103 protein-coding genes, 4 tRNA genes, 1 other RNA gene and 2 pseudogenes (1 of these 110 cut by a window edge) are annotated in these 115,343 nt (G+C 38.1%); 70 read left to right on the top strand and 40 right to left on the bottom strand.

All coding sequences use genetic code 11. From position 1 onward, the window contains the following. The first annotated feature begins 197 nt into the window (after window positions 1-197). The 18 genes from DJ533_RS07045 (at window position 198) to DJ533_RS06960 (ending at window position 16,516) form a co-directional block, all read left to right on the top strand. A protein-coding gene (locus DJ533_RS07045; RefSeq protein ID WP_223155595.1) for an IS3-like element ISAba14 family transposase occupies window positions 198-1,330 on the top strand; the annotation gives its coding sequence in 2 pieces (ribosomal slippage) (window positions 198-450 and window positions 450-1,330; 1,134 coding nt in all). A gap of 435 nt (window positions 1,331-1,765) precedes the next feature. Further along, on the top strand, window positions 1,766-1,975 hold the full coding sequence (locus DJ533_RS07040; protein ID WP_065993562.1) for a hypothetical protein: 210 nt from the start codon (window positions 1,766-1,768) through the stop codon (window positions 1,973-1,975). 194 nt (window positions 1,976-2,169) lie between these two features. Continuing rightward, window positions 2,170-3,510 carry a deoxyguanosinetriphosphate triphosphohydrolase gene (locus DJ533_RS07035; protein ID WP_065993563.1) on the top strand — a complete coding sequence of 447 codons (1,341 nt, stop codon included), beginning with the start codon at window positions 2,170-2,172 and terminating at the stop codon, window positions 3,508-3,510. A gap of 97 nt (window positions 3,511-3,607) precedes the next feature. Then, window positions 3,608-3,967, top strand: coding sequence for a hypothetical protein (locus DJ533_RS07030; RefSeq protein WP_065993564.1), 360 nt, complete (start codon window positions 3,608-3,610; stop codon window positions 3,965-3,967). Window positions 3,968-4,104: 137 nt separating this feature from the next. Then, complete coding sequence (gene ruvA / locus DJ533_RS07025; protein ID WP_065993565.1) at window positions 4,105-4,707, top strand: Holliday junction branch migration protein RuvA; 603 nt, start codon at window positions 4,105-4,107, stop codon at window positions 4,705-4,707. Between the two features lie 12 nt (window positions 4,708-4,719). Next, complete coding sequence (gene ruvB / locus DJ533_RS07020) at window positions 4,720-5,724, top strand: Holliday junction branch migration DNA helicase RuvB (protein WP_065993566.1); 1,005 nt, start codon at window positions 4,720-4,722, stop codon at window positions 5,722-5,724. A gap of 166 nt (window positions 5,725-5,890) precedes the next feature. Beyond that, window positions 5,891-6,157, top strand: a complete 267-nt coding sequence (locus tag DJ533_RS07015; protein ID WP_065993567.1) for a hypothetical protein — start codon at window positions 5,891-5,893, stop codon at window positions 6,155-6,157. 373 nt (window positions 6,158-6,530) lie between these two features. Continuing rightward, window positions 6,531-6,938 carry a tol-pal system-associated acyl-CoA thioesterase gene (gene ybgC, locus DJ533_RS07010; protein WP_065993568.1) on the top strand — a complete coding sequence of 136 codons (408 nt, stop codon included), beginning with the start codon at window positions 6,531-6,533 and terminating at the stop codon, window positions 6,936-6,938. Between the two features lie 26 nt (window positions 6,939-6,964). Further along, window positions 6,965-7,663: a protein TolQ gene (tolQ, locus tag DJ533_RS07005; RefSeq protein WP_065993569.1), complete on the top strand. Its 699-nt coding sequence runs from the start codon at window positions 6,965-6,967 to the stop codon at window positions 7,661-7,663. Continuing rightward, window positions 7,663-8,112, top strand: a complete 450-nt coding sequence (tolR, locus tag DJ533_RS07000; RefSeq protein ID WP_065993570.1) for a protein TolR — start codon at window positions 7,663-7,665, stop codon at window positions 8,110-8,112. The genes tolQ and tolR overlap by 1 nt, the downstream gene beginning before the upstream one ends. Before the next feature lie 3 nt (window positions 8,113-8,115). Next, entirely contained in the window at window positions 8,116-9,456 is a 1,341-nt protein-coding gene (locus tag DJ533_RS06995; protein ID WP_065993571.1) for a cell envelope integrity protein TolA, read from the top strand. A gap of 181 nt (window positions 9,457-9,637) precedes the next feature. Next, on the top strand, window positions 9,638-10,636 hold the full coding sequence (locus DJ533_RS06990) for an oxygenase MpaB family protein (protein ID WP_065993572.1): 999 nt from the start codon (window positions 9,638-9,640) through the stop codon (window positions 10,634-10,636). Between the two features lie 80 nt (window positions 10,637-10,716). Next, window positions 10,717-11,760 carry an AraC family transcriptional regulator gene (locus tag DJ533_RS06985; protein WP_065993573.1) on the top strand — a complete coding sequence of 348 codons (1,044 nt, stop codon included), beginning with the start codon at window positions 10,717-10,719 and terminating at the stop codon, window positions 11,758-11,760. A gap of 101 nt (window positions 11,761-11,861) precedes the next feature. Continuing rightward, complete coding sequence (locus DJ533_RS06980) at window positions 11,862-12,347, top strand: NUDIX hydrolase (protein ID WP_065993574.1); 486 nt, start codon at window positions 11,862-11,864, stop codon at window positions 12,345-12,347. 4 nt (window positions 12,348-12,351) lie between these two features. Continuing rightward, a complete protein-coding gene (gene mnmA / locus DJ533_RS06975) occupies window positions 12,352-13,488 on the top strand; it encodes a tRNA 2-thiouridine(34) synthase MnmA (protein WP_065993575.1) in 1,137 nt (378 codons plus the stop codon). Between the two features lie 31 nt (window positions 13,489-13,519). Continuing rightward, window positions 13,520-14,251, top strand: a complete 732-nt coding sequence (hflD, locus tag DJ533_RS06970; RefSeq protein WP_065993576.1) for a high frequency lysogenization protein HflD — start codon at window positions 13,520-13,522, stop codon at window positions 14,249-14,251. Window positions 14,252-14,310: 59 nt separating this feature from the next. Beyond that, complete coding sequence (purB, locus tag DJ533_RS06965; RefSeq protein WP_065993577.1) at window positions 14,311-15,699, top strand: adenylosuccinate lyase; 1,389 nt, start codon at window positions 14,311-14,313, stop codon at window positions 15,697-15,699. Between the two features lie 172 nt (window positions 15,700-15,871). Then, on the top strand, window positions 15,872-16,516 hold the full coding sequence (locus tag DJ533_RS06960; RefSeq protein WP_065993578.1) for a DUF2238 domain-containing protein: 645 nt from the start codon (window positions 15,872-15,874) through the stop codon (window positions 16,514-16,516). Window positions 16,517-16,546: 30 nt separating this feature from the next. Here the strand turns inward: DJ533_RS06960 and sohB are convergent, their stop codons facing one another. Next, window positions 16,547-17,509, bottom strand: a complete 963-nt coding sequence (gene sohB / locus DJ533_RS06955) for a protease SohB (RefSeq protein ID WP_065993579.1) — start codon at window positions 17,507-17,509, stop codon at window positions 16,547-16,549. 239 nt (window positions 17,510-17,748) lie between these two features. After that, the gene (grxD, locus tag DJ533_RS06950; RefSeq protein WP_065993580.1) at window positions 17,749-18,090 is read right to left on the bottom strand and encodes a Grx4 family monothiol glutaredoxin; all 342 of its coding nucleotides are present in this window, start codon (window positions 18,088-18,090) and stop codon (window positions 17,749-17,751) included. A gap of 162 nt (window positions 18,091-18,252) precedes the next feature. Here grxD and DJ533_RS06945 point away from each other — a divergent pair, with 162 nt between their 5' ends. Beyond that, window positions 18,253-19,464 carry an aspartate aminotransferase family protein gene (locus DJ533_RS06945; RefSeq protein WP_065993581.1) on the top strand — a complete coding sequence of 404 codons (1,212 nt, stop codon included), beginning with the start codon at window positions 18,253-18,255 and terminating at the stop codon, window positions 19,462-19,464. A gap of 191 nt (window positions 19,465-19,655) precedes the next feature. Here the strand turns inward: DJ533_RS06945 and DJ533_RS06940 are convergent, their stop codons facing one another. The 3 genes from DJ533_RS06940 to surE all read right to left on the bottom strand — a co-directional run bounded on the left by DJ533_RS06940 (window position 19,656) and on the right by surE (window position 22,428). After that, window positions 19,656-20,588, bottom strand: coding sequence for a LysR family transcriptional regulator (locus DJ533_RS06940; RefSeq protein WP_065993582.1), 933 nt, complete (start codon window positions 20,586-20,588; stop codon window positions 19,656-19,658). Between the two features lie 94 nt (window positions 20,589-20,682). Beyond that, window positions 20,683-21,531, bottom strand: a complete 849-nt coding sequence (locus DJ533_RS06935; protein WP_065993583.1) for a peptidoglycan DD-metalloendopeptidase family protein — start codon at window positions 21,529-21,531, stop codon at window positions 20,683-20,685. 123 nt (window positions 21,532-21,654) lie between these two features. Further along, window positions 21,655-22,428, bottom strand: a complete 774-nt coding sequence (surE, locus tag DJ533_RS06930) for a 5'/3'-nucleotidase SurE (protein WP_065993584.1) — start codon at window positions 22,426-22,428, stop codon at window positions 21,655-21,657. 392 nt (window positions 22,429-22,820) lie between these two features. On the opposite strand from surE, the gene DJ533_RS06925 reads away from it, so the two are divergent. The 5 genes from DJ533_RS06925 (at window position 22,821) to pal (ending at window position 27,205) form a co-directional block, all read left to right on the top strand. Beyond that, window positions 22,821-23,228: an MCR_0457 family protein gene (locus tag DJ533_RS06925; protein ID WP_065993585.1), complete on the top strand. Its 408-nt coding sequence runs from the start codon at window positions 22,821-22,823 to the stop codon at window positions 23,226-23,228. 134 nt (window positions 23,229-23,362) lie between these two features. After that, on the top strand, window positions 23,363-24,511 hold the full coding sequence (gene dacC / locus DJ533_RS06920) for a D-alanyl-D-alanine carboxypeptidase PBP5/6 (RefSeq protein WP_065993586.1): 1,149 nt from the start codon (window positions 23,363-23,365) through the stop codon (window positions 24,509-24,511). Window positions 24,512-24,607: 96 nt separating this feature from the next. Further along, window positions 24,608-25,156, top strand: a complete 549-nt coding sequence (locus tag DJ533_RS06915) for a gamma carbonic anhydrase family protein (RefSeq protein WP_065993709.1) — start codon at window positions 24,608-24,610, stop codon at window positions 25,154-25,156. A 136-nt stretch (window positions 25,157-25,292) separates the two neighbouring features. After that, window positions 25,293-26,579: a Tol-Pal system beta propeller repeat protein TolB gene (tolB, locus tag DJ533_RS06910; protein WP_065993587.1), complete on the top strand. Its 1,287-nt coding sequence runs from the start codon at window positions 25,293-25,295 to the stop codon at window positions 26,577-26,579. A 62-nt stretch (window positions 26,580-26,641) separates the two neighbouring features. Continuing rightward, the gene (pal, locus tag DJ533_RS06905; RefSeq protein ID WP_065993588.1) at window positions 26,642-27,205 is read left to right on the top strand and encodes a peptidoglycan-associated lipoprotein Pal; all 564 of its coding nucleotides are present in this window, start codon (window positions 26,642-26,644) and stop codon (window positions 27,203-27,205) included. Window positions 27,206-27,283: 78 nt separating this feature from the next. On the opposite strand, the gene DJ533_RS06900 is transcribed toward pal, so the two are convergent. Further along, window positions 27,284-27,469, bottom strand: coding sequence for an NF038105 family protein (locus tag DJ533_RS06900; protein ID WP_065993589.1), 186 nt, complete (start codon window positions 27,467-27,469; stop codon window positions 27,284-27,286). A 179-nt stretch (window positions 27,470-27,648) separates the two neighbouring features. On the opposite strand from DJ533_RS06900, the gene DJ533_RS06895 reads away from it, so the two are divergent. From DJ533_RS06895 to DJ533_RS06865, 7 genes are all read left to right on the top strand, one after another. Continuing rightward, window positions 27,649-28,623, top strand: coding sequence for a class 1 fructose-bisphosphatase (locus DJ533_RS06895; protein WP_065993590.1), 975 nt, complete (start codon window positions 27,649-27,651; stop codon window positions 28,621-28,623). A gap of 105 nt (window positions 28,624-28,728) precedes the next feature. After that, on the top strand, window positions 28,729-29,505 hold the full coding sequence (locus DJ533_RS06890) for a TrmH family RNA methyltransferase (RefSeq protein WP_065993591.1): 777 nt from the start codon (window positions 28,729-28,731) through the stop codon (window positions 29,503-29,505). A 158-nt stretch (window positions 29,506-29,663) separates the two neighbouring features. Then, window positions 29,664-30,278, top strand: a complete 615-nt coding sequence (locus DJ533_RS06885; RefSeq protein ID WP_065993592.1) for an RNA polymerase sigma factor — start codon at window positions 29,664-29,666, stop codon at window positions 30,276-30,278. Then, a complete protein-coding gene (locus DJ533_RS06880; protein WP_065993593.1) occupies window positions 30,271-30,597 on the top strand; it encodes a hypothetical protein in 327 nt (108 codons plus the stop codon). The genes DJ533_RS06885 and DJ533_RS06880 overlap by 8 nt, the downstream gene beginning before the upstream one ends. Next, on the top strand, window positions 30,587-30,991 hold the full coding sequence (locus tag DJ533_RS06875; RefSeq protein ID WP_065993594.1) for a DUF3106 domain-containing protein: 405 nt from the start codon (window positions 30,587-30,589) through the stop codon (window positions 30,989-30,991). The genes DJ533_RS06880 and DJ533_RS06875 overlap by 11 nt, the downstream gene beginning before the upstream one ends. Before the next feature lie 97 nt (window positions 30,992-31,088). Next, window positions 31,089-32,636 (top strand): DUF4139 domain-containing protein, encoded by a 1,548-nt coding sequence (locus DJ533_RS06870; protein ID WP_065993710.1) that lies wholly within the window; start codon window positions 31,089-31,091, stop codon window positions 32,634-32,636. After that, complete coding sequence (locus DJ533_RS06865; protein ID WP_065993595.1) at window positions 32,636-33,367, top strand: hypothetical protein; 732 nt, start codon at window positions 32,636-32,638, stop codon at window positions 33,365-33,367. Before DJ533_RS06870 ends, DJ533_RS06865 begins: the two co-directional genes overlap by 1 nt. A 54-nt stretch (window positions 33,368-33,421) precedes the next feature. On the opposite strand, the gene DJ533_RS06860 is transcribed toward DJ533_RS06865, so the two are convergent. From DJ533_RS06860 to cysD, 3 genes are all read right to left on the bottom strand, one after another. Beyond that, the gene (locus DJ533_RS06860) at window positions 33,422-33,694 is read right to left on the bottom strand and encodes a hypothetical protein (RefSeq protein WP_065993596.1); all 273 of its coding nucleotides are present in this window, start codon (window positions 33,692-33,694) and stop codon (window positions 33,422-33,424) included. A 155-nt stretch (window positions 33,695-33,849) separates the two neighbouring features. Then, window positions 33,850-35,463, bottom strand: coding sequence for a sulfate adenylyltransferase subunit CysN (gene cysN, locus DJ533_RS06855; RefSeq protein WP_065993597.1), 1,614 nt, complete (start codon window positions 35,461-35,463; stop codon window positions 33,850-33,852). A gap of 49 nt (window positions 35,464-35,512) precedes the next feature. Further along, the gene (gene cysD / locus DJ533_RS06850; RefSeq protein WP_171488602.1) at window positions 35,513-36,421 is read right to left on the bottom strand and encodes a sulfate adenylyltransferase subunit CysD; all 909 of its coding nucleotides are present in this window, start codon (window positions 36,419-36,421) and stop codon (window positions 35,513-35,515) included. Between the two features lie 148 nt (window positions 36,422-36,569). On the opposite strand from cysD, the gene DJ533_RS06845 reads away from it, so the two are divergent. Further along, window positions 36,570-37,016, top strand: coding sequence for a GNAT family N-acetyltransferase (locus DJ533_RS06845; protein WP_065993599.1), 447 nt, complete (start codon window positions 36,570-36,572; stop codon window positions 37,014-37,016). A gap of 199 nt (window positions 37,017-37,215) precedes the next feature. Then, window positions 37,216-37,743, top strand: coding sequence for a hypothetical protein (locus DJ533_RS06840; RefSeq protein ID WP_065993600.1), 528 nt, complete (start codon window positions 37,216-37,218; stop codon window positions 37,741-37,743). Window positions 37,744-37,930: 187 nt separating this feature from the next. Here the strand turns inward: DJ533_RS06840 and DJ533_RS06835 are convergent, their stop codons facing one another. Further along, on the bottom strand, window positions 37,931-39,373 hold the full coding sequence (locus DJ533_RS06835; protein ID WP_065993711.1) for a capsule assembly Wzi family protein: 1,443 nt from the start codon (window positions 39,371-39,373) through the stop codon (window positions 37,931-37,933). Window positions 39,374-39,721: 348 nt separating this feature from the next. Between DJ533_RS06835 and DJ533_RS18880 the strand changes: the two genes are divergently transcribed. Together DJ533_RS18880 and DJ533_RS19145 are read left to right on the top strand one after the other, a co-directional pair. Continuing rightward, the gene (locus DJ533_RS18880) at window positions 39,722-39,913 is read left to right on the top strand and encodes a hypothetical protein (RefSeq protein WP_065993601.1); all 192 of its coding nucleotides are present in this window, start codon (window positions 39,722-39,724) and stop codon (window positions 39,911-39,913) included. Then, entirely contained in the window at window positions 39,865-39,978 is a 114-nt protein-coding gene (locus tag DJ533_RS19145) for a DUF2059 domain-containing protein (protein ID WP_407647742.1), read from the top strand. The genes DJ533_RS18880 and DJ533_RS19145 overlap by 49 nt, the downstream gene beginning before the upstream one ends. Before the next feature lie 195 nt (window positions 39,979-40,173). Here the strand turns inward: DJ533_RS19145 and lepB are convergent, their stop codons facing one another. The 3 genes from lepB to DJ533_RS06815 all read right to left on the bottom strand — a co-directional run bounded on the left by lepB (window position 40,174) and on the right by DJ533_RS06815 (window position 43,485). Next, window positions 40,174-41,028, bottom strand: coding sequence for a signal peptidase I (gene lepB, locus DJ533_RS06825; protein ID WP_065993602.1), 855 nt, complete (start codon window positions 41,026-41,028; stop codon window positions 40,174-40,176). A gap of 22 nt (window positions 41,029-41,050) precedes the next feature. Further along, a complete protein-coding gene (lepA, locus tag DJ533_RS06820) occupies window positions 41,051-42,868 on the bottom strand; it encodes a translation elongation factor 4 (protein ID WP_065993603.1) in 1,818 nt (605 codons plus the stop codon). Between the two features lie 176 nt (window positions 42,869-43,044). Further along, entirely contained in the window at window positions 43,045-43,485 is a 441-nt protein-coding gene (locus DJ533_RS06815; RefSeq protein WP_065993604.1) for an acyl-CoA thioesterase, read from the bottom strand. A gap of 519 nt (window positions 43,486-44,004) precedes the next feature. Here DJ533_RS06815 and DJ533_RS06810 point away from each other — a divergent pair. After that, complete coding sequence (locus tag DJ533_RS06810) at window positions 44,005-45,477, top strand: outer membrane protein transport protein (protein WP_065993605.1); 1,473 nt, start codon at window positions 44,005-44,007, stop codon at window positions 45,475-45,477. 80 nt (window positions 45,478-45,557) lie between these two features. Here DJ533_RS06810 and DJ533_RS06805 read toward each other — a convergent pair whose 3' ends face one another. After that, the gene (locus tag DJ533_RS06805) at window positions 45,558-46,172 is read right to left on the bottom strand and encodes a carbonic anhydrase (RefSeq protein WP_065993606.1); all 615 of its coding nucleotides are present in this window, start codon (window positions 46,170-46,172) and stop codon (window positions 45,558-45,560) included. A 325-nt stretch (window positions 46,173-46,497) separates the two neighbouring features. Here DJ533_RS06805 and DJ533_RS06800 point away from each other — a divergent pair, with 325 nt between their 5' ends. Both DJ533_RS06800 and DJ533_RS06795 read left to right on the top strand, forming a co-directional pair. Beyond that, on the top strand, window positions 46,498-47,520 hold the full coding sequence (locus tag DJ533_RS06800) for an alpha/beta fold hydrolase (protein WP_065993607.1): 1,023 nt from the start codon (window positions 46,498-46,500) through the stop codon (window positions 47,518-47,520). A gap of 14 nt (window positions 47,521-47,534) precedes the next feature. Then, window positions 47,535-48,545, top strand: a complete 1,011-nt coding sequence (locus DJ533_RS06795) for a hypothetical protein (RefSeq protein WP_065993608.1) — start codon at window positions 47,535-47,537, stop codon at window positions 48,543-48,545. A gap of 119 nt (window positions 48,546-48,664) precedes the next feature. On the opposite strand, the gene DJ533_RS06790 is transcribed toward DJ533_RS06795, so the two are convergent. Then, window positions 48,665-50,677: a ligand-gated channel protein gene (locus DJ533_RS06790; protein ID WP_065993609.1), complete on the bottom strand. Its 2,013-nt coding sequence runs from the start codon at window positions 50,675-50,677 to the stop codon at window positions 48,665-48,667. Between the two features lie 264 nt (window positions 50,678-50,941). Further along, window positions 50,942-51,580, bottom strand: coding sequence for a Fe-S biogenesis protein NfuA (gene nfuA, locus DJ533_RS06785; protein ID WP_065993610.1), 639 nt, complete (start codon window positions 51,578-51,580; stop codon window positions 50,942-50,944). 163 nt (window positions 51,581-51,743) lie between these two features. Between nfuA and DJ533_RS06780 the strand changes: the two genes are divergently transcribed. Both DJ533_RS06780 and DJ533_RS06775 read left to right on the top strand, forming a co-directional pair. Then, a complete protein-coding gene (locus DJ533_RS06780; protein ID WP_065993611.1) occupies window positions 51,744-52,364 on the top strand; it encodes a rhomboid family intramembrane serine protease in 621 nt (206 codons plus the stop codon). Window positions 52,365-52,625: 261 nt separating this feature from the next. Continuing rightward, window positions 52,626-54,176: a hypothetical protein gene (locus tag DJ533_RS06775; protein ID WP_065993612.1), complete on the top strand. Its 1,551-nt coding sequence runs from the start codon at window positions 52,626-52,628 to the stop codon at window positions 54,174-54,176. A gap of 64 nt (window positions 54,177-54,240) precedes the next feature. Here DJ533_RS06775 and DJ533_RS06770 read toward each other — a convergent pair whose 3' ends face one another. Then, complete coding sequence (locus tag DJ533_RS06770) at window positions 54,241-55,863, bottom strand: inorganic phosphate transporter (protein ID WP_065993613.1); 1,623 nt, start codon at window positions 55,861-55,863, stop codon at window positions 54,241-54,243. Between the two features lie 458 nt (window positions 55,864-56,321). Between DJ533_RS06770 and metH the strand changes: the two genes are divergently transcribed. Then, window positions 56,322-60,011 (top strand): methionine synthase, encoded by a 3,690-nt coding sequence (gene metH / locus DJ533_RS06765; protein WP_065993614.1) that lies wholly within the window; start codon window positions 56,322-56,324, stop codon window positions 60,009-60,011. An 841-nt stretch (window positions 60,012-60,852) separates the two neighbouring features. Here metH and DJ533_RS06755 read toward each other — a convergent pair. Further along, the gene (locus DJ533_RS06755; protein WP_065993712.1) at window positions 60,853-62,061 is read right to left on the bottom strand and encodes a multidrug effflux MFS transporter; all 1,209 of its coding nucleotides are present in this window, start codon (window positions 62,059-62,061) and stop codon (window positions 60,853-60,855) included. 143 nt (window positions 62,062-62,204) lie between these two features. Between DJ533_RS06755 and yccS the strand changes: the two genes are divergently transcribed. The 3 genes from yccS to DJ533_RS06740 all read left to right on the top strand — a co-directional run bounded on the left by yccS (window position 62,205) and on the right by DJ533_RS06740 (window position 67,833). After that, window positions 62,205-64,379 (top strand): YccS family putative transporter, encoded by a 2,175-nt coding sequence (gene yccS, locus DJ533_RS06750; protein WP_089024782.1) that lies wholly within the window; start codon window positions 62,205-62,207, stop codon window positions 64,377-64,379. Window positions 64,380-64,483: 104 nt separating this feature from the next. Then, window positions 64,484-65,044, top strand: coding sequence for an SdpI family protein (locus tag DJ533_RS06745; RefSeq protein ID WP_065993615.1), 561 nt, complete (start codon window positions 64,484-64,486; stop codon window positions 65,042-65,044). A gap of 155 nt (window positions 65,045-65,199) precedes the next feature. Further along, a complete protein-coding gene (locus DJ533_RS06740) occupies window positions 65,200-67,833 on the top strand; it encodes a PepSY domain-containing protein (protein WP_065993616.1) in 2,634 nt (877 codons plus the stop codon). A gap of 156 nt (window positions 67,834-67,989) precedes the next feature. Here the strand turns inward: DJ533_RS06740 and DJ533_RS06735 are convergent, their stop codons facing one another. The 10 genes from DJ533_RS06735 to sdhC form a co-directional block, all read right to left on the bottom strand. Continuing rightward, on the bottom strand, window positions 67,990-68,514 hold the full coding sequence (locus tag DJ533_RS06735) for a hypothetical protein (RefSeq protein ID WP_081406089.1): 525 nt from the start codon (window positions 68,512-68,514) through the stop codon (window positions 67,990-67,992). A gap of 153 nt (window positions 68,515-68,667) precedes the next feature. After that, a complete protein-coding gene (sucD, locus tag DJ533_RS06730) occupies window positions 68,668-69,558 on the bottom strand; it encodes a succinate--CoA ligase subunit alpha (RefSeq protein WP_065993617.1) in 891 nt (296 codons plus the stop codon). Between the two features lie 12 nt (window positions 69,559-69,570). After that, window positions 69,571-70,737: an ADP-forming succinate--CoA ligase subunit beta gene (sucC, locus tag DJ533_RS06725; protein ID WP_065993618.1), complete on the bottom strand. Its 1,167-nt coding sequence runs from the start codon at window positions 70,735-70,737 to the stop codon at window positions 69,571-69,573. A gap of 167 nt (window positions 70,738-70,904) precedes the next feature. Then, window positions 70,905-72,338: a dihydrolipoyl dehydrogenase gene (gene lpdA, locus DJ533_RS06720; protein ID WP_065993619.1), complete on the bottom strand. Its 1,434-nt coding sequence runs from the start codon at window positions 72,336-72,338 to the stop codon at window positions 70,905-70,907. 60 nt (window positions 72,339-72,398) lie between these two features. Then, window positions 72,399-73,613 (bottom strand): 2-oxoglutarate dehydrogenase complex dihydrolipoyllysine-residue succinyltransferase, encoded by a 1,215-nt coding sequence (gene odhB, locus DJ533_RS06715; protein ID WP_065993620.1) that lies wholly within the window; start codon window positions 73,611-73,613, stop codon window positions 72,399-72,401. Next, window positions 73,613-76,450 (bottom strand): 2-oxoglutarate dehydrogenase E1 component, encoded by a 2,838-nt coding sequence (locus DJ533_RS06710; RefSeq protein WP_065993715.1) that lies wholly within the window; start codon window positions 76,448-76,450, stop codon window positions 73,613-73,615. The genes odhB and DJ533_RS06710 overlap by 1 nt, the downstream gene beginning before the upstream one ends. Before the next feature lie 595 nt (window positions 76,451-77,045). Continuing rightward, entirely contained in the window at window positions 77,046-77,756 is a 711-nt protein-coding gene (locus DJ533_RS06705) for a succinate dehydrogenase iron-sulfur subunit (RefSeq protein ID WP_004829428.1), read from the bottom strand. A 14-nt stretch (window positions 77,757-77,770) separates the two neighbouring features. After that, window positions 77,771-79,669, bottom strand: a complete 1,899-nt coding sequence (gene sdhA / locus DJ533_RS06700; RefSeq protein ID WP_065993621.1) for a succinate dehydrogenase flavoprotein subunit — start codon at window positions 79,667-79,669, stop codon at window positions 77,771-77,773. A gap of 12 nt (window positions 79,670-79,681) precedes the next feature. Continuing rightward, the gene (gene sdhD, locus DJ533_RS06695) at window positions 79,682-80,047 is read right to left on the bottom strand and encodes a succinate dehydrogenase, hydrophobic membrane anchor protein (protein WP_004717289.1); all 366 of its coding nucleotides are present in this window, start codon (window positions 80,045-80,047) and stop codon (window positions 79,682-79,684) included. Then, window positions 80,047-80,445: a succinate dehydrogenase, cytochrome b556 subunit gene (gene sdhC / locus DJ533_RS06690; protein WP_148245831.1), complete on the bottom strand. Its 399-nt coding sequence runs from the start codon at window positions 80,443-80,445 to the stop codon at window positions 80,047-80,049. The genes sdhD and sdhC overlap by 1 nt, the downstream gene beginning before the upstream one ends. 1,055 nt (window positions 80,446-81,500) lie before the next feature. Here sdhC and gltA point away from each other — a divergent pair. Continuing rightward, entirely contained in the window at window positions 81,501-82,775 is a 1,275-nt protein-coding gene (gltA, locus tag DJ533_RS06685) for a citrate synthase (RefSeq protein ID WP_065993622.1), read from the top strand. Window positions 82,776-83,168: 393 nt separating this feature from the next. On the opposite strand, the gene DJ533_RS06680 is transcribed toward gltA, so the two are convergent. After that, the gene (locus tag DJ533_RS06680; RefSeq protein ID WP_065993623.1) at window positions 83,169-83,837 is read right to left on the bottom strand and encodes a YARHG domain-containing protein; all 669 of its coding nucleotides are present in this window, start codon (window positions 83,835-83,837) and stop codon (window positions 83,169-83,171) included. Between the two features lie 157 nt (window positions 83,838-83,994). Between DJ533_RS06680 and DJ533_RS06675 the strand changes: the two genes are divergently transcribed. Further along, window positions 83,995-84,639 carry a DUF2306 domain-containing protein gene (locus DJ533_RS06675; RefSeq protein WP_065993624.1) on the top strand — a complete coding sequence of 215 codons (645 nt, stop codon included), beginning with the start codon at window positions 83,995-83,997 and terminating at the stop codon, window positions 84,637-84,639. Window positions 84,640-84,680: 41 nt separating this feature from the next. Here the strand turns inward: DJ533_RS06675 and DJ533_RS06670 are convergent, their stop codons facing one another. Genes DJ533_RS06670 through DJ533_RS06660 form a run of 3 tightly spaced genes read right to left on the bottom strand, consistent with a single transcriptional unit; the run spans window position 84,681 to window position 88,270 of the window. Next, the gene (locus DJ533_RS06670; protein ID WP_065993625.1) at window positions 84,681-86,420 is read right to left on the bottom strand and encodes a flavin-containing monooxygenase; all 1,740 of its coding nucleotides are present in this window, start codon (window positions 86,418-86,420) and stop codon (window positions 84,681-84,683) included. Between the two features lie 22 nt (window positions 86,421-86,442). Further along, window positions 86,443-87,285 carry an SDR family NAD(P)-dependent oxidoreductase gene (locus DJ533_RS06665; protein ID WP_065993626.1) on the bottom strand — a complete coding sequence of 281 codons (843 nt, stop codon included), beginning with the start codon at window positions 87,283-87,285 and terminating at the stop codon, window positions 86,443-86,445. Window positions 87,286-87,313: 28 nt separating this feature from the next. Then, window positions 87,314-88,270: a metal-dependent hydrolase gene (locus tag DJ533_RS06660; RefSeq protein ID WP_065993627.1), complete on the bottom strand. Its 957-nt coding sequence runs from the start codon at window positions 88,268-88,270 to the stop codon at window positions 87,314-87,316. Window positions 88,271-88,703: 433 nt separating this feature from the next. Here DJ533_RS06660 and DJ533_RS06655 point away from each other — a divergent pair, with 433 nt between their 5' ends. From DJ533_RS06655 to DJ533_RS06645, 3 genes are all read left to right on the top strand, one after another. Then, window positions 88,704-89,195, top strand: coding sequence for a hypothetical protein (locus DJ533_RS06655; RefSeq protein WP_065993628.1), 492 nt, complete (start codon window positions 88,704-88,706; stop codon window positions 89,193-89,195). Between the two features lie 372 nt (window positions 89,196-89,567). Then, on the top strand, window positions 89,568-91,193 hold the full coding sequence (locus DJ533_RS06650; protein ID WP_065993629.1) for an NAD+ synthase: 1,626 nt from the start codon (window positions 89,568-89,570) through the stop codon (window positions 91,191-91,193). 5 nt (window positions 91,194-91,198) lie between these two features. Beyond that, window positions 91,199-92,245, top strand: coding sequence for a hypothetical protein (locus DJ533_RS06645; protein WP_065993630.1), 1,047 nt, complete (start codon window positions 91,199-91,201; stop codon window positions 92,243-92,245). Between the two features lie 80 nt (window positions 92,246-92,325). On the opposite strand, the gene DJ533_RS06640 is transcribed toward DJ533_RS06645, so the two are convergent. Further along, window positions 92,326-92,402, bottom strand: a tRNA-Met gene (locus DJ533_RS06640). 158 nt (window positions 92,403-92,560) lie between these two features. Between DJ533_RS06640 and DJ533_RS06635 the strand changes: the two genes are divergently transcribed. Next, complete coding sequence (locus tag DJ533_RS06635; protein ID WP_171488539.1) at window positions 92,561-92,977, top strand: hypothetical protein; 417 nt, start codon at window positions 92,561-92,563, stop codon at window positions 92,975-92,977. A gap of 96 nt (window positions 92,978-93,073) precedes the next feature. Here DJ533_RS06635 and DJ533_RS06630 read toward each other — a convergent pair whose 3' ends face one another. From DJ533_RS06630 to rluD, 4 genes are all read right to left on the bottom strand, one after another. Beyond that, window positions 93,074-94,354, bottom strand: coding sequence for a hypothetical protein (locus DJ533_RS06630; RefSeq protein ID WP_065993632.1), 1,281 nt, complete (start codon window positions 94,352-94,354; stop codon window positions 93,074-93,076). 177 nt (window positions 94,355-94,531) lie between these two features. Next, a complete protein-coding gene (locus tag DJ533_RS06625) occupies window positions 94,532-95,086 on the bottom strand; it encodes a flavodoxin family protein (RefSeq protein ID WP_065993633.1) in 555 nt (184 codons plus the stop codon). 39 nt (window positions 95,087-95,125) lie between these two features. Continuing rightward, complete coding sequence (gene pgeF, locus DJ533_RS06620) at window positions 95,126-95,866, bottom strand: peptidoglycan editing factor PgeF (protein ID WP_065993634.1); 741 nt, start codon at window positions 95,864-95,866, stop codon at window positions 95,126-95,128. 24 nt (window positions 95,867-95,890) lie between these two features. Next, the gene (gene rluD / locus DJ533_RS06615; RefSeq protein WP_065993635.1) at window positions 95,891-96,943 is read right to left on the bottom strand and encodes a 23S rRNA pseudouridine(1911/1915/1917) synthase RluD; all 1,053 of its coding nucleotides are present in this window, start codon (window positions 96,941-96,943) and stop codon (window positions 95,891-95,893) included. 71 nt (window positions 96,944-97,014) lie between these two features. Here rluD and DJ533_RS06610 point away from each other — a divergent pair, with 71 nt between their 5' ends. The 3 genes from DJ533_RS06610 to DJ533_RS06600 all read left to right on the top strand — a co-directional run bounded on the left by DJ533_RS06610 (window position 97,015) and on the right by DJ533_RS06600 (window position 100,573). Next, window positions 97,015-98,094 carry an outer membrane protein assembly factor BamD gene (locus DJ533_RS06610; protein WP_065993636.1) on the top strand — a complete coding sequence of 360 codons (1,080 nt, stop codon included), beginning with the start codon at window positions 97,015-97,017 and terminating at the stop codon, window positions 98,092-98,094. Between the two features lie 137 nt (window positions 98,095-98,231). Next, a complete protein-coding gene (locus DJ533_RS06605; RefSeq protein WP_065993637.1) occupies window positions 98,232-100,133 on the top strand; it encodes a DNA primase in 1,902 nt (633 codons plus the stop codon). A 23-nt stretch (window positions 100,134-100,156) separates the two neighbouring features. Beyond that, a complete protein-coding gene (locus DJ533_RS06600) occupies window positions 100,157-100,573 on the top strand; it encodes a hypothetical protein (RefSeq protein ID WP_148245830.1) in 417 nt (138 codons plus the stop codon). 3 nt (window positions 100,574-100,576) lie between these two features. Here the strand turns inward: DJ533_RS06600 and hemA are convergent, their stop codons facing one another. Further along, on the bottom strand, window positions 100,577-101,866 hold the full coding sequence (gene hemA / locus DJ533_RS06595; RefSeq protein ID WP_065993639.1) for a glutamyl-tRNA reductase: 1,290 nt from the start codon (window positions 101,864-101,866) through the stop codon (window positions 100,577-100,579). 77 nt (window positions 101,867-101,943) lie between these two features. On the opposite strand from hemA, the gene DJ533_RS06590 reads away from it, so the two are divergent. The 10 genes from DJ533_RS06590 to panD all read left to right on the top strand — a co-directional run bounded on the left by DJ533_RS06590 (window position 101,944) and on the right by panD (window position 107,979). Further along, window positions 101,944-103,656, top strand: coding sequence for a tetratricopeptide repeat protein (locus tag DJ533_RS06590; protein WP_065993717.1), 1,713 nt, complete (start codon window positions 101,944-101,946; stop codon window positions 103,654-103,656). 5 nt (window positions 103,657-103,661) lie between these two features. Beyond that, a complete protein-coding gene (gene lolB, locus DJ533_RS06585; RefSeq protein WP_065993640.1) occupies window positions 103,662-104,240 on the top strand; it encodes a lipoprotein insertase outer membrane protein LolB in 579 nt (192 codons plus the stop codon). 21 nt (window positions 104,241-104,261) lie between these two features. Then, a complete protein-coding gene (gene ispE / locus DJ533_RS06580; RefSeq protein WP_065993641.1) occupies window positions 104,262-105,092 on the top strand; it encodes a 4-(cytidine 5'-diphospho)-2-C-methyl-D-erythritol kinase in 831 nt (276 codons plus the stop codon). A gap of 1 nt (window position 105,093) precedes the next feature. Continuing rightward, window positions 105,094-105,168: transfer RNA gene (locus DJ533_RS06575), tRNA-Gln, on the top strand. Between the two features lie 38 nt (window positions 105,169-105,206). Then, window positions 105,207-105,281, top strand: a tRNA-Gln gene (locus tag DJ533_RS06570). Between the two features lie 103 nt (window positions 105,282-105,384). Further along, window positions 105,385-105,459: transfer RNA gene (locus DJ533_RS06565), tRNA-Gln, on the top strand. Between the two features lie 36 nt (window positions 105,460-105,495). Further along, window positions 105,496-106,449: a ribose-phosphate pyrophosphokinase gene (locus DJ533_RS06560; protein WP_065993642.1), complete on the top strand. Its 954-nt coding sequence runs from the start codon at window positions 105,496-105,498 to the stop codon at window positions 106,447-106,449. Between the two features lie 100 nt (window positions 106,450-106,549). Next, window positions 106,550-106,846 carry a 50S ribosomal protein L25 gene (rplY, locus tag DJ533_RS06555; protein ID WP_065993643.1) on the top strand — a complete coding sequence of 99 codons (297 nt, stop codon included), beginning with the start codon at window positions 106,550-106,552 and terminating at the stop codon, window positions 106,844-106,846. Between the two features lie 22 nt (window positions 106,847-106,868). Continuing rightward, a complete protein-coding gene (gene pth, locus DJ533_RS06550; protein WP_065993718.1) occupies window positions 106,869-107,447 on the top strand; it encodes an aminoacyl-tRNA hydrolase in 579 nt (192 codons plus the stop codon). 151 nt (window positions 107,448-107,598) lie between these two features. Continuing rightward, a complete protein-coding gene (gene panD / locus DJ533_RS06545) occupies window positions 107,599-107,979 on the top strand; it encodes an aspartate 1-decarboxylase (protein WP_004722504.1) in 381 nt (126 codons plus the stop codon). A 579-nt stretch (window positions 107,980-108,558) separates the two neighbouring features. Here the strand turns inward: panD and glpK are convergent. Beyond that, a complete protein-coding gene (gene glpK / locus DJ533_RS06540) occupies window positions 108,559-110,040 on the bottom strand; it encodes a glycerol kinase GlpK (protein ID WP_065993644.1) in 1,482 nt (493 codons plus the stop codon). Between the two features lie 130 nt (window positions 110,041-110,170). Here glpK and ssrA point away from each other — a divergent pair. The 7 genes and pseudogenes from ssrA to DJ533_RS06500 form a co-directional block, all read left to right on the top strand. Then, window positions 110,171-110,531: a transfer-messenger RNA gene (gene ssrA, locus DJ533_RS06535) on the top strand. Between the two features lie 179 nt (window positions 110,532-110,710). Beyond that, window positions 110,711-111,940, top strand: a complete 1,230-nt coding sequence (locus DJ533_RS06530) for a tyrosine-type recombinase/integrase (protein WP_065993645.1) — start codon at window positions 110,711-110,713, stop codon at window positions 111,938-111,940. A gap of 139 nt (window positions 111,941-112,079) precedes the next feature. Then, the gene (locus DJ533_RS06525) at window positions 112,080-112,889 is read left to right on the top strand and encodes a hypothetical protein (RefSeq protein WP_081406090.1); all 810 of its coding nucleotides are present in this window, start codon (window positions 112,080-112,082) and stop codon (window positions 112,887-112,889) included. Window positions 112,890-113,099: 210 nt separating this feature from the next. Then, window positions 113,100-113,321: a transcriptional regulator gene (locus DJ533_RS06520; RefSeq protein ID WP_065993646.1), complete on the top strand. Its 222-nt coding sequence runs from the start codon at window positions 113,100-113,102 to the stop codon at window positions 113,319-113,321. A gap of 2 nt (window positions 113,322-113,323) precedes the next feature. Beyond that, window positions 113,324-113,533, top strand: coding sequence for a helix-turn-helix domain-containing protein (locus DJ533_RS06515; protein WP_065993647.1), 210 nt, complete (start codon window positions 113,324-113,326; stop codon window positions 113,531-113,533). Between the two features lie 49 nt (window positions 113,534-113,582). Then, window positions 113,583-114,093 (top strand): annotated as a pseudogene (locus DJ533_RS18785) (tyrosine-type recombinase/integrase); the annotation flags it as partial. 372 nt (window positions 114,094-114,465) lie between these two features. Then, window positions 114,466-114,735, top strand: a pseudogene (locus tag DJ533_RS06500) (hypothetical protein); the annotation flags it as partial. Between the two features lie 169 nt (window positions 114,736-114,904). Here the strand turns inward: DJ533_RS06500 and DJ533_RS06495 are convergent. Then, a protein-coding gene (locus DJ533_RS06495; RefSeq protein WP_065993649.1) for a DUF6160 family protein crosses the window boundary here: on the bottom strand, window positions 114,905-115,343 show its end. Its footprint extends 1,850 nt past the window's final position; 439 of the gene's 2,289 nt are visible here — the last part of the coding sequence; its start codon lies off the right edge, out of view — the gene reads right to left on this strand; its stop codon occupies window positions 114,905-114,907.

The following is a 115,343-nucleotide window of genomic DNA, read 5'->3' as shown; positions in this document are numbered from 1 at the left end:
TCATCAAGCTTAGCCGAATTTTACACATCCACATGATGTATGGCTGTATATAAGGCTACTTGGGTGATGCTTCAATAAAAATATATCTTTCCTATGTTGTAGGAGACATAGAGATGGATCCGTAAATTTGAACAACTCCTATAAGTGATATTCTGCTCCTCAAATGATGTTATAAACATCAATATATGGAGTATTTTATGGCACGTAGACCAAGAAGAAATCATTCAAATGATTTTAAAGCTAAGGTAGCACTTGCTGCGATTAAAGCAGAAAAAACACTTGCTGAATTGAGTGCTGAGTTTGATGTTCATCAAAACCAAATTATTGACTGGAAAAATCAATTGATCTCAGCTTCCTCGCAAGCTTTCGATCAATCAAAAGCTCCAACAGAACCACCCATCGATCTAAAAAAACTACATGCAAAAATCGGTGAGCAGGCATTAGAAATTGATTTTTTAGAAGGTGTGTTGAAGAAACTGGGCCGCTTCAACCACAAAAGTTAATCGACGACTCACTTCAGATTTCAGTATCTAAGCAAGCTAAGCTGCTGAAAGTCTCCCGTGGTTGTTATTACTATCGCCCAAAACCTGTGAGTGCATCAGATCTGAAGCTGATGCGATGTATTGATGAATTACATATGCAATATCCTTTTGCAGGCAGTCGTATGATGCGTGATTTGTTGAATCGTCAAGGACATCATATAGGACGACGTCATACACGTACTTTAATGAAGAAAATGGGTATTCAGGCGTTATATTGCAAACCAAATTTAAGCCAGGCTAATCAAGCTCACCGTAAATATCCATATCTGCTCAAAGGGTTGGCTATTCAGCGCAGTAATCAAGTGTGGTCTACGGATATAACGTATATCCCTATGGCAAAAGGCTTTGTTTATTTATGTGCTGTGATTGATTGGCATAGCCGCAAGGTACTTGCGCATAGGGTATCGATTAGTATGGAGGTGGATTTTTGTATTTCGGCTTTAAATGAAGCAATTGAAAAATATGGTCGACCTGAAATATTTAATACAGACCAAGGCAGCCAGTTTACCAGTGATGCATTTATTGATGTATTGAAATCAAATGGCATTCAAATCAGTATGGATGGTAAAGGTCGATGGGTAGATAATGTGATGGTTGAACGATTATGGCGGAGCGTTAAATATGAAGAGGTGTATCTCAAAGCTTATAGCAGTGTCACAGATGCGAAAAAGCAATTAAGTGCATATTTTGAGTTTTATAATTTGAAACGACCTCATTCGAGTCTAGACAAAATGACACCAAATGAGTTTTACTATGATCAGCTACCCCAACAAAACAAGGTGGCTTAACTAGAGCGGAATATCACTTATAAATACGCTTTTAGTTGTTCAAACAAGTGGGACCACCTCTACATACACTTTTTCAACTTTACCATTTTGAGCTATTTCAAAAAGTATACCGACCATATTGCAATTACACTCACTATAAAAACTCATAAACACTTGAAACAAAATGCAGATAAGACTGATTTTTTAATTTATTTATCTCAAATGCACCACATTAAAAATATTAATTTTAAAATACATCAACTATATAGCTTTTATTAACAATTTAAAAAAAAATGAAATATTTTACTACTTAAAAGAATCAAAATTTTCGATAAAAAAACTACTATTCATTCTTTAATACAATAATTTTTATCACATTTTTATAGGATTTGAGCATATACTTCAAATCCTTAATAGTTTTATGTGTTTTAATTAAAGTTAAAAGAGACAAGGTATATGTCAAAAAGCATTCCATCAAATTTTGAAGAAACATCATCAAGTAACCTTGAGCGTTGCAGCAGTTGTACAGAGCTTATGCAAAAAAATGAAATTGACCCTAATTATGATGGTCCTTTAGCAACGTATGCCAACAACACTTACTGCACTTTAAAATGTATGGAAGAGTTACCAACAGACTCTGAACATATTCGACATTCAGAATCATAAATGTTCATTTATTTTTTAGTTTGCATGAGCAGAATATAATTAAAAGGATATGATTATATTTTGCTATTTTTAACTTTGCTTATTTTTTATGTGTTTTGCTTTCTTATATAATTCGTCAACTTATGTCGCCCTGCTCTAGTGATTTATTTATAAATTTGGCATGATGCAAGTAGGTAATCACAGAATAATGCTAAATGACTCAAATGCGTTGGTTAGAACTGCTCTCCACAGTTCGTATTGGTCGTAAAAAACAAAGTACTGAACAGGCACGCAGCCCCTTTCATAAAGATTATGACCGTATTATATTTTCGCAAAGTTTTAGACAACTCAATCGTAAAACCCAAGTTCATCCACTGACACAACACGATGGTATTCACACACGCTTGACCCACTCTTTAGAAGTTTCCTGTATCGGACGTTCACTCGGCATGCTTGCGGCAGAAAAAATTCAAAGTGAATTGCCGATTTGGATTACTCCTGCGGATGTCGGAGCGATCATTCAAGCGGCTTGTTTAGCCCATGATATCGGCAACCCTCCTTTTGGACATGCAGGTGAATACGCAATCCGAGAATGGTTTGATGATGCCTCACATACCAATTTTTTAAAAGATTTAAGCCCCGAGCAACAAGCGGATGTTCGTCAGTTTGAAGGCAATGCACAAGGCTTACGATTACTCACAAAAATTGACTATCATCCCAACGATGGTGGTATGCGCTTGACCTATGCCACCTTAGGTGCTTACCTCAAGTATCCTTGGCTATCAAAAACAATTGAATCCCAAGGTAATATGCCAGCAAGTCAACGTGCAAAGTTTGGCTGTTATCAAGCAGAAAAAGATATTTTACAACAAATTGCAGAACAACTCGGACTGATCCAACTCGGTGAATATCATTGGTGTCGTCATCCTTTGACTTATCTTTTAGAAGCAGCCGATGACATGTGCTATGCGCTGATTGACCTTGAAGATGGCATTATTTTAAATATGCTGAGCTATGAAGAGGTTGAGCCTATTTTTCTCAATTTAATTGGTGATTATGGGATTCCTGAAGAGTTAAATATGCCTTTCACAACATGGCAACAAAAAATCGCAGCTCTACGAGGTCGTGTGATGAAACGTTTGGTCGATGAAGTCACCACAGCATTTGCCAAACACCATTTTCAGATTATTTCAGGGCAACTCAAAGGTTCATTACTGCAATATTGCTCAGAAGATATTGAGATTGGTATCGATCGTGCGAAAAATCTGGCACGTGAGAAAATCTTTGAACATCCACAAAAGTCAGGCTTGGAAATTATTGCGCACCAAAGTTTGCAACATATTTTGGATGCTTTTATTCCACTTACCACACCAAACAAAACTTTAAGTTTTAAAGATGGACGTTTGATGTCGATTTTAGAGCGTTTTGGTGCACGTTTTAGTGCTGATCATTATGACAATATTATGCAAGTTCTCGATATTGTGAGTAAATTTTCAGATCATCAAGCCTATAACTTGGCGCAAGAGTTACAGGGTAATAAGGTTGGTTTTTTTTAATATTTATCATTTTCTAATGTAGGTATCTAAAAGCAACAAAGCTGTAGTTTCATAAATTTTGTAATACATGAGTCAATCCAAACAGCTGGAGTATTCAATGATTAGTGCGAGCATTTATACACTTGATTATCAAAAATATTTATCTATAGAAGCCAATCCGTCCCAACATCTTATCCATCATGTATTCATCCGTAGCAGTGCTCATCAACTGGTAGATTACATTTTTGAATTAGACCGGACTAATCAAATGGAGTTAATGACTGAAAAGTTAGATTCTCTAATCAATTATTATCAGGTTAAATGCTCTGATCTGTTGCCTTTTTTGATTTCGTATATTCAAAAATCTGTAATAAATGGACATTGGTTAGACTTTGAACTCATCAGACTGAATCAAGTTTATTATTTACAACATCACCCCGAGCAGATATTAACGATCAGAACCATTGACCATAGTTAGAGAAGTAAATAATCAACTATTGCCTGTTGCTTAGATCAAATCCACACGGAATCGCAAAGAAATCCTCAAAGCACTTTTGCGTTTAGAGCAAATGGCAACTACTATTCAACCATGAACAAAATAAGTGAACACATGCAATGATCGGATGTCTAATTGGTGAAGTCTTGGCTTTAGAAGCACCAACTGTACTTTTAAATGTAAATGGCGTGGGTTATGAAATTGACACCCCCCTTTCAACTTTTTGCCAACTGCAAAAAGGTCAAAAAGTCACACTATGGACGCATTTAGCCGTTCGTGAAGATGCTCAACTTCTTTATGGTTTTTTAAATCAGCAAGAAAAAATCATTTTCCGTACACTCCTCAAAGTCAATGGTGTTGGTCCTAAAATGGCTTTAGGGATTCTATCCACCTTGAGTGTTGAAATGTTGATTCATACTGTTGAAAATGAAGATATAAATACTTTAGTTAAAGTGCCAGGCGTAGGGAAAAAAACTGCTGAACGCTTAATGATTGAATTACGTGATCGTTTTAAAACGATGTCCTCAAGCACAGTTGCGAGTAATTCAACTGTTGAACAAATCCAATTTACGGGTAATTCAGCGGTTGCTGAGGCTGAAGCTGCGTTACAATCTTTAGGTTATAAACCTCTAGAGGCACAGAAACTAGTGAATGCTGCCAAAGGTGACTTTACAGAAGCCAGTGACATTATCCGTGCTGCACTTAAATCCATGAATAAATAAGATAGATCAAACATGCAAGACCGTTTAATCAGTGGTTCTGAAAAACCTGAAGATCATTTTGATCGTGCTATTCGTCCAACTTCATTAGAGGATTATATTGGTCAGCCTGTGGTACGCGAGCAAATGGAGATCTTTATTGGCGCAGCACGAGGACGTGGTGAAGCACTCGATCACACCCTTATCTTTGGTCCACCTGGTTTAGGTAAGACCACACTTGCCAATATTATTGCACGTGAAATGGGTGGCAATCTCAAGTCCACTTCTGGTCCCGTACTTGAACGTGCGGGCGATTTGGCGGCGATGTTGACCAATCTTGAAGAAGGTGATGTGTTATTTATTGATGAAATTCATCGTCTTTCACCTGTCATTGAAGAGATTCTCTACCCTGCAATGGAAGATTATCAACTCGATATTATGATTGGTGAAGGTCCTGCAGCACGTTCGATCAAACTCGATTTACCACCATTTACCTTAGTTGCAGCAACAACCCGTGCGGGTCTACTCACCTCGCCATTACGCGATCGTTTTGGGATTGTGCAACGTCTTGAATTTTATTCAGTTGAAGACTTAACTCACATTGTCACTCGCTCAGCGAATCTCATGGATGTTCCCATTACCCATGAAGGTTCAGTAGAAGTTGCTCGACGCTCACGTGGCACACCACGTATTGCCAATCGTTTGTTACGCCGTGTACGTGATTATGCACAAGTCAAGGGTACTGGTGAAGTGACCCAAGAAATGGCGCAACGTGCTTTAGATATGCTCAATGTTGATAAAGATGGTTTAGATACTTTAGATCGTCGTTATTTGTCGATGTTGTTAGAACGTTTTGATGGTGGTCCAGCGGGAGTTGAAGCTCTAGCCGCAGCAATGGCAGAGGATTCTGGTACTTTGGAAGATGTGATTGAACCCTATTTAATTCAGCAAGGTTATGCGATGCGTACAGCTCGAGGACGTATTGCGACTAATCAGGCATATCTACAGTTTGGTATGACACCACCTGAGCCAAAAAACTAAAACCAAGTTGAGCCCAAAGGAGAAGAAAAAACTTCTCCTTTTTTATTAATTTTTAAAATTGTCTTACAAAAATAATATTTACCTTATTTTATTTAAATATAATTAATTCAAAACTTAATCAAATTAAAATATTAATTTTGCTACAAATATAAAAAGGAGCACAAAAATGCTAAGTTTTTCAATGATCATGATTTTAGTTAGTTTTGCTGTTTTTGCGTTTTTATTATATTTTCGTTTTCAGCACTTAAATCATGTTCATTCAGAACCTATTCACCATTCATCACAACAACTTAGCAGTGACGAGCTACTTGAATTTGATCGCGAGATTAATAAAATTTTAAATAATCCACATCTATCAAATGTAGACAAAGAGCGTTTGACCAATGAATATGCTGAACAATATTTATTAAAAAACGCTATGGACGAAGCCTAAATAGATTAAGCTATGACCAGTCTAAAAATTTAATACACAATGAATTTAAATATGATTGTGTATTAAGTTTTTCTATTTTTATTTAAAACAAATATTTAGCATCATAATATATTCCAAACTTTCCTTAAAAAATAAATAAAATACGTAGTTCACCTTTATTATGGTTAAAATTTATACACCACAAAAGTTTTATTATCGCACAGAACCACCGCTATTTTTTGTAAGCATTGAAACCTTGTGCCATTGGACAATCAACTCAGAATGCTAAACTGCAAACCATTGTAGCGCTTGGTTTTATACAATTTTTAATCAGTTATAATTGTAAAAATCAAAAAGCTTATTTTATTGGTCAATGTAAAAACTGGAAAGGGTCATGGCAAACAAATTTGAGTTTCAAATCCGTGTATATATTGAAGATACCGATGCAGGTGGAATTGTTTATCATGCCAATCACATTCGTTTTATGGAGCGCACCCGTACAGAATGGTTACGTGCTTCAGGTATTGATCATTATTGGCATCAAAAAGACTATAACTTTGTTGTGCATAAAATAAATGTCAAATATATGCGCCCAATCCTTATGGATGACTTAATTACTGTTACAGCGCGTGTAGTTTCGTGTAAAGCAACGTCATTTGTATTGCAACAAAATATTTATCGTGGTGAAATCATGCTTGCTTCTGGTGAGGTTGAATTGGCATGTTTAAGTACTGAAATGAAACCTCGCCGTATTCCTGATGAAATCCGTGAGTTGATTCTTAGAGAATTAGCCCACGAATAAAAAAAATTTACTTGGCACATGTAACTATGGCAACTCAACTCGAATCTTCTCTGCACGTTTCTGATTTAATTTTACAAGCAAGTCCAGTGGTACAACTGGTCATGCTGGTTCTGGTACTCGCCTCTTTATTTAGCTGGTATCTGATTGCCAAGTTACATATGGGCTATAAAAAAGCCCGCCAAGGCGATGATCACTTTCAAAAAATTTTCTGGTCGGGTGCAGAGTTAAATACCTTATATAACAATGCACAACTTAACTCTAAACGTGATGGTTTAGAGGATATTTTCTATCAAGGTTTAAGCGAGTTTTTAAAACTTAAAAAACGTCATGCAGATACTGCCCCGATGATCGAAGGCACAGAACGTATTTTACGTGTTGGCTTAAGTCGTGATCAAAGTCGCTTGGAACAAGGCTTAAGTGCTTTGGCGAGTATTGGTTCTGTTGCACCTTATGTCGGTTTATTCGGTACTGTTTGGGGCATCATGAATGCCTTTATCGGTTTAGCGCAAGTCGACCAAGTGACTTTAGCCACCGTTGCACCTGGTATTGCTGAAGCGTTGATTGCCACCGCAATTGGTCTTTTTGCTGCGATTCCTGCTGTTTTGGCATTTAACCATTACACTGCTAAAGGTGAAGAAATCTATTCTGATCGTGCATTATTTGCTGAAGAAATGGTGGCGCTATTACAACGTCAGTCTGTGGGTTCAACACAGGACAATGACTAATGGCAATTCAACGTTCAGGACGCTTTGAACGCGTCAAAAAGCCTTTAAAGAGCGACATGAATGTCGTTCCTTATATTGATGTGATGTTGGTGCTTTTGGTGATCTTTATGGTCACTGCACCGATGATCAGCACTGGTATTAAAGTAGATCTACCTCAAGCGAACAGTACTCCGATTCAATCACAAGATCGTCCTGCTATTGTGACTTTAGAAGCGGATGGAACGATTAAGCTTGAATACAGTCAATATAAAAATGATGTGATGAACTTAGAAGAGCTCAAAACTGCCTTGACAGATTCACAAGCGCAAGCGCAAGAAAATAAAAAGCAGTTTAATGTTCTCATTAATGGTAGTGAATCTCGTCCTTATGGTGATGTGATGAGTTTAATGTCTGCCTTGCAAGAAGCAGGACTTAACCAAGTTGGACTACTGACCGAGCCTTTAAAGTAAGCTATGAAAGATTTTAATAAGCCACAATCCAAAGAAAATGCGATTGCACTTGGGTTCACCGTTGGTGTCCATGTCGTGGCGCTTGTTGGCTTACTTTTTTTGGGTATGAGTAAACCACTTGAACCACCTAAGCAGATCAAAACGGTATTGGTCAAACCTGAAGATATTCCACCACCAGAAGCTGAGCCTTTGGAAATTACAGATGCAAACGAAACTGCGGATAGCACTGTTGCCGAAAATGTTCAACAAACGGCTGAACCTGTAACGGATGCACCAAACATTCCAATCATAGCCCTACCTCTTCCAACACCAACGCCTAAAGTTGACATGCAAAAGGCAGCGGCTGAGGCAAAAGCCGCTGAAGCTGAACAAAAGGCAGCCGCTGAAGCAGCAAAAGCCAAAGCCAAAGCTGCTGATGCAGCACGCTTAAAAGCAGCAGAAGCAGAAAAAGCTCGTCTAGACGCTGCCGAAAAAATTCGCCAAGCTAAAAATGATGCTGAAAGAGCTAAAGCTGAAGCAAATGCCAAAGCCAAGGCAGAAGCTGCAGCCGCAGCTAAACGTGAAGCAGTCGAAAAAGCGAGAGCGGAAGCCAATGAAAAAGCACGTCAGGCAAAAGCAGAAGCTGCTGCAAAAGCGAAACAAGAAGCAAATGCAAAGGCTAAAGCGGATGCTGCTGAAAAAGCACGCCAAGATCGTGCTGCAAAATTAGCACAGGAAAAAGCTGCACAAGCTGCTAAAGCCAAGCAAGAGGCTGCAGAAAAAGCGAAACGTGAAAAAGCTGATGCTGCTGCAAAAGCTAAGCAAGAGGCTGCGGACAAAGCCAAACGTGAAAAAGCTGACGCTGCTGCTAAAGCTAAGCAAGAGGCTGCGGACAAAGCCAAACGTGAAAAAGCTGACGCTGCTGCCAAAGCCAAGCAAGAGGCAAATGAAAAAGCCAAAGCGGATGCTGCTGCAAAAGCAGAGGCAAAACGTAAAGCAGATACAGAAGCCAAAGAGAAAGCAGCCGCTGAAGCCAAAGCCACTGCTGCTCAAAAAGCCAATGAAGAAGCTGCAGCAAAAAAAGCGGAAGCAAAAAAAATTGCATCTTCTGCAAAACGTGATTTTGAAAACAAAGTCCGTAGTGCTTGGCGTATGCCTAGTAATTCTTCTGGACAAAAAGCATCGGCACGTGTCACTTTAACAGACAGTGGAGCTGTAGCTTCAGTGGTTGTCAATGCTTCTGATCCAGATGTAAAAGCCAGTGTTGAACAAGCGGTACGAAATGCTGCGCCCTTCCCTATGCCATCTGATCCAGATGCACGACGTGAAGCACGTAGTTTTACAGCTAATTTTACAGTCAAATAAAGCCCAATTACACATGTTGCTCATGCAGCATGTGTAATGATCATTAACAAACTTATAGGTATTACTCAAATAATTGCAATTAAAATCAAATTTCGCAACTTATAATCAATATTTGCATTTTTTTCTGATTTAGCATCATTCTTATATTTTAATCCGCAATATAATCACATTAGGGAATGCCATGTCTGAATCCTCTATTCATTTCGATTTAAATGCTATAAATACCAACTTTAAAGATCATGGATTATTTGGTCCTAACTCAATCAGCTGGAAAGTTTGGTCTCATCCTGCTGCGTTCATCGGACTCACACGATCATTTTATATCGAAGTTTTGGCAAGTATTGATGCTGCTGCAGCACTATCAGATCGTGCAACCTATAAATCCGACCCGATTGGGCGTTTAAGTCGTACCATGACCTATTTTCTAACTGTGATTTTTGCAGATACTGAAACCGTAAGCAAAGCCAATCAACGCCTGTTTAAGTTACATTCTCATATAAAAGGTGATATTCCACTGACAGGACAACAGTATAGTGCCCTCGATCCTTTATTGGTGGTAGGTACACATTTGATCACGTGGCATTCGGTTTATTATGCCTATGAAAAACTTGTAGGAAAGTTACCTGCTAAAGAAGAAGCGCAATTTTTTAGGGAAAGTGTGCAATATCTGATTTCTTTACAGGAAGTTTATCCTAATTTGAGTATTGAAACCGTCAAGGAAAGTGCCCGTAAACATGGTTATGCAATGGAAAAAATTGGCGATTTGACTGATCTTCCACAGACACGTCAAGAGTTTCGTACCTATATTCAGCTCACCAATAGTAAAGCAGCCATCACCCAACAAACGCGTGACATTATCAACATCTTGCTTGATCCATCAGGCGTTGAAACTGATGATCAAGTCATGCAAATGATTTTAAAATTTTATCCTGTGCTGAAAACCATTGTCGTTGCTTTAACGCCAAAAGAAATTTGCAAACTTGCAGGACTGCCACGTTCAGCTATGAAAGATAAAATTGCGATTCAATCAGGCAAAGCTTTAGTCAAAGCCATGCAAGCGCCTGCCGTGCTGAAAATATTTCAAGAAAAAATAGCGATGCAAGGTTATCAACTGATGCATCAAGCAATGATTTACTCCAAAAATCCAAGTTCTACTGAAAGTTTGCAGAAAATTGCATAATTTATTGCAACATTAAGCTTTTATTCTGTATGTGCTTTGCTATGATTTGGCTCTATTTAAAATAAAACTTAACAAAGAATATGAATCAAAAAGCAACAGTGAATGGCGCTATTGCAGGCATGTTCCGTGATTTTCTAACAGAACAAAATATTCAAAATGTAGAATTATTTCGCTACATGCAGTCTTGGCAGCCTGATGATCGGGTGCAACTCACTGAATTGGGTTTTATTCTGCATTCTATTTCCCAACTGCATCCTCGCGATGCTTTGGGCTTAAAAATCGCACAACATTTTCAACCTTCTTATTCAGGAGTCTTAGGTTATTTAATTTTACATAGTCGTGATTTTGAGCAGGCTATTTTGCAATTTAAAAAATATTATGCGCTGATGTGGGATGGTTTTGTGGTTGATATTATTGAAAATGATCAAACACTTAAAATTCAATGGAATGTGCCACAACTTGAAGACTATGCTGACAATAGTATATTGATGAATACTATCCGTATCGGGTATGAACTAGGTATCAGTTGTTTTATGCAAATGTTGTGGCAACTCAACCCAGATGAAAAAACTTTGAAACCACAATATATTGAACTACCTGGTGCAATGCCAAAAAACATCTTTATTTACGAATCCTTTTTTAACTGCCCCCTGTATTTTCAATGCAAAGTCGGAGCTATCATTTTTGAAAAAAACAATCTAAAGCAACCAATTAATCTGAGTCATGACTATTTTATAGCGCTATATCATCGCCAAGCTGAGGCGCAACTTAAATACATGCATCATTTGCATATTACCCCTGAAAATACAATATTAAATAAAGTACAAAAAGCGTTAGCTTTGGGGATTGATCAAGGTTCACCGACACTTGATTTTGTGGCAAAAGAAATGGCGATTTCCAAATCTAAATTGCTGAATCTATTACGTGAACAGAAATTAAATTTTAAAACTATTTTAGCCTCAATGCGTCTTGAACTCGCAAAAACCTATATTCAGGATGAGCAGCTCTCGCTATCCGATATTGCAAGTTTATTATCATTTTCAGAGCAAAGTGCCTTAAATCATTTCTTTAAGCGACACACGGGAATGACACCCAATCAATATCGGAAATCTAAACACAATTAATTTATATAAACTAAATTCGATTTTCCGATACAGAACATTAAAAAATAGCCATCAATGGCTATTTTTTGTAGAATATCGCTTTATTTCCCACGGTTTTGGTTATGACCTCTTGGATACCTCATGTTACTGTCGCGACTGTTGTCGAAAAAGACGGAAAATTTCTTTTTGTTGAAGAACATACCGAAGGTGTAATGCACACGGTATTTAACCAGCCTGCAGGTCATGTCGAATATGGTGAATCCATTGTTCAAGCCGCAATTCGTGAAACGATGGAAGAAACAGGTCATGCTGTCGAAGTCGATTCATTATTAGGAATTTACACTTATACCCCCCCAATGTTTCCAGATCGCACCTATTTTAGATTCTGTTTTTTAGCCCATGTGCTTGAATACTTCCCTGAAGCTGAACTGGATACAGGCATCATTGGACCAACGTGGATGACACTCGATGAATTGATCGAATCAGCACGTGCCCGCAGCCCATTGGTGATTAAAGCTGTACAAGATGCGCTTTCTGGGCAAAAATACCCACTTTCGCTCATCTATGAGCATCAAAACTCTCCTTTCATTTCAAATTTGGATGCTTAGTCCTATGCAACAACGTGTCATCGTCGGTATGTCGGGTGGTGTAGATTCATCTGTTTCTGCTGCGCTTTTACTTCAACAAGGTTATCAGGTTGAAGGGCTTTTCATGAAAAACTGGGAAGAAGATGATGGCACGGAATATTGTACGGCAATGGAAGATCTTGCTGATGCACAAGCCGTGTGTGACAAAATCGGGATTAAGCTACATACCGCAAATTTTGCCATGGAATATTGGGATCGTGTCTTTGAACATTTCTTAAAAGAATATGCTGCAGGTCGTACACCAAACCCAGATATTTTATGTAATAAAGAAATTAAATTCCGTGCATTTTTAGACCATGCGGTGAACTTGGGTGCAGACTTTATTGCGACGGGACATTATTGTCGTCGTGGGGAAACCTTGATCAATAGCCGTGGTGAAGAATATGCACCTTTACTGCGTGGCGTAGATCAAAATAAAGATCAAACTTATTTCTTGCATGCTGTACATGGTCGTGAAATTAACAAGACTTTGTTTCCTGTCGGGGAAATCGAAAAACCACAAGTACGTAAAATTGCAGAAGAACTTGGCTTAGCAACGGCTAAGAAAAAAGATTCTACAGGGATTTGTTTTATTGGTGAACGTCGTTTTAATGACTTTTTAAAGCAATATTTGCCTGCCCAACCTGGAAAAATTGTCCTTGATACAGGAAAAGAGGTTGGTGAACATCATGGCTTAATGTACTATACGCTCGGTCAGCGTGGTGGGATTGGCTTAGGCGGTCTTAAAGGTGCTGAAGAAGGGGCATGGTTCGTTCTACATAAGGATATTGCCAATAACCGTTTAGTGATCGGTCAAGGTCATGAACATCCTCTCATGCAAAGTACCATTTTATGGTCAGAGGCGATTGATTGGGTTGCTGGTGAGCAGGACATTCCTGAAGCTGGTTTTAAATGTACTGCGAAAACACGTTACCGCCAGCCCGATCAAATGTGTACTTTATTTAAAGATCCAAGTACGCCGAACGGGGTACGTGTGGAGTTTGATGAACCTCAACGTGCGGTCACACCTGGTCAAAGCGTGGTGTTCTATGCAGGTGAAATCTGCTTAGGTGGTGGCGTGATTCATCATACCAATGCACCAAAGCCTGATTTTATTGACTAAAATTATTTAACAAACTGAAAGGAATTTAGGCATGGTTGATCTTCCCTTTCAACAGCCTCAAACTTTGAATCAGCGCCAAAATAAAGCTTTGGCGTTGGCAGCAGTGTTTCAAGCAACACAGCTTACCCATATGACAGCAATGTCAGGACGTCAAAGTATTGGTGAAAGTGGTAATTTCTATTTTGAGCAACTCATTAAAGCCAGCCTAAATATCCGCCCACAAGATAATCAATCCTCACAAACTTTAGACTTTTTCTGTAAATTATCTGATATTTCCTTAGGCTTAAAAACTTTAGAAGGCAGCATTACCCAACCCTTTAATCCCGCACCAAAGTCTAAAATTCCCAAATTATCTAATGCCAAACTCCCTATGTCCTATGCGATGGCATTATTAGCCTTAGAAAAAAAAGTCTATGGCAATCCTAAATTTGTCGAAATCATTGAAAAATCTCAACAAAAAATATTAAAACAATTGTCTTTTTTCGATAATGACTATACCCATCCCAGTATTATTGCCAATCTTGCACAGACCTATGTCGATACTGCAGGACAAATCAATCCTCGTATTTTAGTGCGTGGCAATGCCGAAGCATTTAAAGACCCTTCACATACCAACCGTATTCGTGCCTGTCTATTTACAGGGTTACAAATGGCGCACCTTTGGCGTCAGCTCGGTGGTAGTTCTTGGGCAATGATTTTTAGCAAACGTAAATTGCTACGAGATATTCAAGAGCTTGCTCGCCTTCAATATCAGGTTGCATAACTTGAATGAAGCAGCATCTTTTTCGCTTTTCGTTTAATTCCAAAGTCTAAGGAATCTCTATGAACGCTTTAACTGCACTTTCGCCATTAGATGGACGCTATGCGAGCAAATGTGATGCTCTCCGTCCTTTCCTCTCTGAGTTTGGTTTGATCCATGCTCGTGTGACTGTTGAAGTGCGTTGGTTACAAGCGCTTGCGAACCGTCCTGAAATCACAGAAGTTCCTCCTTTTTCAGCAGAAACTAACGCTGCTTTAGATGCGATTGTTGCAAACTTCTCAGAAGACAATGCCAACCGCATTAAAGAAATCGAACGCACCACCAACCATGATGTGAAAGCGGTTGAATATTTCTTAAAAGAACAAATTGCGAACATCGCAGAACTTAAAAATGCAGGTGAATTCATTCACTTTGCATGTACGTCTGAAGACATCAATAACTTGTCACATGCTTTAATGTTGAAAAATGGTCGTGCTGTACTTGTTGAATCAATGCAACAAATCGTTGATGCAATTGCGAGTTTAGCTGAAACCCATGCAGAACAACCAATGTTGTCACGTACCCATGGTCAAACGGCTAGCCCAACCACTTTGGGTAAAGAAATGGCGAACGTGGCTTACCGTTTAGCACGCCAAATCAAACAATTTAACCAAGTTGAGTTGCTAGGTAAAATTAACGGTGCTGTAGGTAACTACAATGCACACTACTCTGCTTATCCTGAAATCAACTGGCCTGCACACTCGCAAGCATTTGTTGAATCTTTAGGTTTAACGTTTAACCCATATACCACACAAATCGAGCCACACGATTATATCGCTGAGTTATTTGATGCTTTACGTCGTTTCAACACGATCTTGATCGACTTTAACCGTGACGTTTGGGGCTATATCTCACTCGGCTTCTTCAAACAACGCTTGAAAGAAGGCGAAGTGGGTTCTTCAACCATGCCACATAAAGTCAATCCAATTGATTTCGAAAACTCTGAAGGTAACTTAGGCATTGCCAATGCTGTATTGGCACATTTAGGCGAAAAACTACCAATTTCTCGTTGGCAACGTGACTTAACAGACTCTACAGTGCTTCGTAATATGGGGGTAGGCTTGGCGCAAAGTTTAATTGCGTTTGAAGCTTGCTTAAAAGGCATCGGTAAACTTGAGTTAAATGCAGCACGTTTACTTGAAGATTTGGATCATGCACAAGAAGTTTTGGCTGAACCCATTCAAACCGTTATGCGTCGCTACAATGTTGAAAAACCATACGAAAAATTAAAAGCACTGACACGTGGGCAAGCCATGACTCGTGACATGATGGTTGATTTTGTTAATGGTAATGAGCTTGAAGCTGTGCCTGCTGCAGATCGTGCTCGTTTAGCCGAAATGACACCTGCCACCTATACAGGCAATGCAGCAGATCAAGCAAAACAAATCAAAGATTTGATTGCTAAGCTCTAAGTTTAGAATCTAATTTCAAAGATAAATAAAAACGAGGCTTCGGCTTCGTTTTTATTTATCCAAAATATTCAAACTCACTTGTATTATCAATAAAATCTATGGCATAAAAATATTTTAGAAGTATCTATTATCCTATATCATTCAGATTATTTTTTTAAACCATAAAAATTAAATGATCTATTATCAACTTACCTTAAAACATTGGCTGACCTTAGCAGTACTTGCCATTGCCATTCTCTTTGCAAGTATCCAGCCTTTAGAGTTTGAGTCCTACCTGCTCCACCAAGTAGGCACAGTACTTATGCTGATCATGCTGTTTATTTGTTTAAAAAAATTTGGGCTAAGTTATTCTGCATTTTTACTCTATATTTTATTTTTACTGATCCACGTTTCTGCTGCCCATTATTTATATTCATACGTTCCTTATAATGCATGGATTAAAGCGATTTTCCATTTTGATTTAAATCAAATAATGGGTTGGCAACGGAATATGTATGATCGTTTGGTTCATCTCGTATATGGATTATTTCTGTACCCATTTTTTTATCGTTTATTTCAAGTGTGGTTACCTGCTTTAACGCATAAAGCATTATTTTTAATCACAGTGCAATTCATCATGGCAAGTAGTCTATTTTATGAGTGGATCGAATGGTGGATTGCCATTGGTTTATCGCCTGAACAAGCTGAAAATTATAATGGGCAACAAGGCGATATTTGGGATGCTCACAAAGATATGTTTTTAGCCACTCTTGGCGCGATATTTACAGGCTTAGTTATGTTAATGACGACTAATAAAAATAAAAAAGCACTCGATTGAGTGCTTTTTCTTCATTTAAGATGATCTAAATCAAAGTTTAGGATCACGCATTTGCACTAAATTGGCATTCGCTTGGGTAAAAGTATCCACTAATTTATTCACCATAGATGGAATTAAACTATCTGCCATTTGCGCAGCTTGTAAACCTAACTTTTCACCCAAAGTTGGTTTACGGCGAGTCTGAATCGCATATACATCATGCTGTGGTAACAAACTCAGAATATATTCATCTGAAGTTTGCAACTTCTCTACTAAATTAAGATTTAAAGCATCTTCACCATACCAATGCTCACCTGTTGCTACTTTTTCTACATTTAACTGCGGACGATACTTTTCAACAAAGTGTTTGAACAAAGCATGGGTTTGTTGCAACTCTTCTTCAAACTTGGCTTTACCTTCTTCCGTATTTTCACCAAACATGGTTACAGTACGTTTGTATTGCCCTGCGGTATATAACTCAAAATCAATATTATGCTCTTTCAATAAACGATTAAAATTAGGTACTTGAGCCACAACACCGATTGAGCCAACCACAGCAAATGGCGCAGAAATAATCTCTGAAGCAATACATGCCATCATATAACCACCACTTGCTGCAACTTTATCGACACAAATGGTTAAATGAAAACCTGCATCACGCAAACGTACCAACTGTGCTGCCGCTAAACCATAACCATGTACCATTCCACCTGGACTTTCTAGGCGTACCACCACACGATCACGCCCTGCTTTGGCCGTTGCTAAAATCAACGTAATTTCTTCACGTAAATTTTCTACTGCGGATGCTTGTACATCACCTTTGAAATCTAAAACATAAATTTTTTGATTGGTCTTTTTACGTGCACGGGCTTCTTTAGCAAATTGTTGGGTGAGCTGTAAAAGCTCTAGTTTTGATGCGGTGGTTTGTGCAATTTTTTTTCGTTGTTCGTTAATACGTGTATTTAAATGACTCACACGAATTTCAGCAGGCAACTTAGGTAAATGAAATAACATATAAATTCTAGTCTCTAAAATAAGATAAATCTTTTTCATTAAGATGTGGTCAAAACCAACTAAATTCAATGACTATTTTGCAAAAATTGGACAGATAACCTTTAAAGATAAATCAAAAGCTTGGTATTTTTTAATAAACCCTTCATTTTATTATAAATAAAATAGTTATATAAATAGGCTAACTTAAAGCAATAAAAAAGCACCTTACGGTGCTTTTTTTACGCCTACATCTTTAGCGATTAAGCGTCAGGCGCTGGGCTGTATTGTTCAACTAATGGTTTTAACTCGCCATTTTGGAACATTTCCAGCATAATATCACTGCCACCGATCAACTCGCCATTGATCCATAATTGTGGGAATGTAGGCCAGTTTGCAATTTGTGGCAAAATTGCACGAATATCTGGATTTTCCATGATATTAACATAAGCAAATGGACGACCGATTTGGCTAAGTGCTTCTACTGCACGCGCAGAAAAACCACATTGTGGGAATTGTGGTGTGCCTTTCATATAAAGAAGTACAGCATGTTTAGCAATTTGGTCGCGAATTAACGCTTCTGTATCACGCGCTTGTTCAGTCATTGATTAAATCCTCAACTCATCTGTCTGCATTATACCTAAATCCAACGTAAAGAGTATGACTTGACGATTATTTCCAATTTTATTTGTATTTAGGCTTTAAATCTGCCTCAGTTTTTGCTTATATAATCTTTTAATTTTTCACTCCTCAGATAAGAGTAAGTCATGAACAACATTACCCTCGCTCCGGTACAAACTGATCAACCATCGCATTTGATGCCTGTATTTAGCCGTCAACCGATCAGCTTTGTACGAGGACGAGGTTCTTATCTTTATACCGAAGATGGCACTGAATATTTAGATGCTTTAACCGGAATTGCGGTGTGTGGTTTGGGTCATGCACACCCTGTGCTTGCTGAAGCAATTGCCGATCAAGCTGCGACCTTGATTCATACGAGTAATATCTATGAAGTGCCTTGGCAAACTGCGGCTGCACAAAAACTTGCAGAAGTGTCAGGTATGGAAGAAATTTTCTTCTCTAACAGTGGTGCAGAATCCAACGAAGGTGCGATCAAAATTGCCCGTAAATTTGGTCATATGCAAGGTGTGGCTCACCCTAAAATTATTGTCGCTGATCATTCTTTTCATGGTCGTACGCTTGCTACATTGTCTGCAACAGGCAATAAAAAAGTTCAAGAAGGTTTTGCACCTTTGGTCGAAGGTTTTATCCGTGTACCTTTTGGTGATATTGAAGCCATTGAAGAAGCTGCGATTCAGCATCCAGATATTGTAGCGATTTTGGTTGAACCGATCCAAGGTGAAGGCGGTGTAAACACTGCTCCGCAAGGCTTTAGCTATCTTGAAGAGATTCGCCACATTTGTAACCAACACAACTGGCTCATGATGTTGGATGAAGTACAAACGGGGAATGGTCGTACAGGTAAATACTTTGCCTATCAACATACCAACATCGTACCAGACGTTTTAACCACTGCAAAAGGTTTAGGCAATGGTTTTCCGATCGGTGCGGTGATGACACAAGGTCGTGGTGTTGGGGTGCTAACTGCGGGTAATCATGGTTCTACTTATAGCGGTACGCATTTAGGTTCACGTATTGTCTATACCGTGATTGATTTAATCCAAAAAGAAAATATCGTTGAAAATGCTGCTAATATTGGTACATATTTGGTTGATCAATTCCGTAGCCAACTTGCTGAGCAAAATGTAATTGTACGTGGTTTTGGTATGATGATCGGTATTGAATTACCGAAAGATTGTGCCGAGTTGGTCAATATTGCCCGTGATGAACACAAACTTATCATTAATGTAACCTCAGGTAATGTGGTACGTTTACTTCCTGCGCTAAATATGAACAAAGAACAAGCGGATGATTTACTACAACGTTTGGTGCCTGCAATTAAAAACTTTGTTGCATAAAGCTTCTGTGTTCTTCAAACTAAATATCAAATAGGGTGTCATCAGATGCCCTTTTTATTCTCTTATATTTTCTAAAATGTTAATCTCATTCAAAACATAAAAAAACCGAGCTATTTAAATAACTCGGTTTAATTCACCAATACTATAAATCAAGCAACATTGGCTATTTAGAGAATCGGGTTGTAGCATCTTTAAGAAGCTTCCTGATAGATACGTCCACCTGGGAGCTGGCTAAAGTACTGCTTTAAAGCATCTAAACAACGGTGAATTTTCATTGGCTGTTGTTCACGCTTTAAAATCATCGCATTTAAGGTAAAAGCTGGCAATTTCCACTCTGGTAATACTTCAACCAATGTGCCATTTTTCAACTCTTTTTGCACATCTAAATATAAAATTCGTGCAATCCCATGACCGTTTTGACATAAAGATTTTGCAACAAAAACATTATTGGTTTGTAAACGATTGCGCATATCTACCTTAATGTTTTCGCCCGATGTCACCTGTTGAAATGAAAAATTTTGATAATTTTTCATAATATTAACTGGAATCAAATCGTGATTGACTAAATCTTCTGGGCGTGAAATTGGTGCCGTTTGATTTAAGTAACTTGGTGATGCCACCAGCACTTGATCAACACGTGCAAGTGGAATACTGGTTAAATGATTTGAATCTTCAACTTTTGAACACATACGAATCGCAATATCAATACGCTCTTGAATTAAATCAATAAATTGATTATCTGCTTCAAAATGTACCATTAATCCACGATGCGCAGACATCCAATGTGACAAAGCTGGAACAACATGCGTTGCACCAAGTTCAGGTGTTGTTGCAATACGCAATTCACCGACTAAATCATCACGTAATTCATTAATACGAATTTTGCCGCGCTCTGCTGCTGCCAACATTTCTTGGCAACTATGGAAAAAAGCTTGACCCGCTTCTGTTAGGCTCAATTTTCTTGTAGAACGATGAAGTAGAGTTACCTCCATTTCTTGTTCTAAAGAGCGAACCTGTTGACTCACGGCACTCGTGGTAATGCCTAAATCGCGTGCAGCACCACTGAATGAGCTTTTTTCAACGACACAAGCAAATACACCCATTGCTCGAAGTTGATCTAACATAAATTTCCCTCTGAAATCATGAGATGCTTCACACTTTTTATTAAAAGCAACTCATTGTATTATACGAAGAAAATTTATATTTGCACCAAATAAATCATACAGACGGTAAAATAGTTGCGGGATTTATGGCTTTCCCATTTAAACGAATCTGGAACTCTAACATGGTTCTTGTGGTACCCGATGCTCCCATTTCCGCAATTTTTTGTCCTGCTGTGACATTGTCACCACTTTTCACTAAAATTTTACTGTTATGCGCATAAGCTGTGATGTAACCATCTACATGTTTCACTAAAACCAGATTTCCATATTCTTTTAAACCATCTGCAGCATAAACGACTTGACCATTTGCAGCAGCAAAAATTGGATCACCCACATTTCCGCCAAAACGAATGCCTTTAATATTCTGTGCCAAATTATAATTTGCAATCACTGGACCATTTGAAGGTTTTACCCAACGTAAATTAGAAGCTATTGATGAACTCGGTGTCGTTGTGGCAGGTACAGTCGGTACGACTTGGACTGGCGTTACAGGCTGAGGAGCTGTGGTTGCTGTTTGTGCACTCGGTAGATTAATCGTTTGACGTTTAATTTCAGTATTTGAATTATTTAAAGCTTGTGTCGTTGGGCGATTATTATTTGAGCCTCCTGACTTTTTCAAACGAATGGATTGATTGACATAAATACGATATGGCGGTGCAATATCATTCATTTCTGCAATACTAATATAACTCAATCCATAACGTGCAGCGATCCCACTTAATGTATCACCTGAGCGTACGGTGTAATAGTCAGGTGCATTGGCATAGCGGACAGGATTGTTAATTTGTGGTTTTGATGCACACCCAGTCATGACTAAGGTTGTAATCACAGCGGATGATAATACAACTGCATTTATCCAGCTTTTAGGGGATAGATAAAATGGCTGTGACCGTAACGAAAGCATGGAATTTCCTCTCCAGAATACAATTTTTTTAAATAGATGTTCTAAGATTAGCAAAAAAGCTTGGTCTTTGATGGTTTAACTCAGCTTTTTCACAAACTTATAACATAGCGTTCGAGCAAGCACCTAGGTTTGTAAGAACTGCTGTTGCAAATGATTTAAAATACTGTAGTTGGTGGCATCCATGTGAATAGGCGTAATGCTTACAAAACCATTCGCTACAGCAAAAAAGTCTGACTGAATATTCAGCTCATTCTTTTTCGGATCAGTTACAGCCTCACCTGCCAGCCCAATCCAATACACTTGGCGACCACGTGGATCAACCTGACTAGTAATTGGTTTGGATTGAATACGACGCCCTTGATAAGTCACTTGTGCACCTTTGAGCTGTGCAACATCAGGAATGTTAATATTTAAAATATGACGCTCAGGTAAGATAGGAATACCTTTTGCAATAAAATCATGTACCCATTTAGCTGCCACAGCATAATCTTTTGGGCTGTTATAAGAGCGCACATTACTCCCAGCGAGTGAAACAGCGATCGCCGCTTGTCTCATCAAACGCCCTTCAAATGCCGCTCCCACTGTACCCGAATACAAGACGTCATCACCTAAATTCGCACCACTGTTAATACCGCTAACCACCAAATCAAACTCAAAGTTAAACAAACCATTCATTGCCAAATACACGCAATCCGCAGGTGTACCATTCACCGCCCATATATCTGGACTGACCTCAATAGGACGTAAAGGTCGATCCAAGGTTAAAGCACTCGAAAACCCACTTCGCTCACTTTCAGGTGCAACAATAACCACACGACCTAACGGTTTTAGTGCTTGTGCTAAAGCTTGTATTCCAGGTGCAAACACACCATCATCATTGGCTATCAGAATATTCACACAGTTTCTCTTTAATCAAAATAAGTTTAAACAATTGCCTGATATGGTAGCAAAAATATACCCCCATCATTTTACACTTTGATTATTGAAAGGTTTTTTTATTGCATCGGTATTTAAAGCGCTATCATTTAAAACGACATGTTTAATCTAAACTAAAGTTTAAATTTTATAGAAATGCGCTGTAAACCGTACCTTGACTATAAGCATGAGCATCTTTGATAAAAGTGGATAACATTTGCATTGATTGTGGTATTTACGTATCTAGATCTAGGCAGTAAATTTACTTAACACTCAAATTTTATTTAAATCCAACATCTTCAATACATTTTCTCTATTTTATTTTCATAGAATATGTTTATTCTAGTCGAATCATTAAGTTAATAAGGTTGGTTATGCGTACTCTTTTAAAAACGCTTGCTGTAGGGATTTTATCTACCTCTTTTATCGCAATGCCAAATGCATTTGCTGCTGACAAAAAAGCAAAAACGGCTACGCAAGATGAAAATATTGAAGTAACTCAACACAATGTAACCAATGAAGAGCTTGCTGCAATTTATGTACTTTCAGACATTTGTCCGAAACTGGTCAAAAATGATGAGGCATTCGAGGCAGGTTATGCACGTTTAGTCAAAGATTTCTTACCTGATTCGGCAGACCCAGCAGCTGAATTAAAAAAATTAGCCAAAGAAAAATCTTTTAAAAGCGTGCTAAAAGAAGCACAAAATGATGCTAAAAAAGCAGGAAAAGCAGCCAATACTGGCGTGTGTGAAGATGTGCTCAACTATCAGCCACAAAACTGATTGACCGAACTGCCAGTCACGAATTAGTTACAAATCCAGTCAAATAAGCCGACTTAACCCATAGAAGTCGGCTTTGCTTTGTCCTAAAATGCTAGGTTCTTTTAGTGCTCGTACAAAGATTGGAACTACCTAGAATGACCCGAAAAAGCGCCCTCGCTGCATTATTACTTCTTCCTTCATTTTCCTATGCAGCAACTGTTTTATCGAATCCACCAGAATTAAATAACAAATCTTATGTTTTGATGGACTATGAAACAGGGCAAATCCTCGCATCTAAGAATGAAAATGAAAAACTCGCACCAGCGTCCATGACGAAAATGATGACGAGTTATATCATCGAACAAAAATTACTAAAAGGCGACCTGACAGAAGACGAAAAGGTTCGTATGAACGAGTCGGCTTGGTGTCGTGGTAGTAGTACTGAATCTTGTATGTATGTCCCACTCAATGGTACAGCGACCGCACTTGAGATGTTACGTGGGATTATTGTCCAATCTGGAAATGATGCTTCTAAAGCAATGGCTGAGCATATTTCTGGAAATGAAGGTACTTTTGCACATGAAATGAACCAAGAAGCAAAACGTATTGGCATGACCAACACGCATTTTATTAATGCCACAGGGATGCCTGCTGAAGGTCATTATTCAACAGCAAAAGATATGGCAATGCTTGCAAAACATATCATTCATGACAGTTCAAAATATTATCCAATCTACTCAGAAAAAGAATTTACCTTTAATGGCATCAAACAAGGTAACCGCAATGCCCTACTGTATACTGACCCAAGTGTTGATGGCTTAAAAACAGGTCATACAGATGAAGCAGGCTACTGCTTAACAACATCTGCAAAACGTGGTCCAATGCGTTTAATCTCCGTAATTTTTGGTGCGCCATCTATGAATGAACGTGCATCGCAAACACGTGAGTTATTGTCTTGGGGTTATTCAAACTTTGAAACAGTGAATGTTCAACCTGCTAATAAAGTGATCGCCAAAGCCAAAGTTTATTTTGGTAAAGAAAATGAAGTTCAAGTTGGTTTACCTGAAGCTTTCAATGTCACCATGCCAAAAGGTCAAGCTGATGCGATCAAAACCCAAATTTCTGTACAACCTAATCTAAATGCACCACTACAAAAAGGACAAGTGATTGGTAAATTGACTGCAACATTAAATGGTAAAGTCATTACTGAAAAACCGTTAGTTGCAATCAACGCTGTTGAAGAAGCAGGCTTCTTCTCACGTATGCTTGACCACATTAAAATGTTCTTTAGCAACTTATTCTAATTTGCTTAAAGCAACAAAAGAAAGCATTCATGTCTAGGATATGAGTGCTTTTCTTTTATAATCAAATCAATTGTTTTTTGAAAATAAATGGATCTTATGAAAAAGAATATTCGTAGTTATCTAGAACATCATCCTAAAATTGACTCGACTTGTTATATTGATGAGATGAGTGTCATTGTCGGTGATGTAAGCCTAGCAAAAAATGTATCTGTGTGGCCTTTTGCCGTGATTCGCGGAGATGTAAATTCGATTCAGATCGGACAAAATAGCAATGTACAAGATCATTGCATGCTACATGTCAGTCATAAAAAAGCATCTAAACCTGAAGGTTCACCCTTGATCATTGGTGAAGATGTAACGGTTGGACACCATGTAACTTTGCATGGCTGTCATATTGGTCATCGTGTTTTGATCGGTATTAATACTGTAGTTTTAGATGATGTGATTATCGAAGATGATGTGATGATCGGTGCTGGCAGCCTAGTCCCGCCCCGCAAAGTCCTTAAAAGTGGCTATTTATATGTAGGAAGTCCTGTACAGCAAGTTCGTCCATTAACTGAAGCGGAAAAAGAGTTTTTACCCTATTCGGCACGACACTATGTCAAAGTTGCCAACAACTATTTAGAAAATGAAATATCAAAATAAATACCCGCTTTGCCAAATCGTATTTACTATTTCATTGAACATTCATAATTACATGCTTTATATAGATTAAAATCATGTCTTTATGCTACAACGTTATTCATAGTTAAAAAATCAATATTTGAGTACATGAACCCCCATGAAAATGACGCCTAAACACTTACTCGGTTTGGCAGTAATCTTGGCTTCTTTTAGCCCTGCCTTCGTGACATCAACGTATGCACAATTGCATTTAGAAATTGCCAAAGCACCAGAGCAAGCACCCAAAATTGCGATTCTCCCATTTGGAAATGACCAAACGATTTATCCTATTGTTGAAAATGACTTAAACCGTTCAGGTCGTTTTAGTAGTGCATCAAAAAATCTTCCTGCAACGGCAAGTATTAATAATATAAATGCTGCTGCATGGAAAGCCAGCGGTGTACCTTATGTGGTTGTGGGTGAAAGTAAGGCGAATCCTGATGGCTCATTAGCCGTACATTACCAACTTTATGATGTCGAAAAACAACAATTTTTACTAAATGAATTACTGACTGTACCTGCTTCTCGCCTTCGCTCTGCTGCTCACATGATTTCAGATGCGATCTATCAGGCATTAACAGGGATTAAAGGTGATTTTAGTGGGCGCATTGCCTATGTGCTGCGTAATCCTGCGACACCTGAGCAACGCTATACTTTACAAATCGCCGATACGGATGGCGAACAACCAAAAACCATTTTGACTTCTCGTGATCCTATTTTATCGCCTGCTTGGACACCTGATGCTCAAAAAATTGCCTATGTTTCCTTTGAAACCAAACGTCCTGCAATCTATGTACAAGACTTAGCAACAGGTCAACGTGAAAAATACGCAAGCTTCCGTGGTCTAAATGGCGCACCAAGTTTCTCTCCAGATGGAAAATTCATGTTATTTACCGCATCTATGCATGATAATCCTGAAATTTATCAAATGGACTTAGAAACTCGTCAAGTGAAACGCATGACCAATGACAGTGCGATTGACACTGAAGCACGTTATGCCCCAGATGGTAAATCCTTTATCTTTACCTCAGATCGTGGTGGTTCAGCACAAATTTATCGCTATAACTTAGCAGATGGGACAACCAAACGCTTAACTTTCCGTGGTGCTTTTAACGCGCGTGGCTCGCTCAGTGCAGATGGCAAATACGTTGCATTGGTACACCGCCCATCTGGCAGTAACTACAAAGTTGCTATTCAAGAGATTTCGACAGGGATTACCAATATTCTGACACCAACCAGCCTAGATGAGTCACCAAGCTTCTCACCAAATGGACAAATGGTGGTCTATGCAACACGTGAAGGCAATCGTGGATTATTGTCCATCATGTCAACTGATGGTCGTTTCCGTATGAATTTACCAAGTGAACAAGGTGAAGTCCGTGAGCCTGCATGGGCACCGAAGTAATTCAAATCCAATTTGTATGTCAATAATGCTGTAACTTTTAAAATAACTTTATGGAGTTAACAATGAATACGATTAAATACTTAGCATTGCCCCTCTTAGCTGTTAGCTTGGTCATGACTGGTTGTGCAAACCGCAAACCTACTACAGATGCTAACGTCACAACTACGCCAAGCAGCAGTGTAAATACTTCTGGTTTAAGTGAAGATGCAGCACTCAACGCACAAAACTTAGCTGGTGCATCTGCAAAAGGTGTGACTGAGGCAAATAAGCCGTATCTTGCGAAACGTGTAGTCCATTTTGACTATGACAGCAGTGATCTTTCAAATGAAGATTATCAAACTTTGCAAGCACACGCTCAATTCTTAGTTGCAAATGCAAACTCTAAAATCGCTTTAACAGGTCATACCGATGAACGTGGTACACGTGAATACAACATGGCTTTGGGCGAGCGTCGTGCGAAAGCAGTCCAAAGCTACTTGATCACCAATGGTGTAAACCCAGGTCAATTAGAAGCAGTGAGCTATGGTAAAGAAATGCCTATCAATGCTGGTCACAATGAAGCAGCATGGAAAGAAAACCGTCGTGTAGAACTTAATTATGAAGCGGTTCCACCGTTATTAAAATAATCGTTACAAGACAAGTTACTCGACCAAGCGAGTAATAATAAAAAAAGCGCTCATTTCAAATGGACGCTTTTTTATAAATTAAGATTCAGTTTCAGTGTGCTTGGGGCTTTGCATGGATTCAATTAAGTCATGCTTATTGAACTTTTTATATTCAGGTTTTGCTTCGTAATCTTTCCATGCATCTTTCACATTTTCAGCACTAATTTCATCTAAATCAATACCATCACTTGGAGTTGGCGTTGCTTCAAACTTTTTCGTAGTCATAACGATGCTCCTTAAAACGCGATCCTTAGTACTGTCAACATAGCACTTTCTAAAATACTTGCAAGGGCAAAATCACGACAAATAACACAGGATAATTTTTATTTTGAGGCAAACTCATCTAAAATAACCCGATTGTTTAATTTGTTAGAAAATTATCGCTTTATTGGAGCAGCTTTGCTATGTCAAATCGCACTTTATCCCAGTATTTAGAACAACAACAAGGGAATTTAACACCTGAACTTGCTGATGTTATTGAAACAATTGCAAGCACTTGTAAATCTATTGACCAACTCCTACAAAAAGGTGCATTGGCTGGTGTTTTAGGAAGTGCACAACATGAAAATGTTCAGGGCGAAGAGCAGAAAAAACTTGATGTCATTTCAAATGATTATTTAATTGATGCCTTAAAAGTCAATAAAAATGTTGGCGGTTTGGCTTCAGAAGAATTAGACGAATTCACCCCTGCCCAAGAAAATGGTAAATATTTAGTTTTATTTGATCCACTGGATGGTTCAAGTAATATCGACATTAATATGTGTGTTGGTACGATTTTCTCCATTTTAAATGCTAAAAATGCAGTCACCCAAGCAGAAGACTTTATGCAAGCAGGCAAAGAGCAAGCTGCTGCGGGTTATGTACTTTATGGACCATCAACAATGATGGCGTTAACGGTAGGCGCAGGCACAGTATTTTTTACTTTTGATCCTGAAAGCAAAGAGTTTTTACTCACGTCTGAAAATATCCAAGTCGCTGCTGATACCAAAGAGTATGCGATCAATGCATCAAATCAACGTCATTGGGAAGCGCCAGTAAAACGTTATATTGATGAATTACAAGCAGGCAAAACCTCTATCCGTGAAAAAGATTTTAATATGCGTTGGGTGGCGTGTATGGTGGGTGATATTCACCGTATCCTTTGCCGTAGCGGTATTTTCTTATATCCATACGACACCAAAGATCCGAAAAAAGCGGGTCGTTTACGCTTAATGTATGAAGCAAACCCGATGAGCATGCTGATGGAGCAAGCTGGTGGTGCATCGACGACAGGTCGTATTCGTATTTTAGACATTCAACCCACGGAACTACATCAACGTGTTCCTGTAGTAATCGGCTCTAAAAATGAAGTTGAGTTGGTCACTCGCTACCATAATTAAATTGTAATAGTTTTTAAAAATTTTACTCTCTATCGCAGGGAGTAAGTCCATTCAGGGGTTGTTGCAGATGCACAACCCCAATTTACATCTTTTGGATACACTCCCATGCCCACCATTTTTTTAGAATCTCGTGACAACCCCAAAATTAAACACTTACGTGGCTTGATTGAACAAAATAGTTATCGTAAAAAACAAGCGCAAACGGTACTTGAAGGTACACATCTATGCCTATCTTGGCTTGAGAAAAAACGTAAAATCAACTCAATTTTTACCACTGAACGTGCACTTGAACATGAAGACTTTGAAAAAATTGCAGAATATTATCAAGGTGTAATTTTTGTCCTGAGTGAAACTTTGTATAAAGATTTAAGTACACTCGGCACAACCTTAGCCTGTTTAGCGATTGTTGATTTACCAACATCCACTCAGGCTTTGAATTTTACTGAAGACACCCTCATCTTAGAAAATGTCCAAGATCCAGGCAATGTGGGTACATTGCTACGTTCTGCAGCAGCAGCAGGCATTGAACAAATTGTCTGTACCAAAGGCTCTGCATCTTTATGGTCACCACGTGTCCTACGTGCAGGGATGGGTGCGCATTTTTCTCTACAGACTTATGAAAATATTGTTTTAGAAGATATTCTTAAGCAATTTAAAATCCCAGTATATGTCACCAGTTCACATGAATCTGAAAGTTTATATAGTCAAAACTTACGTCCCCAATGCGTTTGGATCTTAGGCAATGAAGGTCAAGGGGTTTCTGAATTTGCACTTCGACATGCACAAGCGGTGAGCATTCCACAACCAGGGGGACAAGAATCGCTTAATGTTGCTGTAGCAGGTTCGATTTGCTTCTTTGAAATGGTACGTCAACGCCTTTAATTCGTTAAATTATTTTATCGTTTGCGCTGTACCTTAAAAAATCCTTTAAACTGATAAAAATAATTGTATTGTTTGTCAACCCACCCTCATTTTTAAACGTTATAGATATAGGTTTATAAAATTATGGTGGGTGCCCAATGACGGGATTTTCCATCTCTATGGATTTAGCACCAAAGAAGTCACAGTCTGAAACAACTGCTGCTCTAAAGAGTACGGCTGAACAACGTCTAAAGTTTTTTATGCAAGACGTAACAGGTCGTGCGTTGGTGATGATGGAAAGTGCAACGCAGGGTCATAATGGCATTGCAATGGATTTGGTTCAAGAAGCCTTTATTTCCTTACATAAATCCTATGCTGAAAAGTCCACTGAGGAATGGTATCCCCTATTTTATACGATCTTAAACAATAAATTGCAGGATTGGCGCCGTAAAGAAGCACGCCGTGCTTCACCTTTTTCATTGTTTCGTAAAGTTGATATCGACAGCGATGATGAAGAGGTGATGGACATCGTGGATGAATCTACGCCGAATCCTTTACAGTTTTTAGATCAAGACTTGACCATTGAAGAAATTCAAGAAGCGATTAGTCGCTTACCTGTGCGTCAGCAACAAGCCTTTATGTTGCGAGCATGGGAAGGCTTTGATACTCAAACCACAGCATCAATTATGAACTGTACAGAAGGTAGCGTTAAAACCCATTACCATAGGGCGATTCAAGGACTGAGAACTACGTTATCGCATTTAAATCCTTATGGAGGATCATCGGATGAATAATGATGATTTCACGAAACAAGTTACGTCAAAACTGGACGGTCTTGCTCGCAATCACCGTAACAAAGCGGTGGTCATGAATAATGTGCTTGAACATATTCATGACAAGCCTGCTTCTCGTTATGGCAATTGGAAGATAACTGGTTTTGCCTTAGCAGCAGCATTAACAGGTATTGTAATTTTACCGAATGTGTTTGATGCAGAGCCAGCAAACCCAACAACGCAACATGTTGCTGTGAGTCCAAAACTTTCACCACAAATGATGGAAGATCTAGAGATGTTGTCTGTATTTGGTGAGGATAGTCATTCCCATGGCAGCTAAAAAACTCGTTTTGGCTTTTTGTGCGATTGGTTTTCTACAAACAAGTTTTGCAGGCTTTGAGCGTTTTTGGATTTTTTCTAAAGATGCCAATACCCAAGTCAGTGATACGTGGGACACGCTATCTGAAGATGAACAACGTGCTTTAATTAAACGTTATCAAAATCTGAAAGAAATTCCAGAGTCACAAAGCGTGGCATTACAGCAACGCATGGATTGGTTTACACAGCTACCTGAAGAAGAAAAGCAAAAAATGCGTGAAGTTTGGCAGCAAATGAGTACCTCTGAACGTAATGAAATGCGCACAAAAATGCAAAAAGCAACGACTACTGTACAAAGAAATGAATTACGAGCGGAATATATTCAAAAATACCTCTCTTCTGTTAATTCACATTAATTGACTGCCTCGAAAGAGGCTTTTTTATTTGTTGATTTGCTTTTCAAATAGAACTGTTTAATATTTTAAAATATTTATGACTTTAAATGCTGTAATCATGAAAATAAAATCAATTATTTATTTTGGACTTTTAAATTTTCCAATCAGTATAAGCTTCGCTTTAACACTTGCAGATGCACCTATTCAACACGTAACGTTATATCCAAGTACAGCCAAAATTGAACGTAATATTCCCGTAAAAGCTGGAGAGAACATTGTTAGTCTACAGGGACTTGCTGCTAATTTTGATATTTCACAACTGCAATACCAAACTGAAAATAATATAGAGGTAAATGCGGTTTCCCACCAAGACAGTGCTTTGGACAAACCCTCTGGTGCTGAATCACGTGCCTTAAAAATACAAATCGAACAAATTGAAAAGCAAATTTCTGAACAAAATTCCATTATTCAAGCAGCCGAATTACAAAATAAGTTTTTAGGCAATATCACCAAAGGCTCTGCCAATAAAGTTCGCCAACAAGCTTATGATGCTTTTATCGCAATCGATCAAGCTAAAACTGCAAAAGTTAAATTAGAGCAACGCTTACACGAACTTCGCCAAGATCTAAATGCTATTGGCGATCATCAATTTAAACAACGTAGCTTAAAATTTTATGTTCAAGCACCGCAAAATGGTGTAATTAAAATGAGTTATTTAGTTCCTTATGCGCGTTGGCAGCCGATGTATAAAGCTGAGTTAGATACTGGCACTCAACAAGTCAAACTGACACGTATGGCGATGATTGCACAAAAAACAGGTGAAGATTGGAACAATGTAAAACTGACACTTTCAACTGCCACGCCACAAGGTTATGTACAACAACTCACACCTCAGAGTTGGTGGGTGGATTATTATGAGCCTCAGCCAATTCATATAACACCTCTCAATGCCAGATATACATTCAAAGATGCAGTAATGCCTGCACCTATACCAGAGGTTGTACCACTTGATGATGCTCAAGAACCCCTATTCCCACAATTTCAAGCCAATCAATTAAATTTAAGTACTGAGTTCCGCTCCAATACTCAAGCCACCATTTACAGTAGTCAACAACAGATTTATTTACCATTAAGCAGTGAAAATATCCCTGCTCAACTTTCAGTTTGGGTAATTCCGAAACAAAGTGAAAAGGCTTCTATCATTGCGAATGTTACGAAATTAGACTCAAACTTGCCGAATGGTTTGGTGAAGTTATACCGTGATGGTGATTTTGTTGGTGAACGTCAATGGTCAAATACAAGTAATGACGGTATGCAAATCAGCTTCGGTACAGATGAACAGATTCAAATCCATGTCATTGATTTATCAAACCAAAAAAGACCACTTGCGGATGCAAAATCTCAAACCATTCAAAAGCAGCAATATAGCATTGAGAACCTGCACCCTTACCCTGTTCAACTGACTGTTTTTGAAGCTGAACCGCAAAGTCGCAATGGAAAATTAGTAACGCATTCTACTTATCAGCCGCAACCGAATAGTACAACTTGGCAAGGTCAACCGAATATTAATCAGTGGAATATTGAGTTAAGTCCAAAACAGAAATTTACGATAGACCTACAGCATCAATTTACTTATCCGAGTAAAGGGAACGTGTCGGGGTTTTAATGGTTAATCCTATATCAGAGAGTACTGAACAAGAATCAAGTTTTTCGTTTGCAATTGTTTTTATTATTTGTTTTATATTTACCGGGTTTTTCTTTCAAAAACTTACTTTAAATGAGTTAAGAGAAGCAATGCAGCATTATGAATATCACCAAGTTAAAGATTGGAAAACAGTCAGCCAATCCGATCATCTTTTAGAATTAATCTATAATAACTCAGGATTTAATACTCATAAAGAAACCCCAACACTTTCAATTTATAATCCTGAATTAAAAAATCATGTAATTAAAAAACAATATTCATATCTAAATGCAACGCTCATCTATGACCTCAAATCCATCTACCACTTAGAGAGTAAGAAAAAATATAAATTAGATCATGCAATATTTATGACAAGTCATAAAAAAAGTGTCGTTAATCCCACCTCCTCCATTATCCTGTTTATTCAAGGTGAATTACTACTCGAAGATGGCAATGTTTTAAAAATTAAAGCAACGGAATATTTAACCTCATCAAAAATTAAAGCTAAGATTATATTGCAACGTAAATTGTTCTTCTTCTTTATGCCAACCAGTATTTTATTTGCGATTCTTTCTGTCTTTTTCTGGTTTTTTCGAAATTTTCAGGAGAATGATGTCAATATCATTGGTTTCGCAATCACTGGTATTGCACTCTTTTATATCGGATCTATCACCATTTCCAAAGTTCTCTTACCTTGGATCCATTTAACTTAGTCATTGTTGAATTTTAAAAATTACTTTCCAGATACTTTTAAAATGAAAACTGAATTAACTTCGTTCTTTATATTCTTTAATCATACGTTCACTCACATCTTCAGGATAACATAAAGGCGCATAACCACCCACACGATTGTACGCACTACGTTTACCACATCGGCTACCATTACTGGCGGTATTGTAAGGACATGGACAATTTCCAGGATAACTTTCAATCGACTGTTGAATAATTTTTTGTTTAATTGCAGCTACATTTTCACTATTTTTCTTAGCTTCAGCTGTAAAAGTAAAACATAACCCCATTAAAAATAATAACTTTTTCATTGTACATCTCCCTATCATTATTGTATCGGGATCGTAATTTATGTGAAATATAGAGTATTATTAAGTGTTTTATAATTAAGCAGTTTTTGTCTTTTCTTTTAAGGCATCATAAAAAAACCCGCTTTCGCGGGTTTTATTTCAATTAATCCAATCTTTTAAAGACGGACTAACTCCACAATCTTTTCAGCTAACTCTTCAACAGTTTCCTGAGCAAAACTCACATCAGCACCTTGCGCAACATCACTAATGACTACTACACCAGTCTGACGAAGCAATGCAACTTGCTCAGCAGATAACCCTGCTTTCGCAATTGCCACAACACCTTGTTGAATAAGCAAACTTTCAAGTGATTGCGCATTCTCAAGTGCTTTAATTGATACCGCAACTACAGCAGGCTTTTGACCTAAACGTGCAGCACGTGCTTCAGCAGTCACAGGCTCATCATGTGCAGTCCATTCCACCGCAGCCTCAACCATACCTGCACCAACAGTGACGTTGCTTAAACGGTCGATGAAGATAAACGAACCTGTATAACGACTCTCTTGATAACGGTCAAACAACACAGGTGCATCAAACTCAATCTCAACATCGGCAATGGCATTCAACTCCAATTGCTCAACTTGGGTTTTTTCCAAGGTATTGACATTGGTACGGTAGTTAATTTTTTCAACTTTTGCAGGCACAGTTTGTGTACCGATTTTTACATTATAGAGCTTACCAACGATCAGTGGCTGATCAGCCATCCATACTACAGTGGCACGAACAGAACGAGATAAGGACGGTTGCTCACCTGCTTTGACTAAGACATTCCCACGAGAAACGTCGATTTCATCATTCAATGTCAATGTCACCGCTTGACCTGCAATCGCATGATCAAGATTGCCATCAAACGTTACGATCTCCTTTACAGTCGATTTTTTGCCTGACGGTAAAGCGACAATTTCATCGCCAACTTTAACTTCACCTAGCGCAATCGTACCGCAGAAACCACGGAAATCGAGATTTGGACGGTTGACATATTGCACAGGGAAACGGAACTCATGCGCACTGGTATCACGTGAGATTTCAACCGTTTCCAAGGTATTCATCAGGGTTTTCCCTGCGTACCAAGGTGTATTTGGTGAAGGATTGACCACATTATCACCATTCAACGCAGAAATTGGTGTAAAGATAATGTTGGCAGGTTTACGATCACCCAATTGGTTCACAAAAGCATTATATTCCGCTTGAATTTCATTGAAGCGTGTTTCTGAAAATTCAACCAAGTCCATTTTATTGATCGCAACCACAATATTACGAATCCCTAAAAGGCTGGCAATAAAGGTATGACGACGTGTTTGCGTTTGTACGCCATAACGTGCATCAATCAGGATAATCGCAAGATCAGCGGTAGACGCACCTGTTGCCATGTTACGTGTGTACTGCTCATGTCCTGGAGTATCGGCAATGATGAACTTACGTTTTTCAGTTGAGAAATAACGATACGCCACATCAATGGTAATACCCTGTTCACGTTCCGCTTGCAAACCATCAACAAGTAACGCCAAGTCAGGTGCATCGCCTGTTGTGCCCACTTTTTTCGAGTCACGGGTCACCGCTTGTAATTGATCTTCATAAATCAATTTTGAATCGTAAAGTAAACGACCAATCAAAGTCGATTTACCATCGTCCACGTTACCGCAGGTTAAAAAGCGTAATAAGTCTTTATTTTCATGCTGTTTTAAATAGGCCAAGATATCTTGGCTAATCAATTCTGATTGATGAGACATTGCTCAGTGCTCCACTAATTTGTTGAAATCGATTTAGACAAGAATCCGATTAGAAATAACCTTCTTGCTTTTTCTTTTCCATCGAGCCAGCTTCATCATGGTCAATCATACGACCTTGACGTTCTGAACTCGTAGCTAAAAGCATTTCTTGGATAATTTCAGGCAATGTTGTCGCGGTTGACTCCACCGCACCTGTCAATGGGTAGCAACCTAAAGTACGGAAACGTACCGATTTCATTTGTGGAACTTCGCCCTCTTTTAAACGCATACGCTCATCATCTACCATGATCAGCGTACCACTACGTTCAACCACTGGACGTTCAGCAGCTAAATAAAGAGGAACTAAAGGAATATTTTCTTGGTAAATATATTGCCAAATGTCCAACTCTGTCCAATTTGACAATGGGAATACCCGAATACTTTCACCCTTGTTCACTTTACCATTGTAAAGATTCCAAAGTTCTGGACGTTGGTTTTTTGGATCCCAACGGTGTTTGTTATCTCGGAAAGAATACACACGTTCTTTGGCTCGTGATTTTTCTTCATCACGGCGCGCACCACCGAATGCTGCATCGAACTGATATTTATCCAAAGCCTGCTTTAAGCCTTGGGTTTTCATAATATCGGTATATTTTGAGCTACCATAGTCAAAAGGATTGACGTTAGCGTCTTTACCTTCTTGATTTTGATGTACGATCAAATCAAAACCATGCTCTTTTGCCATGTTGTCACGGAATTTGATCATGTCTTTAAACTTCCAACCTGTGTCGACATGCAACAGTGGGAATGGGAGTTTTGCAGGATAGAATGCTTTTAAAGCAAGATGCAGCATCACTGCTGAGTCTTTCCCGATTGAGTAAAGCATCACTGGGTTTTCAAATTCAGCAGCAACTTCACGGATAATATGAATACTCTCAGCTTCAAGCTGTTTTAGATGAGTAAGTCTTTCCTCAGATATAGACATTGACAGCACCAGCTCACAAAAAGGTGTACTTATTACACATATTAAAATTTATATGCATTATAGTGATTTGCACTGCAATTCTTTTGCTTGTTTTTTTATATTGATATATAAAAACATCATAAACAGAAAATTAGAGATTCGGATGACCATACAAATTCTTGCATTAGAAAAAATTGAATTTGAACAATGGCAACCTCTTTGGCAAAGCTATTTAAATTTTTACCAATGTTCACTGAGCGAAGAACAAACACGTTTATCTTGGCAACGTATCATTGATCGCAACCAAACCGATATGTTTGGTTTTGCCATTCAAGTAGATCATCAAATTGTTGGTTTTGTACATCTTATTTCACATATGAGTATGTGGACTGAAAAGCCATATTGTTATTTACAAGATTTATTTGTTGATCAAAATTTTAGAAACCAAGGTCTAGCACGAAAACTAATTGAACATAGCTATCAAGTTTGTAAAGGTGATTTTGATCGTGTTTACTGGTTAACTCAACAGTCTAATACTATAGCTCAGCTTTTATATGATCGCATCGCAACAAAAACAGGATTTATTCAATACAAGCAAAGTCTAAGTTAAGCAGAGTTTTTACTTTATGGCTCGAATTTTAGATTTGATCAAGCTTCCAAAGTACTTCACCTTGCAGCTTGAGAAAACTAAACTGATGTATTTTTTACATTTAAACTTAGACCTAAAAACTTATCAGTAAGCGAAAACAACTCTGACTGTTATTGCTATATTTTGTTTAGCATAGGCTTTATTTCAGTTTAAATTTCTTATGCAAAATATACAACTCGTTCGAGAAAAGCTGGAAAATGCGAAACTCGCAGGTAATATTTATCAGCAAGACAATCTCTTAGTCTTACAAGCCCCGTATCAAGATGACGGTTCTGCGCTCAATGTTTTTGCACAACACCAACACGCTGGTGAGCAAGTGGGCTTGCAGTTTGCCCTGCAAATCGTTGAACAACATATTGAATATATGGTTGGCGTAACATTGAGCAATCAAGATAAAAGCTATGAAATTTCTGCTGGAAATTTAAAAGGGGAAAAAAGTGCATTTAATCTGATGTATGCCTTTTATAATTATCCCAAAAAGTTTTATTTACTTAAAATTCCTTTTACTGCGCAAATCTCAGAGTTTAAGTATATTTTTGAACAGCAACTTTTTAATCAACCAGAATTAAAATTTTTAGATACTGCTTTAAAAGTTAATCCTCACGGTCAAAATTTTGCTTGGATGAAAGATTTTATTTTACAACAAGCGTTAGAAATGAAAGTCCGTATCCAATTAGCTCTCCAATAAATCAGGCAAAAAAAAGCTTATCCATGTTGGATAAGCTATTAAAACAATTAAAAATATAACTTTGGCATTATATTTTTAATGGTAGGAATTACTTCTCTATGGTCATTAAAGAAGTAGTTTTATTTTATTGCTCAAGAAAGTTTTTAAATATCCCTGAATTCAGATATTTTAAAAATTTTTCGTTTAATTAATGACCAAATATTGCTTTATCTAATGGAATCTCAACACCCACAGATGCACCAGCATCATTCCCTTCACGATCTGAATCACTGATCCAACCATTGATTTTCAAAGGAATCGTCGGCTTTATGTAATGAGTCCAAGTTAAATCTAAAACCTTAACTTTATCATTTTCAGGAAAAGCCACATTTGTTAAACGATTAGACTGATTCACTTTAGCAAATAAAATTCGACCACTTAAACGGTTCATGAGGTCAAAACGAATATCACTGCCCACAGAAACCATTTCACCATCTCCGCCCATCGCATGACCGAGTGGGAAACCGTGTTGATAATATCCATCTTTATAGATATAGTGATTATAAGAAATACCTTTTACATCCCCATTGGTTTCAGTATTGGTCCATTCCGCATACAGTTGGAATGGCATATCTTTATACGATGATGAATAATCTGCACCCGCTAAATACATTTTTTTAGAGGGCAATAAACCTGATTCATCTTCACCCACATATTGACCATAAAAACTTACAGGGACATTTACTAATGGTTGTAAATTTAAACGGGCATCAAAACCTGCTATCTGATTTGATTTATCTTCATCACCATTATCGAAGTTATCATTCCCCTTAATTGCATTCCACAGTGTATCCCAACTTTCTGAACGTCCCTCTCCCCCCCATTGTAAAATACGAGAAGCTCCTAATTCTAAATAAGGCAAAGGCTGGGCTGTTAAACGAAAACCTAGTAGTTTTGCATCTGGTACAGCTTTATAATCATCAAGTTGTCCTGCAAATGCCTGATATTGCCAAGGACCAATCCAAGATAACCATTTAGACTCAAATGCTTTTTGTTCTGCGCGCTGTGCAGTAAATCCATAGACAGGACGACTTGCATCACCACGAATCAAACTACCATCATGCCCAGGTCCCCAGTATGTTGGCATTTGACCCGCAATTAACCATTGATTAAATAATTTTCCTGCAAGATAAGAACCCTCAACATTGACATCCTGACCGTTGTCAATTTGCGGATCTTTTTCACCATTCACACGAATTTTTGCATCCCAGTTTTCCCCCCCTGCATTAAATTCAAGTGAACCCGCGTATTGTGCTTTTTGACTATCACCAAATGCTTGTGGCACATTTTTTTGATCAGTTTCAGCAAATAAACCAAGTTTTGCAATTTGATTATCTGCTTTTAAAGCATTTTGAATAGAATCAATGACTTTTTGCTGCGTGTTATTGCTCACCTTGGCTGTTGAAAGCGCACGTTGAATCTCATCACCACTCATTGGCCAAGTTGATGTACTAATTTGAATGACACCTTGTTGGTTTAACCAGTTTAAATCTGTACGAATATCTTCATTATTTAGCACCAAACCTTGTGCAAAAATAGGCAAAGATAAGCTTGCCAATACAGCAGCATATAATGATTTCTTAAAAAACATGCGCATTTATTCTCTAAACATTGCTGTGCTCCACCATAATTTTTTTAACGAAAATTTTCAATGGTGAAACTGTTTTATTACAATATTTTAACAGTATGATAAATGAGTTGATTTAAAGCCAATGCTTAATCCTCCACTCACATTTTTTAAAATATATTGTTATATAAATAACTTTCTTAGCTGAGAATTAAAAATGAAAAATTTATTTTTCAACAATTTTTTAGTGTAATGCCACATAAAAAACAGAGCTTTGCAGCAACTGCCTCAAGCCAATCAATTGAAGAGCTTTTGAAAATCACTAAAACCGAACAATGGATTAAACAAACGCAAGCTTAAGTGCTGCCTGTCATGCAAGAAAATATCAATCAGTCACTTGAATCACAAGCACGGACACTCACTGACAAAGAAAAAATTAAAATTGAAAAGTATTTAACAGAAAGCAATACACTGATTTTAAATAAATTAAACTGGAAAGCATTAAAAAAGGCTTTATTCAAATTTATGCAAAATCATTTAATCAAGAAGAGATCGACCGATTAATTGCATGTTATAAAACTCCTATTGGGCAATCCTCCATTGAAAAAAATACCCATGGTGATAAATAAAAGTATGACGCTCATACAAAGTAAAATACAAAGTTTGATGCCGAAGATTATGAATAACTTAGAGAAAAACTTTAAAACTAAATATCTTATCAATATTTTGTAATTTGATTGTTTGTAATTTAAAAACAGCAGCAAATGTAAAAAGACCAATATAAATTGGTCTTTTTAGAATTTAAATATTATGAGACATGACAATTAGTCAATCGCACCGTTACGGCTAAATGATGGCAGTTTGAAACCTGGCTCTTTGTGCATCCACACATAAATCGCATGCCCTGTTAAGTTTTCTTCAGGTACAAAGCCCCAAAAACGACTGTCCGCACTTTGATCACGGTTATCACCCATTGCAAAATAATGACCTTTGGGTACTGTGACTTCCCAACTTTGTCCATTTGATTTTACAAAACGGTCATTATCACGTGCAACAAATGGCAAATCTTCTTTTTTCTGTGCATACTGGAAAGCACCAACCAACGTATTTTGACCTTCTAAAATGCGCACAAGATGTTTATGTTCACCCATAGTTTCTGTGTAATACAGCGATTTTGGTGTATCTAAAACATCTTTTTCACGACTAAATTCAGTTGTTTTTTGTTCAACTTTTTTACCATTAATAATTAATTGCCCTTGTTCATAGACAATATGATCACCTGGTAAACCGATAATCCGTTTGATATAACTGATTTTTGGATTTTCAGGATAGCGAAAAACCGCAACATCACCACGCTGTGGCTCACCAATATCAATAATTTTAGTATTGGTAATCGGTAAACGTACGCCATATTGGTATTTATTCACCAAAATATAATCACCTGTTTCTAAGGTTGGTACCATAGAATCAGATGGAATATTAAAAGGTTCAAATAAGAATGAACGTAAAACTAATACCACCGCAAGCACTGGCCAAAAATCATATGCCCATGAAATGATAAAATGTTCATTCCCCTTACCCTTTGTTTCGCGTTGTTTAAACACGAATTTATCGAGTAACCACAACACAAAGAACACCAGTGTTGCGGGTACGAGAATTAAATTAAAATCAAAATCCATGAGCGATACGACCTCTTACTTCTTATCTATCGACTTTTAATACAGCCAAGAACGCTTCTTGTGGGATTTCAACACTACCCACTTGTTTCATGCGTTTCTTACCTTCTTTTTGTTTCGATAACAGTTTCTTCTTACGTGAAACGTCACCACCATAACATTTTGCCAATACGTTTTTACGCATCGCTTTTACAGTAGATCGCGCAATAATTTGTGCACCGATTGCTGCTTGAATCGCAACATCAAACATTTGACGTGGAATCAAATCTTTCATTTTTTCAACCAAAGCAATACCACGATGGCGAGCATCTTGACGGTGACAAATCATGGCTAAAGCATCTACCTTTTCACCATTAATTAGCACATCAACCTTAACCAAAGATGAAGACTCAAAACGTACAAAATTGTAATCAAGTGAGGCAAAGCCGCGCGAGCATGATTTTAATTTGTCAAAGAAATCCATCACCACTTCAGCCATCGGGATTTCAAAGGTAATCGACACTTGGTTTGCCATAAACTTCATGTCTTTTTGCACTCCACGGCGCTCAACACACAAAGTCATGACATTACCCAAATAATCTTGCGGTACCAAAATATGACACTCTGCAATCGGTTCACGTAAATCTTCAACGGTTGAACCATCTGGCATTTTTGATGGGCTGTCGATATAAATCGTTTCACCACTTTTCATCACCGCCTCATAGATTACAGTCGGTGCTGAAGAAATCAGGTCTAAATCGTACTCACGCTCTAAACGCTCTTGCACGATCTCCATGTGTAGCATTCCCAAGAAACCACAACGGAAACCAAAACCTAAAGCATCAGAGCTTTCAGGTTCAAAGAATAATGCTGAATCATTAATTTGTAGCTTATGTAATGCTTCACGGAATGGTTCAAAATCACTGGCATCGATTGGGAATAAACCTGCATATACCTGAGGTTTAACCTTTTTAAAGCCCGGTAATGAAGCAACTTCAGGTGTTGTTGCTAAAGTAATGGTATCACCCACTGGCGCACCAAAAATATCTTTAATCCCCGCGATCACGAAGCCGACTTCACCAGCTTCCAAAATACCTGTTTCAGTATGTTTTGGATTAAAAATACCGACAGAGGTAATAATGTGCGACTGACCTGTTGATTTCATCAACATTTTGTCGCCTTTTTTGACACGTCCTTGTTTTACTCGCACCAAAGACACAACCCCTAAGTAATTATCAAACCATGAGTCGACAATCAATGCTTGTAAGGGTGCATCACGATCACCTTCGGGTGCAGGAATAACATTGACCAATGTTTCTAATACACCTTCAATCCCTAAACCTGTTTTTGCTGAACAAGTAGGGGCTTCAGTTGCTTCAATCCCGATAATATCTTCAATTTCTTGAATGACACGTTCAGGTTCTGCTTGGGGTAAATCGATTTTATTTAAGATTGGAAGAACTTCCAAACCTTGTTCAATCGCTGTATAGCAGTTAGCAACAGACTGGGCTTCTACACCTTGTGCAGCATCCACGACCAATAATGCACCTTCACACGCAGCCAAAGAACGTGATACTTCATAAGAAAAGTCTACGTGTCCTGGGGTATCAATGAAGTTCAGCTGGTATTCTTGACCATTAGGATGAGTGTAATATAAGGTCACAGAAGTCGCCTTGATGGTAATCCCACGTTCACGCTCTAATTCCATGGAGTCCAGAACTTGCGCTTGCATTTCACGGTCTTGTAAACCACCACATGTCTGAATGAAACGGTCTGCAAGTGTCGACTTTCCGTGGTCGATATGCGCGATGATACTGAAATTACGAATATTTTTAATATCGACAGATTTTTTAGCTTGCGCCATGGGCTACCTTGAAGAAAAACACGCTATGTACTGAAAAATATACATAACAAAAGCTGAATAGAAATTGCGAGGGATTATAGCAGATGGTTTTTTTAAAGTATCCATAATAATCATCAGGCACTTGAATTATTTAAAAACGAAGCAACTCAACAAAAGCTTTTTAAAATACTTTTAGCTCACTTAAAATCATAAGGATTAATATTTTCATCTAAAGGCTGATAGGCTTGAATAAATGTGGGAGATAAACGTTTTGGACGTCCTGTGGCAATCTCTACACATGCCCATTTGGTACTACCTGTGAATAACAATACTTGATCTGCTGCACGAAAAAAAGCATATTGGCGGAATGAAAATAACGCATTGATGTCATTGAGCCATGTTCTTAAAATAATTTCATCCCCCTCAAACGCAGCTTTGCGATATTGGACATGATGCTCTACTGCAACCATTGCATGTTTTAATTCTAAATAATCTTTCACGCCCAAGCCTAAAGCGTCTATATGTGCTTTTGCAACCTCCTGCATCCACGCCACATACACCACATTATTGACATGCCCTAAAATATCAATATGTTCAGGTTGTACTGTTAACTTTAAATCAAAAAATGTGGTTGCCACAACACTATCCTATTGTTCAGATTTGTTTCATATTAGATAGATTGCAATAGCAAATACAATATTACAATCAATCCTCCTATCATTAATAATCACTAACTCTCTATAGGACTTTTTCAACGTCAATTATTTATACACATACTATCTATTTGATCGTAGTGAGTGCTTTAGTATGTTATGCCTCAGTTAAATCTTTCAACACAAAAACCAGCAAATAAAAACGCTATGTTTTCAATGTATTTTTATTTAGCAAAGAACATCTTCATTTTAATATACTTTCATCTAAGCTTAACTAGTTAAGCATTTGATTCATATAGTCTTAATAAAATATAGCATAAATTATAAACTATACCGTTTACATTTTTTTCGTATTTTCAATACTTAGAGTATTTACTCTTATTTTTTATATGTTATTTTGTAAAAAGTAGTAAATTCCAAACATTATTTGTAAACCACAAATATTCTAAGTTTTGTTTACAAATGCTTCAAATCATTCATTTTATGGTCTAGGGAAAAACTAAAATGAAATTAAAAACGTTAACAACTGCAATTTTATTTGCAACACTACCAGCAACAAGCGTTTTTGCAGCAGCGTTAGATCGATCTGGTCAATCGATGGCAGCTTTTTTACAACCAAACAACTATTTTGAAGCAGGCATTTCTATTTTAGATCCAACGGTTGAAGGAGTAGAAAGTGGAGAAACACCAACTCGACGTAACATCGAAGATATGGCTGACGATTATTACTTTCCTTCAGCAGCACTAAAACTGCAACTGACTGACAATATTTCATTTGGTCTTTTATATGATCAACCATTTGGTGCTAAGGCAGCATATCATGGTGAAAATGCTTTTGTGTCTCATCCTGGTGCAGATACTGTTTTACCTCAACAAAAACTTGACGCATTAGCTGATGCTGGTAAAGCTAAAATTCAAGCATATATGCAATCTGATGCTGCTAAACAAGCAATTGGTGCATTGATGCAAAAGGGTCTAAGTCAAGCAGATGCAACTAATGCTGTTTTAAAAGAGGCTAGTAAACCCCTAGTAGCTTTAGCAACAGGTTTAGCTGATGCAAATGCGAGCTTAGGCAAAGGTAATACCAATGTTGAAGTAGATACTCAAAACTTATCTTTAGTTTTCGGTTTTCAACCGACCAAAAATATTAACTTATATGCTGGTGGAGTTTATCAAACTATTAAAGGTAACGTAAACCTACGTGGTACTGCTTATAGCCTATACAATGGTTATGATGCCAACATTAAAGAAACTGGTGGTACAGGTTGGTTGGCTGGTGCAGCTTATCAAATTCCAGAAATCGCTTTAAAAGCATCAATCACTTATCGCTCTGAAATTGATCATGACGTTAATGCTGTTGAACGTCTTTCCGTGGAAAGTGCATTAGATCGTCATCCAGCAGTATTGGCTGGGTTGGGGGTTACAGCTGAACAAATCACAGCGATGAAAACGCCAGGAAAAACAACGATTACTACACCACAATCTGTGAATCTAGATTTCCAAACAGGAATCATGGAAAATACAGTTGCTTTTGCGAATCTTCGCTGGGTGAATTGGAAAGACTTCGCTATTCGACCTTATAAGTTCGGTAAGGTTTCTGAAGCAATTGGTAATCTTGTTAATCGTCCAAATGGTTTTAATCTTGTTGAATACTCGGATGATCAATATTCTGTAACTGCTGGTGTAGGTCGTAAACTTAACGATAAATGGGCAGGTAATGTTTCAGTAGGTTGGGACTCTGGTGCGGGTAATCCTGTCTCTACACTTGGTCCAACTGAAGGTTATTGGAATGCTGGTTTAGGTGTTCAATATAGCCCTACACCTGCAACATTTATTGCTGGTGGTGTGAAGTATTTCTGGTTGGGTGATGCTGATGCTCAAACTGGTGCACAAGCAGGTGAAAGCCATCGCAAAGTTGCTAGCTTCTCTGATAGCAATGCAATCGCATATGGTCTAAAAATTGGTTATAAATTCTAAAATGTAAACACATAAAAAATCCCACCTCGCTGTGGGATTTTTTATTGCTACTGTCTATCTGAATTTATAAAGACTTAAATTCAAAAATCGTAAAATAATACTTCACCCGTTTCCAGTGAATATTCAGCCCCTACAACCTTAAGTTTACCTTTGGCAATCAAATTTTCTAAAACCGCAGAACCATGACGAAGCTGATTAACAGAGCCAAATACGTTAGCACGAACTGCATGCTTAGATAATTTTTCTAAATCATCTTTTAGTTCAGTCTGCATCAAAATTTCCACAGATGGTCGTACACGATTCACAATCGACATTAAGTTTGCAGAGGGTGGTGTTTGTGGGTTTTGTAATGCCTTGATGGTAGAGCTAATCGCACCACAATGTGTATGCCCTAGTACAATCACCACAGGACAACCAAAACTTTCAGCCGCAAACTCTACGCTACCCACTTGTGAAGGTGCGACAATATTCCCTGCCACACGGATCACAAATAAATCACCCAAACCTTGGTCAAATACCATTTCAGCAGGTACACGCGAGTCTGAACATCCTAAAATAATCGCAAAAGGTTCTTGGCTTTCTGCCATTTCTGCACGTTGTTGATGGGACAACATCTTGGTGTGATTAGTTTCACCATTAACAAAACGTTGATTGCCCTTTTTCAAACGTTCTAAAGCTTCTTCTGCAGTTAGCATGGGGAGTTTCCATTCATGTTTTAAATTTTAAATTATTTTAATCTTCTGTTTTTTGAAAGTCACTGACTAAATATAAACTCTGTTACAATTTAAGTTAAATGTTAATTTTTCATTCAAACATACTTTTACTATTTAATTAATCTACACAATAAACAAATAATTTGAATTACTTAACGTTTTCCTCATATTTTCAGATTATTTTATAAACAATGTCTATTAGAAATAATAGCTCGTGTAAAATATGACAAGATTTTCCGCAAATAAGGTCATCAAAAATTTGTGTTTGCTTTATATAATGATGAATTGTTCAGAAGGAATCAGATACATGCCTCAAATGCCCTCAAAAACTTTTCTCAAATTTTGTAGAGCAGCAGTTATTTTCAGTAGTATCGGTCTATCTGGCTTAAGCTTGAGCAGCACACATGCAGCAGTAGACACCCTTGATTACCAAAAGATATTACAAGAAGAGAGAGCCTGGGCAGGTCTATCTAGTAAAACGTTACGTGTAGGGGATGTGGCTTGGTCATATAGCGAAGGCGGTGATCGTAGCAAACCAACTATTTTACTGATTCATGGTTTAGGCAGTAGCCGAGATACATGGAATGATGTAGCTCAGCAACTTACACCATATTATCATGTGATTATTCCTGATCTACCTTTTGCAGGTACAACACAAGTTTCTGAAAATTTTGATATTTCCGTTCCCAATGTAACCGAACAACTGCGCCGATTTATTGAGGCAGCACGTATTCAAAATAACTTAAATGTGGTTGGACATTCTTTAGGTGGCTCAATTGCGATGTTCTACGCGTCACAATATCCTTTTGATACGCAAAGTTTATTTCTATTGAGCTCGGGTGGTGTGTTTAAAAGTAACAATACCAATTACTTAAAAAATCCTGTCTATCTCAAACAGTTGTTAGTGGCACAGTCTGGGGATTTGAATTTTGTCATGAAAAAAGTCATGTATAATCCTCCTTTCACACCGAGCATTATTAACAATGAACGTGAAAAGTTATTAATATTAAAAGCCCAAGACAATAAAAAAGTCATTGATCAACTTGATGCCTTAAATAAACTCTACACCACCACTTCATTTGCAACGATGGTCAGAAATATTGAAGCACCCACCCTGATCTTATGGGGAAAACAAGATCAGATCGTCAATGTAGAAGTTGCACAAGAATTAAAAACGATTATTAAACGTAGCGAAACACCTATACTCTTAGATCGAGTTGGACATATGCCCTTATTAGAAGCCTCCACAAAGGTTGTAGATGCCTATCTCAGTTTTTTAAATAAAGTTCAATTGCAAAAAAATCCTTTGGCTGATCAAAAGATTTTATAATGAAGGTTTAATTTATGACTCATCCAGTAATTGAACAATTAATCGACGCGCAACTGGCTTTTTTAGATCAAGAATTTGCTCAGTCTGACACCATTCAAACTGAATTTAAAGAATTTTACCTTTGGTTTAGAAAACAAACTCTGCAAAATATTTGGAGTTTTGAGCAAATTAACCAATTGTTGCAAAAACAAATCTTAGCAACACCTGCAAGTGAGTTTTTAATTGAACAAATCTGGGAGCATATCCGTTTTGCGCTGATTCATCCAAGCAATGACAACACCAGTATCGAAGAGATTATCCCTGTCAAAACCATTGATAAAATCGCACAATACGTTGCAAGTAAGTCTTCACACCGTAAAGCCTTGATTCATAGAGTCGTGAATAATCCAGCATTTTCAGTGATGCTTACGCAATTGATTCATCACTCGATCCAAGACTATATGGATAATTCAGTGATGAATAAAAAAGTGCCAGGCGTTGGCCGCTTTATGAAAATGGGCAAATCTGTTTTAGAAACGGTCATAGATACCAATTTAGATGATACGGTAAAACATTATTTGCAAAAAAATATCATCAAAATCAGTCAACTCAGTGAGCAGGTGATTAACCAACATTTTGATGATGACAAGCTCTATCATTTCCAAGCAAATTTATGGCATAAAATCAAAAAGCAGCCTTTAAACGTTGTGCGTAATTATGTCGAAGTAAATGATTTACCAAATACCGTAGGCATGGGGCATGAAGTTTGGGAACATTTACGTCAAACGAATTATCTTCAACAGCAAGTTCATGATGGTGTATATGCCTGGTATATCCGTAATCAAGAACGCCCTTTTGATTTATTGTTACGTGATTTAAATATTGATGAAGCATTGATTGAACATGAATTGCAAAGCTTACTTAGCCCAATTATTCAACATCTCGTTTCATCAGAACAACTTAGAACACGAGCTCGATGCTATCTAGAGAAGTTTTATTATTCTAAACAGACTTTAAAGATACTCCAAATAGATAAAAATGCGTAGTCTATTTTGAATATTTTAAAACACGTAAGTATCTCAATATTTACGTGTTTTTCTTGGAAAAAACTCACCCTACACAAACTCATCAAGTCTTTGTGTATGCTATTTTTAATCACTCAATTTTAGAAATTATAAGTCAAACCTAAATTATAACGGCGACCATCTAACACATAACTATATGTCGCTGTATCAATTTCCTTATCAAATACGTTATAAATACCTGCAGCGATTTGAATTTGGCTGGTTGGTTTATAGTTGATTCCTACATCAATCATGCCATAGGCAGGTTTACCTTGTGACATGCTGGTACGACCAAGATAGTCTGAGGTTTCACTTCTAAAGTTATAACGCCCCCACATATTGACTTGATCTGTGCTTTGCCAGTCGAGTGTGGTATTAAACATATGTTCAGGCATTTCATTTAAAGGCTTACCTTTAAACTGCCCACTCTTTTGCTCAGTATCTGTAAATGTATAGTTTGCCGTCCAATTCAAATCAGGTGTTACTTTCCAACCCAAGGTTGCTTCAACACCACGCATATTGGCTTTATCTACATTTTCACGCGTACGAATAAAATCGAACTGCTCGCCAAAAAGCACACATTCAGTATTTACTTGAATGTCACAGTTTCCTACTTCAGTGATTTTGTCTTTAAATTCACTATTAAACACCGTCAGAGAAGCATTTAAATTTTTATTATTTGCCCAGTTCAAAGACATTTCATAGTTGACACTTTTTTCAGGTTTTAGGTTTTCATTGCCTATAATTACACCATTACGCAGTCCACCGCCTGTGACCTGCCCCCAACCCGGTACTGTTGCTCTTAAAGCTGGTGTTTTATATCCAGTTGAAATGCCCCCTTTTACAATCCACTCATCATTTAACTCCCACACCCCATAAATCTTTGGACTCCAATGACTGCCAAATTTCTCATCTTCATCCAAACGAATAGATGTGGTTAAGGTAAAAGGTTCAAAAACTCTCCAGTTATCTTCTAAAAATAATGCCCAACTATAACGGTCTAGACTTGTGATTTTTTGACCACTGATTATTAACTGATTTCCTTGATCATCTAATTCTTCTTTTAAATATGAGCCCCCAAAACTCAGATCGTGATCTCCCCAATAAAACTGATTAATTGTATTAAATGTTGTATTTACTGCTTGCATTTCCCGTGTTTTATTGTCAGTTTCTTCCCGTTGAATATAAGATGAAGTACGAACAGTGCCAACCTCGCCTTGATGGCTAAGTGTGTATTCTGTACGATAATAATCATTATAAGCGTTTGTTGCAGGACCATTTTTACTGGCTTTGTCTTCAATGGTTTTTCCTACAGTTCCATCACGATTTTGAATGGAACGTTGATATGTCAAATCTAGTGTATGCAAATCATTTGGTGTAAAGCTTAAAGTAGCACCACCTGCACGCATTCTTTGCTTTTTATAGCCCCCAATAATTTCATCTTCTTCACGATGTGAGAAAGTTCCATTGGCTTTGAATCCTAATAAATTTTCTATTAAAGCGCCAGAAACATAAGCATTTGCTTGATAGAGATTTCCAGAATGGTGATCTTCTTGCAATGTTGAATCTAATTTCACTGTACCTGTCCAGTCTTGTGAGGTTTTTTTAGTAATAATATTAATCACCCCACCCATGGCATCTGAACCATACAAACCTGACATTGGACCACGTACTACTTCAATACGTTCAATTGCACCAATTCCAGGTAACCACCCTTGCTCAATACCTGAATTATCACTATTTGGTCGTACAGCACGTGTATTTACTTTTTTACCGTCGACTAAAATGAGCGTATAAGCGCTTCCCATCCCGCGAATACTAATATCACTCGAACTTCCTCCTCCTGTGACCACTACACCTGGTACATCTTTTAAAGCATCAGTAACATCTCGATAGGCTTTTTTATTAATTTGCGCTTGAGTTAATACAGAAATAGAAGCAGCAGCCTTCTTAGCACTTTGCTCAAAACCTTTTGCTGTCATTACAATCTCATCTAATTGCACAGGTGATTGGGAATTATTAGAATTTTCTTGTGAATCTTCTGCATAAACATGTCCGATCATCAGGGATAGAACAGAAATAGAGAGCATAGATTTGATAATACGGTTTGACATAAAGGCATCCCCGAACGTTTTAAGAAGTTTAAAAAAGGATAGAAAGTGTATTTTTCGTGACTAAGTGTAACAAATAAATCTTGAATTACAATAATAATGATAATAATTATCATTATAATTAAATGTATTTACCGTGTCTTTCAACAAAACTATTTATTTTTAATAATATTTTTTATTATTAAAAAAATAAATTATCTAAAAAAACACTGCGCAAAAAAAAAGCTTCTCAATCTGAGAAGCTTTTTTAACAATTTTGATCAAAAGTTATTTGAAATATGCACCATCTGCTTGGCTATGGTCAGTTTGATCCACCACACGCATTAATTCAGGAATATGTTGTTTTAAAGTGGTTTCAACACCTTGTTTTAAGGTCACATCAATCGCAGAACAACCTTGGCAACCACCACCGAACTTAAGTACAGCAGTTAAGCCATGTTCTTCATCTTCGAGTACTTCAACCAAAGCACAGTTACCACCATGCCCTGCCAAACCTGGATTAATTTCGGCTTGTAGCACATAGGTAATGCGCTCTTCAATCGAAGCATCTGGACCAACACGTGGAACTTTTGAATTCGGTGCACGAAAGGTTAACTGTCCACCAAAACGGTCTTTATTGTAGTCAATCACAGCATCTTTCAAATATGGGATAGATGGCGTATCGATGAATGCTGGAAAGTCTGCGTAATCTTGACGATAATCAGTTGGAATCACTTCTTCAGGTGCGCTATATGCCATACAACATTCAGCACGTGGCGTGCCTGCATTTTCTACAAATACACGAACGCCAATCCCTGGAGTGTTTTGCTTCTCCAACAAGTCTTTTAAATACTCTTGCGCAGTCGGAGTAATCAATAAATTTGGAAGTTCTTCTGCAACTGCAGTGTTGGTGTTCTCAGTCGACATAACTATTTCCTCAAGCTGAAGCTGCCATTTTAACTGAAGATGCGGCTAAAAGATAAAAAATCAACTAAATTTGTCGGAATTGATGTTAAAGCCTATGATTTTCTTGTGTATAACTGCTAAATTGCTGTTAAATTGATCTTCTATCTTTTCCTTATATACACTTATGCTGCATTTACCCTTTAATCATACCATCACGATTATCTTAATTACCGTGATCATCTCTCTAATCGCTTTTTCAAATCGCCAAGTTATGGATCGTCTGATCTTTTGGCCGCCTGCGATTCAGCAAAAAGCGCAATATGATCGCTTTATCTCACATGGTTTTATTCATGCCGATGGTATGCACTTGCTGTTTAATATGTTTACCTTGTTTTTCTTTGGTAGCGTAATTGAAAGTTTTTATCGCCAATACCTATATGACTTAGGCTTTGTGCTGTTTTATATGGGAGCGTTAATTTTTGCGATACTTCCAAGCTATTTAAAACATAAAAATGACAGTCAATGGGCAAGTTTAGGCGCTTCAGGTGCCGTATCCGCAGTACTTTTCGCTTATATCTTATTTCAGCCTTGGAAATTAATTTTCGTATTTTTCATTCCCGTCCCTGCGATTGTTTTTGCAGTTTTATATGTCGCTTATAGTATTTGGTCAGCGAAAAAAGGTAACTCAAGTATTAATCATAGTGCACATTTGTGGGGTGCCGCTTATGGTGTAGTCATGACCATCATCATTGAACCGAGAGTCATTCCACATTTTTTCAATCAGTTAATGCAATTTTCTTTCTAGTTTTTTGGAGGGGGTTCAAACAGTATCTTGAGTATATTTTAACCATTATAGCAGTTTCATAAGATATTGAGTTTTAAGTGAATTTAATTTATATATTTTTGATTTTCTATTGGGAAGTTGACTAGCATACCGTTTGGAACATCACTGAATATTCTATTAAAAAGTGCTCTATTTTGGCAGATATTGCCACCCTACATTTAAACTTGACGTGGATAATGTATACATCTGTATATTAATGACGAAAAAATAGAGATTTTTTGCATGTCTACTTCATTTGACGGTTTACAATTCCCCGTTCAGCCTGAAACCCAAAAAGTAAGCTCTTCAAGCACAGGCAAAGAAATTGTTGCAGCAGCACTTTCTTTGGTGGATGAGCTTAGCTCACAAAATGCTTTAAATGAAAAAAACTGGCGTAAAAATTATCCTCGACATTTTAAAGCCTTAGTTGCACATGGCATCCGTTCAGTGAATGCACCCATTACCATCGCAAAACAAGGTTTAGCCCAAGCACACCATAGTTTTGAGTTTTATCGAGATGGAAAATGTTATCGCTTAAAAGATGTCATGACTGTGCCTAATATTCAAACATTACATACATTTAAGTATCAAGGACAAAGTACAGCTGAACCTGAATGGTATGTACCTTATCATGGTCAAAAATTACAAGGACAAGCCTTACTTGAGCAAATCCAAACTTGGGAAAAGTGTGGCATTGTTGAAACTAGCCATGCCGATGCCTTACGTCAGGTGATAGCCCATCCTGAATGGTTTGATTTGTCTGATCGTACCATGGTGTTATTTGGCGCGGCATCCGAAGCAGGTCCACTCACTTGGCTAGCCAAATGGAAAGCCAACCTCATTGCTGTTGATTTACCTAATGCCAAAGTTTGGGAAAAAATTCTAAACACAGTACAACACGGCAACGCGACTCTATATGCACCAAGCACTGAACCATTGACTGAAAATTTTGAAATACATGAATTAAAAAATAAACTGGGCACCAACCTACTCACCCAAACACCCGAAATCGCCCACTGGTTAGCGCAAAACCCAAATAGCTTAGATTTAGCTGCAATTGCCTATTTAGATGGTGAGAAACACGTGCGAGTGTCGATGGCAATGGACAGCATCATGAGTTATGTCAGCGCACAAAAACCAGATACATCATTGATGTATATGTGTACGCCTACCGATGTCTATGCTGTACCCAAAGACGTCATTCAAGCGTCTACACAAAAATACCAACAACGTTCAAAAATTGAAAAATGGTTAAGTAAAAGCGTTGCAACCGCATCTATGAAACATTTCTTTAAACATAACAGTCAGCAATTAATCAACTCTGATAATGGAAAAAGTTATGGTATTGCCGATTGTTTAGTAGTTGAACAAGGACCAAACTATGCCTTAGCCAAACGTATCCAACAGTGGAGAGCAACTTTGGCACGTCATCAGGGACAAAAAGTCAGTATTAATATCGCTCCTTCGACCACAACCATGTCTGTGACTAAAAACCCATTACTCAAAGCTGCATTTAATGGTGCAAGTTTATTTGATGTGGAAGCTTTTGCACCTGAGACGACCAACGCCTTGATGGCAGCACTATGGGTGCATGATTTAAAAAACCAAACCTCAGTAGCAAATCCTGAAACACAGATTGAACATCCTTTGGAGCTGATCATGGAGGGTGCAAACCATGGTGGCTTATGGCGTGTCGCATATTTGGCTCGTACTGCCCTGCCTTTTGCAGCAATTTATGGCTTTGCTAATGATAAATTGCCGATCCAACAATTACTTGGAAAATTTAAAAAATAATCCTAATAAAAAAACGCTGCGATTGCAGCGTTTTTTTATTGAGCTTCAAATATTCATCTAAGGATTAAAATACTTTTAATAACAACCAATACAAAGCACCTGATAAACAGATCGTTGCCGGTAATGTGAAAATCCAAGCGGAAAGAATGGTTTTAACAGTATTAAAATTTAGACCTGATTTATTTGCGACCATCGTACCAGCTACAGCAGAGTTTAAAACATGCGTCGTGGATACAGGCATTCCTAAACCATCGGCTGCTGCAATTGTCGACATCGCCACAAGTTCAGCAGACATTCCTTGACCATAAGTCATGTGGTGCTTACCAATACGTTCACCTACGGTAACTACAATACGTTTCCAACCCACCATTGTGCCTAGACCAAGCGCAAGTGCAACAGCAACTTTCACCCATGTTGGAATATACTGAAGGAACGAATCTAAGTTACTACGATATTCTTTCACTGTTTTTGCTTGCGCTTCATCCATTTTTGGCAATTGCTCAGCTTTATCTAAACGTTTAAAAGCCGTTGTACTTAAGTACATATCATTACGTAATGATGAAACTTCAGACTCAGGAATATCTTTTAAATCCCCAAATTTACCGACACGCTCACCTAAATGATCAGTCAAACTTGCCAAAGCAGGCACAACTTCAGGTGTAATTTCTTTGGTTTGAATATATTTGGTAATGGTATTACGTGCTTGCTCATCTGGAATATCTGCATGCTGTGCATAGATTGCAGATGCTGTCTGTTCAGACAGTTGAGAGAAAGATTGTAAATGTTGCTGATCTAAGTTCTTATTCAAAGAATATGCCAATGGTACTAACCCGATCAAAATCAACATGATCAAGCCCATGCCTTTTTGTCCATCGTTTGAACCATGTGCAAAACTTACCCCTGTACATGTGAAAATCAAAATCGCACGAATCAAAGGTGGGGGTGGTTTATTGCCTTCTGGCGGTTGGAACAACTCCAGCTGTTTCTTGAAAATCTTTTTCACAATCAAGAATACAACAGCAGCAAAAGCAAAACCAATCAATGGGGAAAATAATAAAGCTTTACCCACTTTCATGACTTGATCCATGTCTACACCACTTGCACCACTTGCTGAGTGCAAAATGTAGTTCATGATCCCTACACCTAAAATCGAACCAATTAACGTATGTGAGCTTGAAGCAGGAATGCCTAAGAACCAAGTTCCTAAATTCCATAAAATGGCTGCAATCAGCATGGCAAAGACCATGGCAAAACCAGCACCACTCCCCACATTCATAATCAGTTCGACAGGGAGTAATGCAATGATACCGTAAGCTACCGCACCACTTGCCACCATCACCCCAAGAAAGTTACAAAAACCCGCCCACATTACTGCAACTGGTGCAGGCAGTGCATTGGTATAAATTACCGTTGCGACAGCATTGGCTGTGTCATGAAAACCATTTACAAACTCAAAACCCAACGCAATAAATAAAGCCGTCGCCAGCAACACAACCGAATATAAGCTCAAAGGTGGCACATGCGCCAAATCAGCAGAAAGCTGAACACCGATATAAATCAGTGTAGAAATAATAATCGTGAGAAACACTGGCATAAAAAACTTTGGTGTCGGAACATGAACATTCGTCGACTTGTGTGGAGTCGATGAGTGTGATGAATCTGAAACGGGAGGTAAATTAGAATTCATGCAGACGGTTTAAGCGGATAATAAAATGCGCTTATTGTTCAATTAAATTGTGACAATTATATGACAAATAGCTGTCATATAAAGCAACATTTTTACTAAATGAAATAGATAAAATTTAAAAAACAACTATATATTTTTTATTTTAATATTTAAAATTCAGACACTTACAATTACTAAAAGTCATATTTATGCACATTTTCTATCATTTTTAACCTTTGAAATATTTGTAATATTTGCAATAAAAATTTTCATATTATTTTTTTTGGCGAATTAATTTATACTTTAAGCATGACATTTACATGAATATTCAAGAAAAAATACATTCATTTTTCTCAAAAACTGCTGATAAAAGCAGCAGAAAATAATTTGAGTCCCTCTAAATCATGAATAACAATAAAACTGATGTGAATTCTGCTAACATATATGCCGATTTTATATTCCATCGGATTGGGTTATTTATGTCCACGCTTACCACCCTAAAAGAGCTATTGGCTCAACGGATTCTGATTATTGATGGTGCAATGGGTACCATGATTCAGCGTCACAAACTTGAAGAAGCCGACTATCGTGGTGAGCGTTTTGCCGACTGGGCTTCGGACTTAAAAGGCAACAATGACCTTTTGGTATTGACTCAACCCCAAATCATTCAGGGCATTCATGAAGCGTATTTAGATGCAGGCGCAGATATCATTGAAACTAACTCATTCAATGGTACACGTGTGTCTATGTCTGACTATCATATGGAAGACCTCGTTCCTGAGATCAACCGTGAAGCCGCACGTATTGCCAAAGCAGCGTGTGAAAAATACTCGACACCTGACAAACCACGCTTTGTTGCAGGTGTGCTAGGTCCTACATCACGTACCTGTTCAATTTCTCCGAATGTGAATGACCCTGCTTTTCGTAACATTACCTTTGATGAGCTGAAAGAAAACTATATCGAAGCTGCTCATGCCCTGATCGAAGGGGGTGCAGACATTCTTCTGATCGAAACCGTATTCGATACGCTGAACTGTAAAGCTGCAATTTTTGCAGTCAAAGAAGTATTCAATCAAATTGGCTATGAATTGCCACTCATGATTTCAGGCACGATTACCGATGCTTCAGGTCGTACCCTCACAGGGCAAACCGCAGAAGCGTTCTGGAACTCGGTGCGTCACGGCGATTTATTATCCATTGGTTTTAACTGTGCGCTCGGTGCAGATGCCATGCGTCCGCATGTCAAAACCATTTCCGATGTTGCTGATACTTTTGTTTCAGCGCATCCAAATGCAGGCTTACCCAATGCTTTCGGGGGTTATGACGAAAGCCCAGAAGAAACAGCAGCATTCTTAAAAGAATTTGCGGAAAGCGGTTTGATCAATATTACAGGCGGTTGTTGTGGTACCACGCCTGATCATATCCGTGCCATTTACAATGCAGTGAAAGACATCAAGCCTCGTCAAGTTCCTGAAACCAAGCCTGCATGTCGTTTAAGTGGTTTAGAACCGTTTAACATCTATGATGATTCTTTGTTTGTGAATGTCGGTGAACGTACCAACGTTACAGGTTCAAAGAAGTTTTTACGTTTAATCCGTGAAGAAAACTTTGCCGAAGCTTTAGATGTGGCGTTGCAACAAGTGGTTGCAGGCGCACAGGTGATCGACATTAACATGGATGAAGGGATGCTCGATTCGCAAGGTGCGATGGTGCATTTCCTTAATCTTGTTGCGTCTGAACCTGAAATTTCTAAAGTGCCAATCATGATTGACTCATCAAAATGGGAAATTATTGAAGCAGGCTTGAAATGCGTTCAGGGTAAACCTGTAGTGAACTCAATTTCCTTGAAAGAAGGTTATGACGAGTTTGTACATAAAGCTCGTTTATGTCGTCAGTACGGTGCAGCAATCATCGTCATGGCATTTGATGAAACAGGTCAGGCAGACACCGCAGCACGTAAGCGTGAAATCTGTAAGCGTTCTTATGATGTACTGGTCAATGACGTTGGCTTCCCTGCTGAAGATATTATTTTCGATCCAAACGTGTTTGCAGTCGCAACAGGGATTGAAGAACATAATAACTATGCAGTTGATTTCATTGAAGCAACAGGTTGGATTAAACAAAATCTGCCACATGCGATGATTTCAGGTGGTGTATCTAACGTATCCTTCTCGTTCCGTGGCAATGAGCCTGTACGTGAAGCGATTCACTCTGTGTTCCTTTACCATGCCATCAAACAAGGCATGACCATGGGGATTGTAAATGCCGGTCAAATGGCAATTTACGATGATATTGACCCTGAGTTAAAAGCTGCGGTTGAAGATGTGATTCTGAATCAGAATCAAGGTGAAAGCCATCAAGAAGCGACTGAAAAACTGCTTGAAGTCGCTGAAAAATACCGTGGTCAGGGTGCAGCACAAAAACAGGTTGAGAACCTCGAATGGCGTAATGAGAGCGTAGAAAAACGTCTAGAATATGCTTTAGTCAAAGGTATCACGACTTTTATTGATGAAGATACTGAAGAAGCTCGTTTAAAATCAGCTCGTCCTCTCGATGTGATCGAAGGTCCATTGATGGACGGTATGAATGTGGTCGGTGACCTGTTCGGTTCAGGTAAAATGTTCCTCCCACAAGTGGTCAAATCTGCCCGTGTCATGAAACAAGCGGTGGCTTGGCTCAACCCATTCATTGAAGCTGAAAAATCAGGCGGTCAATCCAAAGGTAAAGTCCTGATGGCGACTGTAAAAGGCGATGTACATGATATTGGTAAAAATATTGTGGGTGTGGTGTTAGGCTGTAATGGTTATGACATCGTTGACCTTGGTGTGATGGTACCTGCTGAGAAAATTTTACAGACTGCGATTGATGAAAATGTCGATATTATCGGCTTGTCAGGTTTGATTACGCCATCTTTGGATGAAATGGTCTTTGTTGCCAAAGAAATGCAACGTAAAGGTTTCCATGTACCACTACTGATTGGTGGCGCAACCACCTCTAAAGCGCATACCGCTGTAAAAATTGATCCGCAATATTCAAATGATGCGGTGATTTATGTTGCCGATGCATCACGGGCAGTGGGTGTGGCAACGACTTTACTTTCTAAAGAAATGAAGCCAAAGTTTGTTGAGGAAACCCGTGCGGAATATGAAAAAGTCCGTGAACGTATTGCCAACAAACAACCGAAAGCCGCAAAACTGTCTTATGCAGAATCGATTGAAAATGGTTTAAAAATTGACTTTGCAGCGAATAAGCCTGCGAAGCCAAACTTCATTGGTACGCAAACCATTACTAATTATCCACTTGAAACTTTAGTGGAATATTTTGACTGGACACCGTTCTTCATTTCGTGGAGTCTGGCAGGTAAATTCCCGAAAATTCTGACGGATGACGTGGTGGGTGAAGCTGCAACTGATTTGTACAATCAAGCGCAGGAAATGTTGAAAGACATTATTGAAAATAAACGCTTTGATGCGCGTGCAGTATTTGGCATCTACCCTGCCAACCGTTCTGCGGCTGATTCTGTTGAAGTTTATAGCGAAGATGGACAAGCTGTGACGCATACTTTCCATCACTTGCGTCAACAATCAGATAAAGTCACAGGCAAGCCAAACTTATCATTGGCTGACTTCGTGGCAAGCAAAGATCAAGCGGAAGATTGGTTAGGTGGCTTCACCGTGTCAATCTTTGGTGCGGAAGAAATGGCGCATGAATACAAAGCGAAAGGTGATGACTATTCTGCGATTCTTGCACAATCTTTAGGTGACCGTTTTGCTGAAGCGTTTGCAGAGCATTTGCATGAGCGTATCCGTAAAGAGTTCTGGGGCAACCAAGCATCTGAAAGTTTAAGTAATGAAGAATTGATCAAAGAGAAGTATGTCGGGATTCGTCCTGCACCAGGCTACCCTGCATGTCCTGAGCATTCTGAAAAAGCATCTTTGTTTGATTGGTTAGGTTCTACCGATAAGATTGGTACGCAGCTCACTACAAGTTTTGCGATGTGGCCACCTTCATCTGTCAGTGGTTTCTATTATGCAAATCCTGAAAGTCAATACTTTAACGTGGGTAAAATTGCTCAGGATCAGCTTGAGGATTATGCAAAGCGTAAGGGTTGGACAATGGATGAGGCGAAGCGTTGGTTAGCACCGAATTTGGATGATTCGGTGAGTTAATTCTTTTTTTCTAAATTAATCCCCCTAAATCCCTCTTTTTCAAAGGGGGATTTTCGCGTATTCAATGAAGTACGTGATAGATCCTCCCTGAACAGAATTTAAAGTACTACTTTAAATGAAGTGTAAGAAAGAGAGGTTGAGTGGGATTAAATAGATATAAAAATACACCTTGAATTTTATATTAAAACAACAATATAAAAATCAATCATACTATTGAATTTTTTTAACTTATGCTTGTATATAAATATCTCGGTGGAGCTTATTGAAAGAGATTTAAAATCTTTAAAAATGATCTATTTTGGGCATCAAACACAAGTCAACTCAACGATCCTTGCGAAGGACTGCTTTCAATTGATGATGATCAACAACAAATAGAAAATTTAAAAAAGATTTTTTATCAACATTCAAATAGCTTAGCCTTAATTGAACAATTTTTTCAAAATATCATTAATATGAAAGATACCAAACTCGGTATTTTCTCTTTAAGCACACCTACGGAAGTTGTCAGAAGATAACCAAACTGTAATGAAGTTCTCGACCTTTATTTAAGCCCGTCAAAAAGTACTCCACATAATCCTATTTTCTATGTTCAATACATTAATAATGATACAGGTATATATCAAACAGATTTCTATAGTCTAAAAGAAGTTGAAGAAAAATTTTCATTAATAGATGATTTATAGCAGATTCTTCAAAAATCATGCTGACTATGTTTGACCCACCACCTAAACGTTATCAGATTTTGAAAATATAGTGCATTTAATTTATATATTTTCAGTTTTTCTATCGATAGATTTGACTGACATACAATTTAGAACACTACTTTAAAATTTAGTAATGATTAGACGTGTAATTGCTGTTGTTTTTTAACCAAGTAAATCGCTACACCACCAGCTAAAGTAAAACCAAGCATTAAGATTCCCATATTTAAGACATGATTAAATACTAAGAAATTAAGTAGTATGCCCCCGATTAAACCACATGCAAATTGTGTACTTCCCATAATTGCACTTGCAGTTCCTGCACGCTCCCCTTGCTTTGCCATTGCTAAAGCCATCGCATTTGGACCAGTAAAACCGATGCCTGAAACAGTTAAAAACATCCCGATCATAATCACCCAGAGCGGCGCATTGAGCACTAATCCAGCCATCACAATTATGATTGATCCTAAAATTTGATTAACTCCACCCAGTTGCAAACGCTGCACTATAGATAACTTATTTGCCAATTTTTTATTCAAAAATGACATAAAGATTATACCTAAGGCATTCAAACCAAATGCATAAGCAAACTGCTGCTCATTTAAGTGATATTGATCCATCAACACGGCAGCAGCTGAGCCAATATAAGCAAATAATGCGGCACCTGTTAAACAGCCAGCCAACATCGGCAAATAAAAACTGCGGTCTTTAAAAATGACAACATATAGTTGAAGTACTTGTGTGACATTTAAATTTAAACGACGTTCTTCTGCCAATGTTTCTTCAAAGAAAAAATGTACACAGATCAGACAAAATAAACCGATTAACATCAGCACAATAAAAACATAGTGCCATTCAAAAAAATACAAAATCCATGCGCCAAATGTAGGCGCAAGTACAGGTGCAATTCCCATAACAATCATCATGCTTGCAAAAGCTTGGGCAGAACCTTGTACATCGAGTTTGTCACGAATCGCAGCACGTGCCATCACCACACCGACACAGCCCCCCAAAGCTTGCAAAACGCGTGCGGCAATCAATGACCAATGACCATCCGCCAAAACACAAAGCAAGCTGGCACCAACAAACAAAGTCATCCCAAAGTACAGGGGTTTTTTACGCCCAATCCGATCGCTAATCGGACCATAAATCAATTGTCCTATAGCCAAACCAAAGAAATAGGCAGGCAAAGAGTTTGCAACTTGCTGAGTTGAAACATTAAAGTCTTGTGCCATTTGTGGTAAAGCAGGTAAATACATGTCGATCGATAAGGGTCCAAGCGATGTAAAGAGCGCTAGGAGTAAAATCCAGCCCGTCGAATATTGCGGTTTGACCTGTTGTTGAGACATAGAAAGTATGAATTTAATGAGAGGAAATGCAGACAAGTGTAACCCTTGCATTGTATTATTTCTATTGCTGATTAATTGAAATTTCACACGATAGAGTTTTCATTTTTTAGGCATAACAAACAATGTTTTTCAAGGGAATTGGTTTGAATACTTGGCTGAATCGGCTTAAAAAAGCAACTTACAATACCAGTATCATGTATAACTTACGCATGATCATTGCTTTTGCAGGCACGGCTTTTCTACCTTATTTTTTAGATCAACAGCTCATGACGATTCCGCTAACTTTGGGAGTCGTTGCAGCAGGTCTCAGTGACATTGATGATCGCTTTTCTGTGCGAATCATGAACTTGCTGTATACCTATATTGGATTTTTTGTGACAGCAGCGTCAGTCACATTGCTATTTCCTTATCCAGTTTTCTTTGCACTCGGTCTTATTATTTCTTGTATTGGTTGGATTTTATTAGGTTCCCTCGGTCGGCGTTATGCCACCATTTCCTATGGTTGCTTGGTCATTTCCGTTTACTCGATGCTTGGGGTAGGTTTATTTGAACCGTGGTATATGCAACCGAGTTTATTGGTCATTGGGGCAGCGTGGTATGGTCTCATTTCAACCATTAGCTTTTTACTGTTTCCTGTACGTCAAGTACAAGACAAACTTTCACAATGTTATGCGTCTTTAGGCGATTTTCTATTTTCCAAATCCAATTTATTTGATGTCGATATGACTTCCGAGAGTTATCAACAAAGTATGATTGGCTTGTCTATGGAAAATGGTAAGTTGATCGGTATTTTTAACGATATGCGAACTGCCTTGCTCACTCGATTAAAAGGCGATCGAGGTCAACGAGATACACGGCGTAGTTTACAATACTATTTTGTCGCACAAGATATTCATGAACGTGCTGATTCTGCTCATATTGATTATCAAAAATTAGCGAAAATGTTCGAACATAGCGACATTCTGTTTCGCTTTCAACGGATTTTATCTTTACAAGGAAAAGCGTGTAAGGACTTGAGTGATAGCATTTTAAATCGCAATACCTATCAACATAACGCTCGTTTTAAACATGCATTTAAAAACCTAAGACATTCTTTAGATCGACTGCGACAATCGCAAAATTATGACCAAGTTTGGGTCAATGCCTTATTTTCTTTATATCAAAATTTAAAATCCATTGATGCTCAACTACAAAATGTCGAAACTGAACGTCATATCAAGTACGATCAAAGCAAACAGTTTGAAAACCAACTCAAAGACGATGACTTAAAAGGTTGGGAGGATATTAAGAGCCGTATCACACAACACTTAACGCCTGAATCAGTACTTTTCCGCCATGCGATTCGTGTCTCTGTGGTGTTATTTATTGGCTATGTTTTTGTACAAATTACCCAGATTGAATACGGCTATTGGGTTTTATTGACTGCCCTCTTTGTCAGTCAACCCAACTTTAATGCGACCAAGCGCCGTTTGCGTTTACGCATTATTGGTACTTTAGCAGGCATCATCGTTGGTTATGCGATTTTGTATTTTGTACCGACAGTCGAAGGTCAATTACTGTTATTGATTCTTAGTGGCGTTTTATTCTTTGATTTACGCAGTAAACAATATGCTCAAGCGACTGCTTTTATTACCATTTTAGCATTAATTAATTTTAATCTAGATGGTTTAGGTTTTGAAGCTGCATTGCCTCGTTTAATCGATACCGTGATCGGATGTGCTTTTGCATGGTTTGGTGTGAGCTTTATTTTTCCAGACTGGAAATTCCGTCGTTTACCACGCACCATCAATCGCTCTTTAGAAGCACAATGTCAATATTTGGCTGAAGTCGTGGATCAATATCATCATGGTCGCAACAATGCTTTGAATTATAGAATTGTAAGACGTGCAGCACACAATACTGATGCTGAAGTTGCATCTTTAATTTCTACGCTAGCCACTGAACCTGATTTTGATCCGACTCAAAAAAGTCTTGCTTTTGAATTTTTATGTTTAAATCATACCTTTATTAGCTATATCGCAGCACTCGGTGCGCATCGTGAAAAAGTCCATGACCCAGAGATTTTAGGTTTGTTGGATCAAGCCTTAGATGATATTAAAGGTGCTTTGCTTAGAGATGAAATGCCTGATTTAACTGCACATAATATGCTGCAAACCATTCGTTTACGTTTAAATCAGTCTGATGAAGAGTCAGCAAAGGCTTTGATTATTTTACAGCAATTATCTTTGATGTTTAGCATCTTAAAACAGTTCAGTACCTTAAAACAAAGTTTAAGCCACGAACGTGATGATCAATCAACTGAACTTGCTTCTTTATAGGCTTGCAGTGAATTTGCGGGTATTTTGGTAGAATATACTGACGATTTGATTTGAAATGATGCTAAACTCTGCATAGCTCTATATATTTTTTTAATACTGACATTATGACTGCCAAAAATCTTTACGCTTATACCCTACAACCTGTGCCGTATGAAGTTACTGAGGCGGAACAACGCAATGCGCAACTCGCAATTTGGCGCAGTACCAATAAAATTGGAACAAAAGCTTGGGCAATCATGGGCGTGATTGTTGCACTCTCTTTGCTAGGTCTAATTTTTATTAAAAACTATTCAACTGTGATTTTTTGGGTATTGCTTGCCTGTGTGGTCATTTATCTACTTGTGCGAAAATTTGGTTTGGAATGGTACGTTAAACGTAAAATGAATGAATTTCCAGTACAAGAAATTAAAGGCATTAAACTGGGTGTGCAACCTCATGGTATTGTAATGCGTCAACAAATGGGCTTACAAGAAGGTGTTGGTACGATTGGTTGGAAAGACATTTACGAATGGTATAACACCCCCGAGTTTTTATTGGTGAACTTTAAGGTGAAAGGTCAACAAGGTGCTTATATTCTGCCTAGCCGTATGAACAGTAAAAACTTTTCCTTTGAAACTGTGCGTAAACATTTAAAAGAAACTGTCGGTGAGCCAAAAACCCTTTAATTTCAATTAAATATTAAGCCTCCTGTATTAGGAGGCTTTTTTACACCTTAAACCTTAATGATAATGAGAATAAATATTATCTTCAAATCTATTTTCTTTACAATTTATTTAGTTATAATTGCGCTATTCAAATACTACCTTCAACCTAAACACACATGTTTAAAAAGATACTTTTTCAACTTCATTGGTTTTTTGGGATCACTGCTGGTCTGATTCTTTCTATTATGGGAGTCACTGGGGCGATTTATTCTTATGAGCAACCGATTCAAAAATGGCTAAATCCAGACAGTTATACTGTTCAAGTTGAAAATCGTGCCAAATTAACTCCCGCAGAAATTTACCAACATTTTCAGATTACACAACCTAAAATTAAAATTAATAGTATCACCATTCATCAAGCCCCTGATGCCAGTTCTAGTATCAATATTGAGAAAGAAGGCGCCCGTAAAGGCTTCAATGTCATGATCAACCCTTATAGTGCTGAAATTCTGCCAGAGGTGAAAGGGCGTGAGTTCTTCCAGTTTATCCAACAACTCCACCGTAATTTAACTGTTGGACCTGTTGGTAAACAAATCACAGCTGCATGTACTCTAATTTTGATTTATTTCATTTTAAGTGGTTTGTACTTACGTTGGCCGAAAAAGCATTCATTTAAGCAATGGTTCAGCATTAAACCAAAACTCAAAGGTCGTAATTTCCTTTGGGATTTACATGCTGTTGTTGGAACATGGGTAGTTATTTTCTATTTACTTTTAGCAGTTACAGGTTTGTACTGGTCATATGACTGGTGGCGTAACGGTATGTTCAAAGTTTTAGGTGTGGATCGCCCTCAACCTGAAATGCAAGCAAATGCAGGTAAAGCAAAACAAACTGAACAGATGCGTGGTGCTGGTACATCAGCAGAACAAGTAAGAGGTGAAAAAACTACTTCAGCAAATGCTGAAGGTCACGGCAAAGGGCGAGAGCAATCTAAGCTTGACTCAAAGCAAATTGCCCTTGCCTATACGCAAACATGGACGGGCTTTCATGCACAACTCAAGCAAGATTACTCTTCTATTACCCTCTCTACACCCAAAAAAGCAGATGGTACTATGGACGTTTCTTTTGTGGATGCGATTCCACAACATGAGCGTGCAAGAAATAAGGCAATCTATAATTATCAAAATAATCAAATCGAGAAAATTGAGCTTTATGCAGATAAAAAACTCAATGAAAAAATCATGAGTAGCATGCTCCCTGTTCATCGTGGTAGTTTCTTTGGTCCTGTTTATCAGTTTTTAGTGATGTTGGCTGCATTATCTATGCCTCTGTTCTTTGTAACGGGATGGATGCTGTATCTCAAACGTCGTAAACAAAAGCAACTGACTTTGGCTGCACGTCACCACACTGCGATTATTGATGTTGACCCACATGCAACGCCTTGGCTGATCAGTTATGCTTCTCAAACAGGTGTTTCTGAACAACTGACTTGGCGTACGGCAACCAATTTACAAGCAGCTCGCCAACCTGTCACAGTGAAAGCCTTACAACATTTAACCATAGAAGATTTACAAAACTGTCCTCAGATTTTATTTATCGTCAGCACCTATGGCACAGGTGAGGCACCTGATTTAGCAATCACATTTGTTAAAAAAATCATGCCACATTCTTTCGATCTAAAGCATTTAAAATATGCGGTTTTAGCCTTGGGCTCAAAAGAATATCCAGAAACGTATTGCAGTTTTGGTCATTGGCTCGATACATGGTTACAGCAAAATCAAGCACAAGCGATGTTTAACACCATTGAAGTAGACAATGCCAATGCGGCTGATATTGAAAAATGGACCACTGCATTGGCAAAAATCAGTAAACTTGAACTTAGTCATATGCATATTGAAAAAGTTTTTGATGAATGGACATTCAAAAAACGTGAATTGCTCAATCCAAATAGTTTAGGCGGACCTGTATTTAATCTTGAATTCCATACAGTACACGAAGTTGTTTGGCAAGCTGGCGATATAGCTGAGATCCAACCAGGCAATAGCCTTGAGCGCATCCTAGCATTTTTGGATAAGTATCACATTGCTAGCAACACACCTGTAAATGAATTAAATCTCACAATTCAACAGGCACTTTGGAACCGCAACCTTACTGTTGAAGTTGAACCTTTTGCCAACATGCAACACTTACTTGAACAATTACCGATATTACCTACCCGTGAATACTCTATTGCCAGTATTCCAGAACAACAAGTTTTACGTCTGGTGGTACGCCAACAAAGTGATACAGATGGAAATTTAGGCTTAGGTTCAGGTTGGCTCACACAGCATACTCAAGTAAGTGAGCAGATCGCGATGCGTATCCGTACCAATCCATCTTTCCATTTGATTAATGACAATCGTCCAATCATTTGTATCGGGAATGGTACAGGCATTGCTGGGTTAATGAGCCTAATTCATGCGCGTGTTCGTTTGAATTATACTGAAAATTGGCTGATCTTTGGTGAGCGTCAACAAGCACATGACTTCTTCTTCAAAGAAACTTTAGAAGCTTGGCAAACCACAGGTATGCTAAAACGTTTAGACCTTGCTTTTTCACGTGATCAAGCAGAAAAAAATTATGTGCATCACAAACTACATGAACAGCAAGACTTACTGAAAACATGGATTACACAAGGTGCAGTCATCTATGTTTGTGGAAGTATTCAAGGTATGGCAAGTGATGTAGATCACGCACTTGTAGAGATTTTAGGAGAAACACAACTGAATCAACTACGTGAAAATGGTCGTTATAAACGTGATGTCTATTAAGTTAAGTCATTTTAAAACTATCATTTAATACAATATTTAAAAACCGAGCCAGATGCCTCGGTTTTTATTTTGCTAAAATTTAAGAAGTTATATTCTCAACAATCTTTTGTCCAGACGAGCAGCTTAGACGAGTAAGGACGACTATTAAAAAATAAATTATAATGCTTTGACCCAATATAAACGTACCATCTGCCCACGATCATAAGGAAAGCTTGATAAATATTCATAACCGAGTGTGTTAGTTTTGTTGATTTTAAATTCCATTCCATAACCCACAGAAATATTTAGACCCTGTACTTCTTGTTGAATAGACTGCCCTGCACTGACACGGCTTTTAAAATCATCGGTAGTAAATGCGGTATAATTAAAAACTTTAAAATGCCCATCTTCATAAAATTGATTACTTAAAACTGAATAATTTTTAAGCTCTTGTTCATGCTCTTCTGCTAATTTTTTTTGCTCTTGATTTAAATCTGCACTAGCGATTTCGATCGCAGTTTCTGTATCTGTGATTTGTTTTTTCTTTTGCTTTAGATGTTTAAAAAAATCATATTTAAAAAATGGCTTGGGTTTAGAAAAACTATTTTCGAGCCGCGTATTTGAAGTTGTCATCGTAGTATCCGCATATGCATCATGTCCTATACACATCAATAAAATACTACATAATGTTTTTAGGTGCATGATCCATCCATAACCAATAAAACTGATTTGTTATTCTTTTCAAACTATAACATTCTTTGAAAATCTGGATGCATTTTTTAATGACTTTTCCATAAAAAAGAGAGCATTAAGCTCTCTTTTTGGTTTATTTTAAAAGCTCCAAATTATTTTGGATTAAGCTAAACCTTTGTCTTTTAACAATTGCATCATGGTTGAACCGAGTTCAGCAGGGCTACGTGTATATGCCATACCCGCTTTTTCAAATGCTGCAAATTTTTCTTCTGCAGTCCCTTTACCGCCAGAAATGATTGCGCCTGCATGCCCCATACGCTTACCTTTTGGCGCTGTTACACCTGCGATATAACCCACAACTGGTTTTGTCACATGAGATTGGATATATTCAGCAGCCTCTTCTTCCGCAGTACCACCAATCTCACCAATCATGATGATTGCTTCAGTTTGTGGATCTTCTTGGAAAAGTTTTAAGCAGTCAATTTGATTCATCCCTGGAATCGGGTCACCGCCGATGCCGATACATGTAGACTGACCTAGACCAAGCTTAGTTGTTTGTGCAACTGCTTCATAAGTCAATGTACCTGAACGAGAAATTACACCAATTTTACCTGGTTGATGAATATGCCCTGGCATAATCCCGATTTTACATTCACCCGGTGTGATAATCCCTGGACAGTTTGGGCCAATGATACGTGCACCATTACCATTCGTTTCTAAATAACGTTTTGCTTTGAGCATATCCAAAGTTGGTACACCCTCAGTAATCACAACAATCAATTCAATACCAGAGTCAATCGCTTCAACAATCGAATCCAATACAAATGGTGCAGGCACATAGATTGAGGTTGCTGTTGCACCTGTTTCTTGTACTGCTTCACGCATGGTGTTAAATACAGGTAAATTTAAATGTGTCGTACCACCTTTACCCGGTGTTACTCCACCGACAACTTTTGTGCCATAGGCCAAAGCTTGCTCTGAATGGAATGTACCGTTTTTACCTGTGAAACCCTGTACCAATACTTTGGTGTCTTTATTTACTAATACGCTCATGATTGATACTCCTTACGCTTTCACTGCAGCAACAACTTTTTCTGCGGCATCAGCAAGCCCAGTCGCAGAAATCAATTTCAAACCAGATTCATCAAGTAATTTTGCACCCAATTCCGCATTGTTACCTTCTAAGCGAACCACAACTGGAACTGTTACATTTACTTCTTGAACCGCTGCAATAATTGCTTCTGCAATCATGTCACAACGTACGATCCCACCAAAAATATTAATCAAAACAGCTTGTACTGAACTGTCAGATAAAATAATTTTAAATGCTTCGATCACACGGTCTTTAGTTGCGCCACCACCTACGTCTAAGAAGTTTGCTGGCTGTCCACCATAAAGTTTAATGATGTCCATGGTCGCCATTGCAAGACCAGCACCATTCACCATACAACCAATATTACCTTCGAGTGCAACATAGTTGAGATCAAACTCAGATGCTTTGAGCTCACGCTCATTTTCCTGAGATTTATCACGCATTGCTGCAATTTCAGGTAAACGATACAGTGCATTTGAATCAATACCCACTTTGGCATCGACACATAAAATTTCACCATTTTCACGCACTGAAAGTGGATTAATTTCAAATAATGCAAAGTCATTTTCAATAAATGCTTTATATGCACCTGTCATGATAGTGACAAATTGGCTAACTTGTTTGTCTTTTAAACCTAATTTGAACGCAACATCACGTGCTTGAAACGGTAATAATCCCACTAAAGGATCAACTTCTACTTTAAAGATTTTTTCAGGTGTTTCTTCTGCAACTTTTTCAATTTCGACACCACCTTCTGTAGATGCCATAAAAGTTACACGACGTGAAGAACGGTCTACAACCGCACCAAGATACAATTCACGCTCTACTGGATAAACGTCTTCACAAACCAAAATGCTATTTACAGGCTGACCATTTGCATCGGTTTGATAAGTGACGAGATTTGTACCTAGTAGATTTTTTGCATATTCAGCCCCTTCTTCAGCAGATTTTACAACTTTTACACCACCTGCTTTACCACGACCACCTGCATGCACTTGCGCTTTCATCACGGCAAACTTACCGTCAATCTGCTCAAATGCAGCGGCTGCTTCTTCTGGTGACGTAATTAAAATGCCTTCTTGAACAGGCATACCATATTTTTTTAACAGCGTTTTTGCTTGATACTCATGTAGATTCATTTTTTACCTTTTACTACTTTTCACGTTGTTATAACAATCAGTATTTAAACTTCCATCGCATTAAACACTGACATTTATTTAAGTTTGTTCTTTTATTTTTAGATGATTATTCAAATAAAAACAACCATCATGATAAAAAAAGAGCGGTCGAAACCGCTCTCTTTAGATTATTTACGCTTACGTTGAATTGCGTGAATCGCACGACCATCAACGGCTAATGCCGCTTCATGCACAACTTCAGAATAGGTCGGATGAGCAAATGTCATTAATTGTAAATCTTCAACAGAAGATACAAACTCTAGTGCAATCATACCTTGATGTACGATGTCTGACGCACCAGGACCAATGACATGCATACCCAATAAACGATCCGTTTTGGCATCTGCAACGAACTTCACAAAACCTTGAGATTCATTGGCAGCCAAAGCACGACCATTCACCGCAAATGGGAATTGACCTGTTTTAACTTCGTGACCTTTCTCTTTGGCTTGTTCTTCAGTTAAACCTACCCACGCTGCTTCTGGATGTGTGTAAATTACACTGATAATCGTGTCATAGTTCACTTGTGCAGCATGACCGTGGATACGCTCAACTGCCATTACGCCTTCTTCCATTGCTTTATGTGCAAGCATTGGACCACGTACCAAGTCACCAATCGCATACACACCTTCAACAGATGTTAAGCATTGATCATTTACTTCAACTAAACCACGTTCAGTTAGTTTAATGCCTGAATCTTCTGCCAATAAGCCTTCTGCATAAGCTTTACGACCTACACAAACGATTAATTTATCGAATGCTTCAGTTTTATCTTCGCCAGCTTGGTTGTATTGAACAGTAACTTGACCGTTGTTGATTTCAGTACCAGAAACTTTCGCGCCAATACGAATATCTAAACCTTGTTTGGTTAAGATTTTTTGATATTCTTTAGAAAGTGCTTTGTCCGCCATTGGCAAGAAGCTGTCTAATGCTTCAAACACCACAACTTCAGCACCTAAACGACGCCAAACTGAACCCAATTCAAGACCGATCACACCTGCACCGATTACACCTAAACGCTTAGGAACTTCTTGGAATTCTAATGCACCCGTAGAATCAACAATTAAGTCTTCATCTACTTTTGCCACTGGAATATTTACAGGAACAGAACCGGTTGCAAGGATCACATATTTAGGTTCTAAAACTTGAGCTTCACTACCGTCTAATGGTGTGAATTCAACTTTTTTACCCGCAAGTAATTTACCCGTACCTTGTAACCATTCAATACCATTACCTTTTAATAATTGCGCAACACCACCAGTCAAGTTGTCTACAACTTTGTCTTTACGTGCAAGCAATTTAGCAAGGTCAAGCTGTACATTTTCTACAGAAATACCATGCACATCTAAACCATGAAGCGTATCTTCATAATGATGTGAAGAATCTAAAAGTGCTTTAGAAGGGATACAACCTACGTTTAAGCAAGTACCACCTAAAGATGGCTTACCTTTGTGTACACGCTTTTCGATACACGCAACTTTAAAACCAAGCTGAGCTGCACGGATTGCTGCTTCATAACCACCTGGTCCACCGCCGATTACCACTAAATCAAATTGAGACATGTTTATCTCCAAAAACGAGCCTAGAGGATCACCCTAAGCCCGTGTTGTTATTCTAAAGAATTAAAGATCAAGAATTAGTTTAGCAGGTTCTTCTAACAATTCTTTTACAGTCACCAAGAAACCTACAGCTTCTTTACCATCGATTAAACGGTGGTCATAAGAAAGTGCTAAGTACATCATTGGTAAAATTTCAACTTGACCATTCACTGCCATAGGACGATCTTGGATTTTGTGCATACCCAAAATTGCAGTTTGTGGTTGGTTTAAAATCGGAGTTGAAAGTAATGAACCGAAAGTACCACCGTTAGTAATTGTGAAAGTACCACCAGTCATATCTTCAATGGCAAGTTTACCATCACGTGCTTTACCAGCAAATGCACGAATACCATTTTCAACTTCAGCATAGTTCATACGATCTGTGTCACGAAGTACAGGTACAACTAGACCACGATCAGAAGATACTGCGACACCGATGTCATAGAAACCATGATAAACGATATCATCACCATCAATTGATGCGTTTACAGCTGGGAAACGTTTAAGTGCTTCTGTACATGCTTTCACAAAGAAAGACATAAAGCCTAAACGCGCACCGTGGCGTTTTTCAAATGCGTCTTTATATTGTGCACGCATGTCCATGATTGGCTTCATGTTAACTTCGTTAAATGTAGTTAACATTGCTGTTTGTTGCGTTGCAGCAAGAAGACGTTCAGCAACACGTTTACGCAGACGTGTCATTGGAACACGTTTTTCGATACGCTCACCTACCGCAACACTTAAAGGTGTTACCGCTGCTGCAGCTGGTTTCGCTTGATGGTTTGCAACATCTTCTTTGGTGATACGACCACCACGACCAGTACCTTCTACCTCAGAGGCAGCAATACCTGTTTCAGACAATGCTTTACGTACAGCTGGTGCTTGATCAGCAACAGGTTGAGCACGCTCAACCACAGGAGCTGCACCCGCTTCAGTTTGAGCTGCCGCTTGTTCAACATTCCCATCGCTTACAGCTTGTGTTGGAGCTGCGCCAGAAACTGCACCTTCTTCAAATGTTGCAATCACTTCAGCAGAAAGAACTGTATCGCCTTCATTCTTGATGATTGCAGAAATAGAACCATCAGCAGGAGCAACAACTTCTAAAACAACTTTATCCGTTTCAATATCACAGATCACTTCATCACGTGATACAGCTTCACCTGGTTGTTTGTGCCAAGTTGCAATTGTTCCGTCAGCAACTGACTCTGGGAACACCGGTGCTTTAATTTCGGTTGCCATTATTTAGATTCTCCTGATTGTTCAGCTACGATCGCTAAAGCGTCATTGACAAGCTGAGCTTGTTGTTTTGCATGCAAGTAAGGTGAGCCACATGCAGGTGCAGCTGAAGCTTCACGTCCTGCGTAGCTAATACGAATTTGTTTACCAGATTTCATCACACCTTCATATAAGCGTGGTGCGATAAATAACCATGCGCCTTGGTTCTTCGGCTCTTCTTGGCACCAAACAAGTTCTTGAATGTTTGGATAAGTCGCAAGAACTTCAGCAATGCGTTGTTCTGGGAATGGATATAATTGTTCAACACGTACAAGTGCGATATTCAAGTTTTGTTCACGACGTTTTTCAAGTAAATCGTAATACACTTTACCACCACAAAGTACGAGACGTGTTACGTCCGCTTTGTTGATTTGATCAACTTCATCAATCACAGTCTGGAATGTACCAGTTGCAAGCTCATCTAAAGTAGACGTTGCAAGTTTATGACGAAGTAATGACTTAGGAGACATTACGATCATTGGTTTACGGATTGGACGGATCGCTTGACGACGCATCGCATGGAAGATTTGGGCAGGTGTAGTTGGCGTAATCACTTGCATATTTTCTTCTGCGCAAAGCTGTAAGAAACGCTCTAAACGTGCAGATGAATGTTCTGGACCTTGTCCTTCAAAACCATGTGGAAGAAGTAGTGTTAAACCACAAACACGCTCCCATTTGGTTTCACCAGAAGAAATGAACTGGTCGATCACCACTTGGGCACAGTTTGCGAAGTCACCAAATTGTGCTTCCCAAATAATCAAACTGTGTGGCAATGTCGTTGCATAACCATATTCAAACGCAAGTACTGCCATTTCTGACAATAAAGAGTCATAAATTGCGGTACGTGGTTGATTTTCTTTAATGTGACAAAGTGGAATATAAACCGAACCATCTACTTGGTTATGAAGCTTAGCATGACGATGTGAGAATGTACCACGGCCTACGTCTTCACCCGTTAAACGCACTAGATAGCCATCATCTAACAGTGATGCATAAGCTAAAACTTCAGCAGCACCCCAGTTCAATGGCATTTCGCCTGTTTGCATTTTCAAACGGTCATCAATCACTTTCGACACCTGGCGTTGCATCACGAAGCCTTCAGGCAACTCTCGCATTTTACGACCAAGTTCTTTTAAGCGCTCGATTGGGAAAGTTGTATCCCAAACATCAGTGTAATCATGACCTAAATACGGTGTCCAATCCACAAACATTTTTTTGTTTGGTTCAAGTACAAGTGCATTAGCTACATGGCGACCGGCTTCAAGGTCTTCACGATACTTTTCAACCAAAGCATCTGCATCAGCACGATCCAATACTTTTTCTTGAACCAATTGATCAGCATACAACGTACGTGTTGTCGCTTTTTTGTTGATCACTTGATACATCATTGGTTGAGTTGCAGCTGGTTCATCCGCTTCGTTATGACCACGACGACGATAACAGAACATATCAATCACAACATCTTTACGGAAAGTGTGACGGAAATCATGTGCTAATTGTGAAATAAATAATACAGCTTCTGGATCATCACCATTCACATGGAAGATCGGTGCTTGGATCATTTTCGCAATGTCAGTACAGTATTCTGTAGAACGCGCATCACGTGGATCAGAGGTGGTAAAACCAACTTGGTTGTTTACAACAATATGAACTGTACCACCTACGGTATAACCACGCGTTTGTGACATTTGGAAGGTTTCTTGGTTCACACCTTGACCTGCAAATGCTGCATCACCATGTACAATGATTGGTAATACGTCATCACCACCAATGTCTTTACGGCGTACTTGACGTGCACGTACCGAACCTTCAACTACAGGACCAACGATTTCTAAATGCGATGGGTTAAACGCCAATGCCAAGTGAACTTCACCACCTGGAGTCATCACGTTTGATGAGAAACCTTGGTGGTATTTAACGTCACCAGAACCTTTTTTATTGAGTGCCTTACCTTCAAACTCACCAAACAAATCAGCTGGGTTTTTACCCATAATGTTCACAAGTAAGTTTAAACGACCACGGTGTGGCATCCCGATCACAACTTCTTTACAACCAACCGAACCTGCGCGTTGAATCAATTCGTTGACCATCGGGATGAAGGACTCACCACCTTCAACACCAAAGCGTTTTGCGCCAACGTATTTATTGCCAAGGTATTTTTCAAGACCTTCGGCAGCAGTTAGACGCTCCAGTACATGTTTCTTTTGTTCAGCAGAGAAACCAAATTGACCACGTGCACCTTCTAAGCGTTGTTGAATCCAACGTTTTTCTTTGGTATCAACAATGTGCATATATTCCGCACCGATAGAAGCACAATACGTTGCCTCCATTGCTTCAACCATTTCACCTAAAGTTGCTTCAGTTTTACCAATCGCAAGATTGCCAGAGTTAAATACAGTATCTAAATCTGACTTGGTTAAACCATGTGCTGCAAGATCTAAATCTGGCACGTCTTCACGTTTAGCCAAACCTAAAGGATCAAGTTTTGCTTTTTGATGTCCACGGTTACGATACGCAGCAATCAGTTGCAACACACCAATTTGACGGCGTTCATGTTCAGTGCTGACTTCACTTTGTACAACAGGTTGAACACGACTTGAGTTGCGACCTAATAATAAGAATTGCTCACGAATGTTGCCGTGGGGCTGATCACCTTTAGGGAATTTATCGAAATATTGTTGCCAATCCTCACCGACTGAGGTTGGAGAAGACAGGTACTGCTCGTAAAGCTCTTCAATATACGCTGCACTATCAGCGGAAAGTTCAGTGTCAAGACGCAGTGCGTCAGCAACTTCTTGCATTTGTGGACCCATTTCCTATTGCAAAAACATTAGAGGATGCTTTTTAAGCACACCCAAGATTGATCATGCCAAACTGGTAAATTGGCACTCACCCCTAGATCCCAAAAACCAAAGGGCGTTATACGGCATTAGAATTTTACTAATGCAGACAATGAATCATAACGCCCTCAATGGCATCACCACTCATCTATACTCAACCGCAGCTGAGCAATTTTTTTGCAAATCGACTTAGAAAAAACAAAGTTTTGATTTGTTTTTTCTAAAGCGGCTCATTTCGCAAGCACTTACTTAAGTTATAAACTTAAGCACACCTCACTTATGTTAAAAAATGTACATAAGCACTGCATTTTTTCTGCTTACAGCAATTTGTTAAATCCTAACATGAACTTAAGCTTCAATTGATTTTTTTGACACATACCATCTATAAAATAGCTAAATACATAACTATTATAATCGAATACTATATGGAGTTGTTTATATAAAAATTCAACCCATTATAGAAAAATACTATTTCACGCACATACAAGCTATACAAAAAGTATATAAAAAAAGAGCGCACCTTAAATTTAAGGTGCGCTCTTTGATTTTTAGGGCATTAACCTGCTTGGTCGAGCAACATGCTACGGATATGACCGATTGCTTTGGTTGGGTTCAGACCTTTAGGACATACTGACACGCAGTTCATAATTCCTTTACAACGGAACAATGAGAACGGGTCATCAAGACGGGATAAACGATCTTGAGTCGCTGTATCACGCGAGTCAATAATAAAACGATATGCATTCAACAATGCTGAAGGACCTAAGAATTTATCAGGATTCCACCAGAATGATGGGCATGATGTTGAACAACATGCACAAAGAATACATTCATACAAACCATTTAAGTGTTCACGCTCTTCTGGAGACTGTAAACGCTCTTTAGGCGGTGCAGGTTGATTATTAATTAGGAAGGGTTGAATTTTATCATACTGATCGTAGAACTGATTCATATCCACAACTAAATCTTTAACCACTGGTAAACCTGGTAATGGACGAATCACGATTTTTTCTGGTAAATCGTTTAAGTTCCATAAACATGCTAGACCATTTTTACCATTGATGTTCACACCATCCGAACCACAAATACCTTCACGGCAAGAACGGCGGAATGTTAATGACTCATCTTGCACTTTTAAAGCGAGCAGCGCATCAAGCAACATACGGTGCTTATCAGTCAACTCAAGTTTAAAAGTTTGCATGTACGGCGCTTTATCCTTATCAGGATCATAGCGGTAGATTTCGAACGTACGAGTACCTCTACTCATCTTATTTCTCCCGATTAGAATGTACGTGGTTTAGGTTCAATTGCTTCTACAGACAACGGACTGTAACGTACTGGTTTGTACTCAAGATGGTTATCACTTGAATACCATAAAGTATGTTTCATCCACTCATCATCACGACGACCATATGAATAAGTTGGGTGATCAGGTGGTAACTCGTAATCTACAACCGTATGCGCACCACGACATTCTTTACGTGCAGCAGCAGAAATCAAGGTTGCTTTTGCCACTTCGTATAAGTTTTCAACTTCAAGCGCTTCAATACGTGCTGTATTAAATACTTTCGATTTGTCTTTTAGATGAATATTGCGTACACGCGGTTCAATCGCAAGGATTTGTTTTACCCCTTCGTCAAGCAAAGCTTGCGTACGGAATACACCTGCGTGATCTTGCACAATATCACGAATCGCATCTGCAACTTCTTGGGCATTTTCACCAGAAGTAGAGTCATCTAAATGACGAATACGTTTTAATGTATTTTCAAGCACATTATTTGGAAGTGGTTGATAATCATCACCATGATGTTTAGTCACATAATCAATGATATGTTCACCAGCCGCTTTACCAAACACCACCAAGTCAAGCAATGAGTTAGTCCCTAAGCGGTTTGCACCATGTACAGATACGCAAGAACACTCACCAATCGCATAGAAACCTTTTACAGGAACTGTGTAGTCCATGGTGCCATTTGTAGCATATTCTTTAGTTGTGCTGTCATAACCTGCATGGAAACCAGCTTCATTTTTAGAATATTCAGGAATAACAACCTGACCATGAATATTTGTTGGAATACCACCCATTTGATAATGGATTGTTGGTACTACAGGAATCGGCTCTTTGGTGATATCCACGTTTGCGAATTTTTTACCAATCTCAAATACAGAGGGTAAACGTTTCATGATCGTATCAGCACCCAAGTGCGTCATATCAAGTAGGATATAATCGCCTTTAGGACCACAACCACGACCTTCTTTGATTTCTTGGTCCATCGAACGTGATACGAAGTCACGCGGTGCCAAGTCTTTCAAAGTCGGTGCATAACGCTCCATGAATGGTTCGCCGTCTTTATTACGAAGGATCGCACCTTCACCACGACAACCTTCAGTCAACAATACGCCTGCGCCTGCAACACCTGTAGGGTGGAATTGCCAGAATTCCATATCTTGTAATGGAATACCTGCACGTGCAGCCATACCAAGACCATCACCAGTGTTGATATATGCGTTTGTAGATGCACGGTAAACACGACCTGCACCACCTGTAGCAAATAAAGTTGCTTTTGCTTGGAATACCGCAATTTTACCTGTTTCTTGGTCAATCGCAGTCACACCCAATACATCACCCTCTTCGTTACGGATTAAGTCTAATGCAATCCATTCAACAAAGAATTGAGTACCCATTTTCACGTTGCTTTGATAAAGCGTATGCAATAGAGCGTGACCAGTACGGTCGGCAGCAGCACATGCACGTGGAACTGGTTTTTCACCGTAGTTTGCAGAGTGACCACCAAATGGACGTTGGTAAATTGTACCGTCTGCGTTACGGTCAAATGGCATACCTAAGTGTTCTAATTCATAAACAACTTTAGGTGCTTCACGACACATAAACTCGATTGCATCTTGGTCACCTAACCAGTCAGAACCTTTTACCGTGTCATAAAAATGATAGTGCCAGTTATCGTCTTGCATATTACCAAGAGATGCACCGATACCACCTTGCGCCGCAACTGTATGAGAACGCGTTGGGAAAACTTTGGTTAATACTGCAACTTTCAACCCTGCTTGAGCAAGTTGATATGAAGCACGCATACCAGAACCACCACCACCAACGATGACTGCATCGAAGAACTGGCTTGGAATATTTGAATAATCTTCTTTAGGGGTTAAAGCGCCCATGACATCTTCCTATCAATTCGCCCAAAAAATCTGGATTGCCCAGATTGCATACGCAATAACAGCAATAATCACTGCTGATGTTAATACGATGCGTAAACCTGAAGCTGAAGGACCCATTTGACGAGTAGTCACATAGTCAGTGAATACTTGCCACATACCAATCCAAGCATGCGCAACAAGAGATAAGACTGCCAATAAAGATAAAATCTTCATTGGAAGTGTCATCATAAAGCCAAACCATTGCTCGTAGTTAAATCCGCCATTGCACAGAATCCAACCTAATACGACAACAGTATAAACAGCAAGAACAACAGCGCTCACACGTTGGATATACCAATCACGAGAACCTGAACCCGTTAAACCTGTAGCACTTTTCATTAGAGAACAATCCATACAAATGATGCGATGATTGAAATCGCAGCCAAAATTAATGCAATTGTAGCTGCAACACGACCACTTTGAAGTTCTTCAGCAAAGCCGAGGTCAGCAAGTAAATGCTTAATACCCATAATAAAATGGAATAATAAGCCTGCTACAAACACCCATACGATGAAACGTACAACGAAGCCGCCAAAGATTGCTTGAACTTGAGCAAAACCTTCAGGCGAAGACAATGATTTGTCTAAAAGCCACAAAAGTACCGGTACGAGTAAAAATACGATGACACCTGAAAGACGGTGTAAAATTGATGCAATAGCCACAGGGGATTTTAAGTTTACGTCTAAAACTTGACCCATGGACAAATTGACAGGTCTGTTGCTTTTCACAGCGGGCATCCTGTAAGTAAAAACTCCATCCGGAGTTTGTTGGAATTAATTCGAAGGAAAGCTGGCATTGTTAGGCAAGCAAATTGCCTAAACTTATAAACGACACCGAATTATAAATCGTGAACTGTTAAAATACAAACGATGCCGTTTGGCTTTTTTAGGAAAACATCTATAAATAAGAATCATTTACAAAAAAAATAATACTATTATTCTATTTATAAAACTTTTAAAACTGCTTATCTTATTATTTTTTAATAATTAAATATGTATTCACACTCACATCTGTTGCAGAATTTAAGTCATTTAAAATTTAGACTAAAGCACAACATCTATTTAAACTATTTTTTATTAAAAAATCCGATCAGATCAGTCTAGTTATTATGCTGATCTATATTGGCATGAATAGATGAAATTTTAATGACTATTTCGATAGTAAATACCATCTATAAGCTATATGTAATTTGACTTCACAGTTTATGTGTAGAAATAATGACTTAGTTTGTAAATAAATAGTAGCAAAATATTTAAGCGCAAATATTTGTTCATTTTAAAATCAAATCTTAGGTTATTATTTACACTAAAGTTTATTTTTTAATCATTTAAAAGTTTTTTTAAACCATTTTTTGCTCAATTAACAACTAAAATGAAAAAAATTATTTCAGCCATTTTTATGATTATTTTTCAATCATCCCTATTTTTTTGTATTTGTAAGTTATGGGAATTAGATAATTTTAAATTTTTCCAAGATTTATCTCGTTATTTAAAAATTCAACAAATCTGTACTTCAAAGTGTGTTTTTGTCTAGCAGAAATAATTATTTTTATGCACCAAATCTAGAATTTGCCTTATTATACTGAGCCGATACTGCAAGTTTATTTAAAATTCTTTGAATGAGATTGTATGACTAAGCTACTGTGCTAACGTCACTTTTTATCCATAAGTATAATTGACAAAATTTCAGTACTCACTAAGCTAATAGCAATTTTGATCGGTCTAACTTGTTTGGTAATTAATAAACAAACGCAAGTTAGATAAAACATTCACCAGGACAGGAGATCAATTGAATGTCTGCAGCAACTGGCAAAAAAGCCGTTTTACAACTTGATGGCAAAGAAATTGAATTACCAATTTACAGTGGTACATTGGGCCCAGATGTAATCGACGTTAAAGATGTATTGGCCGCAGGTCACTTTACTTTTGATCCTGGTTTTATGGCTACTGCTGCTTGCGAGTCTAAAATTACATTTATCGATGGTAACAAAGGTGTGCTTTTACACCGTGGTTACCCTATTGATCAATTAGCGACTCAAGCAGACTACTTAGAAACTTGCTACTTGCTCTTAAATGGCGAGCTTCCAACTGCTGAACAAAAAGCAGAATTTGAAACTAAAGTTCTTAGCCACACAATGGTGCATGATCAAGTAAGCCGTTTCTTCAATGGCTTCCGTCGTGATGCACATCCTATGGCAATCATGGTTGGTGTTGTGGGCGCACTGTCTGCTTTCTACCACAACAATCTTGATATTGAAGATGTTAACCACCGTGAAATCACAGCGATTCGCTTGATTGCTAAAGTGCCTACTTTGGCTGCGTGGAGCTACAAATATACAGTAGGTCAACCATTCATGTATCCACGTAACGACTTAAGTTACGCTGAAAACTTCTTGTACATGATGTTTGCTACACCTGCTGACAAAGACTATAAAGTAAATCCTATCCTTGCAAAAGCAATGGATCGTATTTTCACGCTTCATGCTGACCATGAGCAAAATGCGTCTACATCTACTGTACGTTTAGCGGGTTCTACTGGTGCAAATCCTTACGCATGTATCGCTGCGGGTATCTCTGCTCTTTGGGGTCCAGCGCATGGTGGTGCGAACGAAGCTGTTCTTAAGATGCTTGATGAAATCGGCTCGGTAGAAAACGTTGCTGACTTCATGGAAAAAGTGAAAACTAAAGAAGTTAAACTTATGGGCTTCGGTCACCGAGTTTACAAAAACTTCGACCCACGTGCGAAAGTAATGAAAGAAACATGTGATGAAGTACTTAGCGCACTTGGTATCAATGATCCACAACTTGCACTTGCAATGGAACTTGAACGTATCGCACTTTCTGACGAATACTTCATCAAACGTAATTTATATCCTAACGTAGACTTCTACTCAGGTATCATCCTTAAAGCGATTGGTATCCCAACAGAAATGTTTACTGTAATCTTTGCTCTTGCTCGTACTGTAGGTTGGATCAGCCACTGGTTAGAAATGCACAGCGCACCTTACAAAATCGGTCGTCCTCGTCAGCTTTATACTGGCGAAGTACAACGTGACATTAAACGTTAATTCGTTTTATGTTTTAAAAAAACCACCTTTTAGGTGGTTTTTTATTGCTTGCTTCTTGGATCTTAAAAGATAATTTATCTTCTTTTACTGTCACTTTTGCCCCCTTACATGCATTGATTGTGCTAATGGTAGTTATAATATAATTTGCTTGTAGTATAACTTTTAATGTGCTTTCAATCTCATACCTTACTTTATAAGCTTCTTCTAAACTTCACTTAGCGCTTGAATCACATAAAGACGCAGCAGTTACAACAATATAAGCTTTGCAACCATTAAAATAGACCAAATTGCACATTATAAATTTTAAAGCTGCTGGTATGTTCAACATCATCTAAGCGCTGAGTAAATCGGAGTTAATTATCCTTTTTATACAAATTTACTTTTGAAAATAGATCAGCGTGCCCATTCCATTTTTGCCATATAAGGACGCACTTTTTGAATACGTTGGATGTTGGTCTTTTCTATCTGAGTCAATTGCTTTTCAACATTGGTACTACACGGCATATACCAGTCCGCATCACTAAATAAACTTGCAACTTCTTTATTGGCAAATGAATAACCATGACGCGCATAAATACTATTACGCATATAGTCAAGCTCGTCTGGTGGGAGCTGTAAATCATCATCTTTCAACAATCGATTAGAAGCCTCAGCAAACGAACCTTGATTTTTTGCGTAACGACATTGTTGTGGTTTGAGATCGAAATATTTTGGTTTGACTTTACCCGATGCAGACTCCCAACTTGACTGTAAAAGTCGAGGTTGATTCTGACTGACTTGAAAAGTAAAAGTACCACTGCTGGTTTTTGCTCCACTTTCAACCACAGTAATTTTATAACCTTGCGATGTTACTTGAACCTTGCCTGAAAAATCCTGCTTATTTTTACCTAAAATGCTATACCCTTTGATTTGGTTACGGTCAATAGATTGGATAAATACCCCAATTTTTTGACCATCATAAACACCTGTCCATGAGGTTTTTAATTGTTGTAAATCGAAAGCAAAACTGGATTGGATCAGCAATACATTTAAACCCAATAAGGCAAAATATGTTTTTTTCATTGTTATTCCTCTACGTTAAGCATTATGATTTTATAAATTAGTCTAGTTCAAATTTAAAATTTTTAAATCCATTAAAACGTAAAGATTTATCATGAAAGTCGTCTGTTTAAAACTCAATGGCACAAGAGCAGCAGACTTAAATTAAAAACTGGTGAATATGCACACAATCAAAAATAAAAAAAGACTGATTTTAATCATGAGCATCTATTTTTATTTATGCGTCCTCATGGTTAAAATTTGTCTAGACTATTTCCCTTGGCAACCTGACACCAATTTTTTAGCACTCAAACAAGATGTTGTGTCTACCCAACCTTGGCGTTTTGCTTTTCAAGTTCATGTGATCGTCAGTAGTTTGGTTTTAATCGCAGGTTTCACACAATTTTTTAGTCAAATTCGACAAAAATTCCCCAAAATCCATCGTTATAGCGGCTGGCTTTATATCCTTAGCGTTTTTATTTTTGCACTGCCAAGCGGTTTTATCATGGCTTTTTCAGCGGCAGGCGGTTGGCAAACCCAATTATGCTTTATTATTTTAAGTATTTTATGGGGAGTGAGCACATCTATTGCTTTGGATAAAATCATAAAAAAGGATTGGTTAGCACATCGTGACTGGATGATTCGCAGCTTTGCGCTCGCACTGTCAGCGTTAAGTTTAAGGACATGGAAGATTATTTTATATCAATTACAACCCTATTTTGATTGGCTCACCCCATTGCATATTTACCAACTTGAAGCTTGGTTGGGTTGGAGCATAAATCTACTTATTGCAGAAATTATTATTTTTAAGCTTCATCAAAAATAAAAAAGCCCTAAACGGTGTTAGGGCTTCCACAATATAATCAATTAAGATGCAATATCATAATGTTTAAGGTTCAATTCTTTTAATTGATTTTTTAACTCTTGCAATGACCATGGCCATGCAGCAAAGTTACGACCATTTTCATCTAGATAATATGACTTACAACCACCTGCATTAAATACTGTTGTTTTTAAGTTTTTTTGAACTTTCAGGTTATGATAACGCACCACATTTTTCTTAATTTCCATACGTGTGAACTTCTGATCACGCATTTTCAATAAGCCACTGATAATATAGTCTAACTGTGCTTCTGCAATACCAATGAAAGAATCATATACCAAAATATTTGGACCTAACACCAAGAATGCATTTGGAACTTTTTCAATACTCGTACCTAAATACGCTTCTGGTGAGCTATCTTTCCACAACTCAGACAGTAAAACACCTTCTGAGTTAGTCACACGCTGACCAATCGGTGGATGAGAAACTTCAAAACCTGTTCCCCAAATGATGACATCCACTTCATGACGTTCACCATTTGCACCAATTACGGTATTTCCATCAATCTCAACCAAGCCATGAGGAATAACATTAACATTATCCTGTTGTAATGCAGGATAGTAGTTGTTAGCGAACAATAAACGCTTGCAACCGATATCAAAGTTAGGCGTCAAAATCTCACGTAATTCATCATCTTTGACTTGTAGTTTAAGCAATTGTTTACTTAAAAAATTCACTGGTTTTAAAACTTTTGGATTACGCAATCCGAAGTTAATTCCATTTAAAATTTGTGCAACGCTATTACGCCATGTTTCTTGAATCACAGGGAAGCGACTCACGATACCTTTCGCAGTATCGCCCAGCTCACGGTCTGCTTTTGGCAATACCCAAGGTGCGGTACGCTGGAATACAAATAATTCTTTGGCTAAAGGTTGCACTTGGGGAATAAACTGAATTGCTGATGCACCCGTACCAATCACAGCAATACGTTTACCTTTTAAATCATAATCATGATCCCAACGTGCAGAGTGGAACATTTTACCTTTAAAGCTTTCAATGCCTTTCACTTTTGGCATAGAGGGCTCAGTAATTGGACCTGTAGTAAAGATCACCGTTTTAGACTGGAATTTACCTTTTGATGTTTCTAAATTCCAAATGTGTTTGGTGTCGTCCCATTTGGCGCTTAACAGTTCAATGCCAAGTTCAATTTTTCCACCTAAGTCATGTTTTTCAACCACTTCTTCTAAATAGCTTAGAATTTCAGGCTGTCTTGCAAACAAATGACTCCATTTGTGACTTGGTGAGAAGGAGAATGAGTACAAAGCTGATGGCACATCACAACCACACCCTGGGTAGTTGTTATCACGCCAAGTACCACCCACTCGATCTGCTTTTTCAAGCACGATATAGTCGTGGTAACCTGCTTGGTTCATTTTATATGCCGCAGCAATACCCGAAATCCCAGCACCTACAACAATCGTATCAAATACACGCACTGGTTCATCTTTTTTCGATGTTGTTGTTTGTTGCTCAGTCGTTTTTGCTGTTTTTTCTTCAGCAATTTGAGCTTTGTCAGCAGTTTTTTGTTCAACCTTTGCTTCAGGTTTATTTTCAACTTTCACCTCAGCTTTAGGAGCTGTTTTTGCTATAGGTTTGGCTTGTGCTTTCTCTGTCGCTGCTGCTTTAGGCTGAGTGACTTGTTTCACTTCTTCCACTGTAGTTGAAGTATTTTTTGCAGTGCTTTTATCTTCAGGCAAAGTATCTAATGTTGTTTCTGTGGTCATGTTGTTCTACTCAAATTTCGGATTACTTAAAATATCGATTAAAAACTGGATATCCAACACCAAGCATCTTGGTATATAAGCTTGGAGATGCGCGTTTCATTAACCAGAATAATTTTGCATCGGGTTGAGGAATGGTATAAAGCTTACCTGCATCCAAATTATCCAAAGTTTTTATTGCAACTTTTTCACTGGTCGTAAAGGCATGATTCATTAACAAATCATCGGCAACGCCTGCATACTGTTTTGGTAAGCGACCATTCTTCATGATATTGGTTGGCACTAAAGTTGGGCACAGTACATTTACACTGATTTTGTCTTTACGCAGTTCAGCAGATAATGTTTCTGACAGTGCTAATACACTTGATTTGGTCACATTATATGCGGTCATCTCAGGTGCGGCAGTATAGCCCGCAGCAGATGCAACATTAATAATCGCGCCATAACCTTGCTGTTTAAACTTCGGTACAAAGTAATGACAGCCATAAATCACGCCCCAAAGATTGATATTGACACACCATTGCCAATCTTCGAGAGATACTTCGTCAAACTTACCACCTAAGCCCACACCTGCATTATTGATCACGAGAGTGACCGCATGCCCCATGAGCTGTTCAGCTTGTTCAGACAATGACTTGACTTGTGCTTTATCTGTCACATCACATTGCACTGCAAAAGCTTTGCCTGAAGTTTGAGTTTCGATCAAACTTACGGTTTCTTCTGCTGCTAAATTAATATCTGCACAAACTACTGTACCACCGCGCTTTGCAAGTTCCATTGCAAAGCTGCGTCCAATTCCACTTCCTGCACCTGTAACTACAGCATATGCATTTTGTGTAGGCTTTCTTTTTTTTGAAAAAAATCCCATTTAATTCATCCAATTAATTTTTAAATATTTAGCTGCGTAATGCAGGAATAAACTCTTTCACGAGATACGGGGTTAATACACCCGTTTCTGGATGCAATAGTGTTTCTTTGTAATATGCTAAAAAGTCTGAAGTATCATGATCATTTGGATGGAAATCAGGGCGCATATAATCAAAGATATGTTTCAAAGTACTCCCGTATACACCATCTTTGAAACCAAATAATAAGCCGAAGTTGTACGGTACATCTTTCCAATATTTCAAACTAATAATGTTACTTGGCTTGCGATACAAAGGAACTGTAAATGAGGCAACATAGATTAAAACTAAAATCGTAATCAATGCAGGGAAAAAGCCTGCCATACGCAAGGCATAATTATTTGACAAGGTTTGAAATACATCATAAGCAATATCTTTATGCTCAGACTCTTCAAGCATATGCCACATCCATATTGCACGCTGCTTTTCGTCTTGAGAATCAAAGAAAATTTCTTGATGATTCATCATATACTCAGCCAAAACAGCTGTAAAATGTTCGATACCCGCCATTAGAGAGAGTTTCATTGGCTGTGGTAATCGATTAAAACCGTAATCAAAAACAATTTCTGCTAAATATCTAAATATTTTTACTGGTAAATCAATTTCAGCATAAGCATCATTCATTTCTTCGTGCATTTTAGAATGGATTGCTTCTTGCCCAATTAAAGAGGTCACGCGTTGCTTTAATAATGGATCTTTAATAAATTCACGATGATAACGTGCAGTATCAATCACTAAATCCTCACCATAGGTCAAGAAAATAGATAAAGACGCAAAGTAAGCACTTGCCAATTCGGCATTACGATAAAATTTCGGGTCAAGTTTTTCTGGCTCAAAATCAAATTTCATATGACGAATCGGAATAATGGGGGTCTGCTCTTCTAAACTTAGCGGCGAACCTGTAAATACTTTTGAAAGAATAGACTTAACTGGCTTAGCGAACAACATGGCTACAATACTCTTTATTTGATTAATGTATAAACAGCAGTTCATCCTGTGATCTGCTGCTCATGTTTGAGTAAAAACTCTATTTGATGCATAGAAAATTACGCTAAGCCTTGTCAAATCCTATTAGCATTTAAAGTCATTCAACTAGCATTTTCTTACTTTTTTAAAAATTGTTAGACAATATTTTTTTTGATAACACCTATTAACAAGTTTTGTCCTCTAAGGATATTTTTATAAATTTATTCTTTTTACTTGATTATTCACTTCAGCTGGAAAAACTACCTGCATGACTGTCTATGTCACTTAAAAATATCCTTATACTGAATCTGAGCTGATGTAGCATAAGTTTTAAATATGACATTTTGATATAAATATCGTGTTTTATAGTCAGCCTCGCTATAATTTTAAACATTAAAATCATCAGGCAAATACTGTGTTTAATTTCTATTGTTGGTTATATAAATTTCTTAAAATTGAATTATTTAAATACCGTCATTTAACTGAGGGAGAAATTCGTATTAGTCAGTCTGTGTTTGGAAATTTGATTGATTATTCGAAAGTTCTAATCATGAATCAGCCTTATTTACCTTGGCAACCCGTTGGAATTTTAATGGCACCCAATGGTTGTATTCACATGAAAGATGCTGATTTTTGCTGTGATTTTTCCAAACAAAACTTATCCAATCAAGCTATTTTTATTCATGAAATGGCGCATATTTATCAACACCAAAAAAATATTAATGTGTTACTTCAAGGTGCAATTTTACAAATCGCTTTATATGCCAGTTATGGCAAATATAATCCTTATCACTATACCTTACAAATGCATAAGAAATACCAAGATTATAATATTGAGCAACAAGGTGATATTGCCAGAGATATTTTCTTAAAAAGAATTAAAAACATTATCTTAGAACCTATTTAACCGATCAGATCAATGTATTCTAATTTTCTTAGCAATTAATTTTGATACTTCTTCATATACATAAAAAACACAAAATAAAGCACTAAATTTCTTCATATTTTCAAGCAAATTCTGCTAAATTTAATGAGATGTTAGATATATTCTTGACAATCTTTTTAAATCTCTAGCATCTGGCTTTAATTTCGTTAAAATAGCCCCAATCTGTAGTTTTTGCCATGCAAGAAATAAAGATTTTTTGTCATGAAAGTGATTTTTTATTTTGTGCCTTTTGGCAGTGTTTGAAACGTTAAATTACACACAATTGAATAACTATATAGATATAAATCAATTTGTTGTGTGCTTACTACCCTATAGGAATAGGACAAGGTTTAAATGAAAAGTTTTAAAGTTGCTCTCGCGCAATTCTCTCCACATATTGGCGATATCGAAACAAATGTTCAAAAAATGATTGAACAAGCCAATCAAGCAAAAAAACAAGATGCCAATATTATCGTTTTTCCAGAACTTGCCACCATTGGCTACCCTGCTGAAGATTTATTGCTTCGTCCAAGCGTAAATAAACGTACTGCCCAAGCTTTTGAGCAATTACAAGCAGTCAAAGATATTGTCATGGTTTTTGGCTTTGTGAATGCCACTGAAGATGGTCAACGTTATAACGCTGCTGCTGTGATGAAAGATGGGCAAATCCTCGGCATTTATAACAAGCAAAACCTTCCAAACTATAGTGTTTTTGATGAAAAACGTTATTTTAATGAAGGTCATCAACACCTTGTCTTTGAATATTTAGGACATAAGTTTGGTGTATTAATCTGTGAAGATGTTTGGTCACTTAACACCGTTCAACAGCTTGCACAACTCAATGTAGAAAGTGTTTTAGTATTAAATGCTTCGCCTTATGAAGTGGGTAAACCACAACACCGTATTGCAACACTGCAAGAATTGGCAAAACAGATCAATATCCATGTGCTGTATACCAACCAAGTCGGTGGTCAAGATGATTTGATTTTCGACGGTTCAAGCTTTGTGATTAACAATACTGGTGAAGTCGCTTTACGTGCCGAAAGCTATAAGGAACAGCTTTATTTTGTAGATTATGAAGTTGAGAATAAAGCCTATAAAACTGTAGAAACTGCACCTGCTTTAGATACAATGGCTGAAATTTATCAAGCCTTAGTCATGGCAACACGTGATTATGTTGAGCGTTCTGGCTTTCCTGGTGTAATTTTAGGACTGTCTGGTGGGATTGATTCAGCCTTAACCTTAGCGATCGCAGTTGATGCCATCGGTGCTGATAAAGTACAAGCCGTCATGATGCCTTATACTTATACCTCACAAATCAGTGTAGAAGATGCTGCTGAACAAGCAAAACGCATGGGCGTAACTTTTGGAATTGCAGAAATTCATCCGATTGTTAATAGCTTTATGCAAACACTTTATCCATTCTTTGGTAACTCACCTGCAGATGCAACTGAAGAAAATCTTCAAGCACGTGCGCGTGGTACTTTACTCATGGGCTTGTCTAATAAGTTTGGTAACCTAGTGCTATCTACAGGTAATAAATCTGAATTAGCTGTTGGTTATTGTACACTGTATGGTGACATGGTCGGTGGTTTTGCGGTTCTGAAAGATGTCTATAAAACAATTGTTTTTGAATTAGCAAAATATCGTAATAGTTTAAGTGAAGTTGCAGTTATTCCTGAACGTGTGATTACTCGTCCACCATCAGCAGAGCTTCGTCCAGACCAAAAAGACCAGGATTCTTTACCTGCATATGATGTTTTAGATGCCATTCTGTATGCTTATATCGAAGAAGACCAAAGCCAAGAACACATCATTAACAAAGGCTTTGATAAAGAGGTAGTCGAGAAAGTGATTAAACTGGTTGACCGTAACGAATATAAACGCCGCCAAGGTGCGATTGGTCCACGCATTACCTCATGTGCATTTAGCCGTGAACGCCGCTATCCGATCGTCAATGGTTGGAAAGCAGGTAACTGATCCTAATGGATACCTTAAAGCTGCCAAAAAGTTTTAGCCAAGACTTTGCTCAAGCGCTTTTGCTTGAGCAGGTGGCTTTTATTAAAAATAAATTATTGGATAGCCAAGATCAAAGTTATATCCATGATTTTATTCAAAAAGTATATGCTCATGCTGAACATATAAGTTTAAAAGAAGTGATCCAACGTCAGTCACTACATGAAGTGGTACAAAAATATGCGTTTGAATTAACACTCGGTTCGGATATTTTAGAGTTTATCGGCTTTAGTGCACAAAAAGTTCACCAAACAGCAACCTCAAGTTCTGCACAGTTCAAGGATTTTTTGTCTGATGAACAGTTTGAATTATGGCTATATAAGATTTTAGAGCTACAACAATTACGTCACTATATTCAGGAAAATTTACAAGAAAATTCACAAATTAAACACGTGAGCTTACAACTTGCTAATCAAATTTTAGAACACAATACCCCGTGGTTAGATTACTTTCGTAAGTTGAATGTAAGAAATAAAAGTATCGGGGCTAAAGTTATCAATTATTTACAAGATCAACAACACTTGATTGAACTAAAACTAGAACAACAACTTGCTACAGCAATTCGTAATCAAATTGGCAATATCATTTTATTGCCCAATGAAGAATTAGCAGAAATCGTCTTGCAACTTTGGACAGAGATCAAACAAAAAACCTTACAAGAAACTTTCTCTCAGTTTGAAGCTATCGACTTTGAAGAATTTTTTATTTTGGCATATGAAACGTGGAAAGATTTACGTCAAACCCCCTATATGCAAAAAATCATTCTCAATATTGTTGATGCTTTTTATGAATATTTTAATGATTATTCATTACAAGAACTTTTACATGCCGTAAGTTTAGACCAAGCAGATTTATTGAAAGAAGCACAGCGCTTTGCTCCCTTCTGTCTTGCAGCGCTAAATGAAAATAGGCTCTTAGATGATATCATCAGTACATTGATTGCACCTTTTTACTTAGATGAAAATACTCAGAAATTTATTGAAAACTATATAAACCAACACCAAATTCAAAATTAATTATCTTTGATGTTATTCATATTTTTCATTTTTATTTTACACAAAAAAAGAGACCATGCGGTGAGCATGGTCTATAAAAATGGTGGCTATGACGAGACTTGAACTTGTGACCCCAGCATTATGAGTGCTGTGCTCTAACCAACTGAGCTACATAGCCGTAAACTGTGTGCGCATTATCTAAATTTATTTATACTCCGTCAAGCACTCTTCGCCACTAATGATCACGCTTTAAACAACCGCAAAACAAATGTTTAAAATTAATACATTTTTCTTGTGATAATTAGGCAAAATAGGCTGATCTAAACAGGGGTTTATATGATGAAAACTAAAGTTTTTGCGTGCAGCGCTTTACTGCTGAGCCTTTCAGCTTGTCAACTGATTAGCCCACTGGTTATTGATTATAATGGTGTACGGCTTGATGTTGCTACTTATATTAATAACTCGATGTTTTTTAGTATTGCTGATCGAAAAGTATTGGTGGAATATGCCAAACAGCAGCAAAAAGTTTTAAATTTTGATAAGTTAACGGCTGAGCAACAAAAGCAACTTGCTTATGACCGTGCTGTTGGACGTTATTGCGCAGCTCAACGTATTTCTATGAAAAAGCTCAATTTAGTCGATAGCCAAATCTTTTCTTTATCTGAACATCAAAAAAACCTTGATGATCTTTATAAGGTTCAAGCAACATTAAACTTTGATATGCAGAAAGAAAATTGTCAGGCTAAGTTTTAGATGACATTCTATTGCTTTTAAGCAGAAGAATATGCTCATTTTTGAGAACATATTCTTCCAAGAATCACTATTTTCTAATAATTTTTACATGTTCAATTAACAGAATTTAAGAGTTCCATAACAGTTAGGAGCGAAGGTTTGATTTTGAAGCTGTAAATTTTTTAATGGGAAATCAACACGAGTATTGGGCAAGTCGACGTTCCCAACAGTTAAAGAGTCACCAAATAAGCAATCAAGAATACTACAAGTTGGTGGATTTCTTTGTATATAATTACTAATTGGATTAACAACTTGTTTTAAAACATCATTGGTAATATCAATTTTTTTACTTGGATTAACATTTCCAATATCAATTGGATCTTCCACAGCTAGCCACCATCCTCGCTGAGCTGTTGCTGCTGCACCATTCCAAAAAATATCCTGCTTCTGCATAGAAAGAGAAAAAGGATTATTTAACTTCAATTTATGTATGTAACCTAAATTTTCATCCACTTTAATATCAGCTTTTAGACCAGTGATATTTCCATCTACTTTTTTCTGAAGTTTTAATAATCCTAATAAAATACTAATTGAAGCGTTTAAATCACCAGAAAAATTTAATTGATTAATATTTGCATAACCATCTAGCTGAACACTGTTCATTCTACGACCATTTACAGTTGTTCCATTAATAAAAATGTCCGCAGAAGCAGAATCTAAATTCAAACTATAATTGTTAGAATCAAACCCAAGTGTTGGGCAAAGAAATAGAACACATGCTTTCACATTTCCATTAATTTTCATGCCTGTATCAGCATAGCTCATGGTTCTTGGTTGTGTATATCCCACCCCTGTTGTATCTTTAATTTTCATATACCCACTTAGGCTATTAATACCATTTGGCTTATCTGTGTTTTCCTCACCAAGCGTCAACATCCCTAATACTTTTTCAGCACTTAAACGAAAACCCATCAGTTCTCGTGTAGAGGCAGAGTTTGGATTTTTAATGGCAAATTCAACAAAAGGATTGGTCAATTTTGCAGAAGAACCAACACGTCCTTCACGTGTATCTGAAATGCCCGACAAACTTAAATTATCAATATCAATATCACATCCGCCTGCCCCATTCACCCCACCACATCCTAATTGTAGTTTTTTAATATTGGCATTTAGCTCAACATCCGCTTCCATACCGAGCTTATAAAAACCGATATTTTGCGATGCCATGGAGGAGTTTGCTTTTGAGGGATCTGTATAGGTGAGATTCATTAATGCTTGACCTTGCACTTCTGAAAGCTCGGAATCTGAAAGGGATTTTAAAGTAGAGTCATCTGCATAAGTTGAGCCTATAGCCAACGTAAGCAAAGCACTAGAGATGACCAGTCTCTGAGTTGTCATTTGATTTACTCCAAATTTTTATTTTATTTATTACGTGCCAATTCCATCAGCAAGTCGGAGTATTATTCATTAAATTTAAAATTATTGCAGGCAATTATTTTACACAATTCATATAAAAAGTATTATTTTATGATGTGCTTCACATTTTATATTTTTAAACACTTGTTTAAAGGGAAGTTATTTAAATATTCTCATTAACAATAAGGCAACATACTCACCAAACCAAATTGCAGTTTCCAAATCTCCTTTTGGTGGAGTAACTTCTACAGGCGCATTATCAGACTGGGTCATTAATCCTAAAAAACCTGACATACGATTTAAGTCATCTGCACTACGACCTGTTGGCATCAGCGGTAAACCCGTCCACAACATACCATGCTGCATCGCAAATAGATTAATCTGTTGTAATACTGCGAGTTTATCACCGCTTAACCCACCACTATTGGTAAAACCTGCTGCAAGTTTGCCCTGCCAAGAACGAGCTAGCCAACGTTTAGAGGACTGCTCCATAAATTGTTTTAATCCAGAGGTTAAACTGCCCATATATGTTGGACAACCGAAGATAATGGCATCCGCTTGGTCTAATTGATCCCAATCTATATTTTCAATATTCATCAAATGTGCAATGACGCCCACTTGTGTTGCACCTTGTGCAATATATTGGGCAACTTTTGCAGTGTGTCCATAAGGACTATGATAAACAATAGCAAGAGAATGGGTAGGTACAGACATAGCAATTAAAACAAACAGATTTACTCAAGTTTACATGAATTACTGCATAAACACGAATGTCGCCATACGTCCTGTTTTTGCAGATCTACGATATGAATAAAAATCTTGGTCTTGCAAATATGAACATTGTTCCCCGCCAAAGACATGCTCGACACCATTTAATTTGAGAATAAAACGGGCAATGGCATAAAGGTCGGCATAGTATTTACCTTGTTTTTCGCCATCTTTGAAGGCATCTACAAGCTCAGGATATTTATCACAAAAAGCAGCTTTTACTTCCGCACCTATTTCAAAACAAGGTTGACTAATTGCAGCACCGAGCCACGCCCAACTTGGCTGGGTTTGCATCTCTGCAATGGTATTTTCAATGATACCACCTGCCAAACCACGCCACCCTGCATGCAAGTTTGCTATTTCTGTGCCTTGAGCATTTCCCAATACCACAGGTAAACAATCAGCCGTCATCATCATTAAAGCATGGGCTTTTTTCTGGGTAACTAAACCATCCCCCACCAAAGCTTCCAATGGCATTTGCTCATTGATGGTATGGCAAATTGTGCTATGCGTTTGCGTCATCCATGTGATTTTACTGACACCGTATTTAGAAAATTCATCTAATAACATCATGCGATGTTTTTGCACACGTTTAGGATCATCATTCACATGCAATGCCAAGTTGAACCCTGCAAGTTCAGCTTGCGCTGATGGCAATGCTTGCGGATGTTGGATTTGGGTTTGTCCGACAAATACGCCTTGCGGTAATCCTTGAACAAATTGCATGTGATTCTCCTTTTTAGAACGTGATCAATACGCTTTATTTTCAGAGCGTAACGTGTTGACCAAAGTCGTAAAATCCTCTGGCCAAGGTGCTTCAAACAACATTTCCTCTTTACTACGTGGATGGATTAGACCTAATTTAGCAGCATGTAAGGCTTGACGCTTAAAGCCACGCAAAGTATCACTGAGCAACTCAGATGCACCCGCAGGCACTTTAACTCGACTCATATACACAGGATCACCCACCAAAGGATAACCAATATAAGTGAAATGTACACGAATCTGATGGGTGCGCCCTGTTTCAAGTTGTGCTTGAACACGGGTAAAATTTTGGAAACGCTCTTTGACATTATAATGTGTCACTGCATCACGCCCACCTGGGAGAATCGCCATTTTAATACGATCAACAGGATGGCGTTTAATAGGTTCATCAATCGTACCGCCTGCAATGATATTGCCATAGCAAATCAAATCATACACACGATAAACTGACTTTTTAGCCAGTTGTTTACTGAGTGAAAACTGTGCTTCCAAATTTTTCGCAACGACTAACAAGCCACTGGTATCTTTATCTATACGATGTACCAAGCCTGCACGGGTTAATTCAGATGATTTTGGATAATGGTGTAATAAGGCATTAACCAGTGTCCCATTTGAATTGCCTGCACCTGGATGCACCACCATGCCTACAGGTTTATTGATCACAATAATATCATCGTCTTCATAGACAATATCCAATGGAATATTTTCAGGTTGTGCTGAAGTTTGCGCTTCTAACTCAACCTCTAAAGTCAGTAACTCATTGCCTTCGCATTTGTACTTTGGCTTAACAGTGTTACCATTTACCAACAAATGACCATCCTTCAACCATTGTTTGAGCTTTTCTCGGGAAAAGTCACTCCAAACGGCGGCTGCAACTTGGTCTATGCGTTGCCCTAAATAACTGTCATCCAATTGAAATTGCAACGATAAACGTGTTGCAGTTAAGGCTGAAGTATGATTATCTGCATCCTCAGAATCTTCAAGTAAATTGAAATCATTTTCTGAGAAATTAGAATTAGAAGATTGTGCTGAAGTCATTTGCTCATTCGGACAAAAGTGGTTTAATAGCGCAATTGTAGCCTATTGCCCGTATAAACAGAGGAATTTTTATGTCGCTACCACGTTATAAAGTTACAATGCTTGCTTTATCTTTGAGCATCGCAACGGCATTTGTAGGCTGTAGCAGCAATCCAAGTAAAAAAGATGTTGTCGATACTGGTCCTCAGTCAAGCGAGCAAAGCTATTACAACAAAGCGATGAAAGCCTTAGATAAGGGTCAATATGGCGATGCTGAAAAATCATTTCAAGCAATTGATACCTATTACCCAACAGGTCAATATGCCCAACAAGCACAGTTGGAAATGATTTATACCAAATTTAAACAAAAAGATTATGAGGCGACGATTGCCCATGCTGAACGTTTTATTCGTTTAAATCCACAACATCCAAATGTTGATTATGCTTACTACGTTCGTGGTGTGGCGAATATGGAACAAAATTATGACGGCTTGATGCGTTATACCTCGCTCAAGCAATCACACCGTGATACCAGTTATTTAAAAAATGCCTACCAAAACTTTGTAGATTTTATTCGCCGCTTCCCAAGCAGCCAATATGCAGTTGACGCTGCGCAACGTATGAAGTTTATTGGGCAAGAACTTGCTGAAAGCGAAATGAATGCTGCACGCTTTAACGTTAAACGTAAAGCGTATTTAGCCGCTGTTGAACGCTCACAATGGGTAATTGAACATTATCCACAAACCCCTCAAGTCGCTGAAGCACTTGCAACCATGGCGTATGGCTATGACAAACTTGGCGACAAAGCTACTTCTCAACAATATGTTGAAATTTTAAAACTGAATTATCCAAATTTAGTTAAATCAAACGGTGAGGTGAATTTACGTGCTGCACGTAAAGAAGGTAGCTTCTTGAACCGTGCAACTTTGGGTATTTTTGGACGTAGCGAAAAAACAGGTGGCGCAGTTGAAACGAATGAGTCAAATGCACAAGCGCAAGATTCCTCAGAAAATAAACCAAGTTGGTTAAACCGTGCAACTTTTGGTTTGCTAGATCGTCCTGATCGCCAAAGTTCTGGTGACTATGCAAATGCCAATGAAAGCCTCTATGATGGTCAACGTACACAGCCACAGACTCAAACCGAGCAGACGGAACAACCTCAACAACAATGATTTAAATATCTCACAAAGGCAGAATTTATATTCTGCCTTTTTTATATGTAAGCAAATCCAATACACATATACGCCTTGGCAAATCTAAGCTAAACTTATCGACCGACTGGTTTATCTCCTCGACTTGGCTTTAACTTATGGCTATTCCTCAGCACACCATTGATCAAATTTTAGATCGAACTGACATTGTCGATTTGATTGGTCAACGTGTGAAGTTGAAAAAAACAGGACGTACTTATTCAGGCTGTTGCCCTTTTCATCAGGAAAAAACGCCCTCTTTTCATGTTTATCGTGACAAACAATATTTCCATTGTTTTGGTTGCCAAGCCAATGGAAATGCCATCCGTTTTTTAATGGATATTGACCATCGCAACTTTGTTGATGTCATGAAAGACTTAGCCAGTCAAACAGGCATCGAGCTTCCAAAAGATAATCAAGACAATAAAAAATTGTCTTATAAACGTGAAGCCCCTAAGCAACAACCTGTTATAGAGCATAAAGTTGCTGATCCGCAAAGTACGCAACCGACGCTACAAAATGAGGGAATGCCTTCGGAAATTGACCCTTTTGAGGCATTTAACCAATATCCTGATTTTGATCATTTTGACCCAACACAGTTTGAAACTACGCCTTTTGAGCAAATTCCACAAGACGGAAACTTATATGACCTCTTGGAAAATGTCGCACAGTTTTATGAAAAACAACTGCCACATAGCAAAACCGCACAGCACTATTTTAAACACCGTGGTTTAAGTAAAAATACGATTCAATATTGGCGTTTGGGCTATGCACCCGAAGACTGGCAACACTTAGAAAAAGCCTTTCCACAAGATATTGCAGGTTTAAAGCTGCTCGGTCTGATCCGTACCAGTGATAGTGGACGTGATTTTGACCTACTACGTGATCGGGTGATTTTTCCGATTCGTGACTCAAAAGGTCGTGTCGTTGGTTTTGGTGGTCGTGCGCTGAATGATGAAATTAAACCGAAATACATCAACTCACCAGACTCTGAAGTTTTCCATAAAAACCAATTGCTCTACGGCTTATATGAGGGGCGTAAAGAACGTTCTCAAGACTGGCTGATGGTCGAAGGTTATATGGATGTGATCGCCTTACAACAGTATGGCATTTCGGGGGCTGTAGCCATGCTTGGCACAGCGAGTAATGCTGAACATTTGGGTATTTTATTTAAACAAAATAATCAAATTACGATTGCGTTTGATGGTGATGCAGCAGGTCAAAAAGCTGCCCGTCGTACTTTAGAAATCGCTTTACCCTTGCTCAATGACGGACGTGAACTCAAGTTTTTCGTTTTACCTAAGGAACACGATCCAGACTCATTGATCCGTAAAGAAGGCATGGAAACCTTTCAACGTTTGTGGCAAAGTGCTCCCCTGCTATCTGATTTTTTATTTGCTTTACTCAGTCAAAACTATGCGATAAATACGCCTGAAGGCAAAAGTCAGGTTATGGCAGAACTGAATCAATTGGTTGAACTACTTCCAAAACAAGGTTCATATCGTTATTTATTAAGACAATTTTTCCGTGAGAAATTAGGTTTTAATAAAAAATGGCAACCACAAGTGAGCTTAGATGCCTCTTTGTCTTTTAACATTCGCACCAAAGATGAAGATTTTGCAGTAGCAATCTTGATGCAGCATCCTTTCTTATACATTCATTTTGAGGTGTTACGGGCATTTATCCATCCTGATGAATTACTTGCCAAAGTGCTTGCTATTTTTGACCTTGTTTTTGATGATTTACCCGATGATCAAGAGCTTGCAACTTATTATATTTTAGGTGCTTGCAGCACTTATCATTTAGAGCTGTCTGAAATTATGCAGCGCACCAATATTCAAAACTTAATCCAAGCCCCTGAAATGGCGGATAAATTAGCAGCTGAATATTCATTGTCTTTGCAAGAAAAGTATCTGCGTCAAAAAATGAAAGCGCCTGCATCCTTAAGTGAATCTCGTAATTTACGTCAACAACTCAATGAACTCACCAAGAAAATTAGTTTAAAATTGGTGCATAGTTAAGTTTTACATACTGAATTTTCATGATGCCACATTCACTTTTAGCAATTCCCTTAGATCATATTTTTCTTGAAGGTTGTGATTTTCAAATTGAACTCTCACACCAACAGGAACAGTTAAAAATCACTTTGGATGGTGGCTATGTTGGGCATGAACATATTATTTATTTTAGTTTGTATTTTAAGAATATCGCCAGTTTCTATTATGAAAATGATGAAATGTGGTTAGAACAACTTGCTAAAAAATATGATCTTACAACAATTTCAGAGCATGCTTATCGTGGAATTTTTAGATGTGACCATGCTGACTTAGAAAAAATTCAAGATTTTGATGCGCTTGGTCGTTTAAATCTGACGCGCTTTTTAGTACTTGGACAGCATTGTTATTGTGAGTTTATTGCTCAAAAAGAGTTTTCAATACAGGCAATTGCACCACAAGATTAAGACTCAAGTTTTTACTTTTACTTGACGTGTATTTTCAAAAATATCCTGAATATTTTCTTTTAACCATTCAAAATGCGAAGGATCTTCATCTTTGGCAGCGTGACGCAGCAAAATTGAGGTTGGATGCAAAAGCTTTTGCGTTAAACGATGATTAAACTCTTGTAAAACGGTGGCTGCATCTTCTCCTGCTTGAATCCGCTGCAAAGCATAAATTAATTCAAGCTGACTAAGCTGTTCACCTTGCTGACGATAATGATGAATCGTTTCACCTGCATCATTAATTTTTTGCTGTGTAACCAATTGCGTGACCAATTGATTCACCATCACTTCAGCTTCAACCGCAGCCTGACGACGATGGGCAAGATTTTCATCAATGACGGATTGCAGATCATCAACCCCATACAAATACACGCCATCCAAGCTTTCTACTTTGGAGTCGATATCACGTGGTACCGCTAGATCAACCAACAGCATTTGTTGATAACGGCGTTTTTTTAAAGCCGCTTTCACATCAGCAAATGAAATCACCTGATATAAACTGCCTGTACAGCTTGAAATTACATCTGCACGATATAGATTTTCAGCAAGCTCTGAAAATGGAATGATTTCCACTTCGACACGATGTGCAATCTCTTGTGCAAGCTTTTCAGCACGCTCACGCCCACGGTTACAAATAAGGATTTTAGCCACACCCATTTCGGCTAAATGTTTTGCTACCAAACTGTTCATTTCACCTGCTGCAACCACCATGACAGTAAGTTTTGCAGGTTGACTAAATACTTGCAAAGCCAACTGTGCAACTGCATAGCCCATCGAAACAGCATGACTTCCAACCGCAGTTTCAGAGCGTACACGTTTGGCTGCATAAAAAGCATATTCAAAAATTTGATTCAGATTTTGAGAAACGACCTTTGCATCTTTTGCTAGTGCAAGCGCAGTCTTAACTTGCCCTAAAATTTGTGGCTCACCCAACATCAGTGAATCTAAACCACTTGCAACACGCATTAAGTGTGAAACAGCATCACTATTTTCATAACGATATACATGATTTGACAATTGCTTTACATCAATGCCATTTGTTTGAGCGAGCCAATCTAATACCATATCGGCATTTTCAGCCATGGCATAGACTTCGGTACGATTACAAGTCGAAACCACCACCATATCATTCATCTTATGGTGTTGGTACTGTTCTGTCAGCAATGTGGTCAAGCGCTCAGGATTAAAAGCGACTTTTTCACGGAGCTCTACAGAAGCAGTTTGATGGTTGACACCCAATGCAAAGAAAGACATATCAGATCATCATTTCGCTAAATTTATGCTATTGTGCAATAACGGTGTCATAAAAAGCATACTTGGATAAAGAAAAATTGCGTCAAATAAGCAGCCGCATTAACGGCACGACAATTAAGCAATATTCTACCACATTCTTACTTGTTGGTAGTATGGCTTCTAGCGCTCATATTCGAGCAGCTAGCGAATTGTATCATGCAAACTATAATACAGAAGCACTAAAACAAAGCATGATTGCTGAATTTGCTTTGGCATATCATGACATACCTACAGCTTTGCACAACTATACCGTACTTGCAATCCGTAATAATTCAACCTCAATCAAGCAACGTGCGCTAGATGTTGCGATTGAATACCAAGACTTACAAGCCGCTTTAGACGTTGCCACTCATTGGGTAGTACAAGAGCCAGAAGATGTCCCTGCCAAGTTTTATTTGGCACACATTGCATTAAAAGCCCATGAATACCAACTTGCAGCAGAAACTTTAGATCATATTTTAAATATTGATCCAAATGCGGATTTAGAACAAATTTTGGCAGGGATCACCCCAGAATCTGAGGAGGATCGTGTAAATCTTCTCAACACGCTTTATGCCAGTAAAGAAAAAAATAACCCTTCAGTTTTGATCCTTATTGCTGGTCTTGAAGCGCAAAGTAACAACATAGAAAAAGCGTTAGAAACGGTAAATAAAGCCTTAAGAAAACGTCCAAAAGTAACGGGTTTTATTCTAATGAAAGCCAATTTACTGATGGCTTTAGGCAATGAAAAAGAAACTTTAGACTGGTACGAGCGCAGTAGTCGTAAGCACAAATATAATTTGGAAGTGCGACTGGCAGAAGTTCGTTACCTGATTAAGGTCAATCAAGCTGAACAAGCTTTAGAAAAGTTAGAAAAAATCATCAAAACATGGCCTGATGCTGAAGAAGCCTTATTTATTGCAGGCTTAACCGCAATCGATCTAAAAAAATATGATTTGGCTGAACACTATTTGGTTGAGTTACGCTATTCAAGTAAATATCAAAATGATGCCTATTTTTATTTGGCTGTAAATGCTGAGCGTAAACAACAACTTGAAACTGCTAAAGCGTACTATCGACTGGTAGATGGAAACTTATACACCGTTTCTAGACGTAACCTGATTTCAATTTATGATAAGCAAGGCAAGCTTAATGATGTTTTACGTTTTTTAACCCAAGAACGTGTTAATTATCCTCAACATGCAAGTTTTCTTTATCAAGCACAAGCTGAAATATTAAAGAAAATGGACAATAAAAAAGCAGCATTACGTTTGCTCAGTGAGGCTGTGCAAAACTTACCTGATGACCCTGAGTTGCTCTACTCAGAAGTTTTATTGCTAGATCCATTTGAAAATAAAGAACAATTGGACAAAGCTTTAAAACAATTGCTCAGCATAGAACCTAACAGTCCAACCTATTTGAATGCTTATGCTTATACACTCGCCTTACAAAATCGTCGTTTGAATGAAGCACGTACTTATGCAGAAAAAGCACTCGACTTTGCTCCTGAACAAGCCTCTATTTTAGATACTTTAGGTTATATCACCTTCTTGCAAAATGACTTTGTAACCTCATCCAAAGTCCTTGCTAAAGCATATGAAATGAGTGGCAGTATTAATATTGGTGTACGTTACGCAAAATCATTATATATGCAAGGTGCATTAGACAAATTTAATCAAGTGTTACAACAACTCAAACAAAATCACCCAAATGATGCTGAATTACAGCAACTAGATTCTTTATTGTTACCTCAACATTTACATAAGAGTTAATTTTTATGCGTTTTATGGCTCAAGTATTTTTTGCTTCGATTGCGACAGCAAGTTTTGCCTTAACAGGTTGTCAGCAATATGTAAAAACCCCACAAACCACTGTCCTACAAGTTCAAGATGCACAAAATTTCAGTTTAGAAGGAAAAATTGGCGTCAAAACTCCCAAACAAACAGGCAGCGCATTTTATACTTGGCAACAAAATCATGACAATTTTGACATTCAGCTGACGGGTATTTTAGGAATTGGGAAAACCATTATCGAAGGAAAACCGGGGAAAGTGACATTAAACAGTGCTAAAACTGGCGAAATTACCGCAGCAACGCCTGAAGAATTACTCGAACGTGCTACAGGTTGGGTCGCACCGATTACCCATATTGTGTATTGGGTACAAGCTAAACCTGCAACCACCACAGCACAAGTTGAAAAAGATCAACAACAACGCCCGAAAACCATTATTGAGGATGGTTGGACAGTTGATTTCAGTTATAACGATGCGGCTGCATTACCGAATAAGCTAATTTTAAAACAAGCTTTAGCGGAAGGGCAGGAAAATCGTATTACAATGATCATCCAAAATCGTTAATCTGCAAAAGCTTAAATTGTTATGATTCGTGTGCCCTCTCCTGCCAAATTAAATTTGTTTTTACACATCACTGGTCGCCGTGAAAATGGCTATCATGAGTTGCAAAGTATTTTCCAACTGATTGATTTATATGATTGGATGGAATTTACTCAAAACGATGCGGATCAAATATGCATTGAGGGTTTAAACAGTGTTGATCTAGAAAAAAATCTGATCTACAAAGCCACACAAATTTTAAAACCATTTGCTAAAGCTTTGACAGGTTTGACGATTAACATCGAAAAAAACATTCCAATGGGTGCTGGTCTAGGCGGTGGTTCTTCCAATGCTGCGACTACACTGATTGTGGTCAATCAACTTTGGCAATGTGGCTTAAGCATTTCTGAATTAGCAGAACTGGGAGTGCAATTAGGTGCAGATGTACCAATCTTTGTGCATGGTAAAAATGCGTGGGCAGAAGGCATTGGTGAACACTTAACATTCATAGACTTAGATCAAAAACAATACATTTTGTTAAAACCTGATTGTTTTATCAGCACTCAACTGCTTTTTTCACAAAAAACATTGACAAGAGATACGAAGCCTACTAAATTTTGCGCCTATCAACAAAACTCATCTGGTTTTGGAAATAACTTTGAGCCACTGGCTCGAAAATTATATCCAGAAGTGGATGAAGCCATGCATTACTTAGACCAGTTCGGTAAAGCAAAACTCACAGGTACAGGTGCTTGTGTTTTTGTTGAAGTCACTAAAAATATGAATATTGATGAGATTTTAGCACACTCTCCATGTAAAGCTTACTTGGTGAAAAGTCTGAATGAGTCACCTTTAGTTCATTTTCAAGTGTCATGATAGGGGCGTCGCCAAGTGGTAAGGCACCGGGTTTTGATCTCGGCATCCGTTGGTTCGAATCCAGCCGCCCCTGCCATCATTTTCATCTGTAGATGTGTGTTTCAGCTAAGTTTTAGGGGCGTCGCCAAGTGGTAAGGCACCGGGTTTTGATCTCGGCATCCGTTGGTTCGAATCCAGCCGCCCCTGCCATTTACTTTCAAAAAGACAGAACAGTATTACTGTAGATTTTTCTAAGGTTAACTCATAAATACCTTGACAAATTTTAGTAAAAATATTAAAATTCTGCCGCATTAGGGGCGTCGCCAAGTGGTAAGGCACCGGGTTTTGATCTCGGCATCCGTTGGTTCGAATCCAGCCGCCCCTGCCATCTATTTTCAAACATGCCAACCGCCAAGGGTGCTTCATGCCCAATCTTGTCGTTTTTAGTGGAAATGCTCATCCACAATTCGCCCAAAAAGTCGTTAGCCATTTGCATATCCCATTGGGAGCTGCATCAGTAGGTAAATTCTCTGATGGTGAAATCACTGTCGAAATTACTGAAAATGTGCGTGGTAAAGACGTATTTATCGTACAACCAACTTGTGCACCAACCAATGATAACCTCATGGAAATCTTGGTCATGGCAGATGCTTTGCGTCGTGCAAGTGCTGGTCGTATTACCGCTGTGATTCCTTATTTCGGTTATGCGCGTCAAGACCGTCGTCCACGTTCAACTCGTGTACCAATTACTGCAAAAGTTGTCGCAGATATGCTGACCACTGTAGGAATTGACCGTGTGGTCATGATCGACTTACATGCTGACCAAATCCAAGGTTTCTTCGATATTCCTGTAGACAATATCTACGGTACGCCTGCTTTGCTTGCTGACCTGCGTCAACAATCTCATCACAACCTCATGGTGGTTTCACCTGACGTTGGTGGTGTGGTTCGTGCACGTGCAGTTGCAAAACAAATGGGTGATATTGATCTTGCGATCATCGATAAACGTCGTCAAAAAGCCAATGAATCACAAGTGATGCATTTGATTGGTGATGTAAAAGATCGTGATTGTGTGATCGTCGATGACATGGTGGATACAGCAGGTACATTATGTAAAGCTGCTGATGCACTTAAACAATTTGGTGCACGTAAAGTTGTTGCTTATGCAACGCATCCAGTTCTTTCTGGTAAAGCACTTGAAAACTTGCAAAACTCAGTGATTGATGAATTGGTTGTGACTGACACCATTCCACTTTCTGAAGAAGCATTGAAACTTGGTAAAATTCGTCAAGTTTCTGTTGCAAGCATGGTTGCTGAAACAATTCGTCGTATTAATAACGAAGAATCTATTAGCGCAATGTTCGATTCTTATCTATAATATAGCGCTAAAATTTAAAAGCCCTGCCTTTTGGTGGGGCTTTCTATCACTAGACTGGTCGAAGGTCTAGTCAATTAAACTTAAATTAGGAATGTCTATCATGGCAAACTTCGTATTAAATGCAGTAGCACGTGAAGAAGCAGTACAAGGGAAAGGTTCGAGCCGCCGCCTTCGTCTTCAAAACAAAGTACCTGCAATCATCTATGGTGGTTCAGCTGAGCCTGTAGCAGTAACTTTAGAGCTTCGTGAGCTTGTTAAAGCTTTAGAAAGCAATGCTTTCTTTGAAGAAGTTGTAGAAATCAACATCGAAGGTAAAGCTGAAAGCGTTAAAATCCAAGCTTTACAACGTCACCCAGCTAAAAATACACCTATGCACGCTGACTTCAAACGCGCATAAGTGTTGAATGGTGTAAATGAGTGTGAGTAAACTTTCACTGATTGTTGGTTTGGGTAATCCAGGTTCGGAGTATGCCCAAACCCGCCATAATGCAGGCTTTTGGTTTGTAGAACGCCTTGCAGATCAATATGGCATTCAACTTAAAACTGATTCTAAATATAAAGGCATCAGTGGTCGTGGTAATATCGAAGGTCAAGACGTTCGTCTATTATTACCAACCACCTTTATGAACCTCTCTGGTCAAAGTGTGGTACCCTTCGCCAAATTTTATCAAATCCAACCAGAAGAAATTCTGATTGCACATGATGAACTTGACATGAACCCAGGTGTCATTCGCTTAAAAACAGGCGGTGGTCATGGTGGTCATAATGGTTTACGTGATATTGTTCCGCATATCGGTGCAAATTTTCACCGCTTACGCATTGGGATCGGTCATCCAGGTGCAAAAGAAAAAGTATCTGGTCACGTATTAAGCCGTGCCCCAAGCAGTGAACAAACTTTAATGGATGATGCAATTCATCATGCTTTAAGTAAGATCGATCTTTTAGTGAACGGTGAGATTCAGCAGGCAATGAATCAAATAAATGCCTACAAACCGTAAACTTCATTTATTCAATTTCAAGCTTTGTTAAACAATTCTTCTTGCTATGCGCTAAATTTAAGAGCAAAATGCGCTTTCAAAAAGCATCCCATTGCAAAAGTTATTGTTTGACCGCATATAACTGTCGTAGGACAATTAGGAGACGCAAGCCATGCTATCTCGTTTATTAAAAGCTAAAATCCATCGTTGTGTCGTGACTCAAGCAGAGTTGCACTATGAAGGTTCTTGTGCAATTGACGGCATTCTTTTAGATTTGGCTGGCATTCGTGAATACGAAGAAATTCATATGTGGAATGTGACAAATGGTAAGCGTTTCACAACCTATGCAATTCGTGGTGAAGAAGGCTCTGGCATCATTTCTGTCAATGGTGGTGCTGCGCTTCAAGCGGATGTAGGTGATTTGATGATCATCGCAACATTTGGTGACTTTACCAATGCTGAAGCAGATGCACACAAACCTCGTCTTGTTTATGCAAACCCAGACAATACAGTGAATCACACAGCAAACTGTATTCCTGTACAAGTTGCTTAAGTACCAAGAATTCGATAAGACCCGCAATACGCGGGTTTTATTTTGTCTGAGTCATTCTCTGAGTACGTTTTTCCAAAAAATATTTTCTTCGACCTCACCTTTTTGATTGGTAAATTGACAACGAAGCTCTGGATTTTTAATTTTTTCACGATATTTTTAATTTAAAATCGCGGACTCAAAAGTTAAGTGCAACACATTTGTAATGAGTTTAGAAAATTAGGTGAATTACAATCATGATGATTTTTCAACTCACAATTGGAAAAACAGAACTCTCTCAAATCTATCCGCTTGTCTTTTCACTCTACATCTGAAGTGAATTGATGGTATCAGAATATAATTTCCATTTACATAGAAGCCTCATTGAATGAGGTTTCTAACTTTGAATCCGCATTTTTAATTCACCTATTATCTATTTAACAAAAATACCAAATATAATTTAAAACATTTAAACTTTAGACAACCAAGACATTAAAAAATCTACACAAGTGATTTTTCAACTATGCTTCATCTATCTGTAAAAGCCAAAAATAAGATTAAGGTTCTGAAGGCCTTTTCAATTAACCCCTAAGTTAATACTTTTTAATGACTTTTTGCTCTTTGTAAAGCATCGTTCCATTGTCGTAAATGGAACTGTCTTTCGTCTTCTTGCATATTCGGTTCAAATGCTCGATCTAATTGCCAAGAGGCTGAAATTTCTTCTAAATTTGCAAATACTCCCATTTTCAAGCCCGCCATCGCTGCTGCACCCCATGACGTTGATTCCAAAAGTTTAGGACGTAATACAGGGACATTTAAAAGATCTGCTTGAAACTGCATCAGCATATCATTTTGACTTGCACCACCATCGACTCGAAGTTCTTTTAAGGGTTGGGAAATATCGGATTGCATCGCAGTCAACACATCAGACACTTGAAATGCAATCGACTCTAAGGCTGCACGTGCAATATGTGATTTATGTGTACCTCGTGACATGCCACACAGTAAAGCCCGTGCATCACTGTCCCAATGTGGTGCACCTAAACCTGTAAATGCAGGTACTAAAACCACACCATCGGTTGTACTCACCTGACAAGCTAACTTTTCCACTTCTGTACTATTTCTAATAATCCCTAAACCATCTCTTAGCCATTGCACAATCGCTCCTGCCATAAACACACTCCCTTCGAGTGCATACGCGGATTGCTGCTGACAGCTCCATGCCAATGTCGTCAAAAGTTGATTTTGACTGAGTTGAATCTCTGTTCCCGTATTGAATAACATAAAACAACCTGTGCCATAGGTGTTTTTTGCTGTACCTGCGTCAAAGCAAGACTGTCCAAACAATGCTGATTGTTGATCGCCCAATACCCCTGCAATCGGAATTTCAGCTCCCAGCAAACCCGTTGCAGTATTAGCAACATACTGATCTGAATCAATAATTTTAGGTAAAATGGATTTTGGAATATTAAATAAGTCTAATAGCTCATCATCCCATTGTTGTTTTTTTAAGTTCATTAACATGGTTCTAGAAGCATTACTGGATTCGATCACATGCTCAGCGCCTCGTGTAAGGTTCCAGACCAACCAGCTGTCAATGGTGCCAAAAGCAACATGTCCTTGCTCTGCAAGCGCTCTAAGTCCATTCACATTTTCCAACAACCAAACTAATTTTCCAGCACTAAAATAAGGGTCTATACGTAAACCTGTTTTATATTGTATTTTTTCTAAATAATTATTTTGCAGTAATTGATTACACCATCCTGCTGCACGACGATCTTGCCACACGATCGCAGGCGCTAAAGCTCGACCTGTACGTTTATCCCAAACGACTGTGGTTTCACGTTGATTAGTCACACCTAAGGCTTGAATATCTTTGGCAAGTAATCGTGCTGAAGCAATCGCTTGTTGCACAACTGCAATTTGGGTCGTCCAAATTTCTTGTGCATCTTGTTCAACCCAACCTGAATGTGGGGTTTTTATTTGGATTTCTCTTTGAGCTGTAGCATGAACTTTTCCATGTTCATCAAAGATTATTGCTCGGCTAGAGGTCGTTCCTTGATCAAGTGCGAGTAAATAGCTCATGTTTTTTAGTTTTAACCCTTGAAAAAATTAGATAGTAACGCAATTATGTAATTAAGCGCATTATTGCAAACAAAAGTTGTGAATTACCATCCTAATTTATAACTTTTATGCTATGATGGCGTTGTTATCTGGGGATGTTATTGGCTTCGACGCTGATGATGAAGCTCATAGATGCATGCCGAGAGCGCATTTCCTCTCGTAAATAAAATTTGCATTTTAAATAGTCGCAAACGACGAATCTTACGCTCTAGCTGCCTAAGGGCCGCTTGTCCGCATCTCTGAATACTTGTGGTTAGAGATCCCGACTGAAGCGCACGCACACAAGTCCGTATAACATCAAGCCTCGGGGTGTTGTACTAAATCTAGAGGATCGCGTTTTTAATCCTGTTCGTCGGGTCTTTAAACGTTAAAATAATAGACGATATCTAAGCATGTAGTATTCTCGAGTGTAGTGTTGGCGGACGCGGGTTCAACTCCCGCCATCTCCACCAAATACCTTCCAAAACATGGCAAAATATGCCAAGTTTTAAAGACAAAAGGCTTGATTCTAAAGGGATTAAGCCTTTTTTCTTGCCTAAACATAACCAAACATAACTAGCTATAGTGTACATGTACCGTGTACACTGTCTTGTACATTGCACATTTTATTGAACTCACTGGTGTACAAGCCATGAAAAGATCAGATATAAAACGCCGTCCCCTTTCAGACACAACACTTGCTAACCTTGAACCCGAAGAAAAAGAATATCGGGAACTAGACGGTGAGGGTCTATATTTCCGTGTAAAGCCTGATGGTAAGAAAGCATGGTTATTCAGATACAAAAAGGCTGATGGTAAATGGTCATGGCTTGGGATAGGTACTTATCCTGAATTGTCGGGTAAAGGTGCAAGAAAAAAAGCATCTGAGATTATTAAGGATATTTCTCACGGCGATAACCCAATCATTACCAAACAGGAAAGAAACCGCCAAGAGCTAGAACAGAATAATGCTACTTTTGAATTATTGGCTAGAGAATGGTTAGACACCAAAGTAAATACTTGGGTGAATGACACCATGACCCGAAATAAAGGCGCATTGGAAAAGCATATATTCCCAGTTTTTGGCAAACGCTTGTATACCACGATCAAGCCAATTGAATGGATGAATCATTTACAAGGTATTCAACAGAAGCAAGGCATCTATGAACAGGTCAACCGAGTTCGGGCAATGTGCCGAGATATTTATGACTATGCAAAGGTCACTGGTCGTATTGACTACAATCCTTTAGAGGGTATTCAAAAGTATTTGCAACAAGGCAAAAAAGAAAACATGGCGCATGTCAGTGAACAGGAGTTACCGACATTAATCAGAGCCATTAATAATTACCCGACTATGGACGTAAGAATCGGTTTACAGCTTTTGGCTATGTTGTTTTGTCGTCCGAGTGAATTAAGACAGGCAAAATGGGATGAGTTCGATTTTGATCATGCTGTATGGAATATTCCCGAAGAACGTATGAAGAAACGCCGTGAGCATGTTGTACCTTTATCAAAACAAGCCGTTGCCATTCTGCAAGAATTAAAAACGTATGAAACCAATTCTGAGTTTTTATTTCCGAGTAGATCGGACAAGAGTAAGCCTAAATCAGATACCGTTTTCATTATGGCTTTGCGCCGTATGGGATATGAGGGACGACAAACACCTCACGGCTTTAGGCATATCGCTAGTACGCTTTTAAATAATCGTGGTTTTGATGAGCGTCATATTGAAGCTGCATTGGCACACGTAAAGGATGGTGTAGCAGGCGTGTATAACAAGGCTCAGTATTTAGAGGACAGAGCCAATATGATGCAGTGGTATGCCAATTATTTAGAAGAAATCGCAGACCAAAGTATTATCCAGTTTAAAAAAGCTAAATGACATAATTTGTCGCATTAGATACAAAAATATACACATTTATAATTAAATATCGTTTATATTCAGTTTGCTAAGTCTAGGTTTGCTCCCGAAAGTCAGATACCCAATCTGATTGGCTTAGCTATTTTATTATTGGGATGCTGTGGGGGCAGTTTTGATTGGTGTAAATGAATATATAGACAATATTCCAGAACAATTTATCTCCGTTGATGAATTGCTAAAAATTCTTGCCGATTGTGAAAAAACTACAATAATAAAATCAGCTCAATGGCTTATGAATCATATTCAAATATTAAATAGAACAAGAAAATTGATTCTCAAAAATTCATACACTCTTGTTGAGTATGAATATAACGATAATGATTTTTATAATTGCCCAATTACAACTATCAGGTTAATAGCTGATGAAGAAGAAGTATTTTATACGGATTGTGTAGGTTTTGCTCGCTACAGAGTTTTAAAAGATTTAAAAAATATTGGATTAGGCATTAATGATGATTTAATAGGAAATAGCCCATATATGTCTAAATCTTGTTCTGAAAGTGATGATAATTTTTATAAAAATCAATGTTATGACTTAATGAAAGATTTAAATAAAGTGCGAAATATGAATATCCAAAAACCTCAAAAACTAAGCGACATTCACCAACATGCAACCTTCTTAAATAAAGATAACCACTTGTATTGCAGAGAGATGGCTTTACTAGGTAGGCTGAATCATGAGTTTAATGTATTAGGTAATTATGGAGGACGTAGCAATAAAGAGGATAAAATTAAAGATTTTTTAAGAGATAATGGTGAAGAATATGGCTTTAGAGACCCTAAACCATTTAACTATAAGGCAATTTCATCACTAATTGATCTAATTAAAGACCAAAAGACAACAGTCGAAATTTTAAGTGACTTAGAAGTAGAAACAAAAGAGAAAGTAACCGAGAAATATAAAAAGTAACTCACAACAATAATAAAAGTTACCTTAAAAAAGTAAAAGTAACTTTAGATGATTAATAGTTACTGTATTGATAAAAGTAGTAAATCTATAAGGAAAATCAGTAACTGCTTTTTTGATTACAAGTAACCAAGTATTTGAATTTCATATATTTAAAGTCACCATTGGTAAGTGCTTAAATTTATACATACTTTTTAATGTATAGGTTTATTTATGACTATCAAACCAATTCGAGTGCAGTTTAAAACAGCTTGCCAAATCTTAGACATTAGCCGTGAATCATTGCGTCATCTAGTCCGTACAGACAAAACTTTCCCCAAAGCAATCAAGACAGGTGAAGCAAAACAAGCCCCTGTCTATTTTGACTATGCCCAATTAATCGAATGGCATAACAATCAAATGCAAAGCCTAACCAATGCAGAATTGGAGGCTTAAACATGAACCACCAAACCCAAATTTTAGCCCACCTCAAACAAGGTAAAACTTTAAGCCAAGCCGAAGCTATTAATTATTACGACTGCTATCGCCTGAGTGCTGTTATTCAGCGTTTACGCCGTTTAGGTCATGACATTGTGACCCACCAAGAGCCGAACCTAAACAATAAAGGCACACATGCTCGATATGAATTAAATGAGGTGCAAGCATGAGCCCATCTATTTTTAATTTTAATGAACACGGCGTTCGAGTTGTCATTTCGGTTTACAGCTTTTAGCAATGCTGTTTTGTCGTCCAAGTGAATTAAGACAAGCAAAATGGGATGAATTTGACTTTGATCATGCTGTATGGAATATCCCTGAAGAACGTATGAAGAAACGCCGTGAGCATGTTGTACCTTTATCAAAGCAAGCCGTTGCCATTCTGCAAGAATTAAAAAGCTATGAAACTAATTCCGAGTTTTTATTTCCAAGCAGATCGGACAAGAGTAAGCCTAAATCAGATACCGTTTTTATTATGGCTTTGCGCCGTATGGGATATGAGGGACGACAAACACCTCACGGCTTTAGGCTATCGCCAGTACCCTTTTAAATAATCGTGTTTTGATGAGCGTCATATTGAAGCTGCATTAGCACACGTAAAGGATGGTGTAGCAGGTGTTTATAACAAAGCTCAGTATTTAGAGGACAGAGCCAATATGATGCAATGGTACGCTAATTATTTAGAAGAAATAGCAGATCAAAGCATTATCCAGTTTAAAAAAGCAAAGTGACAATTTATGCCGCATCCAGTTTAAAAAAGCAAAGTGACAATTTATGCCGCACAATATACCAAAGTATGTACAATTATAATTAAATATCTTTTATATTCAGTTTGCTAAGTCTAGGTTGATCCCCGAAAATCGAGTACCCAATTCGATTGGCTTAGCAGTTTTTGTTGGGATGCGGTGGGAGGCATTATGTATAACAGTTATCTCAATGATTGTTCAATGTATTCTGAACATGCAGAATGGTTAAAACTATCTGATATTTTAAATGATTGGTGCAAAACTGATAAGACATGCAAAGAAATCAAACAAATGGCTATTCTTGGAGCATGTGAGAATGGTGAAAATAGAATATACAAGAAATGATGGTAAAACTGTAGATCAGACAAGAGCCAGCCTAAATCAGATACCGTTTTTATTATAGCTTTGCGCCGAATGGGTTATGAGAGACGACAAACACCACACGGCTTTATACATCTCACCAGTACCCTTTTTAATAATCGTAGTTTTGATGAGCGTCATATTGAAGCTGCATTGGCACACGTAAAGGACGGTGTAGCAGGTGTTTATAAAAAGGCTCAGTATTTAAAAGCATTATCCAGTTTAATAAAATTGATGATGTTTCAAATTGTTGCTTACACCATATGATCAAGTGGACCTGTAGGAGAAGCTCCCACTTCTCCTAAAACATCGAGAACCATTTCAAAGCCTTTGATTTAGTGTTTTTATATCAACAATGGAAGTGTTTAAATGACAGCATATGAAACACCTCCAAAAATAGTATTAACCTAGTTTAAGACTAGATATTATCGAAAACTTACCGAGGGGTGATACCAAAATTACTGCGGATATTTCCACCTGTCATTACCATTTGTCCTAATGGCTGCGCTGGAGGTAAAGCTGCCATCGTTGAACCTGTAGCATCAACCTTTGGATATAAATTGACATCTGCTCGTAATACATCAGTAGGTGCATTAGTGTCATTTAATTTCACAGTATTGTTTAAACTAATGGTTTTAGCATCTATACCTATTGTACTCGTTAAATTAAATTTTCCTGATAAACCATCAATCCCTAATTGTGATGGAGAGTCATATTGCCCGCTACTCGGTTTATCACTAATGCGTAGATAGTTATTAGGAACAGCTCCTGTGCTCCCTGCATTTAATGTTACATCACCATAAATAGCTAAACCTGTTCCTGAGTTTGGTTCTACTATTAGGTTTGCTTTTCCATCAATACGGGCAGCTATTCCA

It is taken from the genome of Acinetobacter defluvii (assembly GCF_001704615.3).
Taxonomy (GTDB): Bacteria; Pseudomonadota; Gammaproteobacteria; order Pseudomonadales; family Moraxellaceae; genus Acinetobacter; species Acinetobacter defluvii.
Note: the sequence above shows the minus strand (reverse complement) of the source record. Positions and strands in the feature narration are given on the sequence as shown.

Excerpts from the sequence above, each read along its gene's own strand:
- DJ533_RS07040 (WP_065993562.1), top strand. The coding sequence starts at position 1,766 with ATGTCAAAAAGCATTCCATCAAATTTTGAAGAAACATCATCAAGTAAC.
- DJ533_RS07035 (WP_065993563.1), top strand. The coding sequence starts at position 2,170 with ATGACTCAAATGCGTTGGTTAGAACTGCTCTCCACAGTTCGTATTGGT.
- DJ533_RS07030 (WP_065993564.1), top strand. The coding sequence starts at position 3,608 with ATGATTAGTGCGAGCATTTATACACTTGATTATCAAAAATATTTATCT.
- ruvA (WP_065993565.1), top strand. The coding sequence starts at position 4,105 with ATGATCGGATGTCTAATTGGTGAAGTCTTGGCTTTAGAAGCACCAACT.
- ruvB (WP_065993566.1), top strand. The coding sequence starts at position 4,720 with ATGCAAGACCGTTTAATCAGTGGTTCTGAAAAACCTGAAGATCATTTT.
- DJ533_RS07015 (WP_065993567.1), top strand. The coding sequence starts at position 5,891 with ATGCTAAGTTTTTCAATGATCATGATTTTAGTTAGTTTTGCTGTTTTT.
- ybgC (WP_065993568.1), top strand. The coding sequence starts at position 6,531 with ATGGCAAACAAATTTGAGTTTCAAATCCGTGTATATATTGAAGATACC.
- tolQ (WP_065993569.1), top strand. The coding sequence starts at position 6,965 with ATGGCAACTCAACTCGAATCTTCTCTGCACGTTTCTGATTTAATTTTA.
- tolR (WP_065993570.1), top strand. The coding sequence starts at position 7,663 with ATGGCAATTCAACGTTCAGGACGCTTTGAACGCGTCAAAAAGCCTTTA.
- DJ533_RS06995 (WP_065993571.1), top strand. The coding sequence starts at position 8,116 with ATGAAAGATTTTAATAAGCCACAATCCAAAGAAAATGCGATTGCACTT.
- DJ533_RS06990 (WP_065993572.1), top strand. The coding sequence starts at position 9,638 with ATGTCTGAATCCTCTATTCATTTCGATTTAAATGCTATAAATACCAAC.
- DJ533_RS06985 (WP_065993573.1), top strand. The coding sequence starts at position 10,717 with ATGAATCAAAAAGCAACAGTGAATGGCGCTATTGCAGGCATGTTCCGT.
- DJ533_RS06980 (WP_065993574.1), top strand. The coding sequence starts at position 11,862 with ATGACCTCTTGGATACCTCATGTTACTGTCGCGACTGTTGTCGAAAAA.
- mnmA (WP_065993575.1), top strand. The coding sequence starts at position 12,352 with ATGCAACAACGTGTCATCGTCGGTATGTCGGGTGGTGTAGATTCATCT.
- hflD (WP_065993576.1), top strand. The coding sequence starts at position 13,520 with ATGGTTGATCTTCCCTTTCAACAGCCTCAAACTTTGAATCAGCGCCAA.
- purB (WP_065993577.1), top strand. The coding sequence starts at position 14,311 with ATGAACGCTTTAACTGCACTTTCGCCATTAGATGGACGCTATGCGAGC.
- DJ533_RS06960 (WP_065993578.1), top strand. The coding sequence starts at position 15,872 with ATGATCTATTATCAACTTACCTTAAAACATTGGCTGACCTTAGCAGTA.
- sohB (WP_065993579.1), bottom strand. The coding sequence starts at position 17,509 with ATGTTATTTCATTTACCTAAGTTGCCTGCTGAAATTCGTGTGAGTCAT.
- grxD (WP_065993580.1), bottom strand. The coding sequence starts at position 18,090 with ATGACTGAACAAGCGCGTGATACAGAAGCGTTAATTCGCGACCAAATT.
- DJ533_RS06945 (WP_065993581.1), top strand. The coding sequence starts at position 18,253 with ATGAACAACATTACCCTCGCTCCGGTACAAACTGATCAACCATCGCAT.
- DJ533_RS06940 (WP_065993582.1), bottom strand. The coding sequence starts at position 20,588 with ATGTTAGATCAACTTCGAGCAATGGGTGTATTTGCTTGTGTCGTTGAA.
- DJ533_RS06935 (WP_065993583.1), bottom strand. The coding sequence starts at position 21,531 with ATGCTTTCGTTACGGTCACAGCCATTTTATCTATCCCCTAAAAGCTGG.
- DJ533_RS06925 (WP_065993585.1), top strand. The coding sequence starts at position 22,821 with ATGCGTACTCTTTTAAAAACGCTTGCTGTAGGGATTTTATCTACCTCT.
- dacC (WP_065993586.1), top strand. The coding sequence starts at position 23,363 with ATGACCCGAAAAAGCGCCCTCGCTGCATTATTACTTCTTCCTTCATTT.
- DJ533_RS06915 (WP_065993709.1), top strand. The coding sequence starts at position 24,608 with ATGAAAAAGAATATTCGTAGTTATCTAGAACATCATCCTAAAATTGAC.
- tolB (WP_065993587.1), top strand. The coding sequence starts at position 25,293 with ATGAAAATGACGCCTAAACACTTACTCGGTTTGGCAGTAATCTTGGCT.
- pal (WP_065993588.1), top strand. The coding sequence starts at position 26,642 with ATGAATACGATTAAATACTTAGCATTGCCCCTCTTAGCTGTTAGCTTG.
- DJ533_RS06900 (WP_065993589.1), bottom strand. The coding sequence starts at position 27,469 with ATGACTACGAAAAAGTTTGAAGCAACGCCAACTCCAAGTGATGGTATT.
- DJ533_RS06895 (WP_065993590.1), top strand. The coding sequence starts at position 27,649 with ATGTCAAATCGCACTTTATCCCAGTATTTAGAACAACAACAAGGGAAT.
- DJ533_RS06890 (WP_065993591.1), top strand. The coding sequence starts at position 28,729 with ATGCCCACCATTTTTTTAGAATCTCGTGACAACCCCAAAATTAAACAC.
- DJ533_RS06885 (WP_065993592.1), top strand. The coding sequence starts at position 29,664 with ATGGATTTAGCACCAAAGAAGTCACAGTCTGAAACAACTGCTGCTCTA.
- DJ533_RS06880 (WP_065993593.1), top strand. The coding sequence starts at position 30,271 with ATGAATAATGATGATTTCACGAAACAAGTTACGTCAAAACTGGACGGT.
- DJ533_RS06875 (WP_065993594.1), top strand. The coding sequence starts at position 30,587 with ATGGCAGCTAAAAAACTCGTTTTGGCTTTTTGTGCGATTGGTTTTCTA.
- DJ533_RS06870 (WP_065993710.1), top strand. The coding sequence starts at position 31,089 with ATGAAAATAAAATCAATTATTTATTTTGGACTTTTAAATTTTCCAATC.
- DJ533_RS06865 (WP_065993595.1), top strand. The coding sequence starts at position 32,636 with ATGGTTAATCCTATATCAGAGAGTACTGAACAAGAATCAAGTTTTTCG.
- DJ533_RS06860 (WP_065993596.1), bottom strand. The coding sequence starts at position 33,694 with ATGAAAAAGTTATTATTTTTAATGGGGTTATGTTTTACTTTTACAGCT.
- cysN (WP_065993597.1), bottom strand. The coding sequence starts at position 35,463 with ATGTCTCATCAATCAGAATTGATTAGCCAAGATATCTTGGCCTATTTA.
- DJ533_RS06845 (WP_065993599.1), top strand. The coding sequence starts at position 36,570 with ATGACCATACAAATTCTTGCATTAGAAAAAATTGAATTTGAACAATGG.
- DJ533_RS06840 (WP_065993600.1), top strand. The coding sequence starts at position 37,216 with ATGCAAAATATACAACTCGTTCGAGAAAAGCTGGAAAATGCGAAACTC.
- DJ533_RS06835 (WP_065993711.1), bottom strand. The coding sequence starts at position 39,373 with ATGTTTTTTAAGAAATCATTATATGCTGCTGTATTGGCAAGCTTATCT.
- DJ533_RS18880 (WP_065993601.1), top strand. The coding sequence starts at position 39,722 with ATGCAAGAAAATATCAATCAGTCACTTGAATCACAAGCACGGACACTC.
- lepB (WP_065993602.1), bottom strand. The coding sequence starts at position 41,028 with ATGGATTTTGATTTTAATTTAATTCTCGTACCCGCAACACTGGTGTTC.
- lepA (WP_065993603.1), bottom strand. The coding sequence starts at position 42,868 with ATGGCGCAAGCTAAAAAATCTGTCGATATTAAAAATATTCGTAATTTC.
- DJ533_RS06810 (WP_065993605.1), top strand. The coding sequence starts at position 44,005 with ATGAAATTAAAAACGTTAACAACTGCAATTTTATTTGCAACACTACCA.
- DJ533_RS06805 (WP_065993606.1), bottom strand. The coding sequence starts at position 46,172 with ATGCTAACTGCAGAAGAAGCTTTAGAACGTTTGAAAAAGGGCAATCAA.
- DJ533_RS06800 (WP_065993607.1), top strand. The coding sequence starts at position 46,498 with ATGCCTCAAATGCCCTCAAAAACTTTTCTCAAATTTTGTAGAGCAGCA.
- DJ533_RS06795 (WP_065993608.1), top strand. The coding sequence starts at position 47,535 with ATGACTCATCCAGTAATTGAACAATTAATCGACGCGCAACTGGCTTTT.
- DJ533_RS06790 (WP_065993609.1), bottom strand. The coding sequence starts at position 50,677 with ATGTCAAACCGTATTATCAAATCTATGCTCTCTATTTCTGTTCTATCC.
- nfuA (WP_065993610.1), bottom strand. The coding sequence starts at position 51,580 with ATGTCGACTGAGAACACCAACACTGCAGTTGCAGAAGAACTTCCAAAT.
- DJ533_RS06780 (WP_065993611.1), top strand. The coding sequence starts at position 51,744 with ATGCTGCATTTACCCTTTAATCATACCATCACGATTATCTTAATTACC.
- DJ533_RS06775 (WP_065993612.1), top strand. The coding sequence starts at position 52,626 with ATGTCTACTTCATTTGACGGTTTACAATTCCCCGTTCAGCCTGAAACC.
- DJ533_RS06770 (WP_065993613.1), bottom strand. The coding sequence starts at position 55,863 with ATGAATTCTAATTTACCTCCCGTTTCAGATTCATCACACTCATCGACT.
- metH (WP_065993614.1), top strand. The coding sequence starts at position 56,322 with ATGTCCACGCTTACCACCCTAAAAGAGCTATTGGCTCAACGGATTCTG.
- DJ533_RS06755 (WP_065993712.1), bottom strand. The coding sequence starts at position 62,061 with ATGTCTCAACAACAGGTCAAACCGCAATATTCGACGGGCTGGATTTTA.
- DJ533_RS06745 (WP_065993615.1), top strand. The coding sequence starts at position 64,484 with ATGACTGCCAAAAATCTTTACGCTTATACCCTACAACCTGTGCCGTAT.
- DJ533_RS06740 (WP_065993616.1), top strand. The coding sequence starts at position 65,200 with ATGTTTAAAAAGATACTTTTTCAACTTCATTGGTTTTTTGGGATCACT.
- DJ533_RS06735 (WP_081406089.1), bottom strand. The coding sequence starts at position 68,514 with ATGCACCTAAAAACATTATGTAGTATTTTATTGATGTGTATAGGACAT.
- sucD (WP_065993617.1), bottom strand. The coding sequence starts at position 69,558 with ATGAGCGTATTAGTAAATAAAGACACCAAAGTATTGGTACAGGGTTTC.
- sucC (WP_065993618.1), bottom strand. The coding sequence starts at position 70,737 with ATGAATCTACATGAGTATCAAGCAAAAACGCTGTTAAAAAAATATGGT.
- lpdA (WP_065993619.1), bottom strand. The coding sequence starts at position 72,338 with ATGTCTCAATTTGATTTAGTGGTAATCGGCGGTGGACCAGGTGGTTAT.
- odhB (WP_065993620.1), bottom strand. The coding sequence starts at position 73,613 with ATGGCAACCGAAATTAAAGCACCGGTGTTCCCAGAGTCAGTTGCTGAC.
- DJ533_RS06710 (WP_065993715.1), bottom strand. The coding sequence starts at position 76,450 with ATGCAAGAAGTTGCTGACGCACTGCGTCTTGACACTGAACTTTCCGCT.
- DJ533_RS06705 (WP_004829428.1), bottom strand. The coding sequence starts at position 77,756 with ATGAGTAGAGGTACTCGTACGTTCGAAATCTACCGCTATGATCCTGAT.
- sdhA (WP_065993621.1), bottom strand. The coding sequence starts at position 79,669 with ATGGGCGCTTTAACCCCTAAAGAAGATTATTCAAATATTCCAAGCCAG.
- sdhD (WP_004717289.1), bottom strand. The coding sequence starts at position 80,047 with ATGAAAAGTGCTACAGGTTTAACGGGTTCAGGTTCTCGTGATTGGTAT.
- sdhC (WP_148245831.1), bottom strand. The coding sequence starts at position 80,445 with ATGCCCGCTGTGAAAAGCAACAGACCTGTCAATTTGTCCATGGGTCAA.
- gltA (WP_065993622.1), top strand. The coding sequence starts at position 81,501 with ATGTCTGCAGCAACTGGCAAAAAAGCCGTTTTACAACTTGATGGCAAA.
- DJ533_RS06680 (WP_065993623.1), bottom strand. The coding sequence starts at position 83,837 with ATGAAAAAAACATATTTTGCCTTATTGGGTTTAAATGTATTGCTGATC.
- DJ533_RS06675 (WP_065993624.1), top strand. The coding sequence starts at position 83,995 with ATGCACACAATCAAAAATAAAAAAAGACTGATTTTAATCATGAGCATC.
- DJ533_RS06670 (WP_065993625.1), bottom strand. The coding sequence starts at position 86,420 with ATGACCACAGAAACAACATTAGATACTTTGCCTGAAGATAAAAGCACT.
- DJ533_RS06665 (WP_065993626.1), bottom strand. The coding sequence starts at position 87,285 with ATGGGATTTTTTTCAAAAAAAAGAAAGCCTACACAAAATGCATATGCT.
- DJ533_RS06660 (WP_065993627.1), bottom strand. The coding sequence starts at position 88,270 with ATGTTGTTCGCTAAGCCAGTTAAGTCTATTCTTTCAAAAGTATTTACA.
- DJ533_RS06650 (WP_065993629.1), top strand. The coding sequence starts at position 89,568 with ATGAAAAGTTTTAAAGTTGCTCTCGCGCAATTCTCTCCACATATTGGC.
- DJ533_RS06645 (WP_065993630.1), top strand. The coding sequence starts at position 91,199 with ATGGATACCTTAAAGCTGCCAAAAAGTTTTAGCCAAGACTTTGCTCAA.
- DJ533_RS06635 (WP_171488539.1), top strand. The coding sequence starts at position 92,561 with ATGATGAAAACTAAAGTTTTTGCGTGCAGCGCTTTACTGCTGAGCCTT.
- DJ533_RS06630 (WP_065993632.1), bottom strand. The coding sequence starts at position 94,354 with ATGACAACTCAGAGACTGGTCATCTCTAGTGCTTTGCTTACGTTGGCT.
- DJ533_RS06625 (WP_065993633.1), bottom strand. The coding sequence starts at position 95,086 with ATGTCTGTACCTACCCATTCTCTTGCTATTGTTTATCATAGTCCTTAT.
- pgeF (WP_065993634.1), bottom strand. The coding sequence starts at position 95,866 with ATGCAATTTGTTCAAGGATTACCGCAAGGCGTATTTGTCGGACAAACC.
- rluD (WP_065993635.1), bottom strand. The coding sequence starts at position 96,943 with ATGACTTCAGCACAATCTTCTAATTCTAATTTCTCAGAAAATGATTTC.
- DJ533_RS06610 (WP_065993636.1), top strand. The coding sequence starts at position 97,015 with ATGTCGCTACCACGTTATAAAGTTACAATGCTTGCTTTATCTTTGAGC.
- DJ533_RS06605 (WP_065993637.1), top strand. The coding sequence starts at position 98,232 with ATGGCTATTCCTCAGCACACCATTGATCAAATTTTAGATCGAACTGAC.
- DJ533_RS06600 (WP_148245830.1), top strand. The coding sequence starts at position 100,157 with ATGCCACATTCACTTTTAGCAATTCCCTTAGATCATATTTTTCTTGAA.
- hemA (WP_065993639.1), bottom strand. The coding sequence starts at position 101,866 with ATGTCTTTCTTTGCATTGGGTGTCAACCATCAAACTGCTTCTGTAGAG.
- lolB (WP_065993640.1), top strand. The coding sequence starts at position 103,662 with ATGCGTTTTATGGCTCAAGTATTTTTTGCTTCGATTGCGACAGCAAGT.
- ispE (WP_065993641.1), top strand. The coding sequence starts at position 104,262 with ATGATTCGTGTGCCCTCTCCTGCCAAATTAAATTTGTTTTTACACATC.
- DJ533_RS06560 (WP_065993642.1), top strand. The coding sequence starts at position 105,496 with ATGCCCAATCTTGTCGTTTTTAGTGGAAATGCTCATCCACAATTCGCC.
- rplY (WP_065993643.1), top strand. The coding sequence starts at position 106,550 with ATGGCAAACTTCGTATTAAATGCAGTAGCACGTGAAGAAGCAGTACAA.
- panD (WP_004722504.1), top strand. The coding sequence starts at position 107,599 with ATGCTATCTCGTTTATTAAAAGCTAAAATCCATCGTTGTGTCGTGACT.
- glpK (WP_065993644.1), bottom strand. The coding sequence starts at position 110,040 with ATGAGCTATTTACTCGCACTTGATCAAGGAACGACCTCTAGCCGAGCA.
- DJ533_RS06530 (WP_065993645.1), top strand. The coding sequence starts at position 110,711 with ATGAAAAGATCAGATATAAAACGCCGTCCCCTTTCAGACACAACACTT.
- DJ533_RS06520 (WP_065993646.1), top strand. The coding sequence starts at position 113,100 with ATGACTATCAAACCAATTCGAGTGCAGTTTAAAACAGCTTGCCAAATC.
- DJ533_RS06515 (WP_065993647.1), top strand. The coding sequence starts at position 113,324 with ATGAACCACCAAACCCAAATTTTAGCCCACCTCAAACAAGGTAAAACT.